Below are 115,343 nucleotides of genomic sequence, written 5' to 3' on the forward strand. Positions count from 1 at the left end.
GTGTGTGTCGGTTGTTTGAGAACTCAACAGTGTGCTTGTTAGTCAATGCCAATTTTTGTCCCCTTTGTGGGCGTGGCTGGCTGGGTTGTCCCGTTCGGGGTGGCTGGTTGGTTGTGTCTGGGGATGTTTTTGGTTGATTTCGGAGAATGATCGTCAGATTGTTTTTCGTTTGTAGGCCAGTTTTGTGAATCTTTCGGGGTTCGCTTCGTATGGATTGTTCGCTGCCGGGTCTTTGGGTCTGGTGGTGGGCGTTGATCATTTACGGAGAGTTTGATCCTGGCTCAGGACGAACGCTGGCGGCGTGCTTAACACATGCAAGTCGAACGATGATGCCCAGCTTGCTGGGTTGATTAGTGGCGAACGGGTGAGTAACACGTGAGTAACCTGCCCTTGACTTCGGGATAACTCCGGGAAACCGGGGCTAATACCGGATATGAGCCGTCCTCGCATGGGGGTGGTTGGAAAGTTTTTCGGTCAGGGATGGGCTCGCGGCCTATCAGCTTGTTGGTGGGGTGATGGCCTACCAAGGCGACGACGGGTAGCCGGCCTGAGAGGGCGACCGGCCACACTGGGACTGAGACACGGCCCAGACTCCTACGGGAGGCAGCAGTGGGGAATATTGCACAATGGGCGAAAGCCTGATGCAGCGACGCCGCGTGAGGGATGACGGCCTTCGGGTTGTAAACCTCTTTCAGCAGGGAAGAAGCGCAAGTGACGGTACCTGCAGAAGAAGCGCCGGCTAACTACGTGCCAGCAGCCGCGGTAATACGTAGGGCGCAAGCGTTGTCCGGAATTATTGGGCGTAAAGAGCTCGTAGGCGGTTTGTCGCGTCTGGTGTGAAAACTCGAGGCTCAACCTCGAGCTTGCATCGGGTACGGGCAGACTAGAGTGCGGTAGGGGAGACTGGAATTCCTGGTGTAGCGGTGGAATGCGCAGATATCAGGAGGAACACCGATGGCGAAGGCAGGTCTCTGGGCCGCAACTGACGCTGAGGAGCGAAAGCATGGGGAGCGAACAGGATTAGATACCCTGGTAGTCCATGCCGTAAACGTTGGGCACTAGGTGTGGGGCTCATTCCACGAGTTCCGTGCCGCAGCAAACGCATTAAGTGCCCCGCCTGGGGAGTACGGCCGCAAGGCTAAAACTCAAAGGAATTGACGGGGGCCCGCACAAGCGGCGGAGCATGCGGATTAATTCGATGCAACGCGAAGAACCTTACCAAGGCTTGACATGCACGGGAAGCCACCAGAGATGGTGGTCTCTTTGGACACTCGTGCACAGGTGGTGCATGGTTGTCGTCAGCTCGTGTCGTGAGATGTTGGGTTAAGTCCCGCAACGAGCGCAACCCTCGTCCCATGTTGCCAGCGGGTTATGCCGGGGACTCATGGGAGACTGCCGGGGTCAACTCGGAGGAAGGTGGGGATGACGTCAAATCATCATGCCCCTTATGTCTTGGGCTTCACGCATGCTACAATGGCCGGTACAAAGGGCTGCGATACCGTAAGGTGGAGCGAATCCCAAAAAGCCGGTCTCAGTTCGGATTGGGGTCTGCAACTCGACCCCATGAAGTCGGAGTCGCTAGTAATCGCAGATCAGCAACGCTGCGGTGAATACGTTCCCGGGCCTTGTACACACCGCCCGTCAAGTCACGAAAGTCGGTAACACCCGAAGCCCATGGCCCAACCGGTTCGCCGGGGGGAGTGGTCGAAGGTGGGACTGGCGATTGGGACTAAGTCGTAACAAGGTAGCCGTACCGGAAGGTGCGGCTGGATCACCTCCTTTCTAAGGAGCTTCAACGCACGCCTTCCCCTCGGGGTGGTGTGTGGTGGCCACGGCCCACGCCGTTCGCGTGTGGGGGTGGTTGCTCATGGGTGGAACATTGACGAAAGAGCGTCGGTCTCGCTGGTGTCAGTACCTGCGTCGCCTGGTCTGCTGGGTTCTCCTTCGGGGGGTTCGGTGGTGTCCGGGGGGTGTGGTGGAACATCGCGGGCGGGTCCGGGGCTTGTCGAGCACACTGTTGGGTCCTCAGGTCGCCGGCCACTTCGGTGGTGGTGCCTGGTACGGGTCGGTCCGTGGATCGCGAACCGCTCGCCGAGCTGGTCTTGGTGGGTAGGCGGGTCTGTGCGGGTCGGGGTCGTTGGTTGTTTGAGAACTGCACAGTGGACGCGAGCATCTTTGAAGTGATCAAGATGCAAAAAGTACGGGTGTGCCCTTCGGGGTGTGTCCGTGGTTTTTGTTCTTGGTCTCTGCGAATAGATTGTAGTGTGTGTGTCGAAGTTTTTAAGGGCACAGGGTGGATGCCTTGGCACTAGGAGCCGAAGAAGGACGTCGTAGCCTGCGATAAGCCTCGGGGAGCTGGCAAACGAGCTGTGATCCGAGGGTTTCCGAATGGGGGAACCCCGTACGAGTCATGTCGTGCGACCTGCACCTGAATATATAGGGTGTGTGGAGGGAACGCCGGGAAGTGAAACATCTCAGTACCGGCAGGAAGAGATATTCCGTGAGTAGTGGCGAGCGAAAGCGGATGAGGCCAAACCGGGCGCGTGGTAAAGCTGTCAGGCGTTGCGTGTCCGGGGTTGTGGGACCCTTCTGGTGGATCTGACAGTCCACCGGGGAGTCAGAAAGCCGTGTCATAGTCGAACCGCATTGAAAGGCGGACCACAGACGGTGCGAGTCCGGTAGACGAAATGGCGCGGCCTCCCGAAGGGGATCCCAAGTAGCACGGGGCCCGTGAAATCTCGTGTGAATCTGGCAAGACCACTTGCTAAGCCTAAATACTACCTAGTGACCGATAGCGGACCAGTACCGTGAGGGAAAGGTGAAAAGTACCCCGGGAGGGGAGTGAAATAGTACCTGAAACCGTGTGCCTACAATCCGTTGGAGCCTCCTTGGTTGGGGTGACAGCGTGCCTTTTGAAGAATGAGCCTGCGAGTTAGTGCTCAGTGGCGAGGTTAACCCGTGTGGGGAAGCCGTAGCGAAAGCGAGTCCGAACAGGGCGTCCATAGTCGCTGGGTCTAGACCCGAAGCGAAGTGATCTAGCCATGGGCAGGTTGAAGCGCGGGTAAGACCGCGTGGAGGACCGAACCCACCAGGGTTGAAAACCTGGGGGATGACCTGTGGTTAGGGGTGAAAGGCCAATCAAACTTCGTGATAGCTGGTTCTCCCCGAAATGCATTTAGGTGCAGCGTCACGTGTTTCTTGCCGGAGGTAGAGCTACTGGATGGCCGATGGGCCCTACAAGGTTACTGACGTCAGCCAAACTCCGAATGCCGGTAAGTGGAAGCGTGGCAGTGAGACTGCGGGGGATAAGCTCCGTAGTCGAGAGGGAAACAGCCCAGACCACCGGCTAAGGCCCCCAAGCGTGTGCTAAGTGGGAAAGGATGTGGAGTTGCACAGACAACCAGGAGGTTGGCTTAGAAGCAGCCACCCTTGAAAGAGTGCGTAATAGCTCACTGGTCAAGTGATTCCGCGCCGACAATGTAGCGGGGCTCAAGTACACCGCCGAAGCCGTGGCATCTGCGCGTAACTCAGGCCTTCGTGGTCCAGAGGCGCAGGTGGGTAGGGGAGCGTCGTGTGGCCGGTGAAGCCGCGGGGGAACCCAGCGGTGGAGGCCACACGAGTGAGAATGCAGGCATGAGTAGCGAATGACGGGCGAGAAACCCGTCCGCCGAATGACCAAGGGTTCCAGGGCCAGGTTAATCCGCCCTGGGTAAGTCGGGACCTAAGGCGAGGCCGACAGGCGTAGTCGATGGACAAGGAGTTGATATTCTCCTACCGGCGAAGAACCGCCCATACCGAGCCCGGTGATGCTAACCGCCCAAACCTGTCCACCGACCCTTCGGGGTCACCGGACAGGGGCGCGCGGGACCCGAACCGGTAGTAGGTAAGCGTATTAACAGGGGTGACGCAGGAAGGTAGCCCGGCGTGGCGATGGTAGTCCACGTCCAAGGCTGTAGGCCGTCGGGTAGGCAAATCCGCCCGACACGAGGCTGAGAGCTGATAGTGAGCGCGTATGCGCGAAACGGGTGATCCTATGCTGCCAAGAAAAGCCTCGGCGCGAGGTTCTAGCCGCCCGTACCCCAAACCGACTCAGGTGGTCAGGTAGAGAATACCAAGGCGATCGAGCGAATCGTGGTTAAGGAACTCGGCAAAATGCCCCCGTAACTTCGGGAGAAGGGGGGCCCGAAACGTGAACCGACTAGCTCGGGGAGCGTGGACGGCCGCAGAGACCAGGGAGAAGCGACTGTTTACTAAAAACACAGGTCCGTGCGAAGTCGCAAGACGATGTATACGGACTGACGCCTGCCCGGTGCTGGAAGGTTAAGAGGACGGGTCAACCCCTTGCGGGTGAAGCTCAGAATTTAAGCCCCAGTAAACGGCGGTGGTAACTATAACCATCCTAAGGTAGCGAAATTCCTTGTCGGGTAAGTTCCGACCTGCACGAATGGCGTAACGACTTCTCCGCTGTCTCAACCGCGAACTCGGCGAAATTGCACTACGAGTAAAGATGCTCGTTACGCGCAGCAGGACGGAAAGACCCCGGGACCTTTACTATAGCTTGGTATTGATGTTCGGTGCGGCTTGTGTAGGATAGGTGGGAGACTGTGAAGCCCGCACGCCAGTGCGGGTGGAGTCAACGTTGAAATACCACTCTGGCCGCTTCGGATGTCTAACCTCGGTCCGTGATCCGGACCAGGGACAGTGCCTGGTGGGTAGTTTAACTGGGGCGGTTGCCTCCTAAAATGTAACGGAGGCGCTCAAAGGTTCCCTCAGCCTGGTTGGCAATCAGGTGTCGAGTGCAAGTGCACAAGGGAGCTTGACTGTGAGACTGACAGGTCGAGCAGGGACGAAAGTCGGAACTAGTGATCCGGCGGTGGCTTGTGGAAGCGCCGTCGCTCAACGGATAAAAGGTACCCCGGGGATAACAGGCTGATCTTGCCCAAGAGTCCATATCGACGGCATGGTTTGGCACCTCGATGTCGGCTCGTCGCATCCTGGGGCTGGAGTAGGTCCCAAGGGTTGGGCTGTTCGCCCATTAAAGCGGTACGCGAGCTGGGTTTAGAACGTCGTGAGACAGTTCGGTCCCTATCCGCTGCGCGCGCAGGAAACTTGAGAAGGGCTGTCCCTAGTACGAGAGGACCGGGACGGACGAACCTCTGGTGTGCCAGTTGTTCCGCCAGGAGCACCGCTGGTTGGCTACGTTCGGAAGGGATAACCGCTGAAAGCATCTAAGCGGGAAGCCTGCTTCAAGATGAGGTTTCCATACCCTCAGGGGTGAGAGGCACCCAGCAGAACACTGGGTAGATAGGCCGGACGTGGAAACGGGGACCAACGACCCGTGCAGCTGACCGGTACTAATCAGCCGACAACTTCAACACCCATCACACTCTCATGCGACGCGTCCACTGTGCGGTTCCCGAACCACCAACCCCACCACCCCCACACCAGGGGGCGGCACCCGGGAAAGTGTTCGACAGAGTTACGGCGGTCACAGCGAAGGGGAAACGCCCGGTCCCATACCGAACCCGGAAGCTAAGCCCTTCAGCGCCGATGGTACTGCCCTGGAGACGGGGTGGGAGAGTAGGACGCCGCCGGACAACCCTTCACCGAAGGCCCACCCCACACGGGGTGGGCCTTCGGCATGTCCGGACTCTTTTCGCGCCTACCGGGCAGGGCCTTTTTCGCGCCCACCGGGCAGGGCAGAGACCCGGGCCTCGTGACGACCGCCGGCCTGCGTGGCACTACACGTCTCGGGTGCCACACGACCGCGGGCTCGTCACCGGCACGACCACCGGCGGGCGCTGTCCTGTTGGCGCGGCGCTGCTGCCGCCCTTCGGGTTCCGGTCGAGGCACCGACCGGCGGTTCGGCGAGGTCCGGTCGAGGCATCGAGCCGGGGTTCGTCGAGCTCGTCACGCTCTCGTGGCTCCCGCGCCCCTCTAGAATGGCGACCATGTCCACCATCTCCCGTGACGAGGTCGCGCGCGTCGCCGCGCTGGCCCGCATCGACCTGCGACCCGAGGAGCTGGACCGGCTCTCGGGGGAGCTCGACGTGATCGTCGACGCCATCGCGAAGGTCAGCGAGGTCGCCACGCCCGACGTCCCCGCGACGAGCCACCCGCTTCCGCTCACCAACGTCTTCCGTGACGACGTACCCGTGCCGGCCCTGCCGGTCGCGGACGTCCTCGCGGGTGCGCCGTCGGCCGAGGACGGCCGTTTCGCCGTCCCGCAGATCCTCGGGGAGGAATGATGACCGACGACCTGACCCGGATCTCCGCCGCAGAGCTTGCCGCGCGCCTCGGCGCGGGCGACGTGAGCAGCGTCGAGGCCACGCAGGCGCACCTCGACCGGATCGGTGCCGTCGACGGCGCCGTCAACGCCTTCCTCCACGTGAGCGCCGACGATGCGCTCGAGACAGCGCGTGACGTCGACGAGCGACGTGCAGCCGGCGAGGAGCTGCACCCGCTGGCGGGCGTCCCGATCGCCGTCAAGGACGTCGTCGTGACGAAGGGGATGCCGACCACGGCCGGCTCCCGCATCCTCGAGGGCTGGGTGCCGCCGTACGACGCGACGATCGTCGAGCGTCTCCGCGCCGCCCGGCTGCCGATCCTCGGCAAGACGAACATGGACGAGTTCGCGATGGGCTCCTCGACCGAGCACTCCGCCTACGGGAACACTCACAACCCGTGGGACCTCGACCGGATCCCCGGTGGGTCCGGTGGTGGGTCCGCCGCCGCGGTGGCCGCGTTCGAGGCACCGCTCGCGATCGGCACCGACACCGGTGGTTCGATCCGCCAGCCGGGCGCCGTCACCGGGACCGTGGGCGTGAAGCCCACGTACGGAGGCGTCTCCCGGTACGGGCTCATCGCGATGGCGTCGTCGCTCGACCAGGCCGGTCCTGTCACGCGCACCGTCCTGGACTCGGCGCTGCTCCACGAGCTCATCGGCGGGCACGACCCGCGGGACTCGACGTCCATCCGCGAGAAGACCCCTGCGCTCGTCGAGGCGGCACGGCAGGGCGCGACGGGAGACCTGCGCGGCGTCCGCGTCGGCGTGGTCACGGAGCTGAGCGGCGACGGGTACCAGGCGGGCGTGAGCGCCCGCTTCGAGGAGTCCCTCGACCTGCTCCGGGGCCTGGGTGCGGAGGTCGTCGAGGTCTCCTGCCCTCACTTCGAGTACGCACTGGGCGCCTACTACCTGATCATGCCGAGCGAGGCGTCGAGCAACCTGGCCAAGTTCGACGGCATGCGGTTCGGCCTGCGCGTCGAGCCCGAGGAGGGCCCCGTGACCGCCGAGCGCGTCATGGCGGCGACCCGCGGCGCCGGCTTCGGCGACGAGGTGAAGCGCCGCATCATCCTGGGCACCTACGCGCTGTCCGCGGGCTACTACGACGCGTACTACGGCAGCGCCCAGAAGGTCCGCACGCTCATCCAGCGTGACTTCGACGCCGCGTTCGGACAGGTGGACGTCCTCGTCTCGCCGACCGCTCCCACGACCGCGTTCCGGTTCGGCGAGAAGCTCGACGACCCGCTCGCGATGTACCTGAACGACGTCGCGACGATCCCCGCGAACCTCGCCGGTGTGCCGGGCATGTCCGTGCCCGCCGGGCTGTCGGACGACGGCCTCCCGGTCGGCTTCCAGGTCCTCGCCCCGGCGAAGGCCGACGACCGCATGTACCGCGTGGGCGCGGCGCTCGAGGCCGCGCTGCACGGGGCCTGGGGTGGCCCGCTGCTCGACCGCGCGCCCGCGCTGCCCACCGCCACCGCCGAGCAGGAGGGCTGAGCCGATGACCGCCACGACCGTCGAGCTGGTCGACTACGCCGACGCCACACGCCGCTACGACCCCGTCATCGGGATCGAGGTGCACGTCGAGCTGGGCACGCTGACCAAGATGTTCTGCCCCGCCGAGGTGAGCTTCGGCGCCGAGCCGAACACCCAGGTGACTCCCGTCTCGCTCGGGCTCCCCGGCGCGCTGCCGGTGGTCAACGGCAAGGCCGTCGAGTACGCGATCCGGATCGGGCTCGCGCTCAACTGCGAGATCGCCGAGACCTGCCGCTTCGCCCGGAAGAACTACTTCTACCCGGACGTGCCGAAGAACTTCCAGACGTCGCAGTACGACGAGCCGATCGCCCACGACGGGTGGATCGACGTCGAGCTCGAGGACGGCACCGTGTTCCGCGTGGAGATCGAGCGCGCGCACATGGAGGAGGACGCGGGCAAGAACACGCACGTCGGCGGCGCCACCGGACGGATCCACGGGGCGGAGTACTCGCTCGTCGACTACAACCGTGCCGGGATCCCGCTCGTCGAGATCGTCACGCGCCCGATCACGGGCGCGGGGGACCGGGCGCCGGAGGTCGCGCGGGCGTACGTCCAGACGCTGCGCGACATCTTCCGGGCGCTCGACGTGTCGGAGGCCCGCATGGAGCGTGGCAACGTCCGCGCGGACGTCAACCTGTCGCTGCGCCCGACCCCGGAGTCGCCGCTCGGCACGCGGACCGAGACGAAGAACGTCAACTCCTTCCGCTCGGTCGAGCGTGCGGTGCGCTACGAGGTCTCACGGCAGGCCGCGGTGCTCGACGCCGGCGGGACCGTGATCCAGGAGACGCGCCACTGGCACGAGGACACCGGCATCACCACGTCGGGCCGCGTGAAGTCGGACGCCGAGGACTACCGCTACTTCCCGGAGCCCGACCTGGTCCCGGTCGCGCCGCCGCGCGAGTGGATCGAGGAGATCCGCGCGGGGCTGCCGGAGCTGCCCGTGGCGCGCCGTCGGCGTCTGCAGGGGGAGTGGGGCTACGCGGACGCGGAGATGCGCGACGTCGTCAACGCCGGTGCGATCGACCTCATCGAGGCGACCGTCGCCGCCGGGACGAGCGCGGCCGGCGCCCGCAAGTGGTGGATGGGCGAGCTCGCGCGCCGCGCGAAGCAGGACGACGTCGAGCTCGCCGGGCTCGCCGTCACCCCCGGCCAGATCGCCGAGCTCCAGGGTCTCGTCGACTCGGGCCGCATCAACGACAAGCTCGCGCGCCAGGTGCTGGAGGGTGTCCTCGCGGGCGAGGGGGACCCCGAGCAGGTCGTCGTGGCCCGCGGTCTCGAGGTCGTGTCGGACGACGGCGCGCTGCTCGCCGCGATCGACGACGCGCTCGCCGCTCAGCCCGACGTCGTCGAGAAGGTCCGGGGCGGCAACCTCGGTCCGGTCGGCGCGATCATCGGCGCGGTCATGAAGGCGACGCGCGGCCAGGCGGACGCCGGGCGTGTGCGTGAGCTCGTCCTCGAGCGGATCGGGTGATCGCATGACCAGGGGGCCTGTCCTGCTCGGCGAGATGATGCGGCTCCGGCCGATCGAGGCGCGTGACGCGGACCGGATGTGGGAGTCGCTGCAGGACCCGGAGTCGAACCGGCTCACGGGGACGACGGCGACGTTCACCCGTGAGCAGATCGACGAGTGGGCGGCGACGATCAGCGACCGCGAGGGCCGGTACGACTGGGCGATCACGCCCGGCGCCGTGCGCGACGGGCAGCAGGTCAGCGACGAGATGATCGGCGAGATCGTCCTCAACGAGATCGACGACCACGCGGGTTCGGCGAACCTGCGCCTCGCGCTGCTGCCGAACTACCGCGGTCGTGGCTACGGCAGGGAGGCGATCTTCGAGGTTCTCCGGTTCGCGTTCGACGGGACGACCGACGTCGACGGTGTCCGGCACGACGGTCCCCACCTGCACCGGGTGAGCCTCGACGTCCTGAGCATCAACCCTCGGGCGCGGATGCTGTACGAGTCGCTCGGCTTCCGCGAGGAGGGTCGCCTGCGCGACGTCTACCGCGACGGCGACGGCTGGGCGGACGCGACGGTCATGAGCATCCTGGAGGACGAGTTCCGGGTGGGTCTCGGCTCCGCCTGACTCTCGGCGGTCACCCGTCATCCGTCACCTGTCACGAGCCCCCGGGCCCGGCAGCACCCGCTGCCGGGCCCGCCGTCGTTCTTGTCGACGCCTACGCAGGTACACGGAAGGTGCCGAACCCCGGGGTTGTGCGCCACATGCACCCCCTGGTGACGACCGACCCGGGGTTCGGGCACGAGCGGTGACGCGCCACCTGGGGCTGGGCGCGCGCAGGGGTTCGAGCGTGCACGATCACCGCGGGAGCGGAAGGCTGGTTGACACGTCATCAGAGGACGGCGTACATTCATTGAGCGGAAACAAACTTCCGCGATATGGATAGTTACCTCCACGTTCCGACTGGCGAAGAGGACGGCGATGACGCTGGACGAGTTCAACCGGTTGTCCGCGCAGGACGCGCGGGACGCGCTGCTGGCGTGCGCGCACGTCGAGCGGTGGGCCGACGACGTCGCCGCGGGACGGCCGTACGCGACCGTCGCGGACGCCGTCGACGCAGCCGCCACCGCCGCGAACCCCTGGACCGACGCGGAGATCGACGCGGCCCTCAGCCGCCACCCGCGCATCGGCGAGCGGGCGGACGGCGAGCAGACGGACGCGCGCATGTCGCGCAGCGAGCAGTCCGGCGTCGACACGAGCGACGACGACGTCGCCCGGCGCCTCGCCGACGGCAACCGTGCGTACGAGGAGACGTTCGGTCACGTCTTCCTCGTCCGGGCGGCCGGTCGCAGCGCCGAGGAGATCCTCGAGCAGCTCACGGAGCGCCTGGGCAACGACGCACGGACGGAGCGGGCGAACGCCGCGCGCAACCTGCGCGAGATCGCCGCGCTGCGGCTGGAAGGGGTGCTGTCCGCATGAGCGCGCACGCCAGCCACATCACCACGCACGTACTCGACGCGGCCAGCGGTAGGCCCGCCGAGGGGATCGACGTCCGCCTGGAGGCGGCTCCGGAGATCGCGGGCAGGACGACGGGGCAGGGCTGGTCCCTGGTGGCGTCCTCCCGCACGAACGACGACGGTCGGGTGCCCGAGCTCGGGCCCCAGACCCTCGTCCCCGGCACGTACCGGCTCGTGTTCGACACGGGCTCGTACTTCGACCGGCAGAACACCGTGTCCTTCTACCCGGAGGTCGTCATCGTCTTCCGGGTGGCGAGCGCCGAGCAGCACTACCACGTCCCCGTCCTGCTCAGCCCGTTCGCCTACTCGACCTATCGAGGGAGCTGACATGACCGAGACCCTGAGCAGCACCGGGGCAGCCCAGCAGACGACGGGCGCGACCGGCGCCATCGTGCTCGGCGACAACCAGTGGGGCAAGGCGGAGGTGCGCCTCGTGCGCGTCGACCGCTCCACCCCGCGCCACCGCATCACCGACCTCAACGTCTCCTCGCAGCTGCGAGGCGGCCAGGAGGCCACGCACTACGAGGGCGACAACTCGCGCTGCGTCGCGACCGACACGCAGAAGAACACGGTCTACGCGTTCGCCCGCGACGGCGTGGGTGCGATCGAGGACTTCGCGATCCGGCTCGGTGCGCACTTCGTCGAGGACTTCGACTGGATCGAGGGCGGCCGCTGGGAGATCGAGCAGTACTCCTGGCAGCGCATCGAGACCGCGGACGGGGAGCACGACCACGCGTTCGTCCGGAACAACCAGGAGACGCGCACGACCGTCGTCCAGCGCGACGGCGACGAGGTCTTCGTCGTCTCCGGGCTCACGGACCTCGTCGTGCTCAAGTCGACGGGCTCGGAGTTCCACGGCTTCCCGCGGGACCGCTACACGACGCTCGTGGAGACGGACGACCGCATCCTCGCGACGTCGGTCACGTCGCGCTGGCGGTACACGACGACGGACCTCGACTTCGACGCGGTCTACGCGAAGGTCCGCGCGATCCAGCTCGAGGCGTTCGCGACGACGCACTCGCTCGCGCTGCAGCAGACCCTGTTCGCGATGGGCAAGGCCGTGCTCGAGGCGGTCCCGGAGATCGCCGAGATCAAGTTCTCGATGCCCAACAAGCACCACTTCCTCGTGGACCTCGGGCCGTTCGGTCTCGACAACCCGAACGAGGTCTTCTACGCGGCCGACCGCCCGTACGGGCTCATCGAGGCGACCGTCCAGCGCGAGGGCGTGGCGGCCGAGCCACGCGCCTGGGCGACCGTGGCCGGGTTCTGCTGAGCAGCCGGCGCCGACGACCATGACGACGCGACGCGCCCGGACGGACCGCGGGAGAACCGCGGCCCGGCGGGGCGCGCCGCCGTCGGTCCGAACGCGCGCTGGCCGCTCAGGCCGTCGTCGTGATGAGCTCTCGCGTGAGCTCTGCGGCCACGCGGTGCAGCACGGGGACGGCCCGCTCGCCGAACTCGTAGGTCACGCGGGCGGCCGGCCCGGAGACGGACAGCGCGGTGGGTGTCGGCGCGGCCGGCACGGCCACGGCGAAGCACCGCACGCCGAGCTCCTGCTCGCCGTCGTCGATCGCGTACCCGCGCTCGCGCGTGCGGTCGAGCTCCTTGAGGAGGTCGTCGACGTCGGTGATCGACTGGTCCGTCGCGGGTGGCATGCCCACCCGGGCGACGATCTCGCGGACGGTCTGGTCGGGGAGCTGGGCGAGCACGGCCTTGCCGACGCCCGTGCAGTGCGTGAAGACGCGGCGCCCGACCTCCGTGAACATCCGCATCGAGTGCCGGGACGACGCCTGCGCGACGTACACGGCCATGTCGCGGTCGATCATCGCGAGGTTTGCCGACTCGCCGAGCTCCTCCGCGAGCCGCTCGAGGTACGGGCGGGCGCCGGCGCCGAGCTGGCGGCCCGCGGACTCCCCGAGCCGGATGAGGCGGGGGCCGAGCGTGTAGCGGCGCGACGGCGTCTGGCGAACGTATCCCTGCGCGAGCAGCGTGCGCAGCAGGCGGTGGATCGTCGGCAGCGGGAGGCCTGCGTGCTGCGCGAGCTCGCTCAGCCCCGACTCGCCGCCGAAGTCCGCGAGCAGCTCGAGCAGCTCGATGGCCCGGTCGACGGACTGCACGCCACCTGCCGGCTTCGCCGCGGAGCTCTCGGCCATCACCATCTCCTGTCCACCAGGTGGGCCCGACGACGGGCGCGCACCTCGACCTGACGAGAGCGGTTCGCCCGCCCTCGCTTCCGCATCACGGAAGATACGCCTCAGCATACGAGAAGAAGGAACAACCATGACGTCCGAACCGCAGCCCGCCCCGACGACGACCGCCAAGCACGTCGCGACGAGCCCGAGCTACTCCATCACGCTGCGCGTCGAGGCCCCGAGCGGGCACCGCACCGCGAGCGACCTCGTCGCGGCCGTGAGCGCCACCGGCGCCGCGATCACGGGTGTGGACGTCTCGGAGTCCGGCGCGGACGTCCTCGTCGTCGACATCACCGCCGACACGGTCGACGCGGCGCACGTCGAGCAGATCCGTGACGCGCTCGGCGCGCTCGACGGCATCACCGTGCGCCACGTGAGCGACGCGACCTTCCTCATGCACCTCGGCGGCAAGCTCGAGGTCAACCCGAAGGTCCCGCTGCGCCACCGCGCCGACCTCGCCCGCGCCTACACGCCCGGCGTCGCCCGCGTGTGCCTCGCGATCGCGGAGCGACCCGAGGACGCGCGCCGCCTCACGGTCAAGCGCAACACCGTCGCGGTCGTCACCGACGGCACCGCGGTGCTCGGCCTGGGCGACATCGGCCCCGCGGCCGCGCTGCCGGTGATGGAGGGCAAGGCCGCGCTGTTCAAGCAGTTCGCGGGCGTCGACGCGTGGCCGGTGTGCCTCGACACGACGGACACCGAGGAGATCATCCGCACCGTCAAGGCGATCGCGCCGGTCTACGGCGGGATCAACCTCGAGGACATCTCGGCGCCGCGCTGCTTCGAGATCGAGCGCCGCCTGCGCGACGAGCTCGACATCCCCGTGTTCCACGACGACCAGCACGGCACGGCGATCGTCGTGCTCGCGGCGCTGACGAACGCGCTGCGCGTCGTCGGGAAGTCCATCGAGGACGTGCGGATCGTCGTGTCGGGCGTGGGCGCCGCGGGGTCGGCGATCATCAAGCTCCTGCAGGGTCAGGGTGCGCGGCACGTCGTGGCGTTCGACCGCAAGGGCGCGCTCCACGCGGGCAACGCGGGCGACGACGAGAACCGCCGACACCTCGCGGCGACGACGAACGCCGACGGGTTCACGGGGACGTTGCGCGAGGGCCTCGCCGGGGCGGACGTGTTCGTCGGGGTCTCCGGACCGAACATCCTCTCCGGCGACGACATCGCGACGATGGCCGACGAGGCGATCGTGTTCGCGCTCGCGAACCCGACGCCCGAGGTCGACCCGATCGCCGCCGCGCAGCACGCGACCGTCGTCGCGACGGGGCGCAGCGACTTCCCGAACCAGATCAACAACGTGCTGGCGTTCCCGGGCCTGTTCCGCGGGCTGCTCGACGCCGGGGCGCGCGAGATCACCGACGAGATGCTGCGTGTCGCGGCGGTCGCGATCGCCGACGCCGTCGAGCCCGGCGAGCTCAGCGCGAGCTACATCGTGCCGAGCGTGTTCGAGCCCACCGTCGCGACGTCGGTGGCGCGCGCCGTCGCCGAGGTCGCGGAGCGGGACCGGGCGGGCCAGGCTCAGGGGAGCGCCCCGTCGGGACGCCCCGCCGGGACCCCGGCCGCGCGGTCCTGACAGCGACCACGCGCGTCGCGCCGACAGCATCCCGCAGAGAGGACACACCATGACCACCACCACGGCCGTCTCCGTCCACGGCCCCGCCGTCGAGCGGGCGGAGGAGATCCTCACGCCCGAGGCGCTCGCGTTCGTCGCCGACCTCCAGCGCCGTTTCGTTGCGCGCCGCGACGAGCTCCTCGCGGCCCGGGCCACGCGGCGCGAGGAGGTCTCGCGCACCGGGCGGCTGGACTTCCTGCCCGAGACGGCCGAGGTACGCACGGCGGACTGGACGGTCGCCGGCGCGCCGGCCGACCTGCTCGACCGTCGCGTCGAGATCACCGGGCCGCCGACCCCGAAGATGGCGATCAACGCGCTGAACTCCGGGGCCAAGGTCTGGCTCGCGGACCTCGAGGACGCGTCGACGCCGCACTGGGCCAGCGTCGTCGGCGGCCAGGTCGCGCTGCACGACGCGACCCGCCGCACCCTGGCGTTCACGTCGCCCGAGGGCAAGCAGTACGCGCTGCGCCCGGAGACCGACGACGACCCCCTGGCCGTCATGGTCGTCCGCCCGCGCGGCTGGCACTTCGACGAGGTGCACGTCCAGGTCGACGGCGCACCCGCCGTCGGCGCGCTCGTCGACTTCGGCCTGCACTTCTTCCACAACGCGACGGAGCTCCTCGCGCGGGGCTCCGGCCCGTACTACTACCTGCCCAAGATGGAGTCGCACCTCGAGGCGCGCCTGTGGAACGACGTCTTCACGGTCGCGCAGGAGGCGCTCGGCGTCCCGCACGGGACGATCCGCGCGACGGTGCTCATCGAGACCATCCCCGCGGCGTTCGAGATGGACGAGATCCTCTACGAGCTGCGCGACCACGCCTCGGGGCTCAACGCGGGCCGCTGGGACTACCTGTTCTCGGTCATCAAGTACTTCCGCGACTCGGGGTCGTCGTTCACGCTGCCCGACCGCGGCGCGATCACCATGACGGCGCCGTTCATGCGCGCGTACACCGAGCTGCTCGTCTCGACGTGCCACCGCCGCGGGGCGTTCGCGATGGGCGGCATGGCCGCCGTCATCCCGAACCGGCGCGAGCCGGAGGTCACGGCGCAGGCGTTCGACAAGGTGCGCGCGGACAAGCAGCGGGAGGCCGGCGACGGGTTCGACGGCTCGTGGGTCGCCCACCCCGACCTCGTGCCGGTCTGCCGCGAGGTGTTCGACGAGGTGCTCGGCGACCGCCCGAACCAGCTCGACCGGCAGCGGCCCGACGTCCACGTGACGGCGGACCAGCTCCTCGACGTGTCGTCCGCGCAGGGCGACATCACGGAGACCGGCCTGCGGAACAACCTGTACGTCTCGGTCGCGTACGTCGCCGCGTGGCTCGCGGGGAACGGGGCGGTGGCGATCCACAACCTCATGGAGGACGCGGCCACGGCCGAGATCTCGCGGTCGCAGGTGTGGCAGTGGGTGCGCTCGGGTGCGTCCTTCACCGCCGGCGAGGGCGTCGGGACGACGATCACCGCGGACCTGGTCCGCACGCTGCTGGGCGAGGAGACCGCCCGCCTGCGCGCCGACGTCGGGCCCGAGACCTACGACGCCGGACCGTACGAGCAGGCCCGCACGCTCGTCGAGGGCATCGCCCTGGACGACCACTACGTCGACTTCCTCACGCTCCCCGCGTACGACGCGGTCGTCGCGGCGGAGTCGTCGGACGAGGCGTCCTGATGCCCGCCGGGTTCACCGAGGGCGACGTCGAGGCCCTGCACGCGACGCTCGACGGCCTGCTCGGGTCCTGGGACGCGGAGCTCGAGGCGCGCTACCCAGGAGACGACGGCTCGCGCCAGCCCGTGCACACCGTCTACGTCCCGGGCCACCGGTACGCCGCCGGCCTCGCGGGCGAGTGGGCCGCCGAGGCCCGCTCCGCCGTCGAGGCGGCGGGCGGGGTGCGTCGGCTCGTCGACGTCCTGGGCATCGAGGACCCCGTGCTCGCCGCGGCGGTCACGGAGCGTGTGACGGCCAAGCTCGCCGTGGAGGCCATAGAGGACCTGCGCATCGACTTCGAGGACGGCTTCGGCGACCAGGGCGACGCCGCCGAGGACGCCGCCGTGGTCGCCGCGGCGCGTGCGCTCGCCGCGTCGGAGGCGCACGGCACGTCGACACCGTTCAGCGGCATCCGCATCAAGTGCCTCGAGGCGGCGACGCGCCGGCGCGGCGTACGGACGGCGGCCCTGTTCGTCGCCGAGCTCGTGGCCGAGCGCGGCGCGCGCGGACTCGCCGGGCTGCCCGAGGGCTTCGTCGTCACCCTCGCCAAGGTGACCGCGCCCGAGCAGGTCGTCGCGATGGCCCGCGTGTGCGAGCGCGTCGAGGAGGCGAACGGGCTCGAGCCCGGGAGCCTGCGGTTCGAGGTCCAGGTCGAGACGCCCCAGGCGATCCTCGCGGCGGACGGCACCGCCGCGGTCGCGCGGCTCGTGCACGCGGCCCCGGGCCGGGTGACGAGCCTGCACTACGGCACGTACGACTACTCGGCCTCGCTCGGGATCGCGGCCGCCTACCAGTCGATGGAGCACCCGGCGGCCGACCACGCGAAGCAGGTCATGCAGCTCGCGGTCGCCGGCACGGGGGTACGCCTGTCGGACGGCTCCACGAACGTGCTGCCCGTCGGTGACGCCGAGGCCGTCGACGCCGCGTGGCGCCTGCACGGGCGGCTCGTGCGGCGCTCGCTCGAGCGCGGCTACTACCAGGGCTGGGACCTGCACCCGGCCCAGCTCCCGAGCCGGTTCGCCGCGACCTACGCGTTCTACCGGGAGGGTGCCACGGCGGCGCTCGCGCGCCTCGCGGCCTACGTGGGCTTCGTTCCCGACGGCGGCGGCGTGCTCGACGAGCCCGCCACCGCGAAGGCGATGGCCTGGTTCCTCGGGCGCGGCGTCGACTGCGGCGCGCTCACGGAGGCCGAGGTCCGGACCGCGACGGGGCTGGACCTCGACGGCCTGGACCGTGTCCGCGTCACGGGCCACGCCCCGCAGCCGGTCGCGGGCTGACGCACACGCCACACCACCGGTACACCCCGCACCCGCGCGGCCGGCCCGCGCCGGTCACGACCCCGAGGAGAGAGACATGACCCAGAGCACCCGGTACTACACGCCGCAGGGCGGCCTGCCCGGCCAGACCGAGCTGCTCACCGACCGCGCGATCGTCACCGAGGCGTACACGGTGATCCCGCGCGGCGTGCTGCGCGACATCGTCACGAGCAAGCTGCCGGGCTGGGAGGCCACGCGGCTGTGGGTGCTCGCGCGGCCGATCGAGGGCTTCGCGACGACGTTCGCGCAGTACGTCATGGAGGTCGCGCCGGGAGGCGGCGCCGACCAGGGCGAGGACGAGGAGACGGTCCAGTCGGTCGTCTTCGTCACCGAGGGCACGCTGGTCCTGACGCTCGACGGCGCCGAGCACGTGCTCGAGCCGGGCGGCTACGCCTACCTGGCGGCGGGGGAGCGGTGGGGCCTGCACAACCGGTCGGACGCCAAGGCGTCGTTCCAGTGGGTGCGCAAGGTGTACGAGCCGATCGCCGGGCACCGCGCGACGTCGTTCGTCACGCGCGAGCAGGACGTCACACCGCGCGAGATGCCCGACACCGACGGCGCGTGGGCGACGACACGGTTCGTCGACCCCGAGGACCTCGCGCACGACATGCACGTCAACATCGTGACGTTCCAGCCGGGCGGGTCGATCCCGTTCGCGGAGACGCACATCATGGAGCACGGGCTGTACGTGCTCGAGGGCAAGGCCGTCTACCGCCTCAACGGGGACTGGGTCGAGGTCCAGGAGGGCGACTTCATGTGGCTCCGGGCGTTCTGCCCGCAGGCCTGCTACGCGGGCGGCCCCAAGCCGTTCCGGTACCTGCTCTACAAGGACGTCAACCGGCAGGTCAGGCTCGACCGCCGCTGACGCTCCTGAAGTGCTGTGGGCATGAGAAGGGCCCGGTCTCGCGCGCGAGACCGGGCCCTTTCCATGCCCACAACGGGCAGCCGGTGCTTCGGGGTCCGGTCAGGTGTTGACTGCGGCGCGCGGGACTGCCTACACTTCCATACAGCAGAAGAAAAGTTCCGCAGAATGGAAGGCGCACCGAGGCGGCGCTGTGGGACCCGACACTCCGGGAGACGACGATGACGAACGCGACCGACGACCCGACGTACACCGTCAACTGCTCGATCCTGCTCACCGACTTCCCGCTCCTCGAGCGGCCGGCCGCCGCCGCTGCGGCGGGCTTCCGCGGCATCGAGCTGTGGTGGCCGTTCGCGACCCCGACGCCGTCGCGCGACGAGGTCGACACCCTCGTCGGGGCGATCGAGGCGGCCGGCGTCCAGCTCACGGGCCTGAACTTCGACGCCGGGAACATGCCCGGGGGAGACCGCGGCCTGGTGTCGTGGCCGGCCCGCTCGGCGGACCTGCGCGCCAACCTCGACGTCGTCACCGAGATCGGCGAGCGCACCGGCTGCCGCGCGTTCAACGCGCTCTACGGCAACCGCCAGGAAGGCGTGTCGCCGGAGGAGCAGGACGAGCTCGGCGCGGAGAACCTGGCGCTCGCGGCGCGAGCCGTCGCACGGATCGGCGGCACGGTGCTCGTCGAGCCGGTGAGCGGCGCCCCCGCCTACCCGCTGAGGACCGCGGCGGACGCGGTGCGCGTCATCGACCGCGTGGCGGCCGACCACGGCGAGACGAACGTCGGCCTGCTGTTCGACGTCTACCACCTGTCCGTCAACGGCGACGACGTCGACGCCGCCCTGTCGACCTACCGCGGCCGCATCGCCCACGTGCAGGTCGCCGACGCACCCGGACGCGGCGAGCCCGGCACGGGCGACCTCCCGATCGACCGCTGGACCAAGGACCTGCGCGCCGGCGGCTACGACGGCTGGATCGGTCTCGAGTACAAGACCGATGCCGCCGACCCGTTCGCCTGGCTGCCCACCGACCAGCGCTGACCAGCGCCGACGAGCGCAGCAGCCGGCGCGCCCGGCCTCCTCCCTCGACCTTCCGCACGCAAGGAGCACGACATGACGAAGCAGAGCATCGCCTTCATCGGCCTCGGCATCATGGGCAGCCCCATGGCCGTCCACCTCCAGGAGGCCGGGCACCAGGTCGCGGGGTACAACCGCAGCCCCGAGAAGACCGCACCGCTCGTCGCGGCGGGCGGCACCGCCGCCGGCTCGATCGCCGACGCCGTGAAGTCCGCCGACGTCGTCGCCGTCATGGTGCCCGACTCCCCGGACGTCGAGCAGGTCCTCACCGGGGAGGGCGGCGTCCTCGACAACGCCCAGCCGGGCACGCTCGTCATCGACTTCTCGTCGATCCGGCCCGACGTCACGGTCCGTCTCGCCGAGGCCGCTCGCGAGCGCGGCCTGCGCTACCTCGACGCCCCGGTCTCCGGTGGTGAGGCCGGTGCGAAGAACGCCGCGCTGTCGATCATGGTCGGCGGCGACGCCACCGACTTCGAGGCCGCGCGGCCGGTCTTCGACGCCGTCGGCAAGACGGTCGTCCACGTCGGCCCGACCGGCTCGGGTCAGACCGTCAAGGCCGCGAACCAGCTCATCGTCGCCGCCAACATCCAGGCGCTCGCCGAGGCCGTCGCCTTCCTCGAGGCGTACGGCGTCGACCTGCCCAGCGCGCTCGAGGTGCTCGGCGGCGGGCTCGCCGGGTCGAAGGTCCTCGACCAGAAGAAGCAGAACATGATCGACAAGTCCTTCACCCCGGGCTTCCGCATCGCGCTGCACCACAAGGACCTCGGGATCGTCACGGCCGCGGCCCGCGAGCAGGGCGTCGTCGTACCGCTCGGCGCGCTCGTCGCGCAGCTCATGGGGTCGGCCCTCGCCAACGGCGACGGCGACCTCGACCACTCGGGCCTGCTCCGCGGCGTCGAGCGCCTGTCCGGACGCCTCGACTCCTGACCCCACACCGACGACGAAGTCACCCCCAGCAAGGAGAGAACCATGCCTCGTATGCGCGCGGTCGACGCCGCCGTGGCGATCCTCGAGATCGAGGGCGCCACGCAGGCCTTCGGCCTCCCCGGTGCCGCGATCAACCCCTTCTACTCGGCGATGCAGCGCCACGGCGGCATCCGCCACGTCCTCGCCCGTCACGTCGAGGGCGCCTCCCACATGGCCGACGGGTACTCCCGCGCCCGGGAGGGCAACATCGGCATCTGCATCGGGACCTCCGGCCCCGCCGGCACCGACATGATCACGGGCCTCTACGCCGCGTGGGCCGACTCCGTGCCGATCCTGTGCATCACGGGCCAGGCGCCCGTCGCGAAGCTCGACAAGGAGGACTTCCAGGCGGTCGACATCGCGAGCATCGCGAAGCCCGTGACGAAGTTCGCCAAGACCGTCCTCGAGGCGGGACAGGTGGCGCAGGTCTTCCAGCAGGCGTTCCAGACCATGCGCTCGGGCCGTCCCGGTCCCGTGCTCATCGACCTGCCGATCGACGTGCAGCTCGCGGAGATCGAGTTCGACCCGGCCACGTACGCGCCGCTGCCGGTGAACAAGCCCGCCGCGACGCGCGCCCAGGCCGAACGCGCGATCGAGATGCTCCTCGCGGCCGAGCGGCCGGTGCTCATCGCGGGCGGCGGCATCGTCAACGCGGGCGGCGAGAAGCTCCTCGTCGAGCTGGCCGAGACGCTGGGCGTCCCCGTCGTCCCGACCCTCATGGGCTGGGGCGTCATCGGTGACGACCACCCGCTGGCCGCCGGGATGGCGGGGCTCCAGACGTCGCAGCGGTACGGCAACGCGAACCTGCTGGCGTCGGACTTCGTGCTCGGCATCGGCAACCGGTGGGCGAACCGCCACACCGGCGCGCTCGACGTCTACCGCGACGGGCGGACGTTCGTCCACGTGGACATCGAACCCACGCAGATCGGCCGCGTCTTCGCGCCGGACCTCGGCATCGTCTCCGACGCGAGGGCGGCGCTCGAGCTGTTCGTCGAGGTGGCGCGCGAGCGCAAGGCCGCGGGCACGGCGCGCGACTACTCCGCGTGGGTGGAGCAGGTCCAGCACAACAAGGCGACGCTGCAGCGCAAGACGCACTTCACCGAGATCCCCATCAAGCCGCAGCGCGTGTACGAGGAGATGAACAAGTCCTTCGGCCGCGACACGCGGTACGTCACGACGATCGGTCTCTCGCAGATCGCCGGGGCGCAGTTCCTCCACGTGTACGAGCCGCGGCACTGGATCAACGCCGGCCAGGCCGGCCCGCTGGGCTGGACCGGTCCGGCCGCGCTCGGCGTCGTGCAGGCGCTCGCCGACGACCCGGCGGAGAAGGTCGTCGCGCTCTCGGGCGACTACGACTTCCAGTTCATGATCGAGGAGCTCGCGGTCGGCGCGCAGTTCAACCTGGCGTACGTGCACGTCGTCGTGAACAACTCCTACCTGGGCCTGATCCGCCAGGCGCAGCGGGCGTTCGACATGGACTACCACGTGCAGCTCTCCTTTGAGAACGTGAACTCCCCGGAGATCGGCGGCTACGGCGTCGACCACGTGAAGGTGGCCGAGGGCCTGGGGTGCAAGGCGATCCGCGTCACCGACCCGGACGAGCTCGGCGAGGCGTTCGCCAAGGCGCAGGGCCTCGCGGAGGAGTACAAGGTGCCCGTGGTGGTCGAGGTCATCCTCGAGCGCGTGACGAACATCGCCATGGGGGCCGCCGGGATCGACGCCGTGAACGAGTTCGAGGCGCTCGCGATCTCCGCGGACGACGCCCCGACGGCGTCGGCCCTGCTCGACTGAGCGACGGACCACGACGGCCGGACGACGAGACGTGACCGCGCCGCGCGAGCGGCGCGGTCACGAGAAGTGGAGAGTGGTGCGATGAGCACGGGTGAAGAGACCGGCAGGGGTGCGACGGCGGCCGACCGCGTCCCGGACCTCGTCGTGCGCGGCGAGCGCGTGCTCGTCGCGTCGGGGGAGCAGCCGCGCGAGGTGGCCGTGACCGACGGCGTCATCACGGCGATCGAGCCGCTCGGCGCCGGGCTGGAAGGGCGGCGTGTCGTCGAGCTGACGGCGGACCAGGTGCTGATCCCCGGCCTGGTCGACACGCACGTGCACGTCAACGAGCCCGGCCGCACCGAGTGGGAGGGGTTCGCGTCCGCGACGCGGGCCGCCGCCGCGGGTGGCGTGACGACGATCGTCGACATGCCGCTCAACTCGATCCCGCCGACGGTCGACGTCGCAGCGCTCGAGCTCAAGCAGAAGGTCGCCCGCGACCAGGCGTTCGTCGACGTCGGGTTCTGGGGCGGCGCGGTGCCCGGGAACGGCGCCGAGCTGCGTCCGCTGTGGGACGCCGGCGTGTTCGGCTTCAAGTGCTTCCTGCTGCACTCGGGTGTCGAGGAGTTCGGCTACCTCGAGCCCGACGAGCTCGAGGAGGACCTGCGGGTACTCGCCGACTTCGACGGCCTCATGCTGGTGCACGCCGAGGACTCGCGTGCCATCGACCGCGCGCCGAAGCCCCACGGCGACCACTACGACGTCTTCCTGGCGTCGCGGCCCCGCGGCGCGGAGAACGTCGCGATCGCCGCGGTCATCGAGACGGCGCGCTGGACGGGCGCCCGCGCGCACGTGCTGCACCTGTCGAGCTCGGACGCCCTGCCCATGATCCGCAGCGCGAAGCGCGAGGGGGTCCGCCTCACGGTCGAGACGTGCCCGCACTACCTGGCGCTCGCGGCCGAGGAGATCCCCGACGGCGCGACGCAGTTCAAGTGCTGCCCGCCGATCCGGGAGATCGACAACCGCGAGCTGCTCTGGGAGGGCCTGCTCGACGGGACGATCGACTGCATCGTGTCCGACCACTCGCCGAGCACGCCCGACCTCAAGGAGCTCGAGACGGGGGACTTCGGCACGGCGTGGGGCGGCGTGTCCTCGCTGCAGCTCGGGCTCTCGATCGTGTGGACCGAGGCGCGCACGCGCGGCATCCCCTTCGCGCGCGTCGTCGAGTGGATGTCGGCCAGGCCCGCCGGCATCGCCGGTCTGCGCCGCAAGGGCGAGATCGCCCTCGGCCGGGACGGGGACCTCGCGGTCGTCGAGCCGGACACGGCGTTCGTCGTCGACCCGACGCGCTTGCACCACAAGAACCCCATCACCCCGTACGCGGACCGCGCGCTGTCGGGCGCCGTCGTCGCGACGTACCTGCGGGGTGAGGAGATCACCTTCGACCGCCCGACCGGTCGGCTGCTCGCACGCGGCGACGCCTGACCCGTCCGGTCGCCGGTCCCGCCCGCGCGCACGGACGCGGCGCGACCCCGCTGGTGGGGGTCGCGCCGCGTCCGTCGTCGTGGGGGCTGTCGTGCCGCGGGGTCAGCCCTCGGCGAGGATCTCGTCGAGCTGCTCGTAGCCCTCCCGGATCCCGACCTCCATGCCGCTCGCGACGAAGCCGTCGCGACCCTCGAACGAGTCGACGAGCGACGTCGCCGTGAGACGGCAGCGCCCGTCCGGGAGGTCCTCGAACTGGAGCCGGTCGAGCGAGACGCCGTCGGGGAACCCCTCGTAGGTGAACGTCTGGACGATGAGCTCGTTCGGGCGCACCTCGTGGACGCTCCCGAAGAACGCGTACTCGTTCCCGTCGGGGTCCACCTGCACGTAGCGGTACGCGCCGCCCGTGCGCACGTCCCAGTGCTCGTTGCGCTGCGAGAGGTACCGCGGGCCGTTCCAGCGGGCGAACACCTCGGGGTCGAGGTGGGCGCGGAAGACCTTCTCCGCGGGCGCGTCGAACTCGCGCACGATGCGGACGGTCGGGACGTCCTTCGGGACGATGATCTCGGTCTCGTGGGTGCTCGTGGTGCTCATGGTGCTTCTCCCGTCGTCGGGTCGTTCTCGGGCCCGGCCGGTCGGTCGGGCAGGTCGCGCAGGACGTCGTCGAGGCGGCGGTAGCGGTCCTCGGCCTCGCGCCGGTAGCGCTCGATCCACTTCGTCATGAGGTCGAAGACCTCCGCCTCGAGATGCACGGGGGCGCGGCGGGCGTCCGTCGTGCGGGTCACCAGGCCGGAGTCCTCGAGCACCCGCAGGTGCTTGGACACCGCCTGGACGGACATGTCGTACGGCTGGGCCAGCTCGCCGACGCTGGCGTCGCCCGACGCGAGCCGGGCCACCATGTCGCGGCGCGTGGGGTCGGCGAGCGCCGAGAACACGCGCGAGAGCGGGTCTGCCGTCACGGGACCTCCCTCGTCGGAGCGGGAAGGACCGCTCGCTTCTCCACTGCTTCTCAACTACTTGGTTGATGACGACACTACGCGCGTCGGGAAGAGCAGTCAACCCTTTGGTTGATAAAAAGTCAGCGGCGACGACCGCGCTCGAAGTCGTCGAGCGAGACCTTCCGCTCCTCGGCGTGGTCGACGATCCGCTCGGGGTAGCCCCCAGGCTGCTCCCGCAGCGTCCAGGGCTCGTGCACCGCGTTCCCCTCCACCCCGCGCAGCTCGGGCACCCAGCGGCGCACGTACGTCCCGTCCGGGTCGAACTTCTTCGACTGCGTCACCGGGTTGAAGATGCGGAAGTACGGCGCCGCGTCCCGTCCCGTGCCGGCGACCCACTGCCAGTTGAGCTGGTTCTGCGACACGTCCCCGTCGGCGAGGTGCGCCATGAAGTGCGCCGCGCCGCGCTGCCACCGCACGTGCAGGTCCTTGACGAGGAACGACGCGACGACCATCCGCACACGGTTGTGCATCCAGCCCTCGCCGAGCAGCTGGCGCATCCCCGCGTCCACGAGGGGATAGCCCGTGCGACCCGCGGCCCACGCCGCCAGGAACCGGTCCTCCTCCGCGCCCGTCGCCCACGCGTCGTCGGGCACCACGTCCCGCAGCGACCGGTGCGCCGCCCCCGGCTGGTGGAACAGGACGTCGGCGTGGAACTCGCGCCAGGCGAGCTCGGAGCGGTAGGCGAGGGCGCCATCGGAGATGTCGGCGCCGTCGTGGCGAGCCTCGTGCACGGCGTCGCGGACGTCGGCGAGGAGCGTCCGCGGGTGCAGCTCGCCCCACTTGAGCGGGATCGACATGCCCGACGTCGCGGGCCGGTCCGGGCGGTCGCGCTCGCTCGAGTACCCGGCGAGGTGGTCCTCGAGGAACGCGTGCCAGCGGCGTCGAGCCGCGGCCTCGCCCGCCGGGGGGAGGCCGGCGTCGGTCCCGGGATCGTCGGGCAGGCCGTCCGATCGGACGTCCGCCCACGGCACCGAGCGCGGGCGCGGCGCCGGGTCGCGCCAGCCGTGCTCGACCCACGCGTCGCGGAACGGCGTGAAGACCTGGAACGGGCCGCCCTGCTTGGTCAGCACCCGGCCGGGCGCCACGGCGTACGGCGAGCCGGTGCGCACGAGGCGCGCCCCGGCGTCGGGCAGCGTGGTCTCGACGGCCGCGTCGCGAGCCACCCCGTACGGCTCGAAGGACGCCGCGACGTGCACCTCCGCGGCCTCGACCTCGCGCGCCACCGCCGGGACGACGTCGCGCGGGTCGCCGTGGCGCACGACGAGGCGGCCGCCCGTCGCCTCGTCGAGCGCGGCGAGGCTGCGGGCGAGGTAGGACAGCCGCGGGCTCCCCGCCACGTCCCGGAGCCGGGGGTCGAGGACGTACAGGGCGACGACCTCGCCGTCGTCCCGGCGTGCGGCGTCGACGGCCGCGACGAGGGCGGGGTTGTCGGCCAGGCGCAGGTCGCGGCGGCACCACCAGATCGCGGACGCGGTCGAGGACATCAGGTCACGCTAACGGTCGCCTGTCCTGCTCGCCGGTGGGAGCATCGCACTCATGGACAGGGGCGGTCGGGGCGACGGGACCCAGGGGCGCGACGACGACGACGCCGCGCACCGGCTCGAGCGCGAGGCGGTGACGGAGCCCGACGCCGGGGCCCCGCCCTTCGGTGCGGGGACGGCCGCAGGGATCGCGGCGACAGGCTCGGGCGTCGGGCCGGCAGCCGGGCACATCGAGGGCGACCACGCCTTCTTCGGGCAGCCGCGAGGCCTGGCGACCCTGTTCACCACCGAGCTGTGGGAGCGGTTCAGCTACTACGGGATGCGCGCCATCCTGCTCTTCTACCTCACGGACACGATCGCCGACGGCGGTCTCGGGCTCGACGAGACGACCGGCCTCGCGCTCGTCTCGATCTACGGCACCAGCGTGTACCTGCTGTCGGTGGTCGGCGGCTGGCTCGCCGACCGGGTCATCGGGTCGCGGCGGTCCGTCCTGTACGGCGGCATCATCATCGCGGCCGGCCACGTGAGCCTCACGGTCCCGGGCGTCGGGTTCTCGATGGTCGGGATCGCGCTCGTCGCGCTCGGGACGGGACTGCTCAAGCCGAACGTCTCGTCGATGGTCGGCGAGCTCTACGCGCGCGACGACCCGCGCCGCGACTCGGCGTTCTCGATCTTCTACATGGGCATCAACATCGGCTCGTTCGTCGCGCCGTTCCTCGTCGGCGCCGCGCGGGCCTGGGGCGGGTACCACGCCGGGTTCGCGGTCGCCGCGGTCGGCATGGGCGTCGCGCTCGTCTTCTTCGTCGCCGGCCGCCGCTACCTCGGCGAGGCGGGCGCCCACGTGCCCAACCCCGTCCGGCCGGAGGAGCGCGCGAAGATCGCGCGGCTCTTCGCCGTCATCGCGGCGGGCGTGGCGGTCGTGGGGCTGATCGCCGTCGTCGTCTCCGGCGGGTTCGGGATCTCGACGTTCATCGACACCATGTCCTACCTCGCGTTCCTCGCGCCGATCGCGTACTTCGTCGTCATGTACCGCTCCCCGAAGGTCACCGACGCCGAGCGACCGCGCGTGATCGCCTACATCCCGCTGTTCGTCGCCGCGATGCTCTTCTGGATGATCTTCGAGCAGGCCGCCACGACCCTCTCGGCGTTCGCCAAGGACCGCACCGAGCTGAGCATCTTCGGCGTGGGGATCAGTCCGGAGTTCTTCCAGTCGGTGAACCCGCTGTCGATCATCCTGCTCGCCCCGGTGTTCGCGTGGATCTGGCTGAAGACCGGGGACCGCCCGGCGACGGCGAACAAGTTCGCGATCGGGCTCACGCTCGCGTCGGTGTCGTTCCTCTTCCTGGCGCTCGCGTCGGCGGTCGTGGGGGACGGCAAGGCCCCCGCGTGGGTGCTCGTGCTCGTCTACGTGATCCAGACGCTCGGCGAGCTGTGCCTGTCGCCCGTCGGCCTCGCCGCGACGACCCTCCTCGCGCCGCGCGCCTTCCGCTCGCAGGCGATGGCGCTGTGGTTCCTCGCGCCGGCCGCAGGTCAGGCCATCACGGCGCAGGTCGTCCAGGTGACGGAGGGCGCCTCGGACACCGCGTACTTCGGGGTGATCGGCGCGGTCGCGCTCGTCTTCGCGCTCGCCCTGTTCGCGCTCGCGCCGTGGGTCACGCGGCACATCCGCCACGCCGACGAGCTCGAGGACGCGCACACCGCCGGCGCGTGACGGTCAGCGGTGGACGTCGGCGGGCGGGACACCGGGGTCGTCGCCGGAGGTGGACCACCACTCGACCGGACCCCGCTCGTCGGACGAGGTGCGCGCGACGGCGAGCCCGATCTTCTCCGCCACCCGTCGGGACGCGGGGTTGTCCGGCCGGATCGTCGCCCAGAGCCGCCGCCGACCCGTCGCGAGCGCGGCGTCGCGCAGGACCGCCGCCGCCTCGGTCGCGTATCCCTGGCCGCGGGCTTCGGGGAGCAGCTCCCACGCGAGCTCCGGCTCGTCGAACGAGGTGCGTCCGACGACCACGGCGACGTAGCCGAGCGCGGCGGAGCCGTCGAGCGGACGCAGCACGCGGGCGCCGATGCCGCGCGCGACGAGCTCGTCCATGGCCCGGATGCGCCGCAACGTCTCCGCCCGGTCGACCGGCGGCGCGTCGCGCGTGGCGAACAGCCGCTCGAGCCAGGAGGCGTCGTCCTCGCGTTCCGGCGTGAGCAGCATGCGGTTCGTGCGCAGCTCGAGCGGGATCGGCGTGTAGGTCGACATGCCACCATCGTCGCGGGTCTGCGACCGTGCGCGGACCGCAGACCCGCGACGCGTCCTCACCGGAGCCAGGGCGACCGGCTCACGACCGACACGCGGGCCCAGCGGCGGCCGAGGCCCCACGTGTCGCCTGAGAGTGTCGTGGCGAGGACGGCGAGCATCAGGACCACCACGACGTGCTGGTCGACGACGGGGTTGTTCGACCCGGCGGCGACGGGCCACTGCGAGAGCCAGAGCATCGCGAACAGGAGGCCACCGCACACGGCGGCGGCCCGGACCGCGGTCCCGAGCAGCAGCGCCAGTCCCGTGCCGAGCAGGCCCAGCATGAAGAGCCAGTCGGTCGCGGGTCCCGCCATCGAGGCGAGCGTGCCCGCGAGCGGGCCCTGGGCGCCGTGCTCGAGGTACCCCTGCGTCGGAGCGGTCCCCGCGAGCCACGCCCGCTCGGGCGGCGTGGCGTAGCCGAGACCGAGCAGCTTGTCGGCGAACGGCCACAGGAAGACGACGGCCGTCCCGAGCCGCGCCAGGGCGAGCGCCCGCCGGGCCGACACCCGGGTCACCACGCGCTCCTGGGTCACGACCGCACGGGCCGGGTGCGGACCCGGCGATGCGGGACCGCCCGGCGCCGCGTCGTCGGGCGCGTCGGCGGCGCGGTGCTGCGGTGCCCCGGTGATGGACGTGTTCATACGAGCCCCCTCGATCGTGACGACCCGGCGCCGTGCGCGTCGGTCGCTCTCGCTGCGGGCGGCCGAGGACCGGCGTGCCGCGCCCGACCACCGTGGCACCGGACAGGGTCCGGTTCAACCCTTACGTAACGTTTAAGCGGGGATCCCTCACGGGCGGGGATCTCCCGTACGTAGCGTGACGACCACGACGCGGACGCACCCTTCGCGCGGTTCGTGACAGGCGTAATGTGACACGGCGGCCGGAGGATCGACCGCGGCCCCCCGTCGAAGGAGCTGACCCGACATGAGCCGCCCCCTGCGCTCTCGGACGTCCACCCACGGTCGCAACATGTCCGGAGCCCGCGCCCTGTGGCGCGCGACCGGCATGGGCGCGGAGGACTTCGGGAAGCCGATCATCGCGATCGCGAACTCCTACACGCAGTTCGTACCCGGACACGTCCACCTCAAGGACATGGGCGACCTCGTCGCGTCGGCGATCCGCGAGGCGGGCGGCGTCTCCAAGGAGTTCAACACCATCGCGGTCGACGACGGCATCGCCATGGGCCACGCCGGGATGCTCTACTCGCTCCCCAGTCGCGACCTCATCGCCGACTCGGTCGAGTACATGGTCAACGCGCACTGCGCCGACGCGCTCGTGTGCATCTCCAACTGCGACAAGATCACGCCGGGCATGCTCAACGCGGCGCTGCGGCTCAACATCCCGGTGATCTTCGTGTCCGGCGGACCGATGGAGGCCGGCAAGGCGATCGTGGCGGACGGCGTCGCGAAGACGCCGCTCAACCTCATCAACGCGATCAACTACTCGGCCGACGACAACGTGTCCGACGACGCGCTCGCCCAGGTCGAGGAGAACGCGTGCCCCACCTGCGGGTCGTGCTCGGGCATGTTCACCGCCAACTCGATGAACTGCCTCACCGAGGCGCTCGGCCTCTCGCTGCCCGGCAACGGCTCGACGCTCGCGACGCACGCCGCGCGCAAGGAGCTCTTCCTCGAGGCCGGCCGGACCATCGTCGACCTCGCGCGCCGCTACTACGACGACGAGGACGACTCCGTCGCGCCGCGGTCCATCGCCACCAAGGCGGCGTTCTCCAACGCGATGGCGCTCGACGTCGCGATGGGCGGCTCCACCAACACGGTGCTGCACATCCTCGCGGCCGCGCAGGAGGGCGAGATCGACTTCGACCTCACCGACATCGAGCGGATCAGCCGCCGCGTGCCGTGCCTGTCGAAGGTCGCCCCCAACCACCCGAGCTTCCACATGGAGGACGTCCACCGCGCCGGCGGCATCCCCGCGCTGCTCGGCGAGCTGGACCGCGGAGGGCTGCTCGACCACGACGTGACGTCCGTCCACACGCCCACGCTGCGTGCCTGGCTCGACGACTGGGACATCCGCGGCGGCAAGGCCACCGACCGTGCGGTCGAGCTGTTCCACGCGGCGCCCGGCGGCGTGCGGACCACGCAGGCGTTCTCCACGTCCAACCGCTGGGAGTCGCTCGACACGGACGCCGAGAACGGCTGCATCCACGACGTCGAGCACGCGTACACCGTCGAGGGCGGCCTCGCCGTCCTGCGCGGCAACCTCGCCGAGGACGGCGCCGTGTTCAAGACCGCGGGCGTCGACCCGGACGTCTTCCACTTCGTGGGGACGGCGCTCGTCTGCGAGTCGCAGGACGAGGCCGTCGAGAAGATCCTCACCAAGCAGGTCCAGCCCGGGCACGTCGTCGTCGTGCGCTACGAGGGCCCCGCGGGCGGGCCGGGCATGCAGGAGATGCTCTACCCGACGTCGTTCATCAAGGGCCGCGGGCTTGGGAAGGTGTGCGCGCTCATCACCGACGGCCGGTTCTCCGGCGGGTCCAGCGGCATCTCGGTCGGCCACGTGTCGCCCGAGGCCGCCGCCGGGGGAGTGATCGGGCTCGTCGAGGACGGCGACGAGATCGAGATCGACGTCGATACGCGCCTCATCCGGCTCAACGTCCCCGACGACGTGCTCGCCGAGCGCCGCGCCAAGATGGAGGCGCGCGAGAACCCGTGGCAGCCCGTCGACCGCGACCGGTACGTCTCGCCGGCGCTCCAGGCGTACGCCGCGATGGCGACGTCGGCGGACCGCGGCGCGGTGCGCGACGTGTCGCTCATCCGGCGTCGCTGATTTGAACCCGTCGACCGCGAGGTAGAACCGCAGGTCGCGAGGTAGGGCTCTCGGAGCCCTACCTCGCGACCTGCGGTTCTACCTCGCCGTCGGCCCGGGAGGTTCCTAGAGTGAGGGCATGACGGACACCGATGCCGCACCCGACCTCAAGCCTCGTTCCCGCCAGGTCACCGACGGCCTGGAGGCGACGGCGTCGCGCGGGATGCTGCGCGCCGTCGGGATGGGCGACGAGGACTTCGCGAAGCCGCAGATCGGGATCGCGAGCTCGTGGAACGAGATCACGCCGTGCAACCTGTCGCTCGACCGGCTCGCGCAGGGCGCCAAGGAGGGCGTGCACGCGGGCGGCGGGTACCCGCTGCAGTTCGGGACGATCTCGGTGTCCGACGGCATCTCGATGGGCCACGAGGGGATGCACTTCTCGCTCGTGAGCCGCGACGTCATCGCGGACTCGGTCGAGACGGTCGTCCAGGCGGAGCGGCTCGACGGCACGGTGCTCCTCGCGGGCTGCGACAAGTCCCTGCCGGGGATGCTCATGGCCGCGGCCCGCCTCGACCTCGCGAGCGTGTTCCTCTACGCCGGGTCGATCATGCCCGGGTGGGTCAAGCTGTCCGACGGCACGGAGAAGGACGTCACGCTCATCGACGCGTTCGAGGCCGTCGGCGCGTGCGCGCGCGGGCTCATGAGCCGCGAGGACGTCGACCGGATCGAGCGCGCGATCTGCCCCGGTGAGGGCGCGTGCGGCGGCATGTACACGGCGAACACCATGGCGTCCGTCGCCGAGGCGATGGGCATGTCGCTGCCCGGGTCGGCGGCGCCGCCGTCGGCGGACCGCCGCCGGGACGCGTTTGCGCACCGGTCGGGCGAGGCGGTCGTCGAGCTCCTGCGTCGGGGGATCACCGCGCGCGACATCATGACGAAGGAGGCGTTCGAGAACGCGATCGCCGTGGTCATGGCGTTCGGCGGGTCGACCAACGCCGTGCTGCACCTGCTCGCCATCGCGCACGAGGCCGAGGTCGAGCTGACGCTCGCCGACTTCGACCGCGTCGCGGCGCGGGTCCCTCACCTGGGCGACCTCAAGCCGTTCGGCCGGTACGTCATGAACGACGTCGACCGCATCGGGGGAGTGCCCGTCGTCATGAAGGCGCTGCTCGACGCCGGGCTGCTGCACGGCGACGCGCTCACGGTGACCGGTCGGACCGTGGCCGAGAACCTGGCGGCCATCGCCCCGCCCGACCCCGACGGCAAGATCCTGCGCGCGCTCGACAACCCGATCCACCACACCGGCGGCATCACGATCCTGCACGGCTCGCTCGCGCCCGAGGGCGCCGTCGTGAAGTCCGCGGGCTTCGACGAGGACGTGTTCGAGGGCACGGCGCGGGTCTTCGAGCGCGAGCGCGCGGCGCTCGACGCCTTGGAGGACGGGACCATCACGGACGGGGACGTCGTCGTCATCCGGTACGAGGGCCCCAAGGGCGGTCCGGGGATGCGCGAGATGCTCGCCATCACCGGAGCGATCAAGGGCGCGGGCCTCGGCAAGACCGTCCTGCTCCTCACCGACGGCCGGTTCTCCGGAGGGACGACCGGCCTGTGCGTGGGCCACGTCGCACCCGAGGCCGTCGACGGCGGCCCGGTCGCGTTCGTGCGCGACGGCGACCGCATCCGGCTCGACGTCGCGAACAAGACGCTCGACCTGCTCGTGGACCCGGCGGAGCTCGAGCAGCGCCGCGACGGCTGGGTGCCGCTCCCGCCGACCTTCACCCGCGGGGTGCTCGCCAAGTACGCCAAGCTCGTCCAGTCGGCATCGCGCGGCGCGATCCTCGAGTAGCGGGCCGCGAGCCACGAGGAGGGTCATGGACGAGGTCGTCACCACCCGGTCGTTCCAGGAGTCGGAGGGCGCACAGGACTGGCGCACGCTCGCCCGCGGCGCGTCCGCCACGTTCCGGACGCGGTCCCTGCGCGACGGCGCGGCCCTCGTCGAGCGCGTCGGTGCGCTCGCGGAGGCGGCGAGGCACCACCCGGACGTCGACCTGCGCCCGCGCGCCGTCGTGGTCCGCGTCATCACGCACGGTGTGTGGGCGCTCACCGAGGCCGACCTGGTGCTCGCTCGCCGGGTGTCCGACGCGGCGCGCGGGCTCGGGCTCGCCCCCGACCCGTCCGCGGCCCAGGAGGTCGACCTGACGATCGACACGCAGGACGTCGGCGCGGCGCGACGATTCTGGTCGACCGCGCTGGGACACGAGCTCGCCGGCGACGAGGACGTCGTCGACCCGCACTGGCGCTGGCCGTTCGTGTGGTTCCAGGAGATGGACACGCCGCGGCCGTTGCGCAACCGCGTGCACCTGGACGTCTTCGTCCCGCGGGAGGTGCGCCCGCAGCGTCAGGCCGCGGTGCTGGAGGCCGGCGGTCGCGTGGCGAACGACGCGTTCGCACCCCAGTGGTGGACGCTCGCCGACCCAGAGGGCAACGAGGTCGACCTGGAGGGTTGGGACACGTTCCCGTTCGAGCTCCCGGAGCCGTGGCTCACGCCGGACGCGTTCCTCTCCGCGCCCGGCGTCGAGGACTGGCGTTTCCTCCAGGGCGTCAGCGCCTACTGGAGGGGTCCCTGGTCGGACCTCGTCGAGCTCGTCGGCCGGACGGGTGCACTGGCCGACGACGCCGGTCTGAACGCCTACGTCGACCTGCGGCCGGGCGGGGTCACCGTGCGCCTCGGCCCGCCCGACGAAGGGTGGGTCGCCCGCGCCGACCTCGCGCTCGCCCAGAAGGTCCAGTCCGCGGCGCGCGAGCTCGGGCTGACCGCGGACCCGGCGACCGTGCGCGACGTCCAGCTCGCGTTCGACGCCCTCGACATCCCCGCCGTGCAGGACTTCTGGGCCGCCGTCCTCGCGTACGCCACGCGTGAGGAGACCGACCTGTACGACCCTCTCCTGCGGGGTCCGTCGATCTTCCTCCAGCAGCTCGACGCTCCCCGCGAGCAGCGGAACCGGATCCACGTGGACGTCTTCGTCGCGCACGACCAGGCGCAGGCTCGTGTCGACGCGGCGCTCGCGGCGGGCGGACGGCTCGTGCGCGACCGGTCACCGCACTGGTGGACGCTCGCCGACCCCGAGGGCAACGAGGTCGACGTCGCGGTCTCCCTCGGCCGTGACGAGCAGTAGGCCGGACCGTGGTCGTCAGCGGTGCGCGTCGTCGGCCGGGACGCGCGGGGCGTCCGGGTCGCACCACACGACGGCGCCCGTGAACGGTGCCTCGAGCCGCACGTCCGCGACGTGCCAGCCCGGGGCGGGGGAGCGTGGGGTGTCTCCCGCTCCGACGTCGTCCAGCGAGAGGTCGCGCGAGAGCCCGGTCCCGAGCGCCTTGAGGAACGACTCCTTGCGCGTCCACGCCCGGGCGAAGGCCGAGCCCCGCGCCGTCGGGCCGTGCGCGGCGATCTCCGTCCGCTCCCGGGGGTGGAGGGAGCTGGAGATGCTGCGCACCACGCGGTCGTCGGGCGTGCCCTCGACGTCGACGCCGAGGGGTGTGGGGCCGATCGCGACGGCGAACGCGCCGCGCGTGTGCGCGAGGGAGAACTCGGGGCCGCCGTCGAGCACGGGCTTGCCGTGCGGACCGCCGCACGACGGGCACGGCGACGGTCGTGGCGCCAGCTCCTCGGGTGTCGACGACAGCTCGCGCGCGAGCAGCAGGCGCAGGACCACGTGCGAGACCACGTAGGTCGCACGGTCGACGTCGTCCACGTACCGGTCCGCCCGGTCCCGCTCGTCCGCGTCGAGGACGCGGGCACCGAGCGGCGCCGCCCAGGGGGCGCACCGCTCGACCGTGCCCCACCAGACCGCCGGCTCGGCGGACGCCCCCGAGGACGGGGACCGCTCGGCGAACGTGGCGCGCGCGAGTCCGGGCAGGTCGTCCACCCGAGGGAGGTCGTCCAGCGTGCTGCCCACGGTGTGTCCTCCGGTCCGACGTCGTGCCTCGTGATGCGCTGTCGCCCCAGCGCGCACGACGCCGGCAGGTCACCGCGCTCGTGGGGCGGCGACGGGCGCCAGCATAGGACGGCTCGGGCGGGCGTGCCCGGGCAGGTCTCGCTACCGTGAGGCTGGACTGGACGGCCAGGGACGATCGACGTACCGGGAGGCTCCGAGATGACCGACGCGACGGGCGACCGCATCACCGCGCGAGAGTTCCACGACAGCGACGGCGTGGAGGACTGGCGGGTCCTGCTGGCCACGGCGCAGACGCTGTTCCGCACGGGCTCGTTCACCGCGGGCGTCGAGCTCGTCGACGCGATCGGCGAGCTCGCCGAGGCGGCGGACCACCACCCGGACGTGGACCTGCGCTATGGAACGGTCACCGTCCGGCTCACGTCGCACGACGTCGGCGGGCTGAGCCGCCGCGACGTCGAGCTCGCGCGCCGCATCTCCGACGCCGCCCGCGAGCTCGACCTCCGCGCCGCCCCGGCGGCCGTCCAGGAGCTCGAGATCGCGATCGACGCCCTCGTCGGTCCGTCGGTCCAGCCGTTCTGGCGCGCGGTCCTGGGGTACGACGAGGACGCGTCCGACACCTCGGCCGCGCCGGCGCTCACGGACCCGACGACGCACGCGCCGGCCTTCTGGTTCCAGCAGATGGACGCGCCGCGACCGCAGCGCAACCGCATCCACGTGGACGTCACCGTCCCGCACGACGTCGCGGAGGCGCGCGTCACGGCGGCGATCGCCGCGGGCGGGCACCTGGTGTCGGACGACCGCGCGCCGTCGTTCTGGGTCCTCGCGGACGCGGAGGGCAACGAGGCGTGCGTGTGCACCTGGCAGTCTCGGGACTGAGTCCTCGCCGGCGGTGCGGCTGCGCGGGGCCGGTGGCCGACTCCTCACCGGAATGTCGTCGCGCCACGGCGCGCGTCCCGGCAGGATGACCGGGTGGACACCGGGGCAGACCTCGCGCGCCGCTACGACGAGCAGGTCGTCGCACCGCTCGTGCGCGGGCGGTGGCCCGGTCTGCCGTACGCGACGGCGCGACTGGGCAGCGGGTCGGACGTGCTCGGCCTCGACGACCCGACGTCCCGCGACCACGACTGGGGGCTGCGCCTCACGCTCCTCGTCGACGAGCCGATGGTCGAGGCCGTGGACGCGCTGCTCGACGCCGAGCTCCCGGCCACGTTCGCCGGGCTGCCGACGCGCTTCGCGACGACGTGGGCGCCGCACGGCCCGCACCAGGTCGAGGTCGCCGCTCCGGGCGCGTTCGTGACGTCCCGCCTCGGGGTGGACGCGACGCGGCCGATGAGCGTGGCGGACTGGCTCGCGCTCACCGGTCAGGCGGTCCTCGAGGTGACGGCCGGTCCCGTGTTCACGGACACCGACGGCCGCCTCACCGCTGCGCGCGAGCGCCTCGCACGCTACCCGGAGGACCTGTGGCGGTACGTCGTCGCGACCGACTGGGTGCGCCTCGGGCAGGAGCTGCCGTTCGTCGGGCGCACCGGCGACCGCGGCGACGACCTCGGCTCCCGTGTCGTCGCCGCGCGACTGGTGCGGGTCGCGATGCACCTGGGCTTCCTCCTCGAACGCCGCTGGCCGCCCTACGCCAAGTGGTTCGGCACGCTCTTCGCGCAGCTGCCGCGGGCAGGTGCGCTCGCTCCCGCGCTGCACGCGGCGCTCGCGGCCGAGGACTGGCGGGCTCGCGAGGCGGCGATCTGCCGTGCGGTGGAAGGTCTCCACGCGCTCCAGGCCGAGGTGGGGCTTCCTGTCGCCGAGAGCGCGCTCGGCCCGTTCTGGGGTCGGCCGTACCGAGGTATCGGTCCGGTGCCGGAAGCGATGACGGCGTCCGTCGTCGACCCCGAGGTGCGGGCTCTCCCGCTCGGCGTCGGGTCCGTCGAGCAGTGGGTGGACGACGTCGACGTCCTGATGGACCCGGACCGTCGCGTCGCCGCCGCGCGTGCCGTCCTCGTGCCGCGGGCGTGCGCGCGCTCGTCGAGCCGGCCCGCCTGGGACGGGGTGTCGTGACGCGGGGCTCGATCTCTCGCGACGGTGACCGACCCGACGAACCGCTCGCCCACGGCGGCGGCGAGTGGATCGAGAGCCTCGCCCTGTCGCTGGCGATGACGGGGGACGCTACCGACGAGCACTGGCGGTGGGCCGTCTACCAGCGGGCCGTGAGGGCCCCCGAGCTCTTCTCGACGCTCTGCCGAGCTGTGCACGCCGAACCCGATGCCGCGGTCGCGGTCGGTGTCGCCTTCGCCATGCTCGAGCACGAAGCCGAGGACCCGGCGCGGTGGATCGCCGCCTCACCTGCCACGGAGCGACGGCGGGTGGAGCACCGGGCCTCCGAGATCGCCGTCCTGCGCGGCGTCCGCACAGGGGCGACGCCGACGGCGGAGGACGTCGACCGGTGGTCGGACTGGGTTCAGCGACGCGTCGTCGCAGAGGCCGACGGCCCAGCAGCGCTGGCCGTCCTCGCCGAGCACGGGCGGACCCGGCGCGTTCGCGCCACCGCGCGCGAGCGGCTCGCGCGCCGTCGCGTCGCCGAGGCCGGCGGCGTCGGGCAGGGTGGAGGTCCCACCGTCTGACGCGAGAGGACCACCGACGCATGACGCACCCGAACCCGGCCGTTGACACCGCTCCCGACGCGCCTCGTGGCGGCTGGCCTGGCACGGACTCCCCGGGCGACGCCCCGTGGTGGACGCGCGCCGTCGTCTACCAGGTGTACCCGCGCTCGTTCCAGGACTCCGACGGCGACGGGATCGGGGACCTTCCCGGCGTCCTGCGGCGTCTCGATCATCTCGAGCGGCTCGGCGTCGACGTCGTGTGGCTCTCGCCGGTGTACCGGTCGCCGCAGGCGGACAACGGGTACGACATCAGCGACTACCAGGACGTCGACCCGCTGTTCGGCTCGCTCGCCGACCTCGACGCGCTGATCGAGGGCCTGCACCAGCGCGGCATGAAGCTCGTCATGGATCTGGTCGTCAACCACACGAGCGACGAGCACCCGTGGTTCCGGGAGAGCAGGGCGAGCACGGGCTCCTCGACGCGCGAGTGGTACTGGTGGCGCCCCGCGCGACCCGGCATGGAGCCCGGGACGCCGGGCGCCGAGCCCACGAACTGGCGTTCGTTCTTCGGCGGCAGCGCCTGGGCGTTCGACGAGGCGAGCGGCGAGTACTACCTGCACCTCTTCGACACCAAGCAGCCGGACCTCGGCTGGGAGAACCCCGAGGTGCGGCGCGCGGTCCACGCGATGATGCGGTGGTGGCTCGACCGCGGGGTCGACGGCTTCCGCATGGACGTCATCAACCTGATCTCCAAGGTGGTCGGCCCCGACGGGTCGCTGCCGGACGGCGAGGTGCACTACGGCGTGCTGGGCGACGGCAGCCCGCACTACACCGACGGCCCGCGCGTGCACGAGTACCTCGCGGAGATGCACCGGGAGGTCTTCGCGCCGTACCGGGCGGCAGGACGGGAGATCCTCACGGTGGGGGAGACGCCGGGCGTGACGGTCGACCACGGGCGCCGCTACACGGACCCGGCGCGGCGCGAGGTCGACATGGTGTTCCAGTTCGAGCACATGGGCGTCGACCACGGCACCTCGAAGTGGGACCCGGTGCCGATGCGTCTGACCGACCTCAAGGCGACGTTCGGCCGGTGGCAGGCGGGCCTCGCCGAGGCGGGCTGGAACTCGCTGTACTGGGACAACCACGACCAGCCGCGCGTCGTCTCCCGGTTCGGTGACGACTCGCCCGAGCACCGCGTCGCCTCGGCCAAGGCCCTCGCCCTGCTGCTGCACCTGCACCGCGGCACGCCGTACGTCTACCAGGGCGAGGAGCTCGGGATGACGAACGCGCACTTCACGCGCATCGAGCAGTACCAGGACGTGGAGTCGCTCGGCCACTACCGCGAGATGGTCGAGCACGGCGTCGCGACCCCCGAGCAGATGCTCGCCGCCCTCGCCGCCATGGGCCGCGACAACGCCCGTACGCCCGTCCAGTGGGACGCGAGCGAGCACGCCGGCTTCACGACGGGCACACCCTGGCTCGAGGTCAACCCGAACCATGTCGAGGTCAACGCCGAGGCGGCGTGGGCCGACGACAGCTCCGTCCTCCACTTCTACCGCCGCCTCCACGCGCTGCGCCACGACGTGCCGGTCGTCGCGCTCGGCGACTTCCGCATGCTGCTCCCGGAGCACGAAGCGGTCTACGCGTTCACGCGTGCGCTCGACGCGCCGTCGGACGGCGCTGGTCCCGACGCGGCGTGGGTGCGTGACGAGCTCCTGGTCCTGGTCAACGTCGGCGGGGCGCCGCAGGACGTGCCGTCGGCGGTCGTCGACGGGTGGGCTGGCTCGACCGTCCTGATGGCCACCCACCACGTGCCCGACGACGCGGCCCGGGCCGGCGACGTCGGGCACCTGAGGCCGTGGGAGGGCGTGGTCCTGCGTCGGCGCTCGACCCTCCCTCGCAGGTAGGGGGGCGGTCATGTCTGCGTAGGATCTTGTTCCGCTGAGCACCAAGCATGCCCTAGGCTCCTCGCAGCCGGCGACGACGCCGGGCGTCGGGGCCGCGACGTCGGTCGCAGAGGGGAGCGCACGGGTGCACAGCACGGCGGAGGTGCCCGCGATCGAGACGCGGGGACTGCGCAAGACGTACCGGAGCCGGCGGGGGAGAGCGGTCGGCGTCGAGGGGCTCGACCTGGTGGTCCCCGTGGGCGGCGTGCACGGCTTCCTCGGGCCGAACGGGTCGGGCAAGACCACGACGATCCGGATGCTCCTCGGCCTCGTCCGCGCCGACTCGGGCTCGGCGCGCATCTTCGGCCAGGAGGTACCGCGACACCTGCCCGACGTCGTCGGGCGCGTCGGCGCGATCGTCGAGTCCCCGAAGTTCTTCCCCGCGTTCACCGCCCGCCGGAACCTCGACCTGCTCGCGGCGGCGATCGGCGCCCCCGGTGGGCGCGTCGGCGAGGTGCTGGAGGAGGTCGGCCTCGCCGAGCGGGCCCGCGACCGCTACCGCGGGTACTCGCTCGGCATGAAGCAGCGGCTCGCGATCGCCGCGACGCTCCTCAAGGACCCCGACCTCCTCATCTTCGACGAGCCGACGAACGGGCTCGACCCGGCCGGGATCCGCGAGATCCGCGACACCATGCGCGGCCTCGCGGCCCGCGGCAAGACGGTCCTCGTGAGCAGCCACATCCTCGCCGAGGTGGAGCAGGTCGCCGACACCGTCTCGATCATCGCGCGCGGCCGTCTCGTCGCGAGCGGACGCGTGGACGAGCTCATCGGGGCCGGCGGCGCCTCCGTGCGCGTCGGCGTCGCGGACCCGACCCGTGCCGCGGCGCTCCTGCGCGCGGCCGGCATCACCGTCCGGGAGGAGGGCAGGCACCTGCTGGCCGACGGCGTCACGGACGCCGCCGACATCACGCGCACTCTGGGCGCGCACGACCTGTGGGTGACGGAGCTCGTGCCGGTCCAGGCGGACCTCGAGTCCGTCTTCCTCGACCTCACGGCCCAGGCCGAGGCCGCCGACCGCGCACGACCGCGCCGCGGCGCCCACGCCGAGGAGGTGGCCGCGTGAACCGGCTCGTCCACGCCGAGCTGCGTCGGTACCGCGCGCGGTCGGCGATCCGCTGGCTGTCCGCCGCGACCGTCGCCGTCGCTCTCCTCACCGTGCTCGTCGCGTTCCTCGGGAGCCGGCCGACCCCGCCCGCGGAGGTCGCCGCGGCCGAGACGGTCTTCGCGCAGCAGCAGGAGTGGTGGGAGGACGAGGGGCTGGCGCAGTGCGAGGAGGACGAGGAGCGGGCTCGCGAGACGGATCCAGCGATCGACTTCGGGTGCGAGGACGGGGAGCCCCGGCTCGAGCACTTCCTCACGCCGGTGCCGACGTTCGTGGGCGAGGCGGAGACGTGGCCGCCGACGGGCGTGCAGACGCTCACGACGCAGCTCCCGTTCCTCGCGCTCGCCGGTCTCGTCATCGGCATCACCTTCGTCACGGCCGAGCTCTCGACCGGAGCGATCGGGCTCTGGCTCACGTTCGAGCCCCGTCGTCGTCGCGTGTACTGGTCGAAGCTCGTGGCCGCCGGAGCCGGGGTGGTTCCTCTCGCTGCGGTCGCAGCGCTCGTCATGGTCGGCGGGGCGTGGGGGGCGTACGCGGCGAACGACCAGCTCGGGACGGTGACCGCGCAGACCTGGGTGGACCTCGCGGGCCTGGCCGCTCGCGCCGTGGTGGCGACAGCGGCGCTCGCGGCGATCGGTGTCGCCCTGGGGACGCTCGTCCGGCACGCCGCCGCCGCCCTCGGGGTCGTCGTCGGGTGGCTCGTGCTCGAGAGGATCGCGGTCGCCGCCCTCGACGAGCTCCAGCGCTGGTCGCTCCCCACGAACCTCCTCGCGTGGGTCCAGGGCGGTACGAGCTACTGGGTCATGACGTGCGAGACCGACGCGACCGGGACCCTGTGCGAGGGGGCCGAACGGGTCGTGTCCATGACGCAGGGCGGACTCGTCGTCGGCGTGGCCACGGTCGTCCTGGCCGTGCTCGCCGCCGCGGTGTTCCGCCGCCGCGACGTGTCCTGAGACCCGCTCCGACGTGCGGCCCGGCCTCGAGGGCCGGGTCGCACGTCGGAGCACCGGGCCGGCACGGCGCAGGAGCGCTGCACGGGACCTCGTCCCATCCCGTGAGACGGGCGCCTCGGTACGTGACATCCCCGAAACATGCGCGTACAGTCCCATGACGTGCAGACGATTCTCCTCGTAGTACTTCCTGAGCGCGCCGGCTGAGGCCACGCCACCAGGCTTCGTCAGCGCGCTCACCCCTCGTCCAGCCCGGCATCCCGGGTTCGAGGGGTTTTTTGTTGCCACGAACCAGCACAGCAGCAGAACTGCATCCGAGAAGCACGGCGCGACCGGCCCACCACGGCCACCGCGACTGCCGCACCGCGAGACCCGCGACCACCGGCAGACGTCCGCGCGACCAGCACGACCGCACCACCACGGTCCGCTCCGGTACCGGCGGCGCACCCCGCACGGGGTGCCCGCCGGACCGAGACCACGACACGCAGGAGACACCATGGCCCAGGGTCCTACCCCGGCACCCCCGCGACCGGGGGCCGCGGCACCCGCCGCGACGCCGAAGCCCGCCCCGTCGCCGGCGACGGTCGCCCCGCGCGGCGACACCCGCCGCGCGCAGGTCCGGCCCGCCCAGCCGACGGCGCCCGGCGAGGAGATGACCGGCGCGCAGTCGATCGTCCGCTCGCTCGAGGAGGCCGGTGCGGAGGTCGTCTTCGGCATCCCCGGCGGTGCGATCCTCCCGACGTACGACCCGCTCATGGACAGCAAGCGCCTGCGCCACATCCTCGTGCGTCACGAGCAGGGCGGCGGGCACGCGGCGCAGGGCTACGCGCACGCGACCGGCAGGGTCGGCGTCACCATGGCGACGTCGGGCCCCGGCGCGACGAACCTCGTGACGCCCATCGCCGACGCGAACATGGACTCGATCCCGCTCGTCGCGATCACGGGTCAGGTCGCGGCCGGTGCGATCGGCACCGACGCCTTCCAGGAGGCAGACATCGTCGGCATCACCCTGCCGATCACGAAGCACAACTTCCTCGTCACCGACCCCGACGAGATCCCGCGGACCATCGCCGAGGCGTTCCACATCGCCTCGACGGGACGTCCCGGCCCGGTGCTCGTCGACATCGCGAAGTCCGCGATGCAGTCACGGACGACGTTCTCGTGGCCGCAGGACGTGCACCTGCCCGGCTACCACCCGGTCACCAAGCCGCACAGCAAGCAGATCAAGGAGGCCGCGCGCCTGCTCGTGTCCGCACGGCGCCCCGTGCTCTACGTGGGGGGCGGGACGGTCCGGGCGGACGCGACCTCCGAGCTGCGCCGCCTGGTCGACCTCTCCGGCGCCGCCGTCGTCACGACGCTGATGGCGCGCGGCGCGGTGCCCGACACCCACCCGCAGAACCTCGGCATGCCCGGCATGCACGGCACCGTCCCCGCCGTGGCTGCGCTGCAGAAGGCCGATCTGATCGTCGCTCTCGGCGCGCGCTTCGACGACCGCGTGACCGGCAAGCTGTCGAGCTTCGCCCCGCACGCCGCGATCGTGCACGCCGACATCGACCCCGCCGAGATCGGCAAGAACCGGGACGTGGACGTCCCGATCGTGGGCGACCTCAAGGAGGTCCTCGCCGACCTCGTCCCGGAGCTCGAGCGCGAGCACGCGGCCCAGGGCAAGCCCGACCTCGGGGCCTGGTGGCACCAGATCGACGACTGGCGCGAGACCTATCCGCTCGGGTACACCGAGCCCGACGACGGCCACCTCTCGCCGCAGCACGTCATCTCCCGGCTGGGCGAGATCGCCGGGCCCGACGCCCTGTACGTCGCCGGTGTGGGACAGCACCAGATGTGGGCCGCGCAGTTCATCCGCTACGAGCACCCGCGCACGTGGCTCAACTCCGGCGGTCTCGGGACGATGGGCTTCTCGATCCCCGCGGCCATGGGGGCCAAGGTCGGACGTCCCGACGCGACCGTGTGGGCGATCGACGGCGACGGCTGCTTCCAGATGACCAACCAGGAGCTCGCCACCTGCACGATCAACGACATCCCCATCAAGGTCGCGCTGATCAACAACAGCTCGCTCGGCATGGTGCGCCAGTGGCAGACCCTGTTCTACGACAAGCGCTACTCCAACACCGACCTGCACACCGGGCACGGGACCGCGCGCGTGCCCGACTTCGTCAAGCTCGCCGACGCCTACGGCTGCGAGGGCATCCGCGTGGAGTCGGCGGGCGACGTCGACACCGCGATCAAGCGGGCCATGGAGATCGACGACCGCCCCGTCGTCATCGACTTCAACGTCTCGCGCGACGCGATGGTGTGGCCGATGGTCGCCGCCGGCGTGAGCAACGACGACATCCAGTACGCGCGTGGCATCTCGCCCGCGTGGGATCGGGAGGACTGAGCGATATGCAGCGGAAGTTGAGGGCCGCAGCGAAGCAAGGCACTCGGCTGCAGCGGAATGCAGCCTCGATCCGACCCCTGTCACTGGAGGACTGACCGCCATGTCCCGCCACACCCTCTCCGTGCTCGTCGAGAACAAGCCCGGCGTGCTCACGCGCGTCGCGGGGCTGTTCGCACGCCGCGCGTTCAACATCCACTCGCTCGCCGTCGGGCCGACGGAGCACGAGGAGATCTCGCGCATCACCGTCGTCGTCGACGTCGAGGAGCGCCCCCTGGAGCACGTGACCAAGCAGCTCAACAAGCTGGTCAACGTCATCAAGATCGTCGAGCTCGACGCCGCGGCGTCCGTGCAGCGCGAGCTCCTGCTCGTCAAGGTCCGGGCCGACGGCGCGAACCGCACGGGCGTCCTCGAGGTCGTCAACCTGTTCCGCGCCAAGGTGGTCGACGTCGTCCCCGACGCCGTGACGATCGAGGCCACCGGGACGGGCGAGAAGCTCGACGCCCTGCTCGGAGCGCTCGAGCCGTACGGCGTCCGCGAGATCGTCAAGTCGGGGACCGTCGCCGTCGGGCGCGGCGCGCGCTCCATCACCGACCGAGCGCTGGAACGCGTCGTCCGGTCGGCCTGACCATCACCTACCCTCGCACCAGACCTGCAGACCCCTGCACCGCACCGAAGAACCAGGAGATCCACCGTGGCTGAGCTGTTCTACGACGACGACGCCGACCTGTCCATCATCCAGAGCAAGAAGGTCGCGGTCGTCGGCTACGGGAGCCAGGGGCACGCGCACGCGATGAACCTGCGCGACTCGGGCGTCCAGGTGGTCATCGCGCTCAAGGAGGGCTCGAAGTCCATCGCCAAGGCGACCGACGCGGGCTTCGAGGTCAAGACGGTCGCCGAGGCCGCCACCTGGGCCGACCTGATCATGATCCTCGCGCCGGACCAGCACCAGCGCTCGATCTACAACGACGAGATCAAGCCGAACCTCGCCGCCGGCAAGACGCTCGCGTTCGCGCACGGCTTCAACATCCGCTTCGGCTACATCGAGGCTCCCGAGGGCGTCGACGTCGTCCTCGTCGCACCGAAGGCACCGGGTCACACGGTCCGTCGTGAGTTCGTCGCGGGCCGCGGCATCCCCGACATCATCGCCGTCGAGAAGGACGCCTCGGGCCACGCGTGGGAGACCGCGCTGTCCTACGCCAAGGCCATCGGCGGCACGCGGGCGGGCGTCATCAAGACGACCTTCACGGAGGAGACCGAGACCGACCTGTTCGGCGAGCAGGCCGTGCTCTGCGGCGGTGTCTCGCAGCTCGTCCAGTACGGCTTCGAGACCCTCACCGAGGCGGGCTACCAGCCCGAGATCGCCTACTTCGAGGTGCTGCACGAGCTCAAGCTCATCGTCGACCTCATGTGGGAGGGCGGCATCGCCAAGCAGCGCTGGTCCGTCTCCGACACCGCCGAGTACGGCGACTACGTCTCCGGCCCGCGCGTCATCGACCCGCACGTCAAGGAGAACATGCAGGCCGTCCTCGCCGACATCCAGTCCGGCGCGTTCGCGCAGCGGTTCATCGACGACCAGGACGCCGGCGCCCCGGAGTTCCACCGCCTGCGCGAGCAGGGTGCCCAGCACCCGATCGAGAAGGTCGGCAAGGACCTGCGTGCGCTCTTCGCGTGGAAGCAGCAGGACGCGGACTACACCGACGGGTCGGCTGCTCGCTGAGCTGCTGACCGAGCTTCTGCCACGCCTCTCGGGGTGGGTGACGCGTGCTGCGCGCGTCTCCCACCCCGTCGGCGTGCCGGGCGACACGACCGGGACGAAGGGGCGAAGACCGGGCACTTCGACGCGTCGTGGGACAGGATGAGGGCATGACGGCACCGATGGGGGACCCGATGGCAGGCGGCGAGAACAGTGGCGGGCCGGAGGCGGCGGAGCCGCTCGAGCTCGTCGGCGCGACCGACGAGCAGGCGCAGGAGATCCTCGCCTTCTGGGAGGTCGCGCGACCGAGCGCAGGGCTCGGCAAGATCGGCGTCGTGGTCGGTACGGGGGTGACCGAGACGATGCCGCCCGCGGCCTGGTCGTTCGGCGACAACCCGGAGCTCGCCGACTCGCTGCTCGCGGCAGTCCTCTCCGGTGCCAAGACGTCGACCTCGTCGTCGCTGTGGGAGTACGACGACGAGACGCCCGTCCCCGAGAAGGGGGAGCTGTCGATCCTGCTCGACGGCGCGGGGCACCCTCGCGCGCTGATCCGGGCGACGGCGGTCGACGTCGTGCCGTTCGGTGACGTCGACGCGGACTTCGCGCTCGCGGAGGGGGAGGACGACGGGTCGCTCGAGGCGTGGCGCGAGGGGCACCGGCGCTACTTCGCCCGCGTCCTCGGCCGGGACGTGCCCGAGGACATGCCGGTGGTGTGCGAGCGGTTCGAGCTGCGGTACCCGAGGTAGCACAGCTCGTCGACGTCAGGTCCACGGTCCCGGTGACGCGGGGGTGGGTGACGGCCGGCCGTGCCACGTTCGGTCGGCCGTCACCCGGCGGGGCAGGGAAGAGGACTACCCCGAGACGGTGGGCATGGCGGCCGGTGCGTGCCCGGGACGGCCGGCTGCGGCGAGGAGGAGCGCTCGGACGTCCTGCGCGACGACGGAGCGCGCGCCCCGCAGGACGGCGAGCTCGGGCACGGCGCTCGTGACGATCGAGCCCGTCGCCTGGTCGGTCGCGCGCAGCAGGCGGGCGGTCTCCTCCGCGAGCGCCGTGCCGCCCACGACGCCGGTGGGGCCGCCAAGCACCACGGCGTCGGGCTCGAGGATCGCGACGACCGGCTGCAGCACCACGGCCACGCGCCGCGCGAGGTCCGCGACGAACGCGTCCGACGCGGGTGTCCCGACGTGCCGGACGAGAGCGTCGACCACCGTGTCGTAGGGAGTGCCCTCGGCGACGCCGGGGATCCCTGCGCGGGCGGCGATCTCGACGACCCGCAACCCGCCGACGAGGTCCTGGGCGTTGACCGAGTCGTCGATGTGGTGGGCCGGCACGGGCAGGTAGCCGATCTCACCGGCGCCGCCCGCCGTCCCGCGGTGGACCATCCCGTCGACCCACGACCCCAGGCCGATGCCCTCGCCCAGCCACAGGAGGCTGAAGGTGGAGTCCCCGCGTCCGGCGTCACGCTCGGCGATGGCGGCGAGGTTGACGTCGTTCTCGATGCGGAACGAGACGCCGAGCGCGTTCTCGAGGTGTGCGCGCAGCCCGCGACGCGGCCAGCCGGGCAGCTCGCCGACGAGGGTGAGGTCACCGCTGCGCGGGTCGGGGGCGGCCTGCACCCCGAGGACGGCGCACGCGACCCGGTCCTGCGGGACCCCTGCGGCCGCGCACGCGTCCTGCCACGCGGTACGGACGTCGTCGACCGCTGTCCGGTCCGGACCGGACCGGACGACCGTGTCCCCGAGCGGGTGCCCCAAGGCGTCCACGACGCTGGCCCGGACACCGCAGGGCAGGACGTCCAGGGCGAGCCCGACGACGACGTCGGTGCGCGCCGCGTAGGTCACCGCCTGCGGGCCGCGCGAGCCCTGGACGACGCCGGTCGGCTCGATGAGACCCGACTGCTCGAGCCGTGCGACGATCTGGGAGGCGGTCGGTCGCGAGACGCCGGTGCGGTCGCCGATCTGCGAGCGCGTCATCGGCCCCTCGTCGAGGAGGAGCTCGAGCGCCGCGCGGTCGTTGATCGTGCGCAGCAGCCCGGGTGTCCCGGGGATCCTCGACGCGGAGGGATCGGTCATCGCCGTCCTTAGAGTGGTCTTAAGAAAGTTTCCTAACTGTGCCTGCTCGGGGCTTGCGGCGCAAGTCGGGCACTTCGCCGCGCGGCCTCGCCGTGGGACGATGGTGCGCCCCGTCCGTCGGCTGGGCGCTCCAGCACGAAGGACTCCGCGGTGCCCACCACCATCTTCCGGGGGCGCCGAGCCGCCTCCCGTCCTGTCGCGACGATCATTCCGCTCGCCCTCGTCGTGACCCTCCTGACGACCGCGTGCGAGGACACGACGACCGCCGTGGTGACCGCGGTGGTCGACGGGGACACGATCGACGTGCAGGTCGACGGCGAGGAGCGGCGCGTCCGTCTGCTCAACATCGACACGCCGGAGTCGGTCGACCCGAACCACCCCGTCGAGTGTCTCGGCCCGGAGGCCGCGCGGTTCTTGGCCGACCGGCTGCCCGTGGGCACGGAGGTCGAGCTCGCGCACGACGCCGTCCGGACGGACAGGTACGACCGTGATCTCGCGGCGGTCTTCCACGACGAGGACCTTGTCAACGCCGAGATCGCCCGTGCCGGGTTCGCCGAGACCCTGGTGGTCGACGGCGACGACCGGTTCTACGACGAGATCGAGCGCGCCCGTGCCGATGCCGAGGCGAACGGGGTCGGCCTGTACGCGACGGACATCGCCTGCACCGTGCCGGCACAGGTCGCCGCCTTCGACGGCCAGGTCACGCAGGCCCTCGCCGGGGCACCCACGAGCGGAGCGACTCTCGACGACCTCGACGCCTACGGTGAGACGCTCGCGGCGCTCGCCCTCGCAGGTGGCGCACTGGACGCGGTCCTCCTGTCCGACGGCGCGCGCGCGCTGGGCCTTCCTGACGCCACCCGCCACGGCCTTGTCGCTCAGCGCGACGACGCCCTGGGCCGCGTGACCACCGCCCAGGCGCGACAGCAGGAGACCCGGGCGGCCGAGGAGCAGAGGCTCGCCGCGGAGGCGGCGGAGGCCGCCAGGGCGGCGGAGGAGCAGCGTGTGGCCGCAGAGGAGCAAGAGGCCGCCCGGGTCGCTGCTGAGAAGGAGGCGGCGCGTGCCGAGCAGGAGCGCCGTGCCGCGGCGGACCGTGCGGCGAGCCCCGGTGCCGGGAGCACGTCGGGCTCGGGCGCCGAACCCGCCCCTCCGGCCTCGCCGCCCACCCCGGAGGCGCCGGCCCCGTCGGGCACCGACGCGGGATACACCGGGTGTCGTGCTTACGGTCCCGCCGGCACGTCCGTCGACTCCAAGGGGCGTCCGTTCACCAAGATCGACTGCACGACGAAGCTCCCTATCGGTTGAGCGAGCTGCTCCGGGATGTGGTCGAACGGCCGACGTTCGGGTGCAGAACCACGTCCGAGAGGTGAGACCAGCGTCCCGAGGGATGGTTGGCGGCGTAGGGTCGACGGCATGACGCGCACCATTGATCTGGCAGTCGTCGCCGGCGACGGCATCGGGACCGAGGTCGTCGAGCAGGGCCTCGCCGTGCTCGAGTCCGTGCTCACCGGTACGGACGTAAAGGTCACGACGACACCGTTCGACCTGGGTGCGCGGCGCTGGCACGCGACGGGGGAGACCCTGACGGATGCCGACCTCGAGGCGATCCGCGGGCACGACGCGATCCTCCTGGGGGCCATCGGCGACCCGAGCGTGCCGTCCGGCGTCCTCGAGCGCGGGCTGCTCCTCAAGCTGCGCTTCGCGCTCGACCACTACGTGAACCTGCGCCCGGGCAAGCTCTACCCGGGCGTGACGTCGCCGCTGGCCGACCCGGGCGAGATCGACTTCGTCGTCGTGCGCGAGGGGACCGAAGGGCCGTACGTCGGCAACGGCGGCGCGCTGCGCACCGGGACGCCCCACGAGATCGCGACCGAGGTGTCGGTCAACACCGCGTTCGGCGTCGAGCGCGTCGTCCGCGACGCGTTCGCCCGCGCCCAGGCACGTCCGCGCAAGCACCTCACGCTCGTGCACAAGCACAACGTGCTCGTGCACGCGGGCCACCTGTGGCGCCGCACCGTCGAGGCCGTGAACGCCGACTTCCCCGACGTGACGACCGACTACCTGCACGTCGACGCCGCGACGATCTTCCTCACCACGAACCCGTCGCGCTTCGACGTCATCGTCACGGACAACCTGTTCGGCGACATCCTCACCGACCAGGCCGCGGCGATCACCGGCGGCATTGGTCTCGCAGCGTCCGCGAACATCAACCCGGACCGCACCGCTCCGTCGATGTTCGAGCCGGTGCACGGGTCGGCGCCCGACATCGCCGGACAGGGCAAGGCCGACCCGACCGCGACGGTCCTGTCCGTCGCCCTGCTCCTCGACCACCTCGGGCTCGCCGACGAGGCGAGGCGCGTCGAGGCAGCCGTCGCGGCGGACCTGGCCAACCGCGGTGCCGAGCGCAGCGGCCGAGTACGCTCGACGGCCGAGGTGGGCCGCGAGCTCGCCGCTCGCGTCGCCGGCTGAGCCCTCGACCGGTGCTGCGGCACCGGCGGACCAGTCCCACGCCTCGGTCGTCGTCACCCCGGACCGGAACCCCACTCGTTCTGACCCGGTGACGCCGTCGCGACGTCGTGCTGCCCGCACCGGGCGAGCGGTCGTGGAAAACTAGGCGGAGACCACCCGGGTCGCCAGGTGAAAGGCCTCATGATGAGCACCCCGCTTGCAGCGCAGCACCAGCCGTCCTCCTCGACGGAAGACCTCATCGCCCTGTTCGACGTGCGTCGCTCCGACGCGCCCCGCCCGCCGGCGGAGCGCGAGGCCGCGATCGCCGCCCCCAAGTTCGGCACGGTCTTCACCGACCACATGGCGCGGATCAGCTGGAACTCCACCGACGGGTGGGTCGACCGGCGCATCGAGAAGTACGGTCCGCTGCAGATCGACCCGGCGACCGCCGTCCTGCACTACGGGCAGGAGATCTTCGAGGGCATGAAGGCGTACCGGCACGCCGACGGCTCCGTGTGGACGTTCCGCCCCGAGGCGAACGCCGCGCGGTTCGCGCGCTCGGCGCACCGCCTGGCGCTGCCCGCCCTCTCCGTGGACGACTTCGTCGGGTCCGTCACGGCGCTCGTGCGCACCGACGTCGAGTGGGTGCCCACGGGGGAGGAGGCGAGCCTGTACCTGCGCCCGTTCATGTACGCGTCGGAGGCGTTCCTCGGCGTGCGGCCGTCGCTCGAGGCGGAGTACCTCGTCATCGCGTCGCCCGTCGGGCCGTACTTCTCGGGCGGCGTGAAGCCCGTGTCGATCTGGGTGGACCGCGAGTACAGCCGCGCGGGCGCGGGCGGGACCGGCGCCGCGAAGTGCGGGGGCAACTACGCCTCGAGCCTCCTGCCGCAGGTCGTCGCGCAGCAGCACGGGTGCGAGCAGGTGTGCTTCCTCGACGCGAGCACCCGGACCTTCCTCGAGGAGCTGGGCGGCATGAACGTGTTCGTCGTGCGCGCCGACGGGTCGGTGGAGACGCCCGAGCTCAGCGGCTCGATCCTCGAGGGCGTGACGCGCTCGTCGATCATCCAGCTCCTCACGGACCGCGGCCACGAGGTCGTCGAGCGACGGATCCCGCTGACCGACCTCCTCGCCGGCATCCGCGACGGGTCCGTCACCGAGGTGTTCGCGTGCGGGACGGCGGCGGTCATCACGCCGATCGGTCGCCTGGCCGGTTCCGACTTCGACGAGACCATCGCGGGCGGCGACGCCGGGCAGCTCACCCTCACCATCCGGACCGAGCTCACCGACATCCAGACAGGCCGCTCCGCCGACCGGCACGGCTGGCTGCGCCGCCTCGCCTGAGCCGTTCCGTCTCTCCGTTCGTGCCCGACGCCGGGGCGCACGTCCGCGTGGAGGTGCGCCCCGGCGTCGGGCACGTGGGGAGCAGCGGTCAGACGGCCGGGCGCCGCACGATGGTGCGCCCCGCGACCCCGGCGAGCAGCGACCACACGGCGATGCCGATCAGCAGGTTGATGAGGCCCGAGAGCGCCGCGGCGGTCACGTCGCTCGTCCAGGCGAACGGCAGGACGGCGATGACGACGATGACGAGCGCCATGATCCAGCCGAAGAACGCGCGCGGCCGCGGCGTGCTGAGGATGAGCAGGTGGAGCAGCCCGGCGGCGAGGATCGCGAGGATCGCGCCGTCGATCGCCCACGCCGCCTGCTGCGAACCGGTCGAGAAGAGATCGGGGGGCGGGACGAGCTCGATCGTGAAGATGCGCTCGAACACGATGACGCCGATCAGTCCGATGAGCGCGGCGACCAGAGCGGTCGCGGCGGCGCCCGCCCAGAAGCGCCCGGCCTCGACCGTGAGGCGTGGGTCGGCGGGGCTCACCGTGCGCTGCGGCTCCGGGAAGTCGGCGCGCGGGTCGTGCGTCGGGGGCAGCGCGGGGGGCTGGCCCGGCGCCGCGGCGGGCGGCTGGGCCGGCGGCTGCCCGTAGCGTCGGGTCTGGGGGTTCTGCGGGTCGTACCCGGGTGTCGGGTCGCTCATCGTCACTCCTCCGTCGGTCGCGTCGCGTCGCACCCGAGCCCGCAGGGATTGCCCACTGGGTGGACGCTCTCGTCCATCCTGTCGGACTGTGGCACGATGTGCCCTGTGACACACCTCGTCTCCCACCTCATTATCGAGTAGCGCGTTCGGAAGCACTCACCGGACGCGCAGACCTCCCGCACCCTCGGGGGGTCTTTTTGTTGCCGGGCACCACCCCAGCCCGGCGACTCGGACGCCGGGCCCGTCGCCTCACGAGGGCTCGACCCGGCCTCCCGGGAGCGGTGTCGCACGGCACCCGGCGCCGCGCTGCGGCGCCGCCCGGCACCACACGACGAACGGCAGGAAGAAGCACCATGACCTCGGTGACGACCCCCGGGACCGACCCTCGCAGCGCCCGGGTCTTCCACGTCTACGACACGACGCTGCGCGACGGCGCCCAGCAGGAGGGCATGAACCTCTCCGTCGCGGACAAGCTCGCGATCGCCCCGCTGCTCGACGAGCTGGGCGTCGGGTTCGTCGAGGGCGGCTGGCCCGGCGCCGTGCCGAAGGACACCGAGTTCTTCCGCCGCGCCGCCAAGGAGCTGCACCTGCGGAACGCGGTGCTCGCCGCCTTCGGCGCCACGCGCAAGGCGGGGCTGCGCGCGTGGGACGACCCGCAGGTCCGCGCCCTGCTCGACTCGGAGGCGCCGGTCGTCACGCTCGTCGCCAAGTCCGACGTCCGGCACGTCGAGCGCGCCCTGCGCACGACCCCCGACGAGGGCCTCGCGATGATCACCGACACCGTGTCCTTCCTCGTGGGTGAGGGGCGCCGCGTCGTCGTGGATGCCGAGCACTTCTTCGACGGGTACCGGCACGACCCGGCGTTCACGCGCGCCGCGGTCCAGGCGTCGTTCGACGCGGGCGCTGAGGTCGTCGCGCTGTGCGACACCAACGGCGGGATGCTGCCCACCTGGGTCGGTGAGATCGTCGGCGAGCTCCGCGACGCCGTCGGGATCGCCCACGGGCGGGACGCGCTCCCGGGCGACCCGCTGCTCGGGATGCACGCGCACAACGACTCGGGCTGCGCCGTCGGGAACACGCTCGCCGCCGTCGAGGCCGGCGCCGCGCACGTCCAGGGCACCGTCAACGGCTACGGCGAGCGCACCGGGAACGTCGACCTGCTGACGGTCGTCGCGAACCTCGAGCTCAAGCACGGGCTGCGCACCCTCTCCGGCGACGGGCTCGAGGAGGCGACCCGCATCGCGCACGCCGTCTCGGAGATCACCAACATCTCGCCGTACGCGCGCCAGCCGTACGTCGGGGGCAGCGCGTTCGCGCACAAGGCCGGGCTGCACGCGAGCGCCATCAAGGTCGACCCGGACCTCTACCAGCACATCGACCCGACGGCCGTCGGCAACGACATCCGCATGCTCGTCTCCGACATGGCCGGGCGCGCGTCGATCGAGCTCAAGGGCCGCGAGCTCGGGTTCGACCTCTCGGGCCAGGGCGAGCTCCTCACGCGCGTGACCAACCGCGTCAAGGACGACGAGGCGAACGGCTATACCTACGAGGCCGCCGACGCGTCCTTCGAGCTCCTGCTGCGCGAGGAGATGACGGGCGAGCGGCCGGGCTACTTCCGCGTCGAGAGCTGGCGGACGATCATCGAGCGCACCGGTTCGCGCGGCACCGAGGCCACCGCCGAGGCGACTGTCAAGCTCCACGCCGGTGGCGAGCGCATCGTCACGACCGGCGAGGGCAACGGCCCGGTGAACGCCCTCGACCACGCGCTGCGCCTCGCGCTCACACGCGTCTACCCGGAGATCGAGGCCTTCGAGCTCATCGACTTCAAGGTCCGGATCCTCGACACCGAGCAGGGCACCGACGCCATCACGCGCGTCCTCATCGAGACCACCGACGGCGCGTCGTCGTGGTCGACCGTCGGCGTCGGGCCGAACCTCATCGAGGCGGCGTGGGAGGCGTTGACGGACTCTGCGATCTTCGGGCTGGTGCATGCGGGGGTCGAACCTCGCTGAGCTCGGGGGACTGAGGTAACCGCGGGTGGGTCTTCGCGGGTGGATCTTCGCGGGTGGGTCTTCGCGGGTGGTCCTCCGCGGGTGGTCCTCCGCGGGCGGGCCTCCGCGGGCGGGGTCGCGGGTCTACCATCCGGCCGCTCGTTCCTCGCGGCCTCCCGCCAGACCCTCCACGACCCGCGACCCCGCCCGCTCCGGCCCGCCCGCTCCGGCCCGCCCGCTCCGGCCCGCCCGCTCCGGCCCGCCCGCTCCGGCCCGCCCGCTCCGGCCCGCCCGCTCCGGCCCGCCCGCTCCGGCCCGCCCGCTCCGGCCCGCCCGCTCCGGTCCGCGGCCCGGGACTCGGGTGTCGGGCTTAGGCTGGGCGGGTGCGTGGTGAGTACAAGGTCCCCGGTGGCAAGCTCGTGGCGGTCGACATCGAGGTGGAGGAGGGGCGGCTCGCCCGTGTCGCGGTGAGCGGCGACTTCTTCCTCGAGCCCGACGATGCGCTCGAGGACATCGACGGTGCGCTGACCGGGATGCCGGAGTCGGCGACCGTGTCGCAGCTCGCGAACGCGGTCCAGGGCGTGATCGGCGACGACGTGACGATGATCGGGTTCTCGCCCGAGGCCGTCGCGATCGCGGTCCGTCGCGCGCTGGGTCACGCGACGGGTTGGCACGACCACGAGTTCGAGGTGATCCACGAGGGGCCCGAGAGCCCGGCGATGCACCTCGCGCTCGACCAGGTGCTCACCGAGGAGCTGGACGCCGGACGGCGCGGCCCGACCCTGCGGATCTGGGAGTGGGCGTCGCCCGCCGTCATCATCGGGTCGTTCCAGTCGCTGCGCAACGAGGTCGACGCCGAGGGCGCCGAGCGGCACGGCGTCACCGTGGTGCGCCGCATCTCCGGCGGTGGCGCGATGTTCGTCGAGCCCGGCAACACGATCACGTACTCGCTCTACGTCCCGGCGTCGCTCGTCGAAGGGCTGAGCTTCGAGCGGTCGTACGCGTTCCTCGACGACTGGGTGCTCGGGGCGCTCGCCGACGTCGGCGTGGAGGCGACGTACAAGCCGCTCAACGACATCGCGTCGCCGGCGGGCAAGATCGCCGGGGCGGCGCAGAAGCGCCTGCGCGGGGGAGCGGTGCTCCATCACGTGACGATGGCGTACGACATCGACGCCGACAAGATGACCGAGGTGCTCCGCATCGGGCGCGAGAAGCTGTCCGACAAGGGCACGAAGAGCGCGAACAAGCGGGTCGACCCCGTGCGCTCGCAGACGGGCATGGCGCGCGAGGACGTCATCGAGGCGTTCAAGGCGCACTTCCGCTCCCGGTACAGCACGGTCGAGGGCAAGGTCACGCCCGAGGAGCGCGCGCTGGCCGAGGACCTGGCCCGGACCAAGTTCTCGACGCCGGAGTGGACCGCGCGCGTGCCGTGACGCGCACGTAGGGCGCGCCGCGCGCGGAACCTCGGTACTACGTCACCGGACCGCGGTACTACTTCGCGGGCTGCGGTACTACTTCGCGGGCTGCGGTACTACTTCACCGGACCGCGGTACTACGTCGCCGACCGCGGTACTGCTTCGCCGACCGTGGGCCTACCTCGCGGGCACGGGCGGACCGCACGTGCCGGGGATCGTTAAGAACGTGCAACATCTGTGCGCCTGGCTTCCGTTCGTCGCGTGCTGGCAGTAATCTTCACGCATACGCTCACTGATGGAAGTAAGTTTCACGCCGCACGAGCCGCCTCGGCAGCGCGCGGCACATCAGGGCACACGACCCGGCCGTCTCCCCAGCGGCCGACCAGAAAGGAAGTGTCACGGCATGCAGCGACGCAGCACGGTGGCCGTCACGGGCACCCTCCTCCTCGCACTCGGGCTGTCCGCGTGCGGCGGGTCGGACGGCGGCGGTGACGCGGACGGCTCCGCGGACTCCGGCTCCGGCGACTTCACGGGCGAGACCCTCACCGTCTGGATCATGGAGGGCACCAACCCCGACGCCGACGCGTTCTTCGACGAGGTGACGACCGCTTTCAAGGAAGAGACGGGCGCCGACCTCCAGATCGAGTTCCAGCCGTGGGCCAGCGCCCACGACAAGTTCACGACCTCCATCGCGGGCGGCACCACGCCCGACGTCGCCGAGGTCGGCACCACGTGGACCGGCGAGTTCGCCGAGGTCGGCGCCCTCGCGGACCTCACCGACCGGATCTCCGAGGCCGGCCTCGAGGACGACCTCGTGCCGGGCCTGCTCGAGTCGGCGACGCTCGACGGCGGCATCTACGGGATGCCGTGGTACGCGGGCGTCCGGTCGATCGTCTACCGCACGGACCTGTTCGAGGCCGCGGGCATCGAGCCGCCGACCTCGTGGGACGGGCTCGTCGAGGCGGCCGACGCGCTGAAGGCCGCGAACCCGGAGATCATCCCCTTCCCGGTCGCAGGTGACAGCCAGTACGGCGCGATGCCGTTCGTCTGGGGCGCGGGCGGCGACCTCGCGACGCAGGACGGCGACACCTGGACGTCGGAGATCAGCTCTCCCGCGTCGGTCGAGGGCCTCGAGTTCTACACGGGCCTCGCGACGGAGCACGACTTCTCGACGGCCGCGGCCACGACGTGGAAGGAGACCGACCTCCTCGCGGCGTTCGAGCAGGGTCAGGTCGGCATGATGATCTCGGGGTCGTGGACCCCGGGCAAGATCCTGGCCGATGTCCCCGAGATGGAGGGCAAGATCGGTGCCTTCCCGATCCCCGGCCAGACCGAGGGCCTGTCCGACTCCTTCCTCGGCGGCTCGCACCTCGGCGTCTTCGCCGAGAGCGACAAGCAGGACCTCGCCTGGGAGTTCGTCGAGATGATGTCGACGGGCGACTTCGCCGAGGAGTGGGGACAGCAGTCCGGCTACTTCCCGGGCCAGACGTCGCTGCTCGAGAACGTCATCGCCGAGGACGACCCGCTGGTGGCGCCCTTCGCCGAGCAGATGGTCGAGGCCGGCCGTTCCGTGCCGGTGACGCCGCTGTACGGGCAGATCCAGGGCAAGAAGACCCTCGAGACGATGCTGCAGTCGATCCTCTCGGGCAGCGCGAGCGTCCAGGAGGCAGCCGACACCGCGGCCGCCGACATGGACGAGACGTTCGGTTCCTGACCGGACGCGACCGACGTCGGGCCGCGGCGATCCCCGCGGCCCGGCGCTCGTCGCCCCGCCCGAACCCCTCCGCACGGCCGACGCGCCCGGACGACACGCAAGGACGACCATGGCAGACCTGAGAGCCGCTCCCGGCGCCTCGGTGGACCCGGCAGGACCGGGCGCACCGGCGCCTTCGGCCACCACCCCCACCCGCCCGCCGCGGCGCCGACCCGGACTCGGGCACCGGTCCGCCCTGCGACCCTGGCTGCTGCTCGGCCCGGCGCTCGTCGTGCTCGGCGTGCTGCTCCTGTGGCCGCTCGTGCGCGTCGTGCTGCTGTCCCTCCAGGACTACGGGCTGCGCCAGATCGCGAGCGGCGAGTCCAACTGGATCGGCCTGCAGAACTACGCCGACATCCTCGGCGACAGCTATCTGTGGACCGTCGTCCTGCCGAACACCGTGCTCTTCGCGCTCGCGTGCGTCGTGCTCACGGTGGTCCTCGGCACGGCGGTCGCGCTGTTCCTCAACACGCTCGGGCCGGTGTGGAGGGGTGTCGGCGCGACGGCGATCATGGTCGCCTGGGCCGTGCCCGCGATCACCGGCACGTACGTGTGGATCTGGATCTTCGACCCGCTCAACGGACTCGTCGCGTCCGTCCTGGAGGGCGTCGGGGCGATCGAGCCCGGCACGGTCAACTGGTTCACCGAGCGCCTGTCGTTCTACGCGATCGCGACGCTCAACGTCGTGCACCACGGCTTCCCGTTCGTCGCGATCACCGTGCTCGCCGGTCTCATGACCATCCCGCACGAGCTGCACGAGGCCGCCAAGGTCGACGGCGCCTCGGCGTGGCGCCGCTTCTGGTCCATCACCTCGCCGATCCTGCGCCCGGTGTTCGCCGTCGTGACGATCCTGTCGACCATCTGGGACTTCAAGGTCTTCACGCAGATCTACCTCATGCCCGGCGGCAACGGCGGCAACAAGGACGTGTTCAACCTCGGCGTGTGGTCGTACATCGAGTCGTTCGCGCAGGGCAAGTACGGCATGGGCTCGGCGATCGCCGTGCTCCTCACGCTCATCCTGCTCGGCATCACGCTCGTGTACATGCGCACCCTGTTCAAGGAGGAGGAGCTGTGAGCGCCCCGACCCTCGACCGTGGCACGGCCCCCCACGGCGCCGGTAGCACCGACGGCCCGGGCGGGAGGACCCCGCAGGTCCTGCGAGCGCACCGCCGCCGCCCCGGCGCCGCCGGCGCGAAGACCGCCGGCATGGTCGCGCTGCTGCTGTTCTCGCTGTTCCCCGCGTACTGGATGTTCTCCTCGGCGATCGACCCCGAGGCCGCGACGCGCGGCGCCCGGCTCCTGCCGGCCGGCGTCACGTGGGACAACTTCCTCACGGTGATCGACGACGGCGGCTTCGGTCAGTACCTGCGCAACTCCGTGCTCGTCGCGGTCGGCACGGTGCTCGCGTCGTCGATCATCGCGCTGCTCGCGGCCGTCGCCGTGAGCCGCTTCCGCTTCCGGTTCCGCCGGTCGATGCTCGTCCTGGTCCTCATGGTGCAGATGGTGCCGCTCGAGGCGCTGGTCATCCCGCTGTTCCTCCAGATGCGCACACTCAACATGCTCAACTCGCTGCTCGGGCTGACGGTCGTCTACCTGGCGTTCGCCCTGCCGTTCGCGATCTGGACGCTGCGCGGGTTCGTCGCGGCCGTGCCGGTCGAGCTCGAGGAGGCCGCCTACCTCGACGGCGCGTCGTGGGGCCGGATGTTCTGGAAGATCCTCGTCCCGCTCGTCGCGCCCGGCGTCGTCGCGACGAGCGTCTTCTCCTTCATCACCGCGTGGAACGAGTTCATCTTCGCGCTGACCTTCCTGCAGCAGTCGAGCAAGTACACGGTGCCGATCGGCCTGCAGAAGTTCTTCGGCGAGAACACCACGGACTGGGGAGCGGTCATGGCCGCGTCGACGATCATCACCCTGCCCGTCCTGATCTTCTTCGTGCTCGTCCAGCGCAACCTGTCGTCGGGCCTCACCGCGGGCTCGGTGAAGGGATGAGCGCCCCGACCGCGGACGAGGTCGTCCGCGCCGTGAACGGCGTCCTCCTCCCGGGCTTCACCGGCACCCAGGAGCCGCCCGCGTGGCTCGTCGACGCCGCCGGGCACGGCCTCGCGGGCGTGCTCTACTTCGGCCACAACACGCCCGACGTCGCGACGACTGCCAGGCTCTCGGCGCGCCTCCGCGAGGTCGCGCCGGACCTGCTGATCGCCGTCGACGAGGAGGGCGGCGACGTGTCGCGGCTCGAGGCCGCGACAGGGTCGGGCATCCCCGGCAACGCCGCGCTCGGCGTGGTCGACGACGTCGCGCTCACCGAGACGGTCGGGCGTGCGCTCGGGCGCCTGCTCACCGCGACCGGCATCGACCTGGACCTCGCGCCCGACGTCGACGTGAACTCCGACCCCGACAACCCCGTCATCGGCGTGCGCTCGTTCGGTGCGGACCCCACGCTCGTCGCGCGGCACGGGGCAGCCTTCGTCCGCGGGCTGCACGCGGGCGGAGCGGGGGCGTGCGGCAAGCACTTCCCGGGGCACGGCGCGACGAACGTCGACTCGCACCTGTCCCTCCCGGTCGTCGACGCGAGCCTCGACGAGCTCCGCGCCCGCGACCTGCCGCCGTTCGCGGCGACCGTCGGGGATGCCGTCGCGCCCGAGGAGCGGCTCGACGCGCTCATGACCGCGCACGTCGTGGTCCCGGCCCTCGGGGCGCTGCCCGGGACGCTCGAGCCCGCCGTGGCGGAGCTCGCCCGCTCGCTGGGGTTCGACGGGCCGATCGTCACGGACGCGCTCGACATGGGCGCGCTCGCGGCCTACGCGGGCGGTGCGGACGCCGGCTCTCGGTCCGGCACCGGCACCGGCCGGGCGGAAGAGACCGACGACGGACCGCACGACGTCGGCGAGGTGGCCGTCCGCGCGATCGAGGGCGGCGCCGACCTGCTCTGCCTCGGGACCACGGTGGGCCGTGACGACGAGACGCTGTTCCGGCAGGCGCAGGAAGCGCTCGTCGGCGCGGTCGCCTCGGGCCGCGTGACGCTCGACCGGCTGCGGACCTCCGCCGCCCGCACCGCCCGGGCGCTCGCCGCGACGCGCGCGCGCCAGGCATCGTCCGGCGTGGTCTGCTCGCCCGAGGCCGCCCTCGCGGCGCTCGCGGACCTCGAGGCGGTGGGGGCGGCCGCCGCCGCTCGTGCCGTCCGGGTCGTGGCCCGGCCGGCCACGGGCGGACCACCGACGCTCCCGCTGACCGGTGTGCCCGACGTCGTCGACCTCCGCCTGCGGTTCGACCACGCCGCAGGACGCACCGCCCAGCACGTGCAGCGCGCCCTGGACGAGGCGTTCGCCCCGGGGTCCGTGCGGCACCTGCGGCCCGCGGACGAGGACACGTGGTCGGGCGTCCTCGCCGACGTCACCGCCTCCGACCGACCGCTCGTCGTCCTGACGAGGGAGCCGGTCGCGGGGTCGGGCGAGCGAGCGCGTCTCGACGCGCTGCTCGTGGCGCGGCCGGAGCTGGTCGTCGTGCACACCGGGTTCCCGGTCGCCGTCGAGCAGTGGTTCGGCCGCCCCGGAGAAGGCGGCACCGTGCCTGCCGCGGTGGTGGTCGCGTGCGGCACCGGACGCGCCAACGCGCGGGTCGCCGTCGGGCTCCTCGCGGGACACGCGGCACCAGGCACGCTCGACCGCCCCGCCGCGGAGGTGACCCCGTGATCGTCCTCGGGCTGTCCTCCGGCACGTCGGTCGACGCGATCGACGCGGCCGCCGCCGACTTCTCGCTCGGTCCCGACGGCACGCTGCGCGTGCGCCCGCTCGGCCACACGGAGTACGCGTGGCCCCCAGCGCTGCGCGAGCGCATCCTCAAGGCGCTCCCGCCCGCCGCGGTCGACGTCGCGGAGGTCGCGCAGCTCGACACCCTCATCGGCCAGGAGCTCGGGCGCGCGGGGCGTCGCGCGATCGACGACGTCGCCGGCGGGGACGCGGACCTCGTCGCGTCGCACGGCCAGACCATCTACCACTGGGTGGTCGGGGCGAGGACGCGCGGGACGCTCCAGCTCGGCAGCGCCGCGTGGATCGCGGAGCACGTCAAGCGTCCAGTGATCAGCGACTTCCGCGTCGCGGACGTCGCTGCCGGCGGGCACGGTGCGCCGCTCGTCAGCGTGCTCGACGCGCTGTGGCTCGGGAGCGACGCCGCCGACCAGGGCACCGGGCTGACCGCCGCGCTCAACCTCGGCGGCATCGCGAACGTCACGCTCGTCGGGCGCGTCGACGACCCCGTCACCGGCTGGGACACCGGGCCCGGGAACTGCCTGCTGGACGTCGCCGTCGCCGCGCTCACCGACGGGCGTCTCGCGTACGACCGCGACGGCGCGCTCGCCGCGCAGGGTTCGGTCGACGGCGTGGCGCTCGCGGCGCTGCTCGACGACCCGTACTTCGCCGCGCCCGCGCCGAAGTCGACGGGGCGCGAGCTCTTCGACGCGACCTACGTCCAGCGGCGTCTCGCCGCGGTCCGACCCGACCTCACGGGACCTGACCTCGTCGCGACGCTCACCGAGGTCACGGCCGTGAGCGTCGCCGACGCGCTCGCCGGCCACGACGTGCGTCGCGTCGTCGTCTCCGGTGGCGGCGCGCGCAACCCCGTCCTGCTCGACCGGCTGCGCGCCGCGCTGGATGCCCGGGTCGCCTCGGGCTGCACGGTCGTGACGGCTGACGCGCTCGGCCTGCCGGTCGACGCCAAGGAGGCCTACCTCTTCGCCCTGCTCGGCTTCCTGTCCGCGCACGGGCTGCCGGGCACGGCGCAGGGCGAGCACCGGCGTCGGGCGACGGGCGCACGGCGCGCCGTCGTGCTGGGTTCGCTCACGCCCGCGGGGCCGCTGCCGTGGCCCGCCGTGACGACGCCCGTGCGCCGGATGGTCCTCACCAGCTCGCCGCGGGCACTCGTCCCGCGGGATCCGGGCCCGACACCGGGACCGACGAAGGGAAGCACCCGATGACCGACCCCACGACGACCACCGAGGACTGGCACGACCTGCTGCGCCTCGCGTCGCCGACCGAGGAGCGCAACCCGCGCACCACGGACGTCGACCTGCTGTCGACGGCGGACGTCGTGCGCCGCATCACCGACGAGGACGCGACGGTTGCCGACGCGGTACGCGCGCAGCGTGACCGGATCGCCGAGGCGGTCGACCTCGCGGTGGAGGCGCTGCGGGCCGGGGGACGCGTGCACTACGTGGGCTCCGGGACGTCGGGACGGCTCGGCGTGCTCGACGCGGTCGAGCTCCTGCCGACCTACGGCGTGGGGGAGGAGTGGTTCGTCGCGCACCTCGCGGGCGGTGTCGGGGCCATGATGCTCGCGGTCGAGGGGGCCGAGGACGACGTCGAGCTCGGCCGGCGCGACGTCGACGCGGTCGGCCCGCACGACGTCGTCGTCGGGCTCGCCGCGAGCGGTCGCACGCCCTACGTCCGGGGAGCTCTCGACGTCGCGCGGGAGCGCGGTGCCCGGACCGTGCTCGTCTCGGCCAACCCGCACGCGACGCTCGCGCCCGGCGTGGACGTCGCGATCCTCGTCGACACGGGTCCGGAGGTCGTCACCGGCTCGACGCGCATGAAGGCCGCGACCGCGCAGAAGCTCGTGCTCAACACCTTCTCGACGGCGACGATGATCCGGCTCGGCAAGACGTACTCGAACCTCATGATCGACGTGCGGCCGACGAACCAGAAGCTGCGCGCGCGCATCGTGCGCATGCTCGTCCAGGCGACGGGGCTCGAGCCCGAGGCGTGCGAGGACGTGCTGCACGCCGCCGACGGCGAGGTGCACGTCGCGCTGGTCATGCTGCTCGCCGGAGCGGACGTGGACGCGGCACGGGATGCGCTACGGGGCGACGGCGTCGCGGGCGTGCGCGACGCGCTCGCCCGGCTGGGCGCCCTCCCCGCGCGCTGACGTCCCCGCGGCCGACCGCGCGTCCTACCGTGCCGTCTGCGGCGGGGTGGGGCGCGGGCCGAACACGGCCGTGCCGACGCGCACGATCGTCGCGCCCTCGGCGATCGCGACCTCCAGGTCGCCGCTCATCCCCATCGAGAGCTCCCGAGCCGTCGCCGTCCCCGGCGCACCCGAGCGCACGACGGCGTCCCGCACCTCGCGCAGGCGCGCGAACCCCGCCCGGACCACGTTCTTGTCCGGCGAGTTCGCGCCGATCGTCATGAGGCCCGTGAGCCGCAGCCCGGGGAGGGACGCGACGTCGTGCGCGAGGCGTGCGGCGTCGTCGGGCAGCACGCCGGACTTCGACGCCTCGCCCGACACGTTCACCTGGACCATGACGTCGAGCGTGCGGTCGTCGCGCGCACAGCGCGCGGACAGCGCCTCGGCGAGGGCGAGGGAGTCCACGCCCTCGACGCACGAGGCCGTGGCGAGCACCTGGTTCACCTTGTTGCGCTGCAGGTGACCGATCATGTGCACCTCCACGCGCCCGGCGGCGACGAGGTCGGCCACCTCCGGTGCCTTGGCCACGAGCTCCTGGACGCGGTTCTCGCCGACGAGGTCGACGCCCGCCTCGACGACGGCCCGGACGGCCTCGGCCGGCTGCGTCTTCGTCGCGACGAGGAGCCGGACGTCCGACGGCTCGCGCCCCGCCGCGCGGGCCGCCGCGTCGATCCGGGAACGTACCGCGGCGACGTTCCGCGCGACGCGCCCGGTGAGGTCGAGGGACGAGGAGGTGGCGGCGTCGGGCATGCGGCCAGTCTAGGTTTGGTGCCGCTCCCGTCCGTTGCCCGACCGTGACGCCGCCCCGTTCCGGACCGGCACCCGGCTCAGGGTCGGGACCAGGGGTCTCCCGGATCCCCGCGCGGGGCGTCGTGCGCGAGGATGGCCCCGTGAAGACCCTGCTCAACATCATCTGGCTCGTGCTCGCCGGCTTCTGGCTCGCCCTGGGCTATGTCGCCGCGGGCATCATCTGCTGCGTGCTCATCATCACGATCCCGTTCGGCATCGCCTCGTTCCGGATCGCCGGATATGCCCTGTGGCCGTTCGGGCGCACCGTCGTGGACAAGCCCACGGCCGGGGCGTGGTCGACCATCGGCAACGTCATCTGGGTGATCGTCGCGGGCATCTGGCTCGCGATCGGGCACGTGCTCACGGCGATCCCGCTGTTCGTGTCGATCATCGGCATCCCGCTGGGCATCGCGAACCTCAAGATGATCCCGGTCTCGCTGCTGCCGCTCGGCAAGGAGATCGTGCCGACCGACGCCCCGTTCGCGGCCTACGGCCGCTGACGCCCGCGCGAGGTAGAACGGCCGGTCGCGAGGTAGAGCACCCCGCGTTCTACCTCGCGACCGGAAGCCCTACCTCGCGACGGCAGCCGTGGTGCCGCCCGTCAGGCGGAGCAGGTCGGCGGGGGAGAGGCCGACGTCGAGGCCGCGCCGCCCGCCCGAGACGTAGACGACGTCGAACCCGAGCGCGCTCTCGTCGAGCACGGTGCGGTGGCGCTGCTTCTGCCCGAGCGGCGAGATCCCGCCCACGACGTACCCCGTCGCGCGCTCGGCCGCCGCGGGCTCGGCCATCGTCGCCTTCTTGCCGCCCGCGGCGTGGGCGAGCGCCTTGAGGTCGAGCTGCCGGTCGACCGGCACGATCCCGACGACGAGCGGCCCGCCGTCGACCGTCGCGAGGAGCGTCTTGAGCACCTGCTCGGGCGCCGCGCCGATCGCAGCCGCGGCCTCCATCCCGTACGACAGGTCGCTCGACGGGTCGTGCTCGTACGGGTGCAGCGTGTACGCGACCCCCTCGCGCTCGAGGAGCACGACGGCGGGCGTGCCGGCGTGCGCGGACGACTTCGACTTCTTGGCCACGGCCCGATTCTGCCGCAGCGAGGACGGCGGTGCCGCTAGACGTTCACGTCGACGAGCGAGCCGATCCCGTAGGTGACGGCCATCGCGAGCGCGCCGCCGACGACGGTCCGGACGGTGGCACGACGGGTCGGGGCTCTGCCGAGCCGGGCAGACCCCCACCCCGTCAGGACGAGGGCCAGGACGACCGCGACGAACGTCACCGCGACGCGCCACGGCGCCGGCGCGAGGAGGACCGCCCCCAGCGGGAGCAGGCCGCCGACCGTGAACGAGGCGACGGAGGCGCCTGCTGCCTCCCAGGGGCTCGTCAGCTCGTCCGGGTCGAGGTGCAGCTCGGCGTCGGCGTGCGCGGCGAGCGCGTCGCGCTCGGTGAGCTGGACGGCCACCTCGCGCGCGAGGTCGGGCGTGAGCCCCTTCGCCTCGTAGAGACCGGCGAGCTCGTCGAGCTCCTGGTCGGGCATCTCGGCGAGCTCTCGCCGCTCCGTGGCGAGCAGCGCCCTCTCCGTGTCGCGCTGCGTGCTCACCGACACGTACTCGCCCGCGGCCATCGACAGCGCCCCGGCGAGCAGCGCTGCGCCGCCGGCCGTCGCGATGACCGGGACCGACGTGCTCGTCGCCGCGACCCCCACGACGACGCCGGCGGTCGACACGATCCCGTCGTTCGCCCCGAGCACCCCGGCGCGCAGGCGGTTGAGCCGGCTGCCGGTGCTCTCCCGGTCGTGCGGCTCGCCGGGGTGCGGGATGCCGCTGCCCGCACCGGGGGGTGCGACGTCGTCCATGAGGCCCACGGTAGGCGCGGTGCCACCGGGCCCGTGGGGGACGCGCGGCGTAGCGTCGACCTCGTGAGCAGAGCGACCGTGCCGCAGGGTGTCGTCCACGTGCGCCCCGCGAACGAGGCGAGCTGGGACGACCTCGTCGCCGTGTTCGGAGAGCGGGGCTACCCGGCGGTGTGCTGGTGCCAGCGCCAGGTGCTCGGCGACCGGGTCTGGTACGGGACACCGCCCGAGGAGCGTGCGCGCCTGCTCCACGAGCAGACGAGCTGCGGTGATCCCGACGCGCCCGCGACGAGCGGTCTCGTCGCCTACCTCGACGGCGGGCCCGCAGGGTGGGTCGCGGTCGGGCCGCGGCCGGCGTACCGCCGCCTGCGCGGGAGCCCTGTGCCGTGGAAGGGCCGCCCCGTGGGCAGCGAGCAGGACAAGGACGACGACGACGTGTGGGCGGTCGCGTGCTTCGTGGTCCGGGCGGGTTTCCGCGGGCTCGGGCTCACGTACGACCTCGCGCGTGCCGCCGTCGGCTTCGCGCGCGAGCACGGCGCAGCAGCGATCGAGGGGTACCCGATCCTCGAGCCGTCCGGCGCGCCCGTCACGTGGGGCGAGAACTCCGTCGGCAGCGTCCAGGCGTTCCGCGCCGCGGGCCTCGAGGAGGTCGCGCGCCCGACGACGCGGCGCCGGGTCATGCGTCTCGACCTGGGCTGAGCGAGGCGGTGCGGCCGGGCGCCCGGGCGACCCGTGACGCCGTGGCCGTCGGGTCCGCGGAAATCAGGGCGCGGGCCAACCTCGCCCTGGTGTGTGATCGATGCATGACGATCGTGACGAGCACCCCTGACGTCGCCGGCCTCCGTGAGGTGGTCGACGTCCTGCGGTCGTGGCAGGACGACGCCGCGCCGTTCCAGCTGCACCCCGGCGACCTCGGGTGGTTCTGGCGGTTCGGGGCCGACGCGACGGCCGAGGCCGTCCGGACGTGGCGCCGGGACGATCGGGTGGTCGCCGTCGGGCTGCTCGACGGCCCGGACCTGCTCCGCGTGGCGGTCGCTCCCGACGCGCTGGGGGACGTGGCGCTGGCCGAGCGGCTCGTCGAGGACGTGGCGCACCCCGCGCGCGGCGTGCTCGGCGAGGGAGCGGCGTCCGTCGAGGCACCCGTCGGGGCGCTGCTCGACGCGCACCTGGCCGCCGCCGGATGGCGTGCCGACGAGCCGTGGCCGGTGCTGCGCCGGGATCTCGCCGCGCCGGTGGAGGACCCGGGGATCCGGGTGCAGGACGTGGGTCCGGACCAGGCGTCCGAGTGGACCGAGGTGCTGCGCGCCTCGTTCGACGGGTCGACGTCCACGGACGAGCGCTGGCACGCGATGGCGGCCGGGCTGCCCTTTACCGACGCACGGTGCCTCGTCGGGTACGACGGCCCGGGGTCGGCGGTGGCGGTCGTGGCGGTGTGGTCGGCCGGCCCCGGTCGGCCCGGTCTGGTCGAGCCGATGGGCGTGCACCGCGACCACCGCGGTCACGGCTACGGCCGGGCGGTGACGACCGCAGCGGCGGTCGCCCTCCGCGGGCTGGGCGCGTCGAGCGCCGTCGTGGCGACCCCGAGCGCCAACCTCGCTGCCGTCGCGACCTACGAGTCCGCCGGGTTCCGGCATCTGCCCGAGCGGCGGGACCGTCGCCGCGACGACGGTGCGGGGCCCACGTGACGCCCTTGACGGTCTTCGGTGTGGCCTCGGGCTGCGGCCCGTCGCGCAGGAGTAGCGAGAGCGCCCGGGCGCCTGTCTACAGAGGACCGACCGCCAGGACCGTGATCACGGGTGCGCCGGCCTCGTCGCTCGCCGCGAGGTCGACCGACGCCGTGATCGCCCAGTCGTGGTCGCCCGCCGGGTCGTCGAGCACCTGTCGCACGAGCCACGTGCCCGCCGGGACGACGCCGCCGGGCGCGTGGTCCGTCGTCGGGCCCTCGTGGCCCGCGGGGACCTCGCCACCCGCCTCGACGACCTGGAAGAGCCCGGCCGCGCGGGCGCTCGGGCCGATGCCGACCGCGTCGTCGCCCTGCGCGTCGAAGAGCGGGTCGAGCGCGTCGCCCCACGCGTCGGCGTCCCAGCCGCTCGCGCCGTCGAGCGCGGCGAGCGCCCGGTAGTTCTCGCGCGCGGCGAGCTCGACGCGGCGGAACATCGCGTTGCGCACGAGCCGGCGGAAGGCGCGCGGGTTGCCGGTGACGGGCCGGGCCGGGGCCTCCTCACCCGTCCCGGAGAGCGGGCCGTCCCCCACGAGGTCGTCGGCGTCGTCGTCGACCGGCCGCGACAGCCGCTCCCACTCGTCGAGCAGCGACGAGTCGGTGCCGCGCACGAGCTCGCCGAGCCACTCGACGATCTCGTGCACGTCCTCGGTGCGGTGCTCGTCGGGCACCACCTGGCGCAGTGCGCGGTACGCGTCGGCGAGGTAGCGCAGCACGACGCCCTCGGTGCGCTCGAGCCCGTAGACGGACACGAACTCGGTGAACGTCATGGCGCGCTCGACCATGTCGCGCACGACCGACTTCGGCGAGAGCTCGGCGTCGGCGACCCACGGGTTCGACCGCTTGTACATCGCGAAGGCCGGCGCGAGCAGCTCCTCGAGCGGCTTCGGCCACGTGATCTCCTCGAGCAGCGCCATGCGCTCCTCGTACTCGTAGCCCTCGGCCTTCATCGCGGCGACCGCCTCGCCCTTCGCGGCGTTCTGCTGCGCGTAGAGCACCTGGCGCGGGTCGTCGAGCGTCGCCTCGATCACTGACACGACGTCGAGCGCGTGGCCCGCGCTCGCGACGTCGAGCAGGTCGAGGGCCGCGAGCGCGAAGGGGGAGAGCGGCTGGTTGAGCGCGAACTCGCGCGGGACGTCGATCGTCAGCCGCACGCTCGGCCGGTAGCCCGCCGGCCGCGAGGCGTCCGGGACGCGCACGCGCTCGACGATCCCCGCGACGCGCAGCGAGCGGTAGACGCGGAACGTCTGGCGCACGTGCTCGCGCCGCTGGGACTCGGAGTCGTGGTTCGCGAGGAGGAGGTGCTCCATCGCGGCGACCGGGTCCTCGCCGTGCTGCGAGCGCGCCAGGATGTTGAGGACCATCGCGTGCGTGACGCGGAAGTGGCTCGTCAGCGGCTCGGGGTCGGCGTCGCGCAGGCGCTCGAACGTCGCGTCGGTCCAGTTCACCGACCCCTGTGGCGCCTTCTTGCGGACGATCTTCTTGAGCTTCTTCGGGTCGTCGCCGGCCTTGGCGAGCATCTTGCGGTTCTCGATGACGTGCTCGGGTGCCATGACGAGCACCTCGCCGACGGTGTCGTAGCCGGCGCGCCCTGCCCGGCCGGCGATCTGGTGGAACTCGCGTGCGGTGAGGTGGCGCATGCGCTCGCCGTCGAACTTCACGAGGCTCGTGAGCAGGACCGTGCGGATGGGCACGTTGATGCCGACGCCGAGCGTGTCCGTGCCGCACACGACCTTGAGCAGCCCCGACTGCGTGAGGCGCTCGACGAGGCGGCGGTACTTCGGCAGCATGCCCGCGTGGTGCACGCCGACGCCGTGCCGCAGGAACTTGCTCAGCGTCTTGCCGAAGCCCGTGCCGAAGCGGAAGTCGCCGAGCTCCGCGGCGATCGCGTCCTTCTCCGCCCGCGACGCGACGTTCATCGACAGCAGCGACTGCGCCCGCTCGACCGCGTCCTTCTGCGTGAAGTGCACGACGTACACGGGCGAGCGGCGCGTCGTCACGAGCTCCTCGATGACCTCGGTGAGCGGCTCGACGACGTAGGAGAAGTGCAGCGGGACCGGACGCTCGGCCGTCGTGACCTCGGCGACCGGCCGTCCGGTGCGCTCCTCGATCTCCTCGACGAAGCGCGACGTGTCGCCGAGCGTCGCGGACATGAGGAGGAACTGGGTGCCCGTCAGCTCGAGCAGCGGCACCTGCCACGCCCAGCCGCGCTGCGGGTCGGCGTAGAAGTGGAACTCGTCCATGACGACCTGGGAGATCGCGTGGTCGTCCGCGCCGGGCCGGCCACCGGCGTCCCCCGCGCCGCGGCGCAGTGCCAGGTTGGCGAGGATCTCGGCGGTGCAGCAGATGATCGGGGCGTCGGGGTTCACCGCGGAGTCGCCCGTCATCATGCCGACGTTCTTCGACCCGAACGCCGCGACGAGCGCGAAGAACTTCTCGCTGACGAGCGCCTTGAGCGGTGCGGTGTAGTACGTGCGACCGCCGCGGCCCGAGCGGTGCGCGGCGAGCGCGGCGAACTGCGCGCCCATCGCGACGAGCGACTTCCCCGAGCCCGTGGGCGTCGCGAGGATGACGTGCGACCCCGAGACGAGCTCGATGAGCGCCTCGCTCTGGTGCGGGTACAGGTCGAGGCCCTGCTCCGTCGCCCACGTCGTGAAGCCCTCGTACAGCGCGTCCGGGTCGGGCGCGGCGCCGGTGGGAGCGGGGACGTGCGCGAGCAGGGAGGGGGTGCGGCCGGTCGTGGTGGTCACGGGTCGAGTCTCCCAGAGGTCGGGCACGACGGCGGTTGACAGCGCTGTCTGAAGAATGTGAGGGTAGGGCGTCCGGCGCCGCTGCCGACAGCCGACGAATCCCCACGAGGTCGTGGGACGAACGGGAGACCACCGATGACCTTCCTCCGCAGGCGCACGCGCCAGAGTCGTCGAGGCCCTGCCTCGACGCGCGGTCCGGTGCCGGCGCGCGCCGCCGTCGCGCTGCTCACCGCCTCCGCCCTCCTCGTCCCGGCCGCCGCAGCCGTGGCCGCGCCTGCCGCCCCGACAGCGACGGAGTCCGACGACGCCGCTGCCGCCGCGGTCGAGGGGCCGCTCGTCGACCTCGTCAACCCGTTCATCGGGACGAAGGACGACGGGAACACCTACCCGGGCGCGGCCGTCCCGTTCGGGATGGTCCAGCTCTCGCCCGACAACGGGCACAACGTGGGGTACGACCACGACCGGACGTCGGTGCGCGGCTTCTCCCTGGTGCACCTCTCGGGCGTCGGGTGCGGCCTCGGTGGCCCGCTGCCCGTCCTGCCCACGACGGGCGCGGTGACGTCGACCGACTACGCGTCCTACGCCCTCCCGTACACGCACGACGACGAGGAGGCCTCGCCGGGCTACTACCGCGTCGGCCTGCAGTCCGCGGCCGGCACGATCGAGGCCGAGCTCACCGCGAGCGAGCGCACGGGCGTGCAGCGCTACACGTTCCCCGCGACCGAGCAGGCGAACGTGCTGCTCAACACGGGCCAGGCGCTCAACCGGGTCACGTCGTCCGAGGTGCGCGTCGTCGACGACCGCACGGTCGAGACCGAGATCACCGTCCGCGGCTTCTGCCAGGACACCGAGCCGCAGACGATCTGGACCCGCACGACGTTCGACCGCCCGTTCACGGCGCACGGCACCTGGGACGGCGACACCGTCACCGCGGGCTCGGACGCTGCGAGCGGCGGCGAGCAGCGCCGCGGCGCCTACGTCACGTTCGACACGACCGGCGGCGACCTCGACGTCGAGGCCGTCACCGCCATGAGCTATGTCGGCGCGGACGGCGCGGGCGCGAACCTCGCCGCCGAGGCGGGCACGTTCGACGCCGTGCACGACGCCGCGCGCTCGGCCTGGGAGGACCGCCTCGGCCTGGTCCAGGTCGGCCAGGGCGACGAGACCGACCTGCGCACGTTCTACTCGTCGCTGTACCGCAGCTTCCTCGCGCCGAACACGGCGTCCGACGTCGACGGCCGGTACCGCGGCTGGGACCAGGAGGTCCACACGGCGGGCGTCGAGGGCGAGCCCGGCACGTACTACCAGAACTACTCGCTGTGGGACACGTACCGCACCCAGCAGCAGCTCCTGTACCTGCTGGCGCCGAAGGAGTCGGCCGACATGGCCCTCTCGCTCGTGCGCCAGGCGGAGCAGGGCGGCTGGCTCCCGCGGTGGGGCTACGGCACGGTCGAGACGAACATCATGACGGGCGACCCGGCGACGCCGTTCCTCGTCAGCGCGTGGCAGCAGGGTCTGCTCGCGGGGCACGAGGAGGAGGCGTACGCGGTCCTGAGGCAGAACGCGGACGGCGTGCCGCCCGAGGACTCGCCCTTCAACGGGCGCGCCGCGAACGTCGAGTACCTGCGCGACGGGTTCGTCCCGCACGAGCCGGCGCGCTCGGGCAAGCCGGGCGACTACGACCTGCAGCACGGCGGGTCCGCGACGATGGAGTACGCCCTCGCGGACGCCATGCTGTCGACGATGGCCCGCGGCCTCGGCCACGACGAGGACGCCGACCGCTACGCGGCGCGCGGCCAGAGCTACCGCAACGTGTTCGACCCGCGCACGGAGAACTTCCGCGCGCGCAGCGCCGACGGGTTCTTCGTGGGCGACCCCGACCCGGCGCACTCCGACGGGTTCCACGAGGGCACGGCCGTGCAGTACCAGTGGCTCGTGCCGCAGGACGTGCCCGGCCTGTTCGACCTCATGGGCGGGACCGACGCCGCGATCGACCGCCTCGACGCCTTCTTCGCCTACGACGAGCTCGTCGAGGACCCGGCGCGCGTCGCGAGCGAGGTGTGGGTCAACGGCACCTACGACTACTACGGCTGGGAGACCTACAACCCCAACAACGAGCCCAACCTCCACGCGCCGTACGTCTATCTGTGGACCGGCCAGCCCTGGAAGACGACCGACGTCGTGCGCGCCGCGGCGACGCTCTTCACCGACGGCCCCGACGGCGTCACGGGCAACGACGACCTCGGCACCATGTCGGCGTGGCACGTCCTGTCGTCGATCGGCGTCTACCCGATCGTGCCGGGGACGGACCTGTGGGGCCTGACGACCCCGCTGTTCGACGACGTGACGGTCACGCTCGACCCGGACGTCTTCGGCCAGGACGCGCTGCACCTCACCGCGGACGGTGTCGCGCCGGACGCGCACTACACGCAGTCCGTGTCCCTCGGCGGCGAGATGCTCGACCGCGCGTGGGTCACGGGGGACGAGCTCACCTCGGCCGGGACGCTGGACGTCGCCGTCGGGTCCGAGCCGTCGACCTGGGCGACCGCGTCCGAGGCCTCGCCGGGGGCCGTCGTGCCCGCGGACGGCACGGTCGAGCGCCTGTTCGTCGGCGCGACACCGCGGCAGCCGGTGCTCGCCCCGGGCGGGCAGACCGAGGTCGCCGTCCAGGTCGTCGCGCAGGGCGCGGGGACGTCGAGCGGCACGCTCGAGGTCGCGTCCGACGGCGCGGTGACCGCGACGACGGACCTCGCCGAGTGGTCGGCGCAGTCCGAGGGGCTCCCGGCGACGGTCGAGGGCACGGTCACGCTGTCCGCGGCCGCGGACGCCGAGCCGGGCAGCCACGTCGTGCGGCTCGTCGTGCGCGACGCGGCGGGCACGGAGGCCGTGCGCGAGATCTCGGTCGTCGTGTCCGGCGAGTCGTGGATCGCCGGGGCGTTCGACAACGTCGGCATCGGCGACGCCGGGGCCGCGAACGCCGACCTCGACGGGACGGGCGCCTACCTGCTGCGGGAACTGCTGGCCGATCTCGGCGTGGTGCAGGGGCTCGAGCTGACCGTGCCGGGCACCGAGCTGACGTACCTGCTGGGCGCGCCGCCCGCCGGCGAGCCGGACAACGTCGCCGCGAACGGCCAGGTGCTCGAGGTGCCCGAGGCGCAGCGGGGTGCGCGCACGCTCTCGCTCGTCGGGACCGCGACCCACGGCACGCAGCGCGGCGACCTCGTCCTCGGCTTCGCCGACGGCACGAGCGAGACCGTCCAGGTCGCGCTGAGCGACTGGTGCACCGGCTCGCCCGAGCCGGACAACATCCTCGTCGCGAAGCCGGGCGCGCGCGGCAACGGGACGGGCACGGACCGCTTCGGCTGCGGCCTGTACGCGACGGCTCCGGTCTCCGTGCCGGACGGGAAGGTGCTCACGAGCCTCACGCTGCCCGTCAACACACGCCTCCACGTCTTCGCGGTGGCGACGGACGCGACCGGTGTCGCGCCCGCGCCGCAGGTCGAGGTCACCGCGCAGGCGCGCTGCCTGGCCGGGCGGGCGTACGTGGCGGTCCGCGCGGTCAACACGGGCGAGCAGCCCGCGGCGATCGAGCTCGCGACCGACGTCGGCGCGAAGTCCTTCCCGCAGGTCGCCCCGGGCGCGAGCGCGTACCAGTCGTTCGCCGTCCGGGCTGCGCAGGTCGAGGAGGGCGAGGTGACCGTGACGGTGACCACGCCGGACGGCGAGCCGCAGCAGGTCACGGCCGTCCACCCGGCGATCACCTGCTCGTAACCCCGTCCTGACAGGGTGGCGCGGGCCGCGCTCCGGCGGCCCGCGCCACCGCTGTCACCCGTACGTCCCCGCCGCTCACGATCAGCACGACGACCCCCGACACCACGAGGAACCCATGAACCCCAGGTCCCCGCGCCCCGGCGGCGCGCCCCGCCCCGCCGCCCCACGACGAGCCTCGGGTCTCGTCGCCGGAGCCCTCGCGGCGGCTCTCGTCGTCGTGGGTCTCGCGCCCGCGGCGTCGGCGACCGCGGCACGGACGGCCCCGACGACCACGGCCGCCGGTCGCGACGTCGCGTCGCTCGTGGACGTGTTCGTCGGCACGGAGGGCGACTTCGGCAACGACATGCCGGCCGCCCAGGCCCCGAACGGCCTCGCCAAGGTCAACCCGCGCACGACGCCGGGGCGCAACAACACGGGCTACGACTACGCGCAGTCCCAGATCTCCGGCTTCACGCACACGAACCTCGACGGTGTCGGCGGCTCGGGCGCCGGCGGCGACATCCTCGTGGTGCCGACGTCGGGCAGCTACACCGCGCGCCCCGGGACCGGCACGTACGCCCACCCGTTCTCGAAGGACACCGAGACGGGCAGCCCCGGCTACTACGGGGTGACGCTCGGCAACGTCGCCGGGACGGACGGGGGGATCCGAGCCGCCGAGGGCAGCATCCAGGCCGAGGTGACGGCGACGACACGATCGGGCGTCCACCGGTACGCGTTCCCCGACGGCGCGACGCCGACCCTCGTCGTCGACCTCGAGACGAACAACACGAGCCGGACGTCGTCTTCGGTCGACGTGGAGACGCTCGCGGACGGGCGCGCGGCGCTCCGGGGCCAGGTCACCGGCTACTTCTACAACGCGGCGTACACGCTCTACTACTACGCGCAGACCACGCAGCCGGTCGCGAAGGTCACCACGTGGGGCGACGACGACGAGCTCGTCGACGCGACGTCGCAGGACGGCCGTGACACGGGCGCGGTCCTGACGTTCGACCCGGCGCACGCCGACGAGGTCGGCCTGCAGGTCACGCTGTCGCCGGTGAGCGTCGAGCAGGCGCGGCTCGACCAGCAGGTCGAGCTCGGCGACCTGAGGTTCGACGAGGTCCGCGACCGCACGCGCGCCGAGTGGAACGCGACGCTCGGACGGGTCGACGTCGAGGCGTCGACCGCGACCGACCCCACGGGCGACCTGCAGAAGCTCTTCTACACGCACCTGTACCGCATGTTCGCCATGCCGATGAACGCGACGAGCACCTCGGGCACGTACCGCGGGGTCGACGGCGCGGTCCACACCGCCCAGGGCTTCACGTACTACGACTCGTGGGCGACCTGGGACGACTTCCGGAAGTTCTCCGTCATCGCCTACATCGACCCCGCGCTGTACCGCGACATGGTGCAGTCGCTCGTCTACCTGTTCGCCGACGCGGAGTCGACGGGCACGGGCGGCGGCCTCGGCGGGTTCGTGCACTCCGTCCCGACGGTGCGCTGGGAGCGGTCGTCCGTCGTCGTGGCCGACGCTCTCGCCAAGGGCTTCGAGGGCTTCGACCGCCTCGACGAGGCGTACCCGGCGCTGGAGCGCCTCGTCGGCGAGTACAGCGCCGCGGAGCTCGAGCGCGGCTACGTGGCGGGCAACCCCGGTGCGTCGGTCCAGCGCGGCTACGACCAGTACGGCCTGTCCGTGATCGCCGACGCGATCGGCCTCACCGACGAGGCGCAGACCCTGCGCGAGCAGGCGGCGTGGCCGATCGACAAGCTCACCAGGCCGGGCGCGTGGACCGCCGCCGACGGCACGCCGGTCGGGCTGCTCACCCCGCGCGCCGCCGACGGCTCCTGGCAGAGCGCCGACCACGAGCGGTTCGAGGCGGCGGGCCTCTACCAGGGCACGCTCTGGCAGTACCACTGGTACGACGCGTACGACATGGACGCGCTGATCGAGGCGATGGGCGGCACGGAGGCCGCACGGCTCGCGGTGCGCCACATGTTCGGCGAGCACGCACCCGACGACGGCACGGCGATGCTCCACTCGAACGCCAACGAGATCGACCTCCAGGCGCCCTACCTCTTCAACTACACGGGGGAGCCGAGCCTCACCCAGAAGTGGACGCGCGCGATCTACACGAAGGAGACCTGGAACCGGTACATCGCGACCGGGTCCTCCAGCGCGGTGCCGAGCGGCGGCGGCGAGTTCACCCCGCCGGTGAGGACGAAGGTCTACCAGCTCGACCCGCGCGGCATGCTCCCGACGATGGACAACGACGCCGGCACCATGTCGACGATGTTCGTCGCCGCGGCCGTCGGGCTGTTCCCCGTGACGGCCGGGTCGTCCCAGTTCCAGATCGGGTCGCCGTTCTTCGACTCCACGACCATCACGTACGACGACGGCGCCACGTTCGCGGTGACGGCCGAGGGCGTGTCCGAGGACGCGTTCTACGTGCAGTCCGCGACGCTCGACGGCGCGGACCTCGCCAACACGTGGCTCGACTACCCGACGGTCGTCGGGGGCGCGGACCTCGCGTTCCGGATGGGCGAGGAGCCGAGCGACTGGGGCACGGACACCGAGCCGGCGTTCTCGATGAGCACCAGCACCGACAGGCCCGTCGAGGGTCCGCGCGCGAGCGCCGACCCGACGACGGTGCAGGCCGCCGACGGCGGCGCGCTCGACGCCACCGTGACGCTGACGCTCGACGGCGCGCGGTTCGCCGCGTCGCCCGGCACGGACCTCGTCGCGAGCGGGGACGCGAGCGTCGTGGGCCTGCCGGACGGCGTCACGTCCACCGTGACGGTGGCCTCGGAGACCGCAGCGACCGTGACCCTCGCGGGGACGGCGTCCGCCGACGCGCGGTTCTACGTCCACCTGCGCGACGCGGCCCTCGCCGACGGCGTCGCCGCGTCGGCGCTGCAGGGACAGGGCGTCTCGGTGCGCTCCCCGCTGCGGCTGTCCGTCGCGTCCGCGGAGCGCGAGGTGCTCCGGCAGCTGGTCGACGACGCCGTCATCGTGCGGCACGGCAACTACTCCTCGGCCACGTTCGACCGCTTCACCGCGGCGCTCGGCCGGGCCCAGGAGGTGCTCGCCGAGGAGTCGGCGACGAGCGTCGCCCTGCGGTTCGCCGCGGACGGGCTCGGTGCCGCGGCCGACGCCCTGGATCTCACCGGCGGCGGCTACCGCACGCTCGAGGCCGAGCGGTCCGAGGCATGGTCCGGCGGTGAGCTGAAGAACGAGGCGAACAGCTCCGCCGGGAACCTCGGCGGCGTGCGCTCCGGGTCGTGGGTCCAGTACCGCGACATGACGTTCGACGGCCCTGGCGGTCCGGTCGCGCCGCGCTACCTCACCGTCCGCTACGACACCAGCTTCGCCCCGTCGGAGGCGCCGAGCTCGGTCGTGGTGCACGCCGGAGACGTCACGGGGCCGACGGTCGCGACCGTCCCGCTCACCGGGACGAGCGGCTGGGGCAGGTACACCGAGGTGACGGCGGAGCTCGGCGACGTGCAGGCGCTCGTCGACGCGGAGGTCGTGACGTTCGAGCTCCTCGCGCCGTCGGGCCGCAGCTGGGTCGGCAACTTCGACTGGTTCCGTTTCGACGCCGAGGACCCCGCGGGCCCGGGCCAGCCGGGCGACTCCCCGACGGTGACGGTCGAGGCCGAGGACTGGACCGAGAACTCGGGCCGGGGGCTCAAGAAGGAGTCCTCGACCTGGACGAGCGGGCCGGTGACGAACGTCGGGGGCACCGCGGACGGCGACTGGCTCTCCTACGGCGAGGTCGACCTCGGCGACCTGCCGCTCGGCGAGCTGTCCGTCCACTACGTGCACAACGCGAACCGCTCCGGGAAGAACTCGGCGCTGTCGGTGTACCTCGACGAGTTCGACCCGGCGAACCCGGGTGAGCCCTTCGTCACCGTGCCGCTGCCCACCACCGGGTCGAGCTGGACCACGGACGGTACGGCGACGGTCGTGCTCCCCGAGACGGTCCAGGGGACGCACGAGGTGTTCGTGCGCCTGACGACCGAGGCGTACGCCGACCACCCGTACGTCGCGAACCTCGACAGCCTCACCTTCGCCCCGGGCGGCCCGACGGAGGTCGTCGTCGAGTCCGAGGCCTGGACGCAGAACTCCGGTCGCGGGCTGAAGAACGAGAGCTCGACGTGGGCGAGCGGGCCGGTGACGAACGTCGGGGGCACCGCGGACGGCGACTGGCTCGCCTACGGCGAGGTCGACCTCGGGTCGGGCGCGCTCGACCAGCTCGCGGTCCACTACGTGCACAACGCGAACCGCTCCGGGAAGAACTCGGCGCTGTCGGTGTACCTCGACGCGTTCGACCCGGCGAACCCGGGCGAGCCCTTCGTCACCGTGCCGCTGCCGACCACCGGGTCGAGCTGGACCGTGGACGGCACGGCGACGGTCGACCTGCCGCGTGCCGTGCGCGGCACGCACGAGGTGTTCGTGCGCCTCACGACCGAGGCGTACGCCGACCACCCGTACGTCGCGAACCTCGACAGCATGACGTTCTTCACCGACGTCGACGAGCCCGAGGTCCCGCCGACCGACACGGCGGCTCTCGCCGCGTCGCTCCAGGACGCCGAGGCGTTCGAGGCGGAGATCGACCGGTACGGGCGGATCGACGCGGGCGTCTTCGCGCGCGAGCTCGACGCCGCGCGACAGCTCCTCGGCACGGCGGGCGCCACCCAGGCGCAGGTCGACGAGCGGGCGCGGCGCGTCGGCCTGGCGACCGACCAGCTCGTGCCGGCCGAGCGCCGTCGGCTGGAGAACCTCGTGACGAGCGCGGAGGCCGTGACGGACGAGGGGTACGGCCCCGAGTCGTGGGCGGCGTTCCGCGCGGCACTCGCCTCCGCCTCCGGGGTCCTGGAGGACGCCTCGGCGACCGACGCAGCGCTGCGCGACGCGCGGACCGCGCTCCAGGCGGCCATCGACGCGCTCGAGGAGCCCGGCGACGTCGAGCTCGTCACCGTCGAGGTCAGCCCGCGCTGCCTCGCCGGCAAGCCGTACGTCGCGGTCCGTGCGACGAGCACGGCCGACCGTCCGGTCGACGTCGTGCTCGCCAGCGCGCTGGGGTCGAAGACGTTCGCCGCGGTCGCACCGGGTGCGAGCGCCTACCAGTCGTTCGCCGCGCGGTCCGCGACGGGCGACCTGGACGTCACGGTGACCGCCACCGGGGAGGAGGGCGAGCAGACGGTCGAGCAGACCGTCACGATCCCGTCCTGCTCCTGACCGACGGACCGACCCGGGAGGCGCCGAGGGAACGCCTCCCGGGTCTCGTCGTCCGTCCCCTTGGCGCCCGCTGCGCGGAGCGGGCACGCTGGTGCCCCACCGACGAGAGGCACCACGGATGGACGAGTACCAGGGGCGCCCCGCGTTCCACGCCGGCACGCCCCAGGGGTGGCGCGCGTGGCTCGCCGAGCACCACGACGAGCCCGAACCTGGCGTGTGGCTCGTGACGTGGCGCCGGGGGAGCGGGCACCCCATGCCCGGGTACGAGCCGTGGATCGAGGAGGCCCTGTCGTTCGGCTGGATCGACGGGCAGGCCGCGACCGTCGACGACGAGCGGCACGCGCTGTGGTTCACGCGCCGGCGTCCGGGCAGCCGCTGGACGCGCCTCAGCAAGGAACGGGTCGCGCGCATCGAGGCCGACGGCCGCCTGACCGCCGCCGGGCGCGCCGTCGTCGACGCGGCGAAGGCCGACGGGTCCTGGACCCGGCACGACGACGCCGAGGCGCTCGTCGTCCCGGACGACCTCGCGTCGGCGCTCGCGGCTCGGCCCGGGGCTCGCGAGCGGTTCGACGCCTTCACGCCGGGCGTGCGGCGGTCGATCCTCGGGTGGGTCGTCGAGGCGCGCCGCCCGGGGACGCGCGAGCGCCGCATCGCCGAGACTGCCGACCAGGCCGCACGAGGCGTCCCGGCGCACCAACCACGCCGCTAGCGACCGGCGGTGCCCGGGCGACGGGTCACCCCGAGGGCGGCCGCGGTCGCGTCGTCGGCGGGGAAGAACGACTCGACGGCGAGCTCGTCGAGCGTCACGTCCTGCGGTGAGCCGAAGACGGTCGTCGTGTAGCAGAACGCGAGGTCGCCGTGCTCGCCGGCGAGCCGCAGCGGCACGACGGCGTCGCGAACCGGTGAGCCGAGGTCGCCCGCGGCGGCGCGCGGGTCCGTGGCGTGGACGTAGCCGGCGAGCTCCGTCAGCAGCTCGCCGAGCGCCGGGTCGCCGGTGCGGTCGAGGGTGCGACGCACGCGGCGCAGGGTGTGCCGGCCCCACTCCGGGAGGTTGCGGATCCGGCCGGCCATGCCGTCGGGATGGAGGGTGAGCCGCAGCACGTTCACCGGTGGTTCGAGCAGCGCCGGCGCGGCCCCGTCGAGGAAGCCCTGCGCCGCCGTGTTCGCCGCGACGAGGTCCCAGCGCCCGTCGACGGCGAGCGCGGGGAACGGCTCGTGGCCGGCGAGCACGAGGTCGACCGCCCGGGACGCCGCCGCGAGGTCCTGCGACACGAGCGACGACTCGCGGTGGACCGGCGCGAACCCTGCGGCGAGGTAGAGGTCGTTGCGGGCGCGCAGCGGGACGTCGAGCTCGTCGCAGAGCCGCTCGAGCATCGCCCTGCTCGGTCGTGCACGTCCCGTCTCGAGGAAGCTGATGTGCCGCGCGGAGACCTCGGCGCCGACGGCCAGGTCGAGCTGGGACCGCCGGCGACGGACGCGCCACTCGCGCAGGAGGGCGCCGGCGGGAGCGTCGGTGACGGTCATGGGACCACCCTGCCCGGGCACGGGACGCGTGCCAACTACCTCCGACGTCATCGACGTCACGACGTCGGGCGCCGACGGTGGAGGTCCGGCACGGTGCCGGGACGGCCGCCCTGCGGCCGCGGACCCGAGGAGGGCGCATGACCACCACGACCACCACGACCACGACGAGCGCCGCTGCGGCGGTCGAGCGCTACCTGGACTTCTGGAACACGCCGGACGCGACGGGGCGCGACCGGCGCGCGCCCGGCGTGTTCGCGCGCGACGTCGAGTACGACGCCCCGCTCCGGCGGCTGGAGGGGTACGACGCGGTGCTCGGCTTCGCGACGGAGCTGCTCACGCACGTCGCGAGGCACCGGTTCGAGCCCCGGGTCGAGCCGGACCTCCGTGAGGACCGTGCTCGGCTGCGCTGGCGAGCGCTCGCGCCGGACGGGTCGGAGTTCGCCACCGGGACGGACGTGCTCCTCGTCCGGCCCGACGGGCTCGTCTCGTCGGTGACGACGTTCCTCGACCGGCCGCCGACCGGGTTCGCAGCGCACGACCAGGGCTGAGCCGACCGGTGGAGGGAGCGCCTCGCGGTGCCGGGCACGTGACGGCTCAGCTCAGGTCCCACAGGAGCCGGTAGAAGGCGATGCGCTCCGGGTCGGGCTCGACGCCGTAGCCCGCGTAGACCTCGCCGTCGTACCCGGGGCCGTAGTTCCACTCCGTGCTCCAGGCCGCGACGGCGAGGTCCGCCCACCGGTCGGCGACCCCGAGCGAGCCGAGGTCGACGTGCGCGGCGAACGTGCCGTCGTCGTGCAGGAGCGTGTTGGGCGCGCACGCGTCGCCGTGGCACACCACGAGGCGGTCGACGGCGGGCGGGTCGTCCAGCCGGGACCGCGCCTCGACGGCGCTGAGGCCCCGGTGCTCGGGGAACCACTCGTGGGGGCCCCCGCCGCCGGCGAGCCGGGCGTCGGCCTGCGCGACCCGCACCGGGGCCCCCCAGTCGAACGGGCACTCGTCGACGGGCAGCGCGTCGTGCAGGACGCGCAGCCCGCGACCGATCGCGCGGGCGGCGGTCACCGGCTCGGCGACCCAGCGGGCGTCGACCGCCGACGTGCCCGCGAGCGCCTCGGTGATGAGCCAGCCGCCGTCCGCGTCCGAGCCGTGGTCGACGACGCGCGGGACCGCGGCACGACCGCCCGCCCAGGCGAGGCGGGTGGCCTCGGCGGCGAGGTCGAGCCCGGGCGTCCCGGCGGCGACCCACTTGGCGAAGCGCGTCGGTCCGGTCGCGCCAGCGGGGTCGAGGCGGAAGGTCAGCCCGCCGAGCTGGTTGCGCCACACGGGGGTCACGACGTCGTCGCCCGCGAGCGCGCGCACCGCGTCCGGGACGACGACGGCATCGGTCGGTACGGCGGCAGCCGGGAGGTGGTTCACGCGAGCGATCCTCGCACGGGCGTCGCAGACCGCATCATGCCGACGGGCGACCCCTCTCTCCGGACGGGGGCGCGGACGCCTCACGGCGGGATCGACCGCCGCGTCCGCGACCGCGGAAGGGAAGGATCATGACCACCGTCATCACGGCACTGCCGCCGTGGCCGCGCGTGCGGCGCGGAGCGAACGGGCACCCCGTCCAGTCGGTCCAGCACCTCCTGCGGCACCGGGGGCACGACCTCGTCGTCGACGGCGTGCTCGGGCCGCTGACCGAACGAGCGGTCCGTGCGTTCCAGGAGTCCAGGGGCCTCGACGTCGACGGGGTCGTGGGTCCCGCGACCTGGGCGGCGCTCGTCGTGGTCGTGCGCCGGGGGAGCGTCGGCGAGGCGGTGCGCGCGGTCCAGCGCGAGGCCGTCGCGCGCGACCTGTCGGGCCGGCCGGATCCGGTGCTCGTCGTCGACGGGCAGCTCGGTCCCCGCACCGAGGCGTGGGTGCGCGCGTTCCAGGACGCGCTGCACGCGGGATTCCCCGAGGTGCTCGTCGACGGCGTCGTCGGGCCCGTCACGTGGCGCTGCCTCGTCAGCGGGATGCTGTCCCACTGACGCCCGGCCGCTGAGAGGGCACGGTCGTCGGGCCCGGATCGGCGTCGGACCCCACGAGCGGTGTGCACACCGCGAGCAGACGTTCCCGCAGCGCTCCACCGCGCTCCGCGAACGCGCGCTGGTGGCGCACGTACTCGGCCTTGCCCTCGGGCGTCTCGATCGCGACCGGGGCGAGCCCGTAGGACGAGACGTCGTACGGCGACGCCTGCATGTCGACGGCCCGCACGTCGCGCGCGAGCTCGAACGTGTCGAGCAGGAGGTCGCCCGGCACGGCTGGGCCGAGCTTCAGGGCCCACTTGTACAGGTCCATCGTCGCGTGCAGGCAGCCCGGCTGCTCGAGCGCGGTCTGGGTCTCGCGCGTCGGGGTCTGCCGGTTGAGCGGCACGGCGTCGGACGTGAAGAAGCGGAACGCGTCGAAGTGCGAGCACTGCACGGGGTGCGACGCGACGACGGCGTCCGTGCCCTCGTGGCCGAGCCGCAGGGGCAGCGGATGGCGGTGGTCCCGACCGGACGCCTGGTCGCGGTAGACCATGGCCCACTCGTGCAGGCCGAAGCAGCCGAAGCGTCCGGGGCGCGACGCCGTCGCCTCGAGCAGCTCGACGACGTACCGGACGGTGTCGCCGCGCTCGGCGAGGTAGGCCGGGACGTCGAGGGTCACGCCGTCCGACGTCGGGCGGTACCAGCGCCAGGTCGCGCGCTCGCCCGGGTCCGCGAGGACGAGGCCGGCGCCCGGGTGCCAGCGGCGGAGCTGGGCCGGTCGCGTCGGGTAGTACGTGAAGAGGAAGTCCTCGATCGCGTGCTTCTCGCCGAGCGGCTTGCGGCGGCGCCAGCCCGCGGTGAAGTCGTCGGCGCGCTCGGCGTGCCGGCGCTCGGCCTCCTGCCACTCCTCCGCGGGCACCACGACCTCGTGCTCGACGGCGCGGCGAGGCGCGGTCGGTCCCGGGGCGAGGTCGGTGGTGGGCACCACCCCAGGGTACGAGAACGGCCAAGATCACCCGGTGGACAATTGGGTCGCGCGGCACCGATGACGACAGAATGGGTGTGAACGTGCTGTGAAGTCCCGGCACGCCACCCGACGACGCGGTACAGACCGCGAAGGAGCATCATGACGCAGCCGCCCGCCGGCTCCCCCGACCCGTACCAGCACGACCCGTACCAGCCCGGCGGCTCGCCCTCACCGGACGCGTACGCGCCGCCCTCACCGGACGCGTACGCCCCGCCCGCGCCGTCGGGCGCGCCCGAGCAGTCCGCGGCCTGGGGTGCGCCCGCCGGTCAGCCCGAGCAGGCGCCGTACGGTGCCGCACCGGGCTACGGCGCGCAGCCCTACGGCACCGACGCCTCGGCCCAGCAGCCCTACGCCGCGCCGTACGGTGGCGCGCCGGACCCGGCGCAGCAGGGCTACGGCGCGCAGCCCTACGGTGCGCCGGACCCGACGCAGCAGCCGCCCTACGGTGCCCCCTACGGCGGGTACCCGGGCTACGGGCCGCCCGCGCCGTCGTCGACGAACACGCTCGCGATCACGGGCTTCGTCCTCGCGATCGTCGGCCTGCTCGGCTGCTGGATCCCGGGCCTGAACATCTTCGCGGCGATCCTGGGGCTCGCCGGCCTCGTGCTCGGCATCGTCGGTCTCCTCCAGGTGAAGAACGGCAAGACCGGCAAGGGCTTCGCGCTCTCCGCGATCGTCGTCGGCGCGCTCGCGATCGTCGGGACGGTCCTCACCTACGTGCTCCTCGTCGCGTGGGCCGACTCCGTCTCGACCGAGTACGAGCAGACGCTCTCGGAGCTCGAGACGGAGACGCAGCAGGACCTCGACCGCATGTCGGGCGACGCGACGGACGACATCCTCGCGAACGACCTCGGGGTGGAGTTCGGCACGTTCGAGGGCACGGCCGACGAGTACGGCTGGGTCGACTCGTCGCTCACCGTCACGCTCACGAACAACGCCGACGAGGCGATGATGTACGACCTCGACGTCGACGCGGTCGCGGCCGACGGCACGGTCATCGAGTCGGACTTCGCCTTTACCGAGACGCTCGAGCCGGGCGCGACCGAGACCGTCGAGATCTTCGACTTCATCGACGCGGAGAACCTCGAGGCGATGAAGACCGCGACGTTCGAGGTGACGTCGGTCAGCCAGTACTGACCCGTTGCACGTCACGACGGCCTGCCCGGCTCCTCCGGGCGGGCCGTCGCCCGCGTCGCCCGGCGGAGGGCCACCCCGACCGGACGGTCACTCCGACTCGGCGAGGTACTCCGCCGCGAGTCGCTTCGGGGCCCGCGCGAGCCACGCGTCCTGCACGACCTCCTCGAGCTCCGGGACGGGGATCCGGTCGAGCCGCGCGAGCACGATGGCGTAGCCGTCGAAGTGCGAGGTCGTGAGGAACGTCGCCGGGTCGTCGCCGAGCAGCGCCTGCTTCTCGCCCTCGTCGCCCACCCAGAACGCCAGCGGAGCGGCCTCGGGTGCGGCGTCGCCCAGCTCGGTGCGGTCCTTCGGTCGTAGGGGTCGCTCCCAGACGAACGCCTTGCCGTGGACGCGCCACTGGTGCGGGTCACCCTGCGCGGTGTCGGGCAGGACCGCGGCGATGCGGTCGAGGTCGTCCCACGTGGCCATGCGTCCACGGTAGGCCCGCACCGGTCCGGGCGGTACCCGGAGCGCCCGGTGAGCGCGGTGGCGTCAGAACGGGGCGATCTTCGCGGCCGGCGGGAAGATGTCGTCGATCTCCGCCAGGTCCTCGGCCGTCGGCGCCCACGCGCCGGCGGCGGCGTTCTGCCGCACCTGCTCGGGCCGCGTCGCGCCGGCGATGACGCTCGACACCTGCGGACGCGACAGCAGCCAGCCGAACGCCACCTGGACCTCGGTGAGGTCGCGGACCTCGCAGAACGCGCGCAGGCGTGCCAGCGCCTCCCACGGCGCGGACTCGAGCAGGTGCGGCTTCGAGCGCACGAGCCGGCCGTCGTCGGGCCGGGCGCCGTGCGCGTACTTGCCGGTGAGCAGCCCGTTGGCGAGCGGGAAGTAGGGCAGGACGCCCAGCCCGTACGCCTGCGCGGCGGGCAGCACCTCGAGCTCCGCGGCGCGGTCGACGAGGTTGTACTGGTTCTGCGCGGAGACGAAGCGCACGCTCCCGGCGGCGCGCGCCGTGAGCTCGGCCTCCGCGATCTGCCAGCCGGCCCGGTTGGAGTGGCCGACGTACAGCACCTTGCCCGCGCGCACGAGGTCGTCGAGCGCCGAGAGCGTCTCGTCGACCGGCGTGAGCGGGTCGGGCGTGTGGAACTGGTAGAGGTCGATGCGGTCCGTGCGGAGACGACGCAGCGATCCCTCGACGGCGCGCACGACGTAGCGTCGCGACCCGCGCGCGCCGAAGTCCTCGCCGGCCGCCCCGCGCATCGACATGCCGAACTTCGTCGCGACGACGACGTCGTCGCGACGCCCGTCGAGCGCCTGGCCGAGGAGCTCCTCGCTCAGGCCCGGGCGAGCGCCGTAGGTGTCCGCGGTGTCGAAGAACGTCACGCCCGACTCGAGGGCCGCGTCGACGACGGCGCGCGTCCCGTCGAGCGTCTCCGTCGCCGTCTGCGCGCGGCCGAAGTTGTTGCAGCCGAGCCCGACGGCCGACACGGCGAGGCCGGAGCGCCCGAGCCGGCGCAGCGCGGGACCGCCCGGCGCGGGCACGGTCGGGCCGGTGGAGCCCGGGGTCGAGACGGGCTGGTCGGTGGGTCCCTGGGTCGTCATGCGCCGACCCTACGACGCGTCGTCCGGCCTCGCGGGAGGGGTGACCGCCGACGTGCGGGCGGCCACCGACGCGAACAGGCGCTCCAGCGGCCCGCGCCCGAACGCCCAGCGCCACGCCGTCGCCGCGGCCAGCGTCACGAGCACGAGGACGAGCAGCGGCCCGTTCGTGGTCTGCTCGTAGGCGGCGTCGCCCCAGAGCCACAGGACGACGATCTGGGCCGAGTACACGCTGAGGGCCATCGCCCCGACGGCGGCGACGGGCGCGAGGACCCACCGCCCGACGCGCCCCACGAACAGGCACAGGCCGAGCACCGCGACGGCGAACCCGCCGGACCCGACGACCTCGGGCAGGGTGTCGGTGTGCGGGCCGGCCAGCCACAGGTAGGCCGACGTGGGCCACGGGTCGGACCAGGTGAGGGGTTCGGGCCGCAGGCCGCTCGACCAGGCCGCCGCGGCGTCCTCCACCGCCTGCGGGCCTCCGAGCGGGCCGACGACCGCCGAGGACACCCCGTACCCGATCGCCGTCGCGAGCAGGCCGCCCGTCACGAGCAGCAGCCGCACGAGGGTCGAGGTGAGGTCGAGCCGGCCGATCGCCACGCCGGCGAGCACGTACGCCATCCACACGATCGCGGGGTAGTGGCCGGAGAGGAGGAAGTCGGTGAAGGCGCCCGACCCGTCGTCGGGCAGGTGCAGCCCGGCCCGCGCGAGGGCCTCCGGGCCGTAGTACGCGAGCACCGGCCCGACGAGCGCGATCGTGCCCGCGAGCACCGCGAGCCGCCCGGGCGGCCAGCGCAGGAACGGCAGCGCGAGGACGAAGTACGCGGCGTAGAAGCCGAGGATCAGCAGCACCCGCGTGCCGAGCAGGTCCAGCAGTCCCACGAGCGCGAGGAGCAGGACCGCCCGCACGAGGATGCGCGTGCGCGCCTGGAGCATGGGCAGGCCGGTGAGCGGCGTCCGCCCGCCCGAGACGATCGCGAGGGAGACCCCCGCGACGAGCGCGAAGAGGATGGACGACCGGCCGTGCGAGATCTCGAGGAACGCGGCGACGCCACCGGCGTCGGTGGACGTGAACCCGACGTGCGCCGTGAACATCCCCAGCACGGCGAGCCCGCGCGCCACGTCGACACCGGTGACCCGACCCGGGCCGCCGAGCAGCAGGTCAGCGTGCCGGCGGGCGAGGCCGGGGGCGGCGACGGCAGTCATGGGGGTGATTGTCCGACGCCGGGGCCTCGCGCGCGACGCCCGCCGCGCCCTTCTCGCGAAGTCGGCGCCCAGAGTGTGAGAACGGGGTCGAGAAGGCCCGACGTCCGGCCTACCGTGCGGGTATGACGGAAACCCCTCTCAGCGGAGCCGACGCCGCCGACCCCCGCGGCGACGCCCCCACCGGGGCTGCCGGCTCCAACCCCTCCAAGGAGTCCGAGTCCTACACGCACGGCCACCACGAGTCCGTGCTGCGCTCCCACCGTTGGCGCACCGCGGAGAACTCCGCAGGCTTCCTCCTGCCGCACCTGCGTGAGGGCATGAGCGTCCTCGACGTCGGCTGCGGCCCGGCGACGGTCACCGTGGACCTCGCCGAGCGCGTCGCCGGCGGTCGCGTCGTCGGCGTGGACGCCTCGGCCGCCGTGCTCGACAGCGCGCGCGACCTCGCCGCCCAGCGCGGCACCGCGAACATCACGTTCCAGCAGGCGAACGCCTACGAGCTGCCGTTCGCCGACGGCACGTTCGACGTCGTCTACGCCCACCAGCTCCTGCAGCACCTGTCCGACCCGATCGGCGCCCTGCGCGAGATGAAGCGGGTCGCGAGGCCCGGCGGCCTCGTCGCGGTGCGCGACGCCGACTACGCCGCCATGACCTGGTACCCCGAGTCCCCGGGGCTCACGGAGTGGAACACGCTCTACCACGAGGTCACGCACGCCTACGGGTTCGAGGCCGACGCCGGGCGCCGCCTCTTCGCGTGGGTCCAGGACGCCGGGTTCGACCTCGCGGGGATCGTCCCGTCGGCGAGCACCTGGTGCTACGCGACGCCCGAGGACCGCACGTGGTGGGGCGGCCTGTGGGCCGAGCGCTGCGTCGCGTCCAACTTCGCCGTGCAGGCACAGGAGTCGGCGCTCGCGGACGACGTCGCGCTCGAGCTGCTCGCGCAGGACTGGCTGCGGTGGGCCGAGGAGCCGGCGGGCTGGTTCGCGGTGCTCAACGGCGAGGTCCTCGCCCGGGTGTGACCGCCGACGCGGTGGCGCCGGCGCCCGGCCGATAGCCTGGGCCCGTGCGCATCGCGAGATTCACCACCGGAGACGACCCCCGCTACGCCCTCGTCCAGCAGGAGGGGGACCGCACGTACCTCGCGGTCCTCACGGGCGACCCGCTCTACATGCCCGTCACGCCGACGGGGGAGCGCGTCGAGCTGGGCGACGGCGTGCGCCTCCTCGCGCCGGTGATCCCGCGCTCGAAGATCGTCGCGGTGGGCCGCAACTACGCGGACCACGCGAAGGAGATGGGCAACGACGTCCCGTCGAGCCCGCTGCTGTTCCTCAAGCCGAACACGTCGGTCGTCGGCCCGGACGACCCGATCGTCCTGCCCGACTTCTCGCAGGAGGTCTCGTACGAGGCCGAGCTCGCCGTCGTCATCGGCCGGCTCGCCAAGGACGTCACGCCGGAGGCCGCGTCGGCCTACGTGCTCGGCTACACCGTCGCCAACGACGTCACCGCGCGCGACGCCCAGCGCACCGACGGCCAGTGGGCCCGCGCCAAGGGCTTCGACTCCTCGTGCCCGCTCGGCCCGTGGATCGACACCGACCTCGACCCCGAGGACGTCGGCGTGCGCAGCCGCGTGAACGGCGAGACCAAGCAGGACGGCCGCACGAGCGACATGGTGTTCGACATCCCGTTCCTCGTGTCGTACGTCTCCGAGGCCATGACGCTCCTGCCGGGCGACGTCATCCTCACGGGCACGCCCGCGGGCGTCGGGCTCGTCGACGTCGGGGACCGTGTCGAGTGCGAGGTCGAGGGCATCGGCGTACTGAGCAACCCCGTGGTCCGCCGGGCCTGAGCGCCCGCCGCCCGGGTCCGGTCGTCCGGGCCGGGCGCCCGAGGTGGGCGTCCGGCGCCGGACACTAGGCTGGGGCCCGTGATCCCCGCACCTGGTTCCTCGCCCGTCCGTGTCCGCTTCTGCCCGTCCCCGACCGGGACGCCGCACGTCGGGCTCGTCCGCACCGCGCTGTTCAACTGGGCGTACGCGCGGCACGTGGGCGGCACGTTCGTGTTCCGCATCGAGGACACCGACGCCGCGCGCGACAGCGAGGAGAGCTACCAGCAGCTCCTCGACGCGCTGCGCTGGCTCGGCCTCGACTGGGACGAGGGCGTCGAGGTCGGTGGCCCGCACGCGCCGTACCGGCAGTCGCAGCGTGCGGACCTCTACCAGGACGTCATCCGGCGGCTCGTCGAGGGCGGGTACGTCTACGAGTCGTTCTCGACCCCGGAGGAGTCCGACGCGCGCAACGCGGCCGCGGGGATCAAGACCAAGGGGTACGACAACTTCGACCGCGACCTCACGGACGAGCAGAAGGCGGCGTTCCGCGCCGAGGGCCGCGAGCCCGTCCTGCGCCTGCGGATGCCCGACGAGGACATCACGTTCACCGACCTCGTCCGCGGCGAGATCACCTTCAAGGCCGGCTCGGTGCCGGACTACGCGCTCGTGCGCGCCAACGGCCAGCCCCTCTACACGCTCGTCAACCCCGTCGACGACGCGCTCATGGGCATCACCCACGTGCTGCGCGGCGAGGACCTGCTGTCCTCGACCCCGCGCCAGATCGCCCTGTACCGGGCGCTGCTCGAGATCGGCGTCGCGGGCGTGATGCCGGAGTTCGGCCACCTGCCGTACGTCATGGGCGAGGGCAACAAGAAGCTCTCCAAGCGCGACCCGGAGTCGAACCTCTTCCTGCACCGCGAGCGCGGCTTCACGCCCGAGGGCCTGCTCAACTACCTCGCGCTGCTCGGCTGGTCCATCTCGCCGGACAACGACATCTTCTCGGTCGACGAGATGGTCGCCGCGTTCGACGTGCACGACGTGCTGCCCAACCCGGCGCGCTTCGACCTCAAGAAGGCCGAGGCGATCAACGCCACGCACGTGCGGATGCTCGCGCCGGAGGACTTCCGCGACCGCCTCGTGCCGTACCTGCACGCCGGTGGCCTCGTCCCCGCCGACTCGTTCGCCGACCTCGAGCCGCGCCACCAGGACCTCCTCACCGCGTCGGCGCCCCTGGTCCAGGAGCGCATGGTGCTCCTCGGCGAGTCCGTCGGGATGCTCGGGTTCCTCTTCACCGCCGACGACGCGCTCGTCATCGAGGACGACGCCCGGTCCGCCCTCAAGGACACCGCGGCCCCGGTGCTCGACGCCGCCGTCGCCGCGCTCGGGGACGTCGACGACTTCACGGCCGAGCCGATCCAGGCCGCCCTGAACGCCGCGATCGTCGAGGGTCTCGGCATCAAGCCGCGCCTCGCGTTCACGCCGCTGCGCGTCGCCGTCAGCGGCCGTCGCGTCTCCCCGCCGCTGTTCGAGTCGATGGAGCTGCTCGGCAAGGAGTCGACGCTCGCGCGCCTCGTGAGCCTGCGGGCCGCGCTGTGAGCGGTCTCCCTGCACCGGTGGGTGGCGGCACTGCCGTGGAGTTGCCGGGCCGGGCGCTGGACGGCGTGCTGTTCGACGTCGACGACACGCTCGTCGACACGATGGCCGCGTTCGCGGCGGCGATCACCGCGGCGTCGCGGATGTGGCTCCCGCACCTCCCCGAGGACCGGTACGACGAGGTCCTCGCGCTGTGGCGCGCCGACCCGAACCAGCACTACCGGGCCTACACGCGCGGTGAGATCGACTTCGACGCGCAGCGCATGGCGCGCGCCAACGAGCTGCAGGCGACCTTCGGCGGCCGCCTGCTCGACGACGCGGCGTACGCGGACTGGAAGGACCTCTTCTGGGGCACGTTCGAGGCGTCGTGGACCGGGTTCGCCGACGCGCGCCCGGTCGTCGACGCGCTGACCGCCGCCGGGGTCCGCGTCGGCTCGCTGTCGAACGCGCGCGTCGAGCTCCAGACCCGCAAGCTCGCCGCCGCGGGCCTGCCCGACGTCCCCCTGCTCGTCGGCGTGGACACCCTCGGCTTCGGCAAGCCCGACCCGCGCGTGTTCGCCGAGGCGTGCCGCCGCCTCGGCACCGACCCGGCGCGCACGGCGTACGTGGGCGACGAGCTCGACGTCGACGCCCGCGCGGCGCTCGCGGCCGGGCTCGTCGGCGTCTGGCTCGACCGGCCCGGGACCCGCCGCGGCGGGCCGCACCCGGAGGACCCGGAGGCGGCCCGCGCGTCGGGCGTCCTGGTGGTGCACGGGCTCGACGAGCTGCCCGCGGTGCTCGCTCCTACCGGCTGACCGTCCGGCCGACCGTCAGGCACGGCGCGCCGTCCAGCCAGAACTGCTCGGGCTGGGGCGACGCGAACGAGCCCGGGTCGCCGATGAACCCGACCGTCACCTTCTTCGCGGCGCGGGCGTTCCAGGGCAGCGAGGTCGCGGTGACCGTCTCGCCGTCCTGCGACCACCCGGCGCTCCACGCCTGGCGCGTGACGCGCTGGTCGCCGACCCACGACCACGTGAGCTCCGACCAGTCGAGCGGACCGCTGGTCGAGCGCAGCCAGAGCTGGGCGTTGAACCCCCCGGGCCACGACCCGTGCTCGGTGTACGACACCTCGCACGTCGGCGCGACGACCTCGCCCTGGCCCTGGTCGGCGAGGAACGAGGCGACCCACGTGAGCGCGGAGTTCCAGTTGATCGTGATCTCGTTGCTGGCCCACGACGTGATGTCGTCCACGTAGCAGGTCTGCGGCGCGCAGCCGTCGGGGAAGAGCCCCTGCATCGTCGGGTCCCACGTGGGCGCGTCGGAGTTCGGCCCGCCCGCCACCGACCCGGCGGGCGGGTGCGGGAGCTCCGGGTTGAGCTGCGCTGCGAACCAGCGCGAGTGCTGGTTCTCCGCGAAGACCTCGCCGTACCCCGTCACGTACGACAGGTTGAGCGCGTTCCGCCCGAGCAGGTAGTCCGTGGACTCGATCACGGCGTCGCGGTACGCGACGTCGCCCGTGAGGTCGAACGCCGTGCCGAGCACCACCTGCGCGTTGAGCACCGAGCTGTTCGACCCCCAGACATACGTGCCGTCCTCCTCGCCGGCGTACGCGGCGCCCCACGGCCCGCCCTGCTGGACCGCGAGGATCGCGTCCGCGCCGTCGAGCACGACGTCCCGCGCGGCCTCCCGGTCGGGGTGCCCGTTCGGCACCGTCGCGAGGTCGAGGAGCCCGAGCGGGCCCACCTGTCCCCAGCTGAACCCGCCGCGCCCGATCGTGTCCGTGACGTCGTCCAGATGGGCGTGGACGTAGTCGGCGAACGTCCGCTCGCCGGTCGTGAGGTACAGCTCGACGGCCGCCCAGAAGAACTCGTCGGAGACGTCCGCGTCGTCGTACGGACCGCCGCCGTCGGCACCGTCGGCCGCGGGCGCGTAGAGGTCCGGGGTGGCGAGCGCCGCGGCCCACGCCGTGCGCGCGTCGGCGAGCAGCGCCTCCGCGTAGTCCGCGTCGTGGGCCGCGAAGAGGCGGGCGCCCTGGGCGGCGGTCGCGGCGAGGTTGAGCGTCGCCGCGGTGGACGGGCGGTGCAGGTAGCGCGTCTGCGGGTCCTGGTGCGGCAGCAGGGGCAGTCCGGTCCAGCCCTTGTCGTGCACCTTGTGGTGGACCATGCCGGCCAGCGGCTCGCCGGCGGGCACCGTCATCGACCGCAGGAACTCGAGCTCCCACCGCGCCTCGTCGAGCACGTCGGGGACCCCGTTCGCGGCCTCGGGGATCGCGAGCGTCCCGTCGGCGAGCGCGCCGGCGTCGCGGGTGGCGGCGTGCAGGGACCGCTCGTAGGTCGCGAGGAGCTGCGCGGTCGCGATGCCGCCGTTGACGACGTACTTGCCGTGGTCGCCGGCGTCGTACCAGCCGCCGACGACGTCGAGCGTGTAGTCGCACGTCCACGGCTCCTCGTACGGCTGCACCGGGTCGTCCGCGGGCTGGCACGGGACGTCGAGGTCGCCCTGGTTGGTCGCGCCGTCGGCGGGGGAGGAGACGTGCCCGGCGGGCCGCGCGTACTCCTCGCCGACGAGGTCGGCGTCGATCTCGGTGCCCGAGCGGGCGAGGTAGAAGTAGTCGAGCGCGTCGTACCGCAGCGCGTCGTAGGCGGTGGTCCCCACGTCGAACGGGTGGGACGTCTCGCCGTCGGCGACGAGCGTGTACGTGCCCGCGGGCAGCGTCCCGAGGTCGATCGTGTGCACGGTCTCGCCCGACGACGCGTCGGCGCCCGACGGCGTCGTCTCGCCCGAGGCGACGACCTCCTCGCCGGCCCGGACCTCCCAGGCGACGGCGTCGACGGCGTCGGTCACGAGCGTCGCGCGCTGCGGCCCGTCGGCGAGGTAGCCGACCTGGTTGACGCGTACGCGCGGGCCGGTGTCCGGCTCGTAGGGCGGCAGCGTGGCTCCCGAGACCAGCGACACCGTCTCGAGGCAGAACGTCCACGCCTCGCTCGCGCCGCCGAGCTGGAACGCCATCTGCGTCTGCGGGTAGGTCTCCGCGCCTCCGTCGTCGGGACCGGGGAGGGTGAAGGCGAGCTCGCCGGTCGTCCCCGACGCCTCGCCGTACGCGGTGTACGGGTCGACCTGGAGCCCGACGACGGCCCGCACCGGCCCGTCGCCCGTACCCGTGTACCGCGCGACGTAGTCGCCCGCGGGCAGCTCGAGGTCGTTGACGCCGAGGATCGCGTCGTAGGTGCCGACGCCGCCGGGGACGTCCACGCACGCCGCGCCCGAGGAGGTGTCGATCCCCGTCGGGCGCGAGTACCACCACGGGTCGCTGCCGTCCGCGAAGTCGGTCCGGGGCAGGTGCTCCGTCCCGGCCGGGACCAGCGAGACGTCGTCGAGGCAGAACGTCCAGGCCGTGTCGTGGCCACCGAGCTGGAACGCGACCTGGGCCTGCGACTCGTCCTGCGCGACGTCGAACGTCAGGGTGTGCGTGCCGGTCGCGGCACCCGGAGCGAGCGCGAGCGTCCCGTACGCGTCGTAGGGGGCGTAGTCCTGGGCGACGTTCGCGCGGACCGGGCCGTCGCCGGTGGTGGTGAACGTCAGCGACCACTCGCCGGCGGGCAGGTCGACACCGCCCTGGCCGACGATGTGGGTCCACGGGTCGCCGCCTGCCGGCACGTCGGCGCACAGCGCGCCGTCGGTGACGGCGGTGGTGACGTCCGGTGTGGACCACCAGGCGCCGCCGCCGTCGTCGAAGTCACCGTCGACGACGTCGGCCGCGGCCGGCGCGGCGAGCGGGAGCAGCAGCGCGGCGGCCGCGGCGAGAGCGAGGGATCGGGTGCGGTGCACGAGGGAGTCCTTTCGTCGACACTGACGAGACTCGCGGGGGGTGAGAAGGCGCTATGGAAGCGCTCCCACCGCATCGCGTTCCTCGAACCTAGCACGCCCCGCATCCGCCGAGAAGTGATCCTCCGCCTCGATCCGCACGAGACCGGGCGGGATCTCACGTCCCGGCGGGTTCCGGTCAGGTGAGGAGCAGGACGGCGGCGAGGGACGTCGTCGTGACGACGGCCGCCGAGAGGGCCCCGAGGACGAGCGCGCGCCGGCCGGTGCGCACGAGGCGCGGCACGTCGACGCCGAGGCCGAGCGCGAACATCGCCGCGACGAACGCCACCGTCATGAGCGCAGAGCCCGCGTCGAGCACCGGCTGCGGCACGACGCCCGCGCTGCGCAACCCCACCGCCACGAGGAACCCGACGACGAACCACGGCACGGGCGCGACGCGCGTCCGTCCGCCCGGCGCCCCGGTGCGGGCCGCGACGAGCCCGGCGCCGGTCACGATCGGCGCGAGGAGCGCGACGCGCGCGAGCTTCGCGACGGTCGCGGTCGCGAGCGCGGCGGCCGACACCGTGCCCGCCGCGGTGACGACCTGTGCGACCTCCTGCACGCTCGCGCCGATCCACAGCCCGGCCTGCGCGTCGTCGAGGTGCAGGAGCCCGGCGAGCCAGGGCAGCACGACGATCGCGAGGGTGCCGTAGACGGTGACGAGCGCGAGCGCGGTGGCGACGGCGTCGTCGTCCTCGCGGACCTGGTCGGGGGTGCGCCCCGATCGCGCGACGACCCCCTGCATCGCCGAGATCGCCGCCGCGCCGCAGATCGAGAACCCCGTGGCGACGAGCAGCGACGTGGCGCGGGGTACCCGCAGCAGCCGACCGAGCGCGAGCGTGCCCGCGAACGTCACGGCGAGGGTCGTCGCCACGACGAGGAGCCCGCGCCAGCCGAGGGCCAGGACCTCCGGGACCGACAGCTGCAGCCCGAGCAGGACCACGCCCGTCCGCAGGACCGTCGTCGTCGTCCACGCGATCCCCGGACGCAGCGCGGCGAGCCGGGCCGCGGTCCGCGGACGGCGGGCCCGCCCGACCACGACGGAGCCCACCACGGCGCCCAGCACCAGGGCCACGACGAGCGGCGAGACCGTCGGGACGATCCGGGAGCCGGCCAGCACGACCACGGTGGCGACGGCCACGACGGCGAGTCCGGGCGCGAGGCGCGTGGCGCGACCCGAGCCGGTCGGCGCCGGGCGCGCGTCGTGCCGGGTGGGCTCGGTCGACGGTCGGGTGATGGTCATGCTCCCAGGCTGCCGCTCGCCGGCCCGCGCCGGAAGGCCGACCTGGCTCGGCACCCATAGGGTGGGCCTATGGCCTCGACGTCGCGCGACCACCGCACACCGCTCGGCGCGCTCGAGCTGCTCGTCGCGACGGACTCGCACGGGTCGATCAGTGCCGCCGCCCGTGCGCTGGGCGTCGCGCAGCCGACGGCGTCGGCCGGGCTGCGGGCGCTCGAGCGGAGGCTCGGGCTGGAGCTCCTCGAGCGCACGACGCGCGGTGCCCGTCTCACCGAGACCGGCCGCGCCACCGCGGCGTGGGCGCGCGAGGTGATCGACGCCTCCGACCGGTTCGAGACCTCCGTCGCGTCGCTGCGCGAGCAGCCCGCCGAGCGGGTGCGGGTCGCGGCGAGCCTCACGGTCGCGGAGTACCTCGCGCCGCGGTGGCTCGCGCGTCTCGCCCTGACGGACGCGTCGGCGCGGTCGCCGCGGGACGCCCCGGACGTCGAGCTCGTCGTGCGCAACTCGACGGAGGTCACGGGCCTCGTCCTCGCGGGCGACGTCGAGCTCGGGTTCGTCGAGAGCGCGACCCTGCACCGCGGGCTCCGCAGCCGCACCGTCGCGCACGACGAGCTCGTGGTCGTCGTCGGCCCCGGGCACCGCTGGGCGCGTCGCAGCGCCCTGCGCGTCGACGAGCTGCTCTCGGGCGGGCTGGTGGTCCGCGAGGGCGGCTCCGGGACGCGCGAGACGCTCGAGCGCGGTCTCGCGGCGCTCGGCGAGCGGCTGCCCGACCACCTGCCCTACCTCGGGTCGACCGCAGCCCTCAAGACCGCCGTGCAGCACGGCGGCGCGGTCGCCGTGCTCTCGAGCCTCGCCGTGGCCGACGACGTCGCGAGGGGCGCGCTCGTCCGGCTCGCCGTACCGGGGCTCGAGCTGGGACGGCGCCTGCGGATGGTCTGGAAGGACGGCACGGCGCTGTCGTCCGGCGCCCGGCGCATCGCCGCCGCGGCGAACGCCACGGCCGGCTGACGTCCCGGGCCGTGCACGGGTGGCCCGTCCGCTTGCCGCGGGGACGGCGTCGTCGGAGAGTGTCCCGATGCGCACCCTGGACCTCGGCACCCACGTCCCCGCCTCCGTGATCGGCCTCGGCACGTGGCAGTTCGGCTCGCGCGAGTGGGGCTACGGCGACGACTTCGCCGACCGGCAGGCAGGGGAGATCGTCCGGCGTGCGCTCGACCTCGGCGTGACGTTCTTCGACAGCGCGGAGCTCTACGGGTTCGGGCGCAGCGAGCGGATACTCGGCGAGGCGCTCGGCGACCGTCGGGACGAGGTCGTCGTGGCCACCAAGATCTTCCCGCTGCTGCCGCTCGCGCCGGTCGTCGAGCAGCGTGCCGTCGCGTCCGCGGACCGGTTGGGCGTCCGCCGGATCGACCTGTACCAGGTGCACCAGGCGAACCCGGTGGTGCGCGACGGGACCACGATGCGCGGGATGGGCGCGCTGCAGCGCACGGGGCTCGTCGACCAGGTGGGTGTCTCGAACTACTCCCTCGACCGGTGGCAGGCCGCGGAGCGCGCCCTCGGGGGCGCGGTCGTCAGCAACCAGGTCGAGTACTCGCTCGTCCACCGGGCACCCGCGGAGGACCTCCTGCCGTGGGCGCGGGCCGAGGGTCGTGTCGTCGTGGCCTACAGCCCGCTCGGCCAGGGCGTGCTCTCGGGCCGGTACACCACCGACCACCGTCCGCAGGACGCCGTGCGCCGTGCCAACCCGGTGTTCGCGCCGGAGAACCTCGAACGCCTCGCGCCCTTGCTCGACACGCTGCGGCAGGTCGGCGAGGCGCACGACCTGTCCGCCTCGCAGGCCGCGCTGGCCTGGGTCGTGGCGCGGCCGAACGTGCTCGCGATCCCGGGTGCGTCGAGCGTCGAGCAGCTCGAGAAGAACGTCGAGGCCGCGTCGGCCCACCTCGCGGACGACGAGGTCGCGGCACTCGACGAGCGGTCCGCGACGTTCCGGCGGGTGTCGACCCTGGAGCGGGCGCGCGGTGCCGTGCGGCGTCGCGTCCGGCGCACCGCCTGAGCGCGGCGTCCCGCCACCGCTCGTCGTTCTCCGGGGGTCGTCACCGCACCGTCGAGTCCCAGCGCCACCGCGTGCGTCGCGCACGCCCGGCCAGTTCGCCGCGACCCGTGGCCCACAGCAGGACCAGGTCCGGGTCCTCGCCGCCCTGCACGGTCACGTCCGGGAAGAGGCGCGAGAGGACCCTGGGCGCCACGCCCGCAGGAAAGGGCACGTCCTCGCCCGTGAGGCCGAGGAGGAGGTCGTGCCCGTGCACGAGGACCTCGGCGACACCCATCGCGGCGAATCCCTCCGGGTCCGAGAGACCGTACGGGTGGTAGGCGCGCGCGTCGCCGGGCCGGGTCTCGACGAGCGTCGCGAGCAGCTCGGCGCCACCGAGCAGCGCCTCGACGAGGCCCGCGGTGCCCGTCTCCCGGTCGACGTGCACGATCTCGTCCTCGCCGCGGGGCCCGACGAGGGGCACGTACGCCAGGCGGGGGAGCGCGGCGAGCTGCAGCGCGTACGCCACCAGGTCGTCGACCACGTGCTCCGCCGTCGTCCAGCACGACCAGCGCACCGGTCCGGCCTGCGCGTCGAACGCGGCGCCCTCGTGGCGCTCGAGTCGTCCCGTGAGCCAGGTCGCCGCCGTGCGGACGTCGTCGCCCGTGACCCGGGTGCCGGCCGGTCGGCGCGCCGCCTCGCCCGAACCGAAGGGTGCCGGCGTCACGCCGACCCCGGCAGCACGTCGGCGCGCCAGCACTCCGCGCGGTACGGGAGGTCGACCTCGGGTCGGCCGGCCAGGTCGGGGTGCGTCGCGACGAGGTCGTCGATCTCGGCGAGCAGCTCCTCACGGCGCGCGGTGGGCAGCGTGAGCAGGTAGCTGCGGGACGCCGCGAGGGCGCGGAGCGTCGTCGGGCGGATCGGGTCCGCCCACGCGAACGTCCGGTGCTCAGGAGGGGTGAACCGGGGACCGGGGACCGGCTCGGCGTAGCTGGGCTCGAGCGCGTCTCCGCGGTGGATGATCTCGGTGAAGCGCGCGACCCAGTCCGTGCCGCTGTCGCGCACGTTCCACACGATGCCCAGCCTGCCCCCGGGTCGCAGCACGCGGGCGATCTCGGGAGGCGCCGCGGGGGAGAACCAGTGCCAGGCCTGGGCCACGAGCACCGCGTCGACGCTCGCGTCGGGGAGCGGGATCGACTCGGCGGTCCCGCCGAGAGCACGGGCGCCCGGCGTGGTCCGGGCGAGCTCGGCCCGCATCGCCTCCGACGGCTCGACCGCGACGACGTCCAGTCCTCGCGCCACGAGCCTCTGCGTGAGCTTGCCGGTCCCGGCGGCCAGATCGAGGACGGTGCGGGCGCCGTCGGGCAGGAGCCAGTCGACGGCGGCGTCGGGGTAGGACGGTCGCGTCGACGCGTACTGCGCCGCGCCCTGCTCGAACGACGCGGCACGGTCGTGGCGCGAGGCGGGGTCCGGTGGCACGTCCCGCGCGCTCGTCCGGTGCGGTGGTCCGGTCATCCTCCGACGGTGCCAGACCTGCGGCGTCGGGGCGACCTGCGGGGGGCCCGCGCGGCGCCGGAGGTGCGCGGGTCTGGCGCGGGAACGCGCCGCGGGTGTCGCATTTGGTCCCCGTCCCCGAGTCCGGTAATGTTCTCGGCCGGTGAGACCTCCACGTGAGGGGCCGAGGGGACAGGTGTCAACCCGTCCGATCGGCCCGCTGATCACGCGGGGTGGATACCACCATGGGGTATGGTGTAATTGGCAGCACGAGTGGTTCTGGTCCACTTAGTCTAGGTTCGAGTCCTGGTACCCCAGCGATGAGCTCCGGCTCCTGGATCGGCGGTCAGAACCGCCCGAGACATGAGGTAGAGTTCTCTCCGGTGAAACGGTCCGGCAACGGATCGGGAACCACAGGCCCCCATCGTCTAGCGGCCTAGGACGTCGCCCTCTCACGGCGGTAACACGGGTTCAAATCCCGTTGGGGGTACATCGCGAAGGCCCGGTCACCACACGGTGACCGGGCCTTCGGCGTCTCCAGGAACGTCGGTCCGGCAGGCCGTCGGTCGCGCTGTCCGGCGCGCCGAGTGTGACGTGCGTCGCTATGCTCGCCGCATGGTCCGATTCCTCATCCGCGTGCTGATCCTCCTGGCCTCCGTCGCCCTCGGTCTGCTCGTGGCGAGCTGGGTCATCGACGGCGTCGTGCTCACCGCGACCGGGTTCATCGTCGCCGTGGCCGTGTTCACGATCGCCCAGGCCGTCCTCTCCCCGTTCATCGCCAAGATGACCGCGCGGTACGCGCCGGCCTTCCTCGGGGGGATCGGCCTCGTGTCGACCTTCGTCGCGCTGCTCATCGCCTCGGTCATCGGTGACGGGCTGCGCATCGAGGGAGGCGCGGTCCCGTGGATCCTGGCGACCCTCGTCGTGTGGCTCGTCACGGCGCTCGCCACGTTCCTCCTCCCGATGTTCTTCCTCAAGGAGAAGCTCGGCGACAAGGACCGCGGCGACGGCGCGGGCCCCGCAGCGCGCGCGGTCACCGGCTGACCGCCACCGGCGCCGTCCGCCCCCTCGGCAGGGCGTCCCGCCGCAGGCGGCCGTGGCGCACCGCAAAGGTGGTTACGGCGCCTCGGCGCGGCCCGGGCCCGGCTCGTAGGGCTTCGGCACGGGGGGCGACGTCGGCCGCGGGTGGATCACCGGGACGTACGTCGCCCGGTGCTCGCCCGACACGGCCCAGCCCGGCTCGTCCTCGTGGTCGTCACGGGGCCCGACGACGGGCAGCGGCTGGGTCGGTCCGCTCGACTTCGCGTGGATCTCGGTGACAGGGCGGGCGCTGCGGCCCGGCACGACCACGGCGTCGCCGACGTGAGGCGCCGGGGGCGCCGGCTGCACCGGGGGCGGTGGGACAGGGCTCCGGCCGTCCCAGGCCGGTGCGGGGGGCACCGGGGGCGGCTCGGCGCCGTCCGGACGTGCCGTCCGCGAGGGATGGTCCGGGGGGACGGGGCCGCCGTCGACGGTGCGGGACGCCGAGGACCTGGGGGCCACGGTGACCGGCGCGGGGGCGCCCCCACCCGGCCGTCCGGCCATGCCGCCCGGGCCGAAGAGGGTGTCGCAGATCCGGCGGTACGTCGCCTCCGGCCGGGCGACCCAGTCGATCTGGCGCAACGCCTGGTCCTGACCGGCGGACTCCAGGAGGAACTGCCCGTACCCGAGCACCCGGCCGGTGAGCGAGCGGCCGTAGTTGAGGTCGGTCACCTTCGTGAGGGGCATCATCGCGACCTTGTGCGTGATCAGGCCGTAGAGGAGCAGGAGGCGCTTGTCGGTGGCGACGAACCACTCGTTGCGCCACTCGAGGAGCTTCCACGCGAGCCGCGCCACCAGCACGAGCCAGAGCAGCCAGAGGACCATCAGCCCGTCGCCCGCGGACGGTCCCGCCTGGACGAGGAGCCAGACGACCACGAGCAGGCCCGCCGCCGTCGTGGCGACGGGCTCGAGGAGCATGGCCCAGTGGTGACGTGTCGCGACCACGACCCGCTCGCCGGTCAGGACGTAGCGGTCGAGGATCCGGTTGCGAGGTCCGCCACGCCCGGCCACGGCTCAGTCCAGGAGCGAGCTGAAGAACTGGCCGATGCTGCGGAACGCGCCGACGATGACGTCCCAGATCCCCTCGAGGATGTCGGCGGCTCGTTCCGGGCTCGTGACGATCGCGTACAGCGCGAAGATCACCAGCGCCCAGATCAGGATCGCCTTCACCTTCGGATGCATCGGGGCTCCTCCGTGTCGAGGTCGGTCGGACTGCCAGACGGTGCGCCCCTGGTCGGGCCGCGTCGGACGGCCCGCACAGCATGACAGCAGACGGTGTCATTTTGACAGGGGGCGTCCCGTTTGCGTCCCGCGGCGCGCCGAGGCCCGTGCACTCCGGGTGCGGCTCGCCCGGGCCGTCGGGCGATCGGCATCCCGGGGGCACGGGCCTCCGGTGTGCGACTACTCGCCCGCGCGGCGGAGCACCTCGGTGAGCCGGTTGGCCGCCGCCGCGACCGAGCCCGAGTGGAGCCGGCCCGGCTGGCGTGTGAGCCGCTCGACCGGTCCCGAGATCGACACGGCCGCGACGACGCGGCCCGACGGCCCGCGCACGGGGGCCGAGACCGAGGCGACCCCGAGCTCGCGCTCGGAGACGGACTGGGCCCAGCCGCGGCGCCGGACGCCGGAGAGGATCGTGGCGGTGAAGACGGCCTCGCGCAGACCGCGGTGGAGCCGGTCGGGCTCCTCCCACGCGAGGAGGATCTGGGCGGCGGAACCGGCGTTCATCGTGAGCGTCGCGCCCACGGGGATCGAGTCGCGCAGGCCGACCGGCCGCTCCGCGGCGGCGACGCAGATGCGGTGGTCGCCCTGGCGGCGGTAGAGCTGCGCGCTCTCGCCGGTGTGGTCGCGCAGGGCCGTGAGCACGGGGTTCGCAGCGGCGAGGAGGCGGTCCTCGCCGGCGGCCGTCGCGAGCTCGTTGAGTCGCGGCCCGAGGACGAACCGCCCCTGCATGTCGCGCGCGACCATGCGGTGGTGCTCGAGCGCGACGGCGAGGCGGTGCGCCGTCGGGCGGGCCAGGCCCGTGGCCGTGACGAGCTGCGCGAGGGTGGCCGGCCCGGACTCCAGGGCGCCCAGGACGGAGGCCGCCTTGTCCAGCACGCCGACTCCGCTAGTATTGTCCATAGGTCGATATTGACGTCTCATGGACTGAGATGCAAGTCCGCCGAGGATGTTCCAGCCGCTGGACGTTCTCCCCGGCCTGTCGCCGGACGACGGACCATCGACCCAGACGGTCCTCCGTGCCCCCGCGGAGACGCCGTGACAGACGACGAGGAGATGAGCAACATGGCCGGCACGCTGGCAGAGAAGGTCTGGGACGCGCACCTGGTGCGCCGCGGCACCGACGGGTCGCCCGACCTCCTCTACATCGACCTCCACCTCGTGCACGAGGTCACGAGCCCGCAGGCGTTCGAGGGTCTCCGTCTCGCCGGCCGCCCCGTCCGGCGCCCGGACCTCACCATCGCGACCGAGGACCACAACACCCCGACGCTCGACATCGACCTGCCGATCGCCGACCTCACGAGCCGCACGCAGATCGACACGCTGCGCGACAACGCGCGCGAGTTCGGCGTCCGCATCCACTCGCTCGGCGACGCGGACCAGGGCATCGTCCACCAGGTCGGGCCGCAGCTCGGCCTGACGATGCCGGGCCTGACGGTCGTGTGCGGCGACTCCCACACGTCCACGCACGGCGCGTTCGGCGCTCTCGCGTTCGGCATCGGCACGTCCGAGGTCGAGCACGTGCTCGCGACGCAGACGCTGCCGCTCGCACCGTTCAAGACGATGGCGATCAACGTCGACGGTGAGCTGCCGCCCGGCGCGACGAGCAAGGACATCATCCTCGCGATCATCGCGAAGATCGGGACCGGCGGTGGGCAGGGCTACGTGCTCGAGTACCGCGGCGAGGCCATCCGCACGCTCTCGATGGAGGCGCGGATGACGATCTGCAACATGTCCATCGAGGCCGGCGCCCGCGCCGGCATGATCGCACCCGACGACACGACGTTCGAGTACCTCAAGGGCCGCCCCCACGCGCCCGAGGGCGCCGACTGGGACGCGGCCGTCGAGTACTGGCGCACCCTGCGCTCGGACGACGACGCCGAGTTCGACACCGAGGTCTACCTCGAGGCCGCCGACCTCGAGCCGTTCGTCACGTGGGGGACGAACCCCGGCCAGGGCCTGCCGATCTCCGCGACGGTGCCCGTCCCCGAGCAGATCGCCGACGAGAACGAGCGCGTCGCCGCCGAGCGCGCCATCGAGTACATGGGCCTGACGCCCGGGCAGCCGCTGCGCGAGATCCCCGTCGACACCGTCTTCATCGGGTCGTGCACCAACGGCCGCATCGAGGACCTGCGCTCCGTCGCCAAGGTCGTGCAGGGCAAGCAGAAGGCCGACAGCGTGCGCGTGCTCGTCGTCCCGGCGTCTGCGCGGGTGCGCCTCCAGGCGGAGGCCGAGGGGCTCGACAAGATCTTCCTCGACTTCGGCGCCGAGTGGCGCAACGCCGGCTGCTCGATGTGCCTCGGCATGAACCCCGACCAGCTCACGCCGGGGGAGCGCGCCGCGTCCACGTCCAACCGCAACTTCGAGGGCCGTCAGGGCAAGGGCGGGCGCACGCACCTCGTCTCGCCGCTCGTCGCCGCCGCGACCGCGCTGCGCGGCACGCTGTCGTCGCTGTCCGACCTCGACCTCCCGGCCGACGTCGACATCACGTCCTTCGACGGCACGCCGCTCGCGCCGCTCGACCCGCGCGTCCTCGTGCAGGTCTGACGCCAGGTCCGAGTCGCCGACCCCGTCGGCGCCCGCCGCTCGCCGTTCCCCCGAAGCCCCGAAGAAGGTCCCGTCATGGAGAAGTTCACGACCCACACCGGCGTCGGCGTCCCGCTGCGCCGCAGCAACGTCGACACCGACCAGATCATCCCCGCCGTCTACCTCAAGCGCGTCACCCGCACGGGCTTCGAGGACGCGCTGTTCGCGGCGTGGCGCGGCGACCCCGCGTTCATCCTCAACCAGGACGCCTACCGGACCGGCTCGGTGCTCGTCGCCGGCCCCGACTTCGGCACCGGCTCGTCCCGTGAGCACGCCGTGTGGGCGCTCAAGGACTACGGCTTCCGCGTCGTCCTCGCGTCCCGCTTCGCCGACATCTTCCGCGGCAACTCCGGCAAGCAGGGCCTCGTCGCCGGGATCGTCGCGCAGGAGGACATCGAGCTCCTCTGGAAGATCCTCGAGACCAACCCCGGCACCGAGGTGACCGTCGACCTCGTCGCACGCACCGCGTCCGCGCAGGACGTCACCGTGCCGTTCCAGATCGACGACTACACGCGCTGGCGCCTCATGGAGGGTCTCGACGACATCGGTCTGACGCTCCAGCACGAGGAGGAGATCTCCGCGTTCGAGGCGACGCGTGCGTCGTGGCGGCCGAAGACGCTGCCGGCGAAGACGCTGCCGAAGGTCGAGATCGAGGCGGCTCGGCCGGTCGGCTGAGATTCTCACGCACTGGGGGCGGGTCCTGCGGAGGTGACGACGGGGTCGACCATCCGCGGGGCTCGTCCCTCGCCCCGCTCCCGCCAGGCCCACCACGACCCGTCCTCACCTCCGCAGGACCCGGTCGTCGCCCACACTGTGCTCGCTGCGGCGTCGGGTCCGACGGCGTTCCGGAGGGCGGTCGTCCGTCTGGCCGAGGGCTCTGCCCGGTGCGGCCGGGGACGACGACCGCGTTCCGTGGCTCGGAGGTTGCGCGGACAGGGGACCCGCCCCCGGAGGCACACATGCCCGATGCTAGTGTTCGCTGCATGTCAGCCGCTTCGTGCTCGGCCGCTTGCGCGGCAGTGACCAGGACGTCCCGCTAGCGGCGGGACGTCCAGCTCGACAGCACCATCCACCTGGAACGTCCGGCCGCTTCGTGGTCCATCCGAAGCGGCTCTTCTCGTGCTGCTCGGAAACTCTGAGCGACGGAGCAATCGATGCTTCCAGGCACTTCTCCTTACCGGCGGCAACAGTCCCGCCCCGTGCGCGCACGGCTGGTGCTGTGCGCGATGTCCATGCTGCAGTTCTTCATCGCGGTCGACGTGACCGTGGTCAACATCGCCCTTCCCTCGATCGGCGCAGAGTTCGGCGTCGACGGCCACTCGCTGGCGTGGGTCGTGGTCGGCTACACCATCACGGGCGGCGGGCTGCTGATGCTCGGCGGCCGGCTCGGTGACCTGTTCGGTCGCCGCCGCACGCTGCTGGCCGGCACGGTCCTGTTCGGCACAGCGTCCCTGCTGGCGGGCCTGGCTCCCTCGTTCCCGGTCCTGGTCGCCGCGCGTCTGCTCCAGGGTGCGGGCGAGGCTGTCGCGCTGCCTGCGGCGATGGCCACCATCGTGCTGCTCTTCCCCGAAGGTCCTCGCCGATCGCAAGCCCTGAGCGTGTGGGCCGCGGTAGCCAGCTGCGGCCTGGTGCTCGGGTTCGCCCTCTCGGGGATCATCACTGCTCACCTGGGCTGGCGATGGATCTTCCTGATCTCCGTGCCGTTCATCCTGGTCGTGATCGTGGCCGCGCTCCTCCTGGTCCCGAACGACCGGTCGGCTCCCCGTGAGCCGGTCCGCCTGGACCTGCCGGGCGCGCTCCTTCTGACCATGTGCCCGCTGCTGCTCGTCTACGGCGTCGTCGAGGCGGGCGAGCCAGGGACGAGCCCGTGGGTGAGTCTGGTGGCACTGGTCGGGGCAGTGGTGACCGCGGTCGGGTTCGTGCGTGTCGAGGCGAGGTCGCCGAACCCGCTGGTCCCGCTGACCTTCTTCGCAGACCGGACCCGGGTACGGGCGAACCTGACCACGATGCTGCTCAGCGGCGCGCTGTCGACCTCGTTCCTGCTGTTCACCTTCTACCTGCAGGACAGGCTCGAGATGGGTCCGCTGGGAGCCGGTCTCACGATGCTGCCCCTGGCCGCGGCGCTGATCGCCGCCTCGGTGCTCGTGCCCCGGCTGCTGGGACGCTGGGGCGCACGCGCATGCGTGCTGGTAGGCCTCGCGGCTGCTGCAGGCGCGATGGCGGTGGTCGCGCTCGTGGCCGTCGTGGGTGGCGGAGCAGCGTGGCTGCTCCCGGCGATGCTGCTGATCGCAGCAGGCATGGGCTTCGGACTCGTGGGTCTGCAGTACATCGCGGTCAGCGGGACCACCGACGAGGACGCCGGGATCGCCTCCGGCGTCCAGCGAGGAGCCGACCAGCTCGGAGGAGCGGCCGGCGTGGCGGTCTACGTCGGCCTCGGGTTCGCCCCGGCCCTGCACTCCGGCGACCCGTTCCTGATCGCCGCGGCCCTTGCCGTCGCCGGCCTGGTCGTCGGTGCCGTGGTCATCAGTCGATCTCCGGCCACCACGGTGGCGCAGCACCAGGCCGCATGACAGTCCGCACCGCCACGCCGCTGGGTGTTCGACGGCGGCGTGGCGGCCCCGCTGCCCGGTCGCGCTCCTGATCGGGTCCACGGGCCGCCTCGTCCTGGGCGGCACCTCTCAGCGGCACGACCGCGAGTCCAGGTCGGCCCCCCGATGCGCGCCCGGCGCGACGAGTGGATCCGCGCAGGCTCTCCGCGCAGATCCACTGCTCGGCGCTGGAGACTGAGGGCCAGGCCGTCGGCCTCGCCCTGCACGATCTCGTGGTCGACGGAAGCGTCGTCAAGCACCGTGCTGAGGGGGACAGCACGGGCCGCAGCCCGGTCGACCGCGAAGGCCCGGACTCGGAGGTCGCCGCTCGTGGACAACCGGCGGCGTTCCGCAAGGATGACCGGGTCAGGGGCGCGGCGGGCCCTGGTCGATCGCGTCGAGGAGGGACCGCGGGGTCGCGGTCTCCGGGTTCCAGCGCGACTCGACCCACCAGGTCGCGCCGGCGTCGGCGAGGCCGGCGAGCTGGTCCTGCGCCGCCGAGCGGTCGAGGGGGAGCTCGCCCTGGAGGACGACGTCGAACGGGCGATCGGCGAGGCCCAGCTCAGTCCGGCGCGCGGTGAGCCACGTGACCAGGGCGGCGACGGCGTCGGGCGTCGGGACGTCGAAGCCGCGATCGCCGCTGAGCTGGACGACGATGCCGTCGTGGCGCAGGGTGCGGTCGAGCGAGCGCAGCGGCGGGCGCTCGGCGTCCCACACTCCGACGGGCCAGACCGGGACGTGATGCCCGACGACCGGACGCTCGACCGGGCGCGGGAGGAAGTGCATCTCGCTCGTCTCGAGTCGCGTGCCGGAGAACGCGAACGGCTCGCCGGTCCAGGCGTGGTCGAGGAAGGCGAGGGCGTCGTCGAGCTGTGCGGCCCGGTCGCGCAGAGCTCGCGGCTCGCCGGGGACGGCCGAGAAGCCGCCGTCGTCGAGCACTCCTACGCCCACGGGCAGGACGAGGCGCCCGCCCGACAGGTGGTCGACGGTGACGGACTGCCGCACGACCTCCCACGGCTTGCGGCGGGGGAGCGCGAAGACCATCGCGCCCAGCGTGATCCGGTCCGTCCGGACGGCGGCCGCGGCGAGCACGGCCCACGGGTCGTAGGTGTCGACCTCCATGATGCTCATGCCGTCCCACGAGAAGAAGCCGTCCCAGCCGTGCTCCTCGGCCGCGACCGCCATGTCGACCACCTCGGTCACGGAGCCGAAGCTCCCGACGATCCCGACCTTGATCTCCGTCGATGCGCCCATGGGCTGGACGCTACGACCCACCACCGACACCCAGCACTCACGTGAGGTCGGAGACGTCGAGGCGGACGATCCGCCGGCGCGACACGTCCGTCACGGTGAGCCGGTGCCCCGCGACGTCGACGTGGTCGCCCACCACCGCCAGGCGGCCGAGCTCGGCCACCACGAACCCGGCGACGGTCTCGTACGGCCCGTCGGGCAGCGCGATACCGGTGCGACGCGCGAGCTCCTCGATGGTCTGGCCGCCGTCGACGCTCGTCGCTGCGCCGTCCTCGCGCGCCGGCGGGGTGTCATCCGGGTCGTACTCGTCGCGGATGTCGCCGACGAGCTCCTCGACGAGGTCCTCGAGGGTGACGATGCCGTCGGTGCCGCCGTACTCGTCCACGACGACGGCGATGTGCACGCCCTCGCTCCGCATGCGCGACATCGCAGGCAGCACCGTGTTGGTCGCGGGCAGCTCGAGGATCGGCCGCACGACGTCGCGCACGAGCAAGGGGCGCCCGGTCGCCGGGTCCGTCTCCGGGTGGTCGGGGCAGTCTCGCCCGAGCAGGTCGCGCACGTGGAGGAACCCGACGACGTCGTCGAAGTCCTCGCCCGTCACGGGGTACCGCGAGAACGGCCCGGCCGCGACGGTGCGGGCGGCGTCGGCGAGCGTCTCGTCGCCCGACAGGAACGCGACGTCGCCGCGGGGCGTCATCGCCTCGGCGAGCGACCGGTCCCCGGCGGCGAACACGTCGTCGAGGATGCGGCGCTCGTCCTCCGGCAGCGCCTCGTGCGCGAGGACGAGCTCGCGGAGCTCCTCCTCGCTCATCTCCTCGCCGCGCGCCGACGGGTTGCCACCGAGGAGCCGCACGACGGCGTCCGTCGACCGCGACAGGAGCCAGATCACGGGACGCATGAGCGTCGCGAACCGGTCGAGCGGGGGCGCGACGGCGAGCGCGACCGACGCCGAGCGCTGCAGCGCGATGCGCTTGGGCACGAGCTCGCCGAGCACGAGCGAGAGGTAGGCGACGAGCAGCGTGAGCAGGACGAGCGAGAGGGTCGACGCGAGCGACTCGGGCAGCCCGAGCCCTTCGAGGACCGGCGCGAGGTCCGGGGCGAGCGTCGACGCGCCGTAGGCGGCCGAGAAGAACCCCGCGACGGTCACGCCGATCTGGACGGCGGCGAGGAAGCGGTTGGGGTCGCGCGCGACCTCCGCGACGCGTGCCCCGCGGGCCGACTGCTTCTCGAGCTGCGCGACCTGGCTCTCGCGCAGCGACACGAGCGCGATCTCGGTGCCGGCGAACACGCCGCCGACGAGGACGAAGAGCAGCACGAGAGCGATGTTGGTCCAGGTGCCGGAGTCCATCGCTCCATCCAATCAGGAGGGGCGGCGTCGAGGCCGGGTCAGGCGTCCGACGGCTCGGTGGGCGCAGGGGAGGAGGGCGTCTGCCCGTGGTCCGCCGGCTCGCCGTGCTTGCGGCGGGGGATCAGGTGCACGACCAGGACGACGAGCCCCCCGACGAGAACGCCCACCACGGCGGAGCACGCCGTGTTGACGAGCCAGGCGAGGAAGCCACCGATGCCTGCCACGTCCTCGACGGCGTGCTCGAGGTGGTGCACCACGTCGTAGGGGCCGTGCCAGCCGAGGTCGTACGTGCCCTGGAGGAGGATGTGCCCGCCGACCCAGAGCATCGCGATGATCCCGACGAACGAGATGACGGCCATGACCTTGGGCATCGCCCCCACGAGGCCACGGCCGAACGACTGCACCCAGCCAGTCCTGCGGCCCACGAGGTGGAGCCCGATGTCGTCCATCTTCACGATGAGCGCGACGATGCCGTACACCACGGCGGTGATGAGGAGCGCCACGATGACGAGGATGATCAGGCGCGACCAGAAGCCCTCGGACGCGATCTCGTTGAGCGCGATCACCATGATCTCGGCGCTGAGGATGAAGTCCGTGCGGACGGCGCTGGACACGACGGTGTCCTCGTCGACGGCCTTCTTCTCCGCCGCGCTCTCGACCTCCGCGTGGTGCTTCCCGGAGACCAGCTCCCACACCTTCTCGGCGCCCTCGAACGCGAGGTACAGGCCACCGACCATGAGCAGGGGGGTGAGCAGGAACTCGAGGAACTCGCTCAGCAGAAGGATCGCCGGGAGGATGAACAACAGCTTGTTGCGCAGCGAGCCGGTGGCGATGCGCTTGATGACCGGCAGCTCGCGCTTCGCGGCGAGTCCCTCGACATAGCGCGGTGTCACGGCGGTGTCGTCGATGACGACGCCCGTCGCCTTCGCGCTCGCGCGTCCCGCGGCCGCGGCGACGTCGTCCACCGACGCCGCGGCGAGCTTGGCGAACGCCGCGATGTCGTCGAGGAGGGCAGCGAGTCCGACAGCCATGAGGTCTCCGTACGCGGGCCCGAGGTGCCGCGGGCGGGTCCGCTGGGTCGTGTCGGGACGCGGCCGCAGCATCGTATCCGTCGCACACGACCTCGCGCGTCGGCGGTCACCCGCGCGCGGGGCGGGTCACGACGTTCACGAGGTGCGGCGGGCGCACGACGACGCGCACGACGTCGCGCCCGTCGGTCGCCCGGGAGACGCCCGGCGTCGCGAGCGCGCGGTCCCGCAGCGTCGCCTCGTCGACGTCGGCCGCGACCGTCAGCCGTCCGCGCACCTTCCCGTCGACCTGCACGACGGCCTCCACGGTGTCGTCGACGAGCAGGGCGGGGTCGACGTCCGGCCACGCGGCCTCCGCGACCGACGGCGCGTGCCCGAGCCGTTCCCACGCCTCCTCGGCGGTGTACGGGGCGAACAGGCCGAGCAGCACGGCGACGACCTCGGCGCCCTCGCGGACGGCGGCGTGGTGCGCACCGGCGTCCTCGTCCGACGCCGGGCCGTCCGTCACCGCCCGGCGCGCCGCCGAGACGAGCTCCATGACCCGGGCCACGACCACGTTGAACCGCGACCGCTCGAGGAGGTCCTCGGCGTCGTGCACCGTCCGGTGCGTGACGCGCCGCAGGGCGTGCGCACGCGTACCGCGCAGCGCCACGGGCGGGTCGGCGCGGCCCGTGCCGCCCGGCGCGTCCGTGACCGCCCCGCCGGCGACCGTCGCGTTCCCGGAGGCGACCGCGTCGACGAGCCGCAGCACCCGCTCGCAGAACCGGCGCATCGCGGCCGGGTCGACGTCCGCCCAGTCCACGTCGTCCTCGGGCGGACCCGCGAAGACCATCGCGAGCCGCACCGCGTCGACGCCCCACCGGTCGACCTGTGCGCCGAGCTCGACGCCGTTGCCCAGCGACTTGCTCATCGCGCGGCCGCCGTTGAGCACCTGCCCCTGGTTGAGCAGCGTCGCGAACGGCTCGACGACGTCGACCCAGCCCAGGTCGTGCAGCACCTTCGTGACGAACCGGCTGTACAGCAGGTGCAGGATCGCGTGCTCGACGCCGCCCACGTACCGCGCGGCGGGCATCCACCGGCGGGCGTCCTCGGGTCGGAACGGCAGGTCGTCGGGAGCGCCCGAGCCGTCGGCCGCCGTGCCGAGCGAGCAGTACCGCAGGAAGTACCAGGACGAGTCGACGAACGTGTCGAGAGTGTCCGGGTCGCGCTCGGCGTCCGCCCCGCAGCGCGGGCACGGGACGCGGCGCCACGCGTCGGCGGCGGGGGAGGCGAGCGGCGAGCGGCCGCGGGGGAGCAGGTCGTCGCCGGCGAGGTCGGGCAGGCGCACGGGCAGTTCGTCGTCGGGCACAGGGACGACTCCGCACGCCCCGCAGTGCACGACGGGCACCGGCGCACCCCAGTAGCGCTGCCGGGACACCAGCCAGTCGCGCAGCCGGTACGACGTCGCGCGCTCGCCCGCGCCGACCGCCTCCAGTCGGGAGACGGCGTCGTCGACCGTCGGCCACGTCTCGCCCGAGCCCGTCGGCAGGCCGTGGGCGGCCGCGAACCGCGCGTCGCGCTCGTCGTGCGCGGGCACGCCCATGACGGCGCCCGTGCCATAGCCGGGGAGGACGTGGTCGGCCGCCCAGACCGGCAGGTCGGCGCCCGTGACGGGGTGGCGGACGTGCGCGCCGAGGAACACGCCGGAGGCGGCGCGGTCGGCGCGAGTCCGGGCGATCTCGCCCGCGGCGAGCGCGGCGGCGCGGTACGACGCCAGCTCGTCGGCGCGGTCCGGGCTGCACAGCGCGGTCGCGAGCGGGCTCTCGGGCGCCACCGCGAGGAACGTGACGCCGGGCAGCGTGTCGGGCCGCGTCGTGAACGCCTCGACCACGGCAGGGCGCTCACCCGTCGCGTCCTGCGCGGCCGCGCCCGACTCGGTCGCTGCCTCGCCCGCTCTCTCGGCGGGCGGCCGGGTCCGGGTGGGGCGAGCGCCGCCGTCGGGCACGACGGCGAACCGGATGCGCGCGCCCTCGCTGCGCCCGATCCAGTGGCGCTGCATCGCCAGCACACGCTCGGGCCAGGACCCCTCGAGCGCCGACATGTCGTCGAGCAGCCGGTCCGCGTGGGCCGTGACGCGGACGAACCACTGCGTGAGCTCGCGCTGCACGACGTCCGCGCCGCACCGCTCGCACCGGCCGCCGACGACCTGCTCGTTGGCGAGCACGGTCCGGTCGGTCGGGCACCAGTTGACGGGCGCCGTCGCGCGGTACGCGAGGTCGTTCTCCAGCAGGCGCAGGAACAGCCACTGCGTCCAGCGGGAGTACTCCGGCCGGTGCGTCTCGAGGCGTCGCGACCAGTCGAACGAGACGCCGTACCGGCGCGCGGTAGCGGCCTGCGTCGCGATGTTGGCCTCGGTGAACACGGCGGGGTTCTCGCCGCGGCGGATCGCCGCGTTCTCGGCGGGAAGGCCGAAGGAGTCCCAGCCGATGGGGTTGAGCACGTCGAACCCGCGCAGGCGCCAGTACCGCGCGACGACGTCCTCCAGCGCGAACACCTCCGCGTGACCCATGTGCAGGTCGCCGGAGGGGTAGGGGAACATCGTCAGCAGGTAGCGGCGGGGGCGGCTTCCGTCGTCGCGGGCGCGGAACGTGCCGCGCTCGTCCCAGTACCGCTGCCAGCGGTCCTCGATCGCGGCGGTAGGGCTCGGTCGTCCCCGCGCGAACACGGGATCGGCCACCGGATCCGGCGCGATCCGGTCGGTATCCCCGTGCTCGGCGGTCGACGACCGCGTGGTCGGGCGCGGGTCGGGGGGTGCAGCGGGGGGTGAGGGGTGTGCGGCGTCCACGGTGAGGCTCCTCGAGAAGGTGGGCTTCGTCGTCGGGCACTCGCCGTGCTCACCCGGGGACCGTCACCGGGACGCGCAGGCACCGCCGCGCTGAGCGTGCCCGCCCGGCGGGCTCAGCGCGGCCCGAGAAGGAGGAGCCGCAGGTGTCGCATCCCGGACATCGTCGCCCCGACGGAACGGCGGGGTCAACCCTGCGACGCGCCGTACAGGGCCGCGAGGTGTGGCGGACGTCGCCCGCGACGGCGGTCCGCGGCCCGCCGAGCGCCAGTAGGCTTGGCGCCATGGCATCCCACTACGACGTCGTCGTCCTCGGTGCAGGTCCCGGTGGTTACGTGGCCGCGATCCGTGCAGCCCAGCTGGGTCTGCAGGTCGCGGTCGTGGAGGAGAAGTACTGGGGAGGGGTGTGCCTCAACGTGGGCTGCATCCCCTCCAAGGCGCTCCTGCGCAACGCCGAGCTCGCGCACCTCTTCACGCACGACGCGAAGACCTTCGGCATGTCCGGTGACGTGACCTTCGACTTCGGCGCGGCGTTCGACCGCTCGCGCCAGGTGGCCGAGGGACGCGTCAAGGGCGTGCACTTCCTCATGAAGAAGAACAAGATCACCGAGTACGACGGCCGCGGCACGTTCCGCGACGCGCACACGCTCGACGTGAAGCTCGCCGACGGCTCGACCGACCAGGTGACGTTCGACAACGTGATCATCGCGACGGGCTCGAAGGTCCGCCTGCTGCCGGGCGTCGAGCTGTCCGAGAACGTCGTCACGTACGAGAAGCAGATCCTCACGCGCGACCTGCCGAAGTCGATCGCCATCGTCGGCGCCGGCGCCATCGGCATGGAGTTCGGCTACGTCCTCAAGAACTACGGCGTGGACGTCACGATCATCGAGTTCCTCGACCGCGCGCTGCCCAACGAGGACGCGGACGTCTCCAAGGAGATCGCCAAGCAGTACAAGAAGCTCGGCGTGAAGCTGCTGACGTCGACGGCGGTCCAGACGGTCACCGACAACGGGACCGACGGCGTCAAGGTCACGTTCAAGGGCGTCAAGGACGACAAGCCGGGCGAGCTCGTCGTCGACAAGGTGCTCATGGCCGTCGGGTTCGCCCCGAACGTCGAGGGCTTCGGCCTCGAGAACACCGGCGTGCAGCTCACCGAGCGCGGCGCCATCGCGATCGACGACGTCATGCGCACGAACGTCGAGAACATCTACGCGATCGGCGACGTCACCGCGAAGCTCATGCTCGC

89 protein-coding genes, 2 tRNA genes, 3 rRNA genes and 1 pseudogene (1 of these 95 running past the window's edge) are annotated in these 115,343 nt (G+C 72.6%); 65 read left to right on the forward strand and 30 right to left on the reverse strand.

The annotated features are described in order from the left end of the window. Positions 1-258: 258 nt before the first annotated feature. The 10 genes from ACZCLJ_RS00005 (at position 259) to pucL (ending at position 12,063) form a co-directional block, all read left to right on the forward strand. Positions 259-1,782, forward strand: a 16S ribosomal RNA gene (locus ACZCLJ_RS00005). A 488-nt stretch (positions 1,783-2,270) separates the two neighbouring features. Then, positions 2,271-5,378: ribosomal RNA gene (locus ACZCLJ_RS00010) — 23S ribosomal RNA — on the forward strand. Positions 5,379-5,480: 102 nt separating this feature from the next. Next, a 5S ribosomal RNA gene (rrf, locus tag ACZCLJ_RS00015) occupies positions 5,481-5,597 on the forward strand. The 16S, 23S and 5S rRNA genes sit together here, the layout of an rRNA operon. 354 nt (positions 5,598-5,951) lie before the next feature. After that, positions 5,952-6,248, forward strand: coding sequence for an Asp-tRNA(Asn)/Glu-tRNA(Gln) amidotransferase subunit GatC (gene gatC, locus ACZCLJ_RS00020; RefSeq protein WP_435736537.1), 297 nt, complete (start codon positions 5,952-5,954; stop codon positions 6,246-6,248). Then, positions 6,248-7,780, forward strand: a complete 1,533-nt coding sequence (gene gatA, locus ACZCLJ_RS00025) for an Asp-tRNA(Asn)/Glu-tRNA(Gln) amidotransferase subunit GatA (RefSeq protein ID WP_463105034.1) — start codon at positions 6,248-6,250, stop codon at positions 7,778-7,780. The genes gatC and gatA overlap by 1 nt, the downstream gene beginning before the upstream one ends. A gap of 4 nt (positions 7,781-7,784) precedes the next feature. Continuing rightward, positions 7,785-9,290, forward strand: coding sequence for an Asp-tRNA(Asn)/Glu-tRNA(Gln) amidotransferase subunit GatB (gene gatB, locus ACZCLJ_RS00030; protein ID WP_463105035.1), 1,506 nt, complete (start codon positions 7,785-7,787; stop codon positions 9,288-9,290). Positions 9,291-9,294: 4 nt separating this feature from the next. After that, positions 9,295-9,900, forward strand: coding sequence for a GNAT family N-acetyltransferase (locus ACZCLJ_RS00035; RefSeq protein WP_251151810.1), 606 nt, complete (start codon positions 9,295-9,297; stop codon positions 9,898-9,900). 354 nt (positions 9,901-10,254) lie between these two features. Further along, positions 10,255-10,752, forward strand: coding sequence for a 2-oxo-4-hydroxy-4-carboxy-5-ureidoimidazoline decarboxylase (uraD, locus tag ACZCLJ_RS00040; RefSeq protein ID WP_251151809.1), 498 nt, complete (start codon positions 10,255-10,257; stop codon positions 10,750-10,752). Beyond that, positions 10,749-11,117 carry a hydroxyisourate hydrolase gene (gene uraH, locus ACZCLJ_RS00045; protein WP_251151808.1) on the forward strand — a complete coding sequence of 123 codons (369 nt, stop codon included), beginning with the start codon at positions 10,749-10,751 and terminating at the stop codon, positions 11,115-11,117. The genes uraD and uraH overlap by 4 nt, the downstream gene beginning before the upstream one ends. A 1-nt stretch (position 11,118) precedes the next feature. Beyond that, on the forward strand, positions 11,119-12,063 hold the full coding sequence (gene pucL, locus ACZCLJ_RS00050; RefSeq protein ID WP_463105036.1) for a factor-independent urate hydroxylase: 945 nt from the start codon (positions 11,119-11,121) through the stop codon (positions 12,061-12,063). Positions 12,064-12,169: 106 nt separating this feature from the next. On the opposite strand, the gene ACZCLJ_RS00055 is transcribed toward pucL, so the two are convergent. After that, complete coding sequence (locus ACZCLJ_RS00055) at positions 12,170-12,943, reverse strand: IclR family transcriptional regulator (RefSeq protein ID WP_251151806.1); 774 nt, start codon at positions 12,941-12,943, stop codon at positions 12,170-12,172. Positions 12,944-13,070: 127 nt separating this feature from the next. Between ACZCLJ_RS00055 and ACZCLJ_RS00060 the strand changes: the two genes are divergently transcribed. The 8 genes and pseudogenes from ACZCLJ_RS00060 (at position 13,071) to allB (ending at position 23,771) form a co-directional block, all read left to right on the forward strand. Next, positions 13,071-14,564, forward strand: a complete 1,494-nt coding sequence (locus ACZCLJ_RS00060; RefSeq protein WP_251151805.1) for an NAD-dependent malic enzyme — start codon at positions 13,071-13,073, stop codon at positions 14,562-14,564. A 49-nt stretch (positions 14,565-14,613) separates the two neighbouring features. Next, the gene (aceB, locus tag ACZCLJ_RS00065) at positions 14,614-16,266 is read left to right on the forward strand and encodes a malate synthase A (protein ID WP_463105037.1); all 1,653 of its coding nucleotides are present in this window, start codon (positions 14,614-14,616) and stop codon (positions 16,264-16,266) included. Beyond that, a complete protein-coding gene (locus ACZCLJ_RS00070; protein WP_463105038.1) occupies positions 16,266-17,579 on the forward strand; it encodes a DUF6986 family protein in 1,314 nt (437 codons plus the stop codon). The genes aceB and ACZCLJ_RS00070 overlap by 1 nt, the downstream gene beginning before the upstream one ends. A gap of 76 nt (positions 17,580-17,655) precedes the next feature. Next, the gene (locus ACZCLJ_RS00075; protein WP_251151802.1) at positions 17,656-18,483 is read left to right on the forward strand and encodes a bifunctional allantoicase/(S)-ureidoglycine aminohydrolase; all 828 of its coding nucleotides are present in this window, start codon (positions 17,656-17,658) and stop codon (positions 18,481-18,483) included. A gap of 218 nt (positions 18,484-18,701) precedes the next feature. Further along, a complete protein-coding gene (locus ACZCLJ_RS00080; RefSeq protein ID WP_463105039.1) occupies positions 18,702-19,517 on the forward strand; it encodes a hydroxypyruvate isomerase family protein in 816 nt (271 codons plus the stop codon). Positions 19,518-19,580: 63 nt separating this feature from the next. Further along, a pseudogene (locus tag ACZCLJ_RS00085) lies at positions 19,581-20,480 on the forward strand (2-hydroxy-3-oxopropionate reductase); the annotation flags it as partial. A gap of 42 nt (positions 20,481-20,522) precedes the next feature. Then, positions 20,523-22,310 carry a glyoxylate carboligase gene (gcl, locus tag ACZCLJ_RS00090; protein WP_463105040.1) on the forward strand — a complete coding sequence of 596 codons (1,788 nt, stop codon included), beginning with the start codon at positions 20,523-20,525 and terminating at the stop codon, positions 22,308-22,310. An 81-nt stretch (positions 22,311-22,391) separates the two neighbouring features. After that, a complete protein-coding gene (allB, locus tag ACZCLJ_RS00095) occupies positions 22,392-23,771 on the forward strand; it encodes an allantoinase AllB (protein ID WP_463105041.1) in 1,380 nt (459 codons plus the stop codon). A gap of 102 nt (positions 23,772-23,873) precedes the next feature. Here the strand turns inward: allB and ACZCLJ_RS00100 are convergent, their stop codons facing one another. From ACZCLJ_RS00100 to ACZCLJ_RS00110, 3 genes are all read right to left on the reverse strand, one after another. Continuing rightward, on the reverse strand, positions 23,874-24,362 hold the full coding sequence (locus tag ACZCLJ_RS00100) for an SRPBCC family protein (protein WP_251151796.1): 489 nt from the start codon (positions 24,360-24,362) through the stop codon (positions 23,874-23,876). After that, a complete protein-coding gene (locus ACZCLJ_RS00105) occupies positions 24,359-24,727 on the reverse strand; it encodes an ArsR/SmtB family transcription factor (RefSeq protein WP_285821121.1) in 369 nt (122 codons plus the stop codon). The genes ACZCLJ_RS00100 and ACZCLJ_RS00105 overlap by 4 nt, the downstream gene beginning before the upstream one ends. A gap of 119 nt (positions 24,728-24,846) precedes the next feature. Further along, entirely contained in the window at positions 24,847-26,250 is a 1,404-nt protein-coding gene (locus ACZCLJ_RS00110; RefSeq protein WP_463105042.1) for a cryptochrome/photolyase family protein, read from the reverse strand. A gap of 52 nt (positions 26,251-26,302) precedes the next feature. Between ACZCLJ_RS00110 and ACZCLJ_RS00115 the strand changes: the two genes are divergently transcribed. Beyond that, positions 26,303-27,958 (forward strand): peptide MFS transporter, encoded by a 1,656-nt coding sequence (locus ACZCLJ_RS00115; RefSeq protein ID WP_463105043.1) that lies wholly within the window; start codon positions 26,303-26,305, stop codon positions 27,956-27,958. A gap of 3 nt (positions 27,959-27,961) precedes the next feature. Here ACZCLJ_RS00115 and ACZCLJ_RS00120 read toward each other — a convergent pair whose 3' ends face one another. Together ACZCLJ_RS00120 and ACZCLJ_RS00125 are read right to left on the reverse strand one after the other, a co-directional pair. After that, positions 27,962-28,495 (reverse strand): GNAT family N-acetyltransferase, encoded by a 534-nt coding sequence (locus ACZCLJ_RS00120; RefSeq protein ID WP_463105044.1) that lies wholly within the window; start codon positions 28,493-28,495, stop codon positions 27,962-27,964. Positions 28,496-28,551: 56 nt separating this feature from the next. Next, positions 28,552-29,175, reverse strand: coding sequence for a DoxX family protein (locus ACZCLJ_RS00125; RefSeq protein ID WP_463105045.1), 624 nt, complete (start codon positions 29,173-29,175; stop codon positions 28,552-28,554). Positions 29,176-29,458: 283 nt separating this feature from the next. Here ACZCLJ_RS00125 and ilvD (ACZCLJ_RS00130) point away from each other — a divergent pair, with 283 nt between their 5' ends. From ilvD (ACZCLJ_RS00130) to ACZCLJ_RS00140, 3 genes are all read left to right on the forward strand, one after another. After that, on the forward strand, positions 29,459-31,321 hold the full coding sequence (gene ilvD, locus ACZCLJ_RS00130) for a dihydroxy-acid dehydratase (protein ID WP_463105046.1): 1,863 nt from the start codon (positions 29,459-29,461) through the stop codon (positions 31,319-31,321). A gap of 118 nt (positions 31,322-31,439) precedes the next feature. Then, complete coding sequence (gene ilvD, locus ACZCLJ_RS00135) at positions 31,440-33,146, forward strand: dihydroxy-acid dehydratase (protein WP_251151789.1); 1,707 nt, start codon at positions 31,440-31,442, stop codon at positions 33,144-33,146. Positions 33,147-33,171: 25 nt separating this feature from the next. Further along, entirely contained in the window at positions 33,172-34,476 is a 1,305-nt protein-coding gene (locus ACZCLJ_RS00140; RefSeq protein WP_463105047.1) for a VOC family protein, read from the forward strand. A gap of 15 nt (positions 34,477-34,491) precedes the next feature. On the opposite strand, the gene ACZCLJ_RS00145 is transcribed toward ACZCLJ_RS00140, so the two are convergent. Continuing rightward, positions 34,492-35,256, reverse strand: coding sequence for a 4'-phosphopantetheinyl transferase family protein (locus ACZCLJ_RS00145; protein ID WP_463105048.1), 765 nt, complete (start codon positions 35,254-35,256; stop codon positions 34,492-34,494). A gap of 198 nt (positions 35,257-35,454) precedes the next feature. On the opposite strand from ACZCLJ_RS00145, the gene ACZCLJ_RS00150 reads away from it, so the two are divergent. From ACZCLJ_RS00150 to ACZCLJ_RS00195, 10 genes are all read left to right on the forward strand, one after another. Then, positions 35,455-36,132 carry a VOC family protein gene (locus ACZCLJ_RS00150; protein WP_251151787.1) on the forward strand — a complete coding sequence of 226 codons (678 nt, stop codon included), beginning with the start codon at positions 35,455-35,457 and terminating at the stop codon, positions 36,130-36,132. 93 nt (positions 36,133-36,225) lie between these two features. Continuing rightward, positions 36,226-37,305 carry a DUF4037 domain-containing protein gene (locus ACZCLJ_RS00155; RefSeq protein WP_463105049.1) on the forward strand — a complete coding sequence of 360 codons (1,080 nt, stop codon included), beginning with the start codon at positions 36,226-36,228 and terminating at the stop codon, positions 37,303-37,305. After that, positions 37,302-37,868, forward strand: coding sequence for a hypothetical protein (locus tag ACZCLJ_RS00160; protein ID WP_463105050.1), 567 nt, complete (start codon positions 37,302-37,304; stop codon positions 37,866-37,868). Before ACZCLJ_RS00155 ends, ACZCLJ_RS00160 begins: the two co-directional genes overlap by 4 nt. A 20-nt stretch (positions 37,869-37,888) precedes the next feature. Beyond that, positions 37,889-39,754 carry an alpha-glucosidase gene (locus ACZCLJ_RS00165; protein WP_463105051.1) on the forward strand — a complete coding sequence of 622 codons (1,866 nt, stop codon included), beginning with the start codon at positions 37,889-37,891 and terminating at the stop codon, positions 39,752-39,754. 124 nt (positions 39,755-39,878) lie between these two features. Next, on the forward strand, positions 39,879-40,856 hold the full coding sequence (locus ACZCLJ_RS00170; protein WP_463105052.1) for an ABC transporter ATP-binding protein: 978 nt from the start codon (positions 39,879-39,881) through the stop codon (positions 40,854-40,856). Continuing rightward, entirely contained in the window at positions 40,853-41,848 is a 996-nt protein-coding gene (locus ACZCLJ_RS00175; protein ID WP_251151783.1) for an ABC transporter permease subunit, read from the forward strand. The genes ACZCLJ_RS00170 and ACZCLJ_RS00175 overlap by 4 nt, the downstream gene beginning before the upstream one ends. A gap of 493 nt (positions 41,849-42,341) precedes the next feature. Then, positions 42,342-44,240, forward strand: a complete 1,899-nt coding sequence (locus tag ACZCLJ_RS00180; protein WP_463105053.1) for an acetolactate synthase large subunit — start codon at positions 42,342-42,344, stop codon at positions 44,238-44,240. 100 nt (positions 44,241-44,340) lie between these two features. Beyond that, complete coding sequence (ilvN, locus tag ACZCLJ_RS00185) at positions 44,341-44,865, forward strand: acetolactate synthase small subunit (protein WP_251151781.1); 525 nt, start codon at positions 44,341-44,343, stop codon at positions 44,863-44,865. 66 nt (positions 44,866-44,931) lie between these two features. Further along, positions 44,932-45,957 carry a ketol-acid reductoisomerase gene (ilvC, locus tag ACZCLJ_RS00190; RefSeq protein WP_463105054.1) on the forward strand — a complete coding sequence of 342 codons (1,026 nt, stop codon included), beginning with the start codon at positions 44,932-44,934 and terminating at the stop codon, positions 45,955-45,957. Positions 45,958-46,103: 146 nt separating this feature from the next. Continuing rightward, positions 46,104-46,679 carry an ASCH domain-containing protein gene (locus ACZCLJ_RS00195; RefSeq protein ID WP_463105055.1) on the forward strand — a complete coding sequence of 192 codons (576 nt, stop codon included), beginning with the start codon at positions 46,104-46,106 and terminating at the stop codon, positions 46,677-46,679. 105 nt (positions 46,680-46,784) lie between these two features. Here the strand turns inward: ACZCLJ_RS00195 and ACZCLJ_RS00200 are convergent, their stop codons facing one another. Next, positions 46,785-48,005, reverse strand: coding sequence for an ROK family transcriptional regulator (locus ACZCLJ_RS00200; RefSeq protein WP_463105056.1), 1,221 nt, complete (start codon positions 48,003-48,005; stop codon positions 46,785-46,787). 150 nt (positions 48,006-48,155) lie between these two features. Between ACZCLJ_RS00200 and ACZCLJ_RS00205 the strand changes: the two genes are divergently transcribed. The 3 genes from ACZCLJ_RS00205 (at position 48,156) to ACZCLJ_RS00215 (ending at position 51,791) form a co-directional block, all read left to right on the forward strand. After that, entirely contained in the window at positions 48,156-49,307 is a 1,152-nt protein-coding gene (locus tag ACZCLJ_RS00205; RefSeq protein ID WP_463105057.1) for a thermonuclease family protein, read from the forward strand. 108 nt (positions 49,308-49,415) lie between these two features. After that, positions 49,416-50,471, forward strand: coding sequence for a 3-isopropylmalate dehydrogenase (locus ACZCLJ_RS00210; RefSeq protein WP_463105058.1), 1,056 nt, complete (start codon positions 49,416-49,418; stop codon positions 50,469-50,471). Positions 50,472-50,654: 183 nt separating this feature from the next. Next, a complete protein-coding gene (locus ACZCLJ_RS00215; RefSeq protein WP_251151776.1) occupies positions 50,655-51,791 on the forward strand; it encodes a branched-chain amino acid aminotransferase in 1,137 nt (378 codons plus the stop codon). Positions 51,792-51,879: 88 nt separating this feature from the next. Here ACZCLJ_RS00215 and ACZCLJ_RS00220 read toward each other — a convergent pair whose 3' ends face one another. Beyond that, positions 51,880-52,479, reverse strand: a complete 600-nt coding sequence (locus tag ACZCLJ_RS00220) for a hypothetical protein (RefSeq protein ID WP_251151775.1) — start codon at positions 52,477-52,479, stop codon at positions 51,880-51,882. Positions 52,480-52,832: 353 nt separating this feature from the next. Here ACZCLJ_RS00220 and cimA point away from each other — a divergent pair, with 353 nt between their 5' ends. From cimA to murQ, 8 genes are all read left to right on the forward strand, one after another. Then, a complete protein-coding gene (gene cimA / locus ACZCLJ_RS00225; protein ID WP_251151774.1) occupies positions 52,833-54,491 on the forward strand; it encodes a citramalate synthase in 1,659 nt (552 codons plus the stop codon). A 362-nt stretch (positions 54,492-54,853) separates the two neighbouring features. Continuing rightward, positions 54,854-55,903: a lipoate--protein ligase family protein gene (locus tag ACZCLJ_RS00230; protein ID WP_463105059.1), complete on the forward strand. Its 1,050-nt coding sequence runs from the start codon at positions 54,854-54,856 to the stop codon at positions 55,901-55,903. Between the two features lie 385 nt (positions 55,904-56,288). Beyond that, a complete protein-coding gene (locus ACZCLJ_RS00235) occupies positions 56,289-57,599 on the forward strand; it encodes a sugar ABC transporter substrate-binding protein (RefSeq protein WP_251151772.1) in 1,311 nt (436 codons plus the stop codon). A 109-nt stretch (positions 57,600-57,708) separates the two neighbouring features. Further along, a complete protein-coding gene (locus ACZCLJ_RS00240) occupies positions 57,709-58,713 on the forward strand; it encodes a carbohydrate ABC transporter permease (protein WP_463105060.1) in 1,005 nt (334 codons plus the stop codon). Positions 58,714-58,844: 131 nt separating this feature from the next. Next, positions 58,845-59,627 carry a carbohydrate ABC transporter permease gene (locus ACZCLJ_RS00245; RefSeq protein ID WP_463106330.1) on the forward strand — a complete coding sequence of 261 codons (783 nt, stop codon included), beginning with the start codon at positions 58,845-58,847 and terminating at the stop codon, positions 59,625-59,627. Next, positions 59,624-61,327, forward strand: a complete 1,704-nt coding sequence (locus ACZCLJ_RS00250; protein WP_463105061.1) for a glycoside hydrolase family 3 N-terminal domain-containing protein — start codon at positions 59,624-59,626, stop codon at positions 61,325-61,327. The genes ACZCLJ_RS00245 and ACZCLJ_RS00250 overlap by 4 nt, the downstream gene beginning before the upstream one ends. After that, positions 61,324-62,607 carry an anhydro-N-acetylmuramic acid kinase gene (locus ACZCLJ_RS00255; RefSeq protein ID WP_463105062.1) on the forward strand — a complete coding sequence of 428 codons (1,284 nt, stop codon included), beginning with the start codon at positions 61,324-61,326 and terminating at the stop codon, positions 62,605-62,607. Before ACZCLJ_RS00250 ends, ACZCLJ_RS00255 begins: the two co-directional genes overlap by 4 nt. Next, on the forward strand, positions 62,604-63,554 hold the full coding sequence (gene murQ / locus ACZCLJ_RS00260) for an N-acetylmuramic acid 6-phosphate etherase (RefSeq protein WP_463105063.1): 951 nt from the start codon (positions 62,604-62,606) through the stop codon (positions 63,552-63,554). Before ACZCLJ_RS00255 ends, murQ begins: the two co-directional genes overlap by 4 nt. A 24-nt stretch (positions 63,555-63,578) precedes the next feature. On the opposite strand, the gene ACZCLJ_RS00265 is transcribed toward murQ, so the two are convergent. After that, on the reverse strand, positions 63,579-64,343 hold the full coding sequence (locus ACZCLJ_RS00265) for a YggS family pyridoxal phosphate-dependent enzyme (protein ID WP_463105064.1): 765 nt from the start codon (positions 64,341-64,343) through the stop codon (positions 63,579-63,581). Positions 64,344-64,483: 140 nt separating this feature from the next. On the opposite strand from ACZCLJ_RS00265, the gene ACZCLJ_RS00270 reads away from it, so the two are divergent. Next, the gene (locus ACZCLJ_RS00270; protein ID WP_251151766.1) at positions 64,484-64,882 is read left to right on the forward strand and encodes a YccF domain-containing protein; all 399 of its coding nucleotides are present in this window, start codon (positions 64,484-64,486) and stop codon (positions 64,880-64,882) included. A gap of 69 nt (positions 64,883-64,951) precedes the next feature. On the opposite strand, the gene ybaK is transcribed toward ACZCLJ_RS00270, so the two are convergent. Together ybaK and ACZCLJ_RS00280 are read right to left on the reverse strand one after the other, a co-directional pair. Next, positions 64,952-65,455, reverse strand: a complete 504-nt coding sequence (gene ybaK / locus ACZCLJ_RS00275) for a Cys-tRNA(Pro) deacylase (protein ID WP_463105065.1) — start codon at positions 65,453-65,455, stop codon at positions 64,952-64,954. A 35-nt stretch (positions 65,456-65,490) separates the two neighbouring features. Continuing rightward, the gene (locus tag ACZCLJ_RS00280; protein WP_463105066.1) at positions 65,491-66,231 is read right to left on the reverse strand and encodes a VIT1/CCC1 transporter family protein; all 741 of its coding nucleotides are present in this window, start codon (positions 66,229-66,231) and stop codon (positions 65,491-65,493) included. Positions 66,232-66,294: 63 nt separating this feature from the next. Here ACZCLJ_RS00280 and ACZCLJ_RS00285 point away from each other — a divergent pair, with 63 nt between their 5' ends. Together ACZCLJ_RS00285 and ACZCLJ_RS00290 are read left to right on the forward strand one after the other, a co-directional pair. Continuing rightward, positions 66,295-66,927 (forward strand): GNAT family N-acetyltransferase, encoded by a 633-nt coding sequence (locus ACZCLJ_RS00285; protein WP_463105067.1) that lies wholly within the window; start codon positions 66,295-66,297, stop codon positions 66,925-66,927. 104 nt (positions 66,928-67,031) lie between these two features. After that, positions 67,032-67,913: a GNAT family N-acetyltransferase gene (locus ACZCLJ_RS00290; RefSeq protein WP_463105068.1), complete on the forward strand. Its 882-nt coding sequence runs from the start codon at positions 67,032-67,034 to the stop codon at positions 67,911-67,913. A 76-nt stretch (positions 67,914-67,989) separates the two neighbouring features. On the opposite strand, the gene ACZCLJ_RS00295 is transcribed toward ACZCLJ_RS00290, so the two are convergent. Next, positions 67,990-70,698, reverse strand: a complete 2,709-nt coding sequence (locus tag ACZCLJ_RS00295) for a DEAD/DEAH box helicase (RefSeq protein ID WP_463105069.1) — start codon at positions 70,696-70,698, stop codon at positions 67,990-67,992. 135 nt (positions 70,699-70,833) lie between these two features. Here ACZCLJ_RS00295 and ACZCLJ_RS00300 point away from each other — a divergent pair, with 135 nt between their 5' ends. The 3 genes from ACZCLJ_RS00300 (at position 70,834) to ACZCLJ_RS00310 (ending at position 80,399) form a co-directional block, all read left to right on the forward strand. Then, a complete protein-coding gene (locus tag ACZCLJ_RS00300; protein WP_463105070.1) occupies positions 70,834-74,469 on the forward strand; it encodes a GH92 family glycosyl hydrolase in 3,636 nt (1,211 codons plus the stop codon). A gap of 115 nt (positions 74,470-74,584) precedes the next feature. Continuing rightward, a complete protein-coding gene (locus tag ACZCLJ_RS00305) occupies positions 74,585-79,690 on the forward strand; it encodes a glycoside hydrolase domain-containing protein (protein WP_463105071.1) in 5,106 nt (1,701 codons plus the stop codon). Between the two features lie 118 nt (positions 79,691-79,808). Beyond that, the gene (locus ACZCLJ_RS00310; RefSeq protein WP_463105072.1) at positions 79,809-80,399 is read left to right on the forward strand and encodes a YdeI/OmpD-associated family protein; all 591 of its coding nucleotides are present in this window, start codon (positions 79,809-79,811) and stop codon (positions 80,397-80,399) included. Here the strand turns inward: ACZCLJ_RS00310 and ACZCLJ_RS00315 are convergent. Then, a complete protein-coding gene (locus ACZCLJ_RS00315; RefSeq protein ID WP_463105073.1) occupies positions 80,396-81,214 on the reverse strand; it encodes a helix-turn-helix domain-containing protein in 819 nt (272 codons plus the stop codon). The two genes, ACZCLJ_RS00310 and ACZCLJ_RS00315, sit on opposite strands and share 4 nt — an antisense overlap. Before the next feature lie 137 nt (positions 81,215-81,351). Between ACZCLJ_RS00315 and ACZCLJ_RS00320 the strand changes: the two genes are divergently transcribed. Continuing rightward, positions 81,352-81,762, forward strand: a complete 411-nt coding sequence (locus tag ACZCLJ_RS00320; RefSeq protein WP_463105074.1) for a nuclear transport factor 2-like protein — start codon at positions 81,352-81,354, stop codon at positions 81,760-81,762. A 46-nt stretch (positions 81,763-81,808) separates the two neighbouring features. On the opposite strand, the gene ACZCLJ_RS00325 is transcribed toward ACZCLJ_RS00320, so the two are convergent. Then, positions 81,809-82,627 (reverse strand): phosphotransferase, encoded by an 819-nt coding sequence (locus ACZCLJ_RS00325; RefSeq protein ID WP_463105075.1) that lies wholly within the window; start codon positions 82,625-82,627, stop codon positions 81,809-81,811. Between the two features lie 128 nt (positions 82,628-82,755). Here ACZCLJ_RS00325 and ACZCLJ_RS00330 point away from each other — a divergent pair, with 128 nt between their 5' ends. Further along, positions 82,756-83,226, forward strand: a complete 471-nt coding sequence (locus ACZCLJ_RS00330) for a peptidoglycan-binding domain-containing protein (protein ID WP_251151754.1) — start codon at positions 82,756-82,758, stop codon at positions 83,224-83,226. On the opposite strand, the gene ACZCLJ_RS00335 is transcribed toward ACZCLJ_RS00330, so the two are convergent. Further along, positions 83,204-84,190, reverse strand: coding sequence for a 3-methyladenine DNA glycosylase (locus tag ACZCLJ_RS00335; protein WP_463105076.1), 987 nt, complete (start codon positions 84,188-84,190; stop codon positions 83,204-83,206). The two genes, ACZCLJ_RS00330 and ACZCLJ_RS00335, sit on opposite strands and share 23 nt — an antisense overlap. A 141-nt stretch (positions 84,191-84,331) precedes the next feature. Between ACZCLJ_RS00335 and ACZCLJ_RS00340 the strand changes: the two genes are divergently transcribed. Beyond that, the gene (locus tag ACZCLJ_RS00340) at positions 84,332-85,369 is read left to right on the forward strand and encodes a DUF4190 domain-containing protein (protein WP_463105077.1); all 1,038 of its coding nucleotides are present in this window, start codon (positions 84,332-84,334) and stop codon (positions 85,367-85,369) included. Between the two features lie 87 nt (positions 85,370-85,456). Here ACZCLJ_RS00340 and ACZCLJ_RS00345 read toward each other — a convergent pair whose 3' ends face one another. The 3 genes from ACZCLJ_RS00345 to ACZCLJ_RS00355 all read right to left on the reverse strand — a co-directional run bounded on the left by ACZCLJ_RS00345 (position 85,457) and on the right by ACZCLJ_RS00355 (position 88,156). After that, a complete protein-coding gene (locus ACZCLJ_RS00345) occupies positions 85,457-85,837 on the reverse strand; it encodes an MmcQ/YjbR family DNA-binding protein (RefSeq protein ID WP_251151753.1) in 381 nt (126 codons plus the stop codon). A gap of 63 nt (positions 85,838-85,900) precedes the next feature. Then, entirely contained in the window at positions 85,901-86,953 is a 1,053-nt protein-coding gene (locus ACZCLJ_RS00350; RefSeq protein ID WP_463105078.1) for an aldo/keto reductase, read from the reverse strand. A 9-nt stretch (positions 86,954-86,962) separates the two neighbouring features. Next, positions 86,963-88,156 (reverse strand): heparan-alpha-glucosaminide N-acetyltransferase domain-containing protein, encoded by a 1,194-nt coding sequence (locus tag ACZCLJ_RS00355; protein WP_463105079.1) that lies wholly within the window; start codon positions 88,154-88,156, stop codon positions 86,963-86,965. 122 nt (positions 88,157-88,278) lie between these two features. Between ACZCLJ_RS00355 and ACZCLJ_RS00360 the strand changes: the two genes are divergently transcribed. The 4 genes from ACZCLJ_RS00360 to ACZCLJ_RS00375 all read left to right on the forward strand — a co-directional run bounded on the left by ACZCLJ_RS00360 (position 88,279) and on the right by ACZCLJ_RS00375 (position 92,365). Further along, positions 88,279-89,172, forward strand: a complete 894-nt coding sequence (locus tag ACZCLJ_RS00360; protein WP_463105080.1) for a methyltransferase domain-containing protein — start codon at positions 88,279-88,281, stop codon at positions 89,170-89,172. A gap of 44 nt (positions 89,173-89,216) precedes the next feature. Continuing rightward, positions 89,217-89,999, forward strand: a complete 783-nt coding sequence (locus tag ACZCLJ_RS00365; RefSeq protein WP_251151749.1) for a fumarylacetoacetate hydrolase family protein — start codon at positions 89,217-89,219, stop codon at positions 89,997-89,999. A gap of 78 nt (positions 90,000-90,077) precedes the next feature. Next, on the forward strand, positions 90,078-91,574 hold the full coding sequence (gene gltX / locus ACZCLJ_RS00370; protein ID WP_463105081.1) for a glutamate--tRNA ligase: 1,497 nt from the start codon (positions 90,078-90,080) through the stop codon (positions 91,572-91,574). A gap of 35 nt (positions 91,575-91,609) precedes the next feature. Continuing rightward, a complete protein-coding gene (locus ACZCLJ_RS00375; RefSeq protein ID WP_463105082.1) occupies positions 91,610-92,365 on the forward strand; it encodes an HAD family hydrolase in 756 nt (251 codons plus the stop codon). On the opposite strand, the gene ACZCLJ_RS00380 is transcribed toward ACZCLJ_RS00375, so the two are convergent. Together ACZCLJ_RS00380 and ACZCLJ_RS00385 are read right to left on the reverse strand one after the other, a co-directional pair. After that, the gene (locus ACZCLJ_RS00380) at positions 92,355-95,378 is read right to left on the reverse strand and encodes a glycoside hydrolase family 9 protein (protein WP_463105083.1); all 3,024 of its coding nucleotides are present in this window, start codon (positions 95,376-95,378) and stop codon (positions 92,355-92,357) included. The two genes, ACZCLJ_RS00375 and ACZCLJ_RS00380, sit on opposite strands and share 11 nt — an antisense overlap. Positions 95,379-95,553: 175 nt before the next feature. After that, entirely contained in the window at positions 95,554-96,657 is a 1,104-nt protein-coding gene (locus tag ACZCLJ_RS00385; protein ID WP_463105084.1) for a YeiH family protein, read from the reverse strand. Between the two features lie 69 nt (positions 96,658-96,726). Between ACZCLJ_RS00385 and ACZCLJ_RS00390 the strand changes: the two genes are divergently transcribed. Both ACZCLJ_RS00390 and ACZCLJ_RS00395 read left to right on the forward strand, forming a co-directional pair. Further along, entirely contained in the window at positions 96,727-97,662 is a 936-nt protein-coding gene (locus tag ACZCLJ_RS00390; protein WP_463105085.1) for a LysR family transcriptional regulator, read from the forward strand. Positions 97,663-97,729: 67 nt separating this feature from the next. Continuing rightward, entirely contained in the window at positions 97,730-98,707 is a 978-nt protein-coding gene (locus ACZCLJ_RS00395; protein ID WP_463105086.1) for an aldo/keto reductase, read from the forward strand. A gap of 40 nt (positions 98,708-98,747) precedes the next feature. Here the strand turns inward: ACZCLJ_RS00395 and ACZCLJ_RS00400 are convergent, their stop codons facing one another. Next, positions 98,748-99,410 carry a hypothetical protein gene (locus ACZCLJ_RS00400; protein WP_463105087.1) on the reverse strand — a complete coding sequence of 221 codons (663 nt, stop codon included), beginning with the start codon at positions 99,408-99,410 and terminating at the stop codon, positions 98,748-98,750. Then, positions 99,407-100,198, reverse strand: coding sequence for a class I SAM-dependent methyltransferase (locus ACZCLJ_RS00405; protein WP_251151741.1), 792 nt, complete (start codon positions 100,196-100,198; stop codon positions 99,407-99,409). Before ACZCLJ_RS00405 ends, ACZCLJ_RS00400 begins: the two co-directional genes overlap by 4 nt. A 225-nt stretch (positions 100,199-100,423) precedes the next feature. On the opposite strand from ACZCLJ_RS00405, the gene ACZCLJ_RS00410 reads away from it, so the two are divergent. From ACZCLJ_RS00410 to ACZCLJ_RS00420, 3 genes are all read left to right on the forward strand, one after another. Beyond that, positions 100,424-100,495, forward strand: a tRNA-Gln gene (locus tag ACZCLJ_RS00410). 99 nt (positions 100,496-100,594) lie between these two features. Next, a tRNA-Glu gene (locus ACZCLJ_RS00415) sits at positions 100,595-100,667 on the forward strand. A gap of 125 nt (positions 100,668-100,792) precedes the next feature. After that, a complete protein-coding gene (locus tag ACZCLJ_RS00420; RefSeq protein ID WP_251151740.1) occupies positions 100,793-101,221 on the forward strand; it encodes a phage holin family protein in 429 nt (142 codons plus the stop codon). A gap of 72 nt (positions 101,222-101,293) precedes the next feature. Here ACZCLJ_RS00420 and ACZCLJ_RS00425 read toward each other — a convergent pair whose 3' ends face one another. The 3 genes from ACZCLJ_RS00425 to ACZCLJ_RS00435 all read right to left on the reverse strand — a co-directional run bounded on the left by ACZCLJ_RS00425 (position 101,294) and on the right by ACZCLJ_RS00435 (position 103,378). Beyond that, entirely contained in the window at positions 101,294-102,268 is a 975-nt protein-coding gene (locus tag ACZCLJ_RS00425) for a PH domain-containing protein (protein ID WP_463105088.1), read from the reverse strand. Between the two features lie 3 nt (positions 102,269-102,271). Continuing rightward, on the reverse strand, positions 102,272-102,439 hold the full coding sequence (locus tag ACZCLJ_RS00430; RefSeq protein ID WP_251151738.1) for a hypothetical protein: 168 nt from the start codon (positions 102,437-102,439) through the stop codon (positions 102,272-102,274). A gap of 219 nt (positions 102,440-102,658) precedes the next feature. After that, the gene (locus ACZCLJ_RS00435; RefSeq protein WP_251151737.1) at positions 102,659-103,378 is read right to left on the reverse strand and encodes an IclR family transcriptional regulator; all 720 of its coding nucleotides are present in this window, start codon (positions 103,376-103,378) and stop codon (positions 102,659-102,661) included. Positions 103,379-103,540: 162 nt separating this feature from the next. Here ACZCLJ_RS00435 and leuC point away from each other — a divergent pair, with 162 nt between their 5' ends. The 3 genes from leuC (at position 103,541) to ACZCLJ_RS00450 (ending at position 107,631) form a co-directional block, all read left to right on the forward strand. Further along, a complete protein-coding gene (gene leuC, locus ACZCLJ_RS00440; RefSeq protein WP_251151889.1) occupies positions 103,541-105,022 on the forward strand; it encodes a 3-isopropylmalate dehydratase large subunit in 1,482 nt (493 codons plus the stop codon). A 75-nt stretch (positions 105,023-105,097) separates the two neighbouring features. Beyond that, a complete protein-coding gene (leuD, locus tag ACZCLJ_RS00445; RefSeq protein WP_463105089.1) occupies positions 105,098-105,736 on the forward strand; it encodes a 3-isopropylmalate dehydratase small subunit in 639 nt (212 codons plus the stop codon). 479 nt (positions 105,737-106,215) lie between these two features. After that, the gene (locus ACZCLJ_RS00450; RefSeq protein ID WP_463105090.1) at positions 106,216-107,631 is read left to right on the forward strand and encodes an MFS transporter; all 1,416 of its coding nucleotides are present in this window, start codon (positions 106,216-106,218) and stop codon (positions 107,629-107,631) included. Positions 107,632-108,015: 384 nt separating this feature from the next. Here ACZCLJ_RS00450 and ACZCLJ_RS00455 read toward each other — a convergent pair whose 3' ends face one another. The 4 genes from ACZCLJ_RS00455 to ACZCLJ_RS00470 all read right to left on the reverse strand — a co-directional run bounded on the left by ACZCLJ_RS00455 (position 108,016) and on the right by ACZCLJ_RS00470 (position 113,992). Then, positions 108,016-108,903 (reverse strand): LLM class flavin-dependent oxidoreductase, encoded by an 888-nt coding sequence (locus ACZCLJ_RS00455; RefSeq protein WP_463105091.1) that lies wholly within the window; start codon positions 108,901-108,903, stop codon positions 108,016-108,018. 37 nt (positions 108,904-108,940) lie between these two features. After that, positions 108,941-110,248 carry a hemolysin family protein gene (locus ACZCLJ_RS00460; protein ID WP_463105092.1) on the reverse strand — a complete coding sequence of 436 codons (1,308 nt, stop codon included), beginning with the start codon at positions 110,246-110,248 and terminating at the stop codon, positions 108,941-108,943. Positions 110,249-110,286: 38 nt separating this feature from the next. Further along, positions 110,287-111,279, reverse strand: a complete 993-nt coding sequence (locus tag ACZCLJ_RS00465) for a DUF808 domain-containing protein (protein WP_251151732.1) — start codon at positions 111,277-111,279, stop codon at positions 110,287-110,289. 106 nt (positions 111,280-111,385) lie between these two features. After that, entirely contained in the window at positions 111,386-113,992 is a 2,607-nt protein-coding gene (locus tag ACZCLJ_RS00470; RefSeq protein WP_463105093.1) for a leucine--tRNA ligase, read from the reverse strand. Between the two features lie 389 nt (positions 113,993-114,381). On the opposite strand from ACZCLJ_RS00470, the gene lpdA reads away from it, so the two are divergent. Then, positions 114,382-115,343 carry the 5' portion of a dihydrolipoyl dehydrogenase gene (gene lpdA / locus ACZCLJ_RS00475; RefSeq protein WP_251151730.1) on the forward strand. It continues 445 nt past the right edge of the window, so only the first 962 of its 1,407 coding nucleotides appear in the window; its start codon is at positions 114,382-114,384; its stop codon lies beyond the right edge, outside the window.

It is taken from the genome of Cellulosimicrobium sp. So1_17 (assembly GCF_055181235.1).

What these genes read in the sequence shown, in the direction of transcription:
- aceB (WP_463105037.1), top strand. Translation starts at nt 14,614, where the DNA reads ATGACCACCACCACGGCCGTCTCCGTCCACGGCCCCGCCGTCGAGCGG.
- ACZCLJ_RS00385 (WP_463105084.1), bottom strand. Translation starts at nt 96,657, where the DNA reads ATGACCATCACCCGACCGTCGACCGAGCCCACCCGGCACGACGCGCGC.
- ACZCLJ_RS00100 (WP_251151796.1), bottom strand. Translation starts at nt 24,362, where the DNA reads ATGAGCACCACGAGCACCCACGAGACCGAGATCATCGTCCCGAAGGAC.
- ACZCLJ_RS00070 (WP_463105038.1), top strand. Translation starts at nt 16,266, where the DNA reads ATGCCCGCCGGGTTCACCGAGGGCGACGTCGAGGCCCTGCACGCGACG.
- ACZCLJ_RS00300 (WP_463105070.1), top strand. Translation starts at nt 70,834, where the DNA reads ATGACCTTCCTCCGCAGGCGCACGCGCCAGAGTCGTCGAGGCCCTGCC.
- ACZCLJ_RS00150 (WP_251151787.1), top strand. Translation starts at nt 35,455, where the DNA reads ATGACCGACGCGACGGGCGACCGCATCACCGCGCGAGAGTTCCACGAC.
- ACZCLJ_RS00460 (WP_463105092.1), bottom strand. Translation starts at nt 110,248, where the DNA reads ATGGACTCCGGCACCTGGACCAACATCGCTCTCGTGCTGCTCTTCGTC.
- ACZCLJ_RS00455 (WP_463105091.1), bottom strand. Translation starts at nt 108,903, where the DNA reads ATGGGCGCATCGACGGAGATCAAGGTCGGGATCGTCGGGAGCTTCGGC.
- ACZCLJ_RS00360 (WP_463105080.1), top strand. Translation starts at nt 88,279, where the DNA reads ATGACGGAAACCCCTCTCAGCGGAGCCGACGCCGCCGACCCCCGCGGC.
- ACZCLJ_RS00420 (WP_251151740.1), top strand. Translation starts at nt 100,793, where the DNA reads ATGGTCCGATTCCTCATCCGCGTGCTGATCCTCCTGGCCTCCGTCGCC.
- gatB (WP_463105035.1), top strand. Translation starts at nt 7,785, where the DNA reads ATGACCGCCACGACCGTCGAGCTGGTCGACTACGCCGACGCCACACGC.
- ACZCLJ_RS00215 (WP_251151776.1), top strand. Translation starts at nt 50,655, where the DNA reads ATGAGCACCCCGCTTGCAGCGCAGCACCAGCCGTCCTCCTCGACGGAA.
- ACZCLJ_RS00245 (WP_463106330.1), top strand. Translation starts at nt 58,845, where the DNA reads ATGGTCGCGCTGCTGCTGTTCTCGCTGTTCCCCGCGTACTGGATGTTC.
- ACZCLJ_RS00195 (WP_463105055.1), top strand. Translation starts at nt 46,104, where the DNA reads ATGACGGCACCGATGGGGGACCCGATGGCAGGCGGCGAGAACAGTGGC.
- ACZCLJ_RS00345 (WP_251151753.1), bottom strand. Translation starts at nt 85,837, where the DNA reads ATGGCCACGTGGGACGACCTCGACCGCATCGCCGCGGTCCTGCCCGAC.
- ilvN (WP_251151781.1), top strand. Translation starts at nt 44,341, where the DNA reads ATGTCCCGCCACACCCTCTCCGTGCTCGTCGAGAACAAGCCCGGCGTG.
- ACZCLJ_RS00405 (WP_251151741.1), bottom strand. Translation starts at nt 100,198, where the DNA reads ATGACCGGACCACCGCACCGGACGAGCGCGCGGGACGTGCCACCGGAC.
- ACZCLJ_RS00350 (WP_463105078.1), bottom strand. Translation starts at nt 86,953, where the DNA reads ATGACGACCCAGGGACCCACCGACCAGCCCGTCTCGACCCCGGGCTCC.
- leuD (WP_463105089.1), top strand. Translation starts at nt 105,098, where the DNA reads ATGGAGAAGTTCACGACCCACACCGGCGTCGGCGTCCCGCTGCGCCGC.
- cimA (WP_251151774.1), top strand. Translation starts at nt 52,833, where the DNA reads ATGACCTCGGTGACGACCCCCGGGACCGACCCTCGCAGCGCCCGGGTC.
- ACZCLJ_RS00200 (WP_463105056.1), bottom strand. Translation starts at nt 48,005, where the DNA reads ATGACCGATCCCTCCGCGTCGAGGATCCCCGGGACACCCGGGCTGCTG.
- uraD (WP_251151809.1), top strand. Translation starts at nt 10,255, where the DNA reads ATGACGCTGGACGAGTTCAACCGGTTGTCCGCGCAGGACGCGCGGGAC.
- ACZCLJ_RS00220 (WP_251151775.1), bottom strand. Translation starts at nt 52,479, where the DNA reads ATGAGCGACCCGACACCCGGGTACGACCCGCAGAACCCCCAGACCCGA.
- ilvD (WP_463105046.1), top strand. Translation starts at nt 29,459, where the DNA reads ATGAGCCGCCCCCTGCGCTCTCGGACGTCCACCCACGGTCGCAACATG.
- ACZCLJ_RS00115 (WP_463105043.1), top strand. Translation starts at nt 26,303, where the DNA reads ATGGACAGGGGCGGTCGGGGCGACGGGACCCAGGGGCGCGACGACGAC.
- murQ (WP_463105063.1), top strand. Translation starts at nt 62,604, where the DNA reads ATGACCGACCCCACGACGACCACCGAGGACTGGCACGACCTGCTGCGC.
- ACZCLJ_RS00140 (WP_463105047.1), top strand. Translation starts at nt 33,172, where the DNA reads ATGGACGAGGTCGTCACCACCCGGTCGTTCCAGGAGTCGGAGGGCGCA.
- ACZCLJ_RS00210 (WP_463105058.1), top strand. Translation starts at nt 49,416, where the DNA reads ATGACGCGCACCATTGATCTGGCAGTCGTCGCCGGCGACGGCATCGGG.
- ACZCLJ_RS00180 (WP_463105053.1), top strand. Translation starts at nt 42,342, where the DNA reads ATGGCCCAGGGTCCTACCCCGGCACCCCCGCGACCGGGGGCCGCGGCA.
- ACZCLJ_RS00110 (WP_463105042.1), bottom strand. Translation starts at nt 26,250, where the DNA reads ATGTCCTCGACCGCGTCCGCGATCTGGTGGTGCCGCCGCGACCTGCGC.
- ACZCLJ_RS00315 (WP_463105073.1), bottom strand. Translation starts at nt 81,214, where the DNA reads ATGACCGTCACCGACGCTCCCGCCGGCGCCCTCCTGCGCGAGTGGCGC.
- ACZCLJ_RS00355 (WP_463105079.1), bottom strand. Translation starts at nt 88,156, where the DNA reads ATGACTGCCGTCGCCGCCCCCGGCCTCGCCCGCCGGCACGCTGACCTG.
- ACZCLJ_RS00055 (WP_251151806.1), bottom strand. Translation starts at nt 12,943, where the DNA reads ATGGCCGAGAGCTCCGCGGCGAAGCCGGCAGGTGGCGTGCAGTCCGTC.
- ACZCLJ_RS00330 (WP_251151754.1), top strand. Translation starts at nt 82,756, where the DNA reads ATGACCACCGTCATCACGGCACTGCCGCCGTGGCCGCGCGTGCGGCGC.
- ACZCLJ_RS00310 (WP_463105072.1), top strand. Translation starts at nt 79,809, where the DNA reads ATGGACGAGTACCAGGGGCGCCCCGCGTTCCACGCCGGCACGCCCCAG.
- ACZCLJ_RS00120 (WP_463105044.1), bottom strand. Translation starts at nt 28,495, where the DNA reads ATGTCGACCTACACGCCGATCCCGCTCGAGCTGCGCACGAACCGCATG.
- ACZCLJ_RS00080 (WP_463105039.1), top strand. Translation starts at nt 18,702, where the DNA reads ATGACGAACGCGACCGACGACCCGACGTACACCGTCAACTGCTCGATC.
- ilvD (WP_251151789.1), top strand. Translation starts at nt 31,440, where the DNA reads ATGACGGACACCGATGCCGCACCCGACCTCAAGCCTCGTTCCCGCCAG.
- ACZCLJ_RS00265 (WP_463105064.1), bottom strand. Translation starts at nt 64,343, where the DNA reads ATGCCCGACGCCGCCACCTCCTCGTCCCTCGACCTCACCGGGCGCGTC.
- ACZCLJ_RS00450 (WP_463105090.1), top strand. Translation starts at nt 106,216, where the DNA reads ATGCTTCCAGGCACTTCTCCTTACCGGCGGCAACAGTCCCGCCCCGTG.
- pucL (WP_463105036.1), top strand. Translation starts at nt 11,119, where the DNA reads ATGACCGAGACCCTGAGCAGCACCGGGGCAGCCCAGCAGACGACGGGC.
- ACZCLJ_RS00165 (WP_463105051.1), top strand. Translation starts at nt 37,889, where the DNA reads ATGACGCACCCGAACCCGGCCGTTGACACCGCTCCCGACGCGCCTCGT.
- ACZCLJ_RS00430 (WP_251151738.1), bottom strand. Translation starts at nt 102,439, where the DNA reads ATGCATCCGAAGGTGAAGGCGATCCTGATCTGGGCGCTGGTGATCTTC.
- ACZCLJ_RS00280 (WP_463105066.1), bottom strand. Translation starts at nt 66,231, where the DNA reads ATGGACGACGTCGCACCCCCCGGTGCGGGCAGCGGCATCCCGCACCCC.
- ACZCLJ_RS00240 (WP_463105060.1), top strand. Translation starts at nt 57,709, where the DNA reads ATGGCAGACCTGAGAGCCGCTCCCGGCGCCTCGGTGGACCCGGCAGGA.
- ACZCLJ_RS00305 (WP_463105071.1), top strand. Translation starts at nt 74,585, where the DNA reads ATGAACCCCAGGTCCCCGCGCCCCGGCGGCGCGCCCCGCCCCGCCGCC.
- ACZCLJ_RS00035 (WP_251151810.1), top strand. Translation starts at nt 9,295, where the DNA reads ATGACCAGGGGGCCTGTCCTGCTCGGCGAGATGATGCGGCTCCGGCCG.
- ACZCLJ_RS00125 (WP_463105045.1), bottom strand. Translation starts at nt 29,175, where the DNA reads ATGAACACGTCCATCACCGGGGCACCGCAGCACCGCGCCGCCGACGCG.
- ACZCLJ_RS00395 (WP_463105086.1), top strand. Translation starts at nt 97,730, where the DNA reads ATGCGCACCCTGGACCTCGGCACCCACGTCCCCGCCTCCGTGATCGGC.
- gatA (WP_463105034.1), top strand. Translation starts at nt 6,248, where the DNA reads ATGACCGACGACCTGACCCGGATCTCCGCCGCAGAGCTTGCCGCGCGC.
- ACZCLJ_RS00435 (WP_251151737.1), bottom strand. Translation starts at nt 103,378, where the DNA reads ATGGACAATACTAGCGGAGTCGGCGTGCTGGACAAGGCGGCCTCCGTC.
- ACZCLJ_RS00320 (WP_463105074.1), top strand. Translation starts at nt 81,352, where the DNA reads ATGACCACCACGACCACCACGACCACGACGAGCGCCGCTGCGGCGGTC.
- ACZCLJ_RS00235 (WP_251151772.1), top strand. Translation starts at nt 56,289, where the DNA reads ATGCAGCGACGCAGCACGGTGGCCGTCACGGGCACCCTCCTCCTCGCA.
- leuC (WP_251151889.1), top strand. Translation starts at nt 103,541, where the DNA reads ATGGCCGGCACGCTGGCAGAGAAGGTCTGGGACGCGCACCTGGTGCGC.
- gcl (WP_463105040.1), top strand. Translation starts at nt 20,523, where the DNA reads ATGCCTCGTATGCGCGCGGTCGACGCCGCCGTGGCGATCCTCGAGATC.
- ACZCLJ_RS00060 (WP_251151805.1), top strand. Translation starts at nt 13,071, where the DNA reads ATGACGTCCGAACCGCAGCCCGCCCCGACGACGACCGCCAAGCACGTC.
- ACZCLJ_RS00075 (WP_251151802.1), top strand. Translation starts at nt 17,656, where the DNA reads ATGACCCAGAGCACCCGGTACTACACGCCGCAGGGCGGCCTGCCCGGC.
- ACZCLJ_RS00250 (WP_463105061.1), top strand. Translation starts at nt 59,624, where the DNA reads ATGAGCGCCCCGACCGCGGACGAGGTCGTCCGCGCCGTGAACGGCGTC.
- ACZCLJ_RS00290 (WP_463105068.1), top strand. Translation starts at nt 67,032, where the DNA reads ATGACGATCGTGACGAGCACCCCTGACGTCGCCGGCCTCCGTGAGGTG.
- ACZCLJ_RS00340 (WP_463105077.1), top strand. Translation starts at nt 84,332, where the DNA reads ATGACGCAGCCGCCCGCCGGCTCCCCCGACCCGTACCAGCACGACCCG.
- gatC (WP_435736537.1), top strand. Translation starts at nt 5,952, where the DNA reads ATGTCCACCATCTCCCGTGACGAGGTCGCGCGCGTCGCCGCGCTGGCC.
- ACZCLJ_RS00465 (WP_251151732.1), bottom strand. Translation starts at nt 111,279, where the DNA reads ATGGCTGTCGGACTCGCTGCCCTCCTCGACGACATCGCGGCGTTCGCC.
- ACZCLJ_RS00390 (WP_463105085.1), top strand. Translation starts at nt 96,727, where the DNA reads ATGGCCTCGACGTCGCGCGACCACCGCACACCGCTCGGCGCGCTCGAG.
- allB (WP_463105041.1), top strand. Translation starts at nt 22,392, where the DNA reads ATGAGCACGGGTGAAGAGACCGGCAGGGGTGCGACGGCGGCCGACCGC.
- uraH (WP_251151808.1), top strand. Translation starts at nt 10,749, where the DNA reads ATGAGCGCGCACGCCAGCCACATCACCACGCACGTACTCGACGCGGCC.